The organism is Pseudomonas sp. P7759, from assembly GCF_013386445.1.
GTDB lineage: Bacteria > Pseudomonadota > Gammaproteobacteria > Pseudomonadales > Pseudomonadaceae > Aquipseudomonas > Aquipseudomonas azotoformans_A.
Map to the genome: position 1 here is coordinate 1 of NZ_JACART010000009.1, position 111,198 is coordinate 111,198.

The 111,198-nt window shown below is 61.4% G+C and carries 111 protein-coding genes, 2 tRNA genes and 3 pseudogenes (1 of these 116 only partly in view); 46 read left to right on the forward strand and 70 right to left on the reverse strand.

The features are described 5' to 3' along the window. Positions 1–118 precede the first annotated feature (118 nt). From HX823_RS11650 to dapA, 4 genes are all read right to left on the reverse strand, one after another. Positions 119–1,285 carry a cystathionine gamma-synthase gene (locus HX823_RS11650; RefSeq protein WP_177074932.1) on the reverse strand — a complete coding sequence of 389 codons (1,167 nt, stop codon included), beginning with the start codon at positions 1,283–1,285 and terminating at the stop codon, positions 119–121. After that, on the reverse strand, positions 1,282–2,658 hold the full coding sequence (locus tag HX823_RS11655; RefSeq protein ID WP_177074933.1) for a cystathionine beta-synthase: 1,377 nt from the start codon (positions 2,656–2,658) through the stop codon (positions 1,282–1,284). Before HX823_RS11655 ends, HX823_RS11650 begins: the two co-directional genes overlap by 4 nt. 139 nt (positions 2,659–2,797) lie before the next feature. Next, the gene (locus tag HX823_RS11660; RefSeq protein ID WP_177074934.1) at positions 2,798–3,970 is read right to left on the reverse strand and encodes a carboxylesterase; all 1,173 of its coding nucleotides are present in this window, start codon (positions 3,968–3,970) and stop codon (positions 2,798–2,800) included. Positions 3,971–4,095: 125 nt separating this feature from the next. Then, positions 4,096–4,944 (reverse strand): 4-hydroxy-tetrahydrodipicolinate synthase, encoded by an 849-nt coding sequence (gene dapA / locus HX823_RS11665; protein WP_177074935.1) that lies wholly within the window; start codon positions 4,942–4,944, stop codon positions 4,096–4,098. Between the two features lie 396 nt (positions 4,945–5,340). On the opposite strand from dapA, the gene HX823_RS11670 reads away from it, so the two are divergent. Continuing rightward, a complete protein-coding gene (locus HX823_RS11670) occupies positions 5,341–6,237 on the forward strand; it encodes an SGNH/GDSL hydrolase family protein (RefSeq protein ID WP_177074936.1) in 897 nt (298 codons plus the stop codon). Here HX823_RS11670 and HX823_RS11675 read toward each other — a convergent pair. From HX823_RS11675 to HX823_RS11700, 6 genes are all read right to left on the reverse strand, one after another. Further along, the gene (locus HX823_RS11675) at positions 6,234–6,716 is read right to left on the reverse strand and encodes a VOC family protein (protein ID WP_016979938.1); all 483 of its coding nucleotides are present in this window, start codon (positions 6,714–6,716) and stop codon (positions 6,234–6,236) included. The two genes, HX823_RS11670 and HX823_RS11675, sit on opposite strands and share 4 nt — an antisense overlap. Before the next feature lie 34 nt (positions 6,717–6,750). Beyond that, on the reverse strand, positions 6,751–7,143 hold the full coding sequence (locus HX823_RS11680) for an ester cyclase (protein ID WP_177074937.1): 393 nt from the start codon (positions 7,141–7,143) through the stop codon (positions 6,751–6,753). Positions 7,144–7,146: 3 nt separating this feature from the next. Continuing rightward, positions 7,147–7,767, reverse strand: coding sequence for a LysE family translocator (locus HX823_RS11685; protein WP_038849666.1), 621 nt, complete (start codon positions 7,765–7,767; stop codon positions 7,147–7,149). Between the two features lie 66 nt (positions 7,768–7,833). Beyond that, the gene (locus tag HX823_RS11690; protein WP_177074938.1) at positions 7,834–8,382 is read right to left on the reverse strand and encodes an adenylate kinase; all 549 of its coding nucleotides are present in this window, start codon (positions 8,380–8,382) and stop codon (positions 7,834–7,836) included. A gap of 59 nt (positions 8,383–8,441) precedes the next feature. Beyond that, positions 8,442–9,080 (reverse strand): hypothetical protein, encoded by a 639-nt coding sequence (locus HX823_RS11695; RefSeq protein WP_177074939.1) that lies wholly within the window; start codon positions 9,078–9,080, stop codon positions 8,442–8,444. Between the two features lie 44 nt (positions 9,081–9,124). Next, positions 9,125–9,481, reverse strand: coding sequence for a VOC family protein (locus HX823_RS11700; protein WP_177074940.1), 357 nt, complete (start codon positions 9,479–9,481; stop codon positions 9,125–9,127). A 78-nt stretch (positions 9,482–9,559) separates the two neighbouring features. Between HX823_RS11700 and HX823_RS11705 the strand changes: the two genes are divergently transcribed. Beyond that, complete coding sequence (locus HX823_RS11705) at positions 9,560–10,390, forward strand: NAD(P)-binding domain-containing protein (protein WP_177075093.1); 831 nt, start codon at positions 9,560–9,562, stop codon at positions 10,388–10,390. A 45-nt stretch (positions 10,391–10,435) separates the two neighbouring features. Here the strand turns inward: HX823_RS11705 and HX823_RS11710 are convergent, their stop codons facing one another. Continuing rightward, positions 10,436–11,089 (reverse strand): hydrolase, encoded by a 654-nt coding sequence (locus HX823_RS11710; protein ID WP_038849671.1) that lies wholly within the window; start codon positions 11,087–11,089, stop codon positions 10,436–10,438. A gap of 152 nt (positions 11,090–11,241) precedes the next feature. Here HX823_RS11710 and HX823_RS11715 point away from each other — a divergent pair, with 152 nt between their 5' ends. Beyond that, complete coding sequence (locus tag HX823_RS11715) at positions 11,242–12,138, forward strand: LysR family transcriptional regulator (protein WP_177074941.1); 897 nt, start codon at positions 11,242–11,244, stop codon at positions 12,136–12,138. 22 nt (positions 12,139–12,160) lie between these two features. Here the strand turns inward: HX823_RS11715 and HX823_RS11720 are convergent, their stop codons facing one another. Continuing rightward, positions 12,161–13,054: a LysR family transcriptional regulator gene (locus HX823_RS11720; protein ID WP_177074942.1), complete on the reverse strand. Its 894-nt coding sequence runs from the start codon at positions 13,052–13,054 to the stop codon at positions 12,161–12,163. 94 nt (positions 13,055–13,148) lie between these two features. Between HX823_RS11720 and HX823_RS11725 the strand changes: the two genes are divergently transcribed. Together HX823_RS11725 and HX823_RS11730 are read left to right on the forward strand one after the other, a co-directional pair. Further along, on the forward strand, positions 13,149–14,315 hold the full coding sequence (locus HX823_RS11725) for an MFS transporter (protein ID WP_177074943.1): 1,167 nt from the start codon (positions 13,149–13,151) through the stop codon (positions 14,313–14,315). 80 nt (positions 14,316–14,395) lie between these two features. Continuing rightward, positions 14,396–15,514 (forward strand): saccharopine dehydrogenase family protein, encoded by a 1,119-nt coding sequence (locus tag HX823_RS11730; protein ID WP_177075094.1) that lies wholly within the window; start codon positions 14,396–14,398, stop codon positions 15,512–15,514. A gap of 242 nt (positions 15,515–15,756) precedes the next feature. Here HX823_RS11730 and HX823_RS11735 read toward each other — a convergent pair. Then, positions 15,757–15,914 (reverse strand): annotated as a pseudogene (locus HX823_RS11735) (thiol-disulfide oxidoreductase); the annotation flags it as partial. Positions 15,915–16,049: 135 nt separating this feature from the next. Then, a complete protein-coding gene (locus HX823_RS11740; protein WP_177074944.1) occupies positions 16,050–17,387 on the reverse strand; it encodes an MFS transporter in 1,338 nt (445 codons plus the stop codon). 246 nt (positions 17,388–17,633) lie between these two features. Here HX823_RS11740 and HX823_RS11745 point away from each other — a divergent pair, with 246 nt between their 5' ends. After that, positions 17,634–18,299 (forward strand): TIGR02466 family protein, encoded by a 666-nt coding sequence (locus tag HX823_RS11745; RefSeq protein WP_177074945.1) that lies wholly within the window; start codon positions 17,634–17,636, stop codon positions 18,297–18,299. Between the two features lie 13 nt (positions 18,300–18,312). Here the strand turns inward: HX823_RS11745 and HX823_RS32160 are convergent, their stop codons facing one another. The 3 genes from HX823_RS32160 to HX823_RS11760 all read right to left on the reverse strand — a co-directional run bounded on the left by HX823_RS32160 (position 18,313) and on the right by HX823_RS11760 (position 22,817). Further along, positions 18,313–19,806 carry a methyl-accepting chemotaxis protein gene (locus HX823_RS32160; protein ID WP_177074946.1) on the reverse strand — a complete coding sequence of 498 codons (1,494 nt, stop codon included), beginning with the start codon at positions 19,804–19,806 and terminating at the stop codon, positions 18,313–18,315. Between the two features lie 166 nt (positions 19,807–19,972). Continuing rightward, positions 19,973–22,141: a TonB-dependent siderophore receptor gene (locus HX823_RS11755; RefSeq protein WP_177074947.1), complete on the reverse strand. Its 2,169-nt coding sequence runs from the start codon at positions 22,139–22,141 to the stop codon at positions 19,973–19,975. A gap of 184 nt (positions 22,142–22,325) precedes the next feature. Beyond that, positions 22,326–22,817 (reverse strand): Lrp/AsnC family transcriptional regulator, encoded by a 492-nt coding sequence (locus HX823_RS11760; protein WP_038844647.1) that lies wholly within the window; start codon positions 22,815–22,817, stop codon positions 22,326–22,328. A gap of 121 nt (positions 22,818–22,938) precedes the next feature. Here HX823_RS11760 and HX823_RS11765 point away from each other — a divergent pair, with 121 nt between their 5' ends. Together HX823_RS11765 and HX823_RS11770 are read left to right on the forward strand one after the other, a co-directional pair. After that, the gene (locus HX823_RS11765) at positions 22,939–23,973 is read left to right on the forward strand and encodes a histone deacetylase family protein (protein ID WP_177074948.1); all 1,035 of its coding nucleotides are present in this window, start codon (positions 22,939–22,941) and stop codon (positions 23,971–23,973) included. Positions 23,974–24,031: 58 nt separating this feature from the next. Continuing rightward, positions 24,032–25,429 carry an amino acid permease gene (locus HX823_RS11770; protein ID WP_177074949.1) on the forward strand — a complete coding sequence of 466 codons (1,398 nt, stop codon included), beginning with the start codon at positions 24,032–24,034 and terminating at the stop codon, positions 25,427–25,429. Here the strand turns inward: HX823_RS11770 and HX823_RS11775 are convergent. The 21 genes and pseudogenes from HX823_RS11775 to HX823_RS11870 all read right to left on the reverse strand — a co-directional run bounded on the left by HX823_RS11775 (position 25,402) and on the right by HX823_RS11870 (position 48,897). Beyond that, entirely contained in the window at positions 25,402–25,881 is a 480-nt protein-coding gene (locus tag HX823_RS11775; protein ID WP_038844640.1) for a cytochrome P460 family protein, read from the reverse strand. The two genes, HX823_RS11770 and HX823_RS11775, sit on opposite strands and share 28 nt — an antisense overlap. Further along, on the reverse strand, positions 25,881–26,915 hold the full coding sequence (locus HX823_RS11780; protein WP_038844638.1) for an alpha/beta fold hydrolase: 1,035 nt from the start codon (positions 26,913–26,915) through the stop codon (positions 25,881–25,883). The genes HX823_RS11775 and HX823_RS11780 overlap by 1 nt, the downstream gene beginning before the upstream one ends. Before the next feature lie 189 nt (positions 26,916–27,104). Then, positions 27,105–27,866, reverse strand: coding sequence for a PIG-L deacetylase family protein (locus HX823_RS11785; RefSeq protein WP_038844636.1), 762 nt, complete (start codon positions 27,864–27,866; stop codon positions 27,105–27,107). Positions 27,867–28,045: 179 nt separating this feature from the next. After that, positions 28,046–28,703: pseudogene (locus HX823_RS11790) on the reverse strand (glycosyltransferase family 2 protein). Continuing rightward, positions 28,700–29,299, reverse strand: coding sequence for an SAM-dependent methyltransferase (locus HX823_RS11795; protein WP_177074950.1), 600 nt, complete (start codon positions 29,297–29,299; stop codon positions 28,700–28,702). The pseudogene HX823_RS11790 and the gene HX823_RS11795 overlap by 4 nt, the downstream one beginning before the upstream one ends. Then, on the reverse strand, positions 29,296–30,054 hold the full coding sequence (locus HX823_RS11800) for a PIG-L deacetylase family protein (protein WP_177074951.1): 759 nt from the start codon (positions 30,052–30,054) through the stop codon (positions 29,296–29,298). The genes HX823_RS11795 and HX823_RS11800 overlap by 4 nt, the downstream gene beginning before the upstream one ends. Then, on the reverse strand, positions 30,051–31,049 hold the full coding sequence (locus HX823_RS11805) for an acyl-CoA dehydrogenase (protein WP_177074952.1): 999 nt from the start codon (positions 31,047–31,049) through the stop codon (positions 30,051–30,053). The genes HX823_RS11800 and HX823_RS11805 overlap by 4 nt, the downstream gene beginning before the upstream one ends. A 1-nt stretch (position 31,050) precedes the next feature. Further along, entirely contained in the window at positions 31,051–33,210 is a 2,160-nt protein-coding gene (gene glgX, locus HX823_RS11810; RefSeq protein WP_038844626.1) for a glycogen debranching protein GlgX, read from the reverse strand. A 119-nt stretch (positions 33,211–33,329) separates the two neighbouring features. Further along, complete coding sequence (locus HX823_RS11815; protein WP_177074953.1) at positions 33,330–33,584, reverse strand: DUF2934 domain-containing protein; 255 nt, start codon at positions 33,582–33,584, stop codon at positions 33,330–33,332. A 24-nt stretch (positions 33,585–33,608) separates the two neighbouring features. Continuing rightward, positions 33,609–36,344: a malto-oligosyltrehalose synthase gene (locus HX823_RS11820; RefSeq protein WP_177074954.1), complete on the reverse strand. Its 2,736-nt coding sequence runs from the start codon at positions 36,342–36,344 to the stop codon at positions 33,609–33,611. Then, positions 36,341–38,425: a 4-alpha-glucanotransferase gene (malQ, locus tag HX823_RS11825; RefSeq protein WP_177074955.1), complete on the reverse strand. Its 2,085-nt coding sequence runs from the start codon at positions 38,423–38,425 to the stop codon at positions 36,341–36,343. The genes HX823_RS11820 and malQ overlap by 4 nt, the downstream gene beginning before the upstream one ends. Then, positions 38,422–40,167 carry a malto-oligosyltrehalose trehalohydrolase gene (gene treZ / locus HX823_RS11830; protein WP_177074956.1) on the reverse strand — a complete coding sequence of 582 codons (1,746 nt, stop codon included), beginning with the start codon at positions 40,165–40,167 and terminating at the stop codon, positions 38,422–38,424. The genes malQ and treZ overlap by 4 nt, the downstream gene beginning before the upstream one ends. A 20-nt stretch (positions 40,168–40,187) precedes the next feature. Continuing rightward, positions 40,188–41,741, reverse strand: a complete 1,554-nt coding sequence (gene glgA, locus HX823_RS11835) for a glycogen synthase GlgA (RefSeq protein ID WP_080642373.1) — start codon at positions 41,739–41,741, stop codon at positions 40,188–40,190. 483 nt (positions 41,742–42,224) lie between these two features. Continuing rightward, positions 42,225–43,178, reverse strand: coding sequence for a D-2-hydroxyacid dehydrogenase family protein (locus HX823_RS11840; RefSeq protein ID WP_177074957.1), 954 nt, complete (start codon positions 43,176–43,178; stop codon positions 42,225–42,227). Positions 43,179–43,204: 26 nt separating this feature from the next. Beyond that, positions 43,205–44,206, reverse strand: coding sequence for an alpha/beta fold hydrolase (locus HX823_RS11845; RefSeq protein WP_177074958.1), 1,002 nt, complete (start codon positions 44,204–44,206; stop codon positions 43,205–43,207). Between the two features lie 44 nt (positions 44,207–44,250). Beyond that, positions 44,251–44,694, reverse strand: a complete 444-nt coding sequence (locus tag HX823_RS11850; protein WP_177074959.1) for a YqaA family protein — start codon at positions 44,692–44,694, stop codon at positions 44,251–44,253. Beyond that, complete coding sequence (locus HX823_RS11855) at positions 44,691–45,137, reverse strand: DUF411 domain-containing protein (protein WP_177074960.1); 447 nt, start codon at positions 45,135–45,137, stop codon at positions 44,691–44,693. The genes HX823_RS11850 and HX823_RS11855 overlap by 4 nt, the downstream gene beginning before the upstream one ends. A 97-nt stretch (positions 45,138–45,234) precedes the next feature. After that, positions 45,235–45,693, reverse strand: coding sequence for an SRPBCC family protein (locus tag HX823_RS11860; RefSeq protein ID WP_177074961.1), 459 nt, complete (start codon positions 45,691–45,693; stop codon positions 45,235–45,237). Positions 45,694–45,774: 81 nt separating this feature from the next. Beyond that, positions 45,775–46,620 (reverse strand): methyl-accepting chemotaxis protein, encoded by an 846-nt coding sequence (locus HX823_RS32295; RefSeq protein WP_371317958.1) that lies wholly within the window; start codon positions 46,618–46,620, stop codon positions 45,775–45,777. Between the two features lie 15 nt (positions 46,621–46,635). Next, positions 46,636–47,769, reverse strand: a pseudogene (locus HX823_RS32300) (cache domain-containing protein); the annotation flags it as partial. 132 nt (positions 47,770–47,901) lie between these two features. Next, positions 47,902–48,897 carry an aldo/keto reductase gene (locus HX823_RS11870; protein ID WP_177074963.1) on the reverse strand — a complete coding sequence of 332 codons (996 nt, stop codon included), beginning with the start codon at positions 48,895–48,897 and terminating at the stop codon, positions 47,902–47,904. A gap of 118 nt (positions 48,898–49,015) precedes the next feature. On the opposite strand from HX823_RS11870, the gene HX823_RS11875 reads away from it, so the two are divergent. Continuing rightward, the gene (locus HX823_RS11875) at positions 49,016–49,927 is read left to right on the forward strand and encodes a LysR family transcriptional regulator (protein ID WP_033903029.1); all 912 of its coding nucleotides are present in this window, start codon (positions 49,016–49,018) and stop codon (positions 49,925–49,927) included. On the opposite strand, the gene HX823_RS11880 is transcribed toward HX823_RS11875, so the two are convergent. Further along, on the reverse strand, positions 49,924–50,829 hold the full coding sequence (locus HX823_RS11880; protein ID WP_177074964.1) for an AraC family transcriptional regulator: 906 nt from the start codon (positions 50,827–50,829) through the stop codon (positions 49,924–49,926). The two genes, HX823_RS11875 and HX823_RS11880, sit on opposite strands and share 4 nt — an antisense overlap. A 102-nt stretch (positions 50,830–50,931) precedes the next feature. Here HX823_RS11880 and HX823_RS11885 point away from each other — a divergent pair, with 102 nt between their 5' ends. The 6 genes from HX823_RS11885 to HX823_RS11910 all read left to right on the forward strand — a co-directional run bounded on the left by HX823_RS11885 (position 50,932) and on the right by HX823_RS11910 (position 55,631). Continuing rightward, positions 50,932–51,492, forward strand: a complete 561-nt coding sequence (locus HX823_RS11885) for a carboxymuconolactone decarboxylase family protein (protein ID WP_177074965.1) — start codon at positions 50,932–50,934, stop codon at positions 51,490–51,492. A 33-nt stretch (positions 51,493–51,525) separates the two neighbouring features. Further along, positions 51,526–52,587, forward strand: coding sequence for an acyl-CoA dehydrogenase family protein (locus tag HX823_RS11890; protein ID WP_038844595.1), 1,062 nt, complete (start codon positions 51,526–51,528; stop codon positions 52,585–52,587). Next, the gene (locus HX823_RS11895) at positions 52,584–53,387 is read left to right on the forward strand and encodes an ABC transporter ATP-binding protein (protein ID WP_177074966.1); all 804 of its coding nucleotides are present in this window, start codon (positions 52,584–52,586) and stop codon (positions 53,385–53,387) included. The genes HX823_RS11890 and HX823_RS11895 overlap by 4 nt, the downstream gene beginning before the upstream one ends. Continuing rightward, entirely contained in the window at positions 53,374–54,573 is a 1,200-nt protein-coding gene (locus tag HX823_RS11900; protein ID WP_177074967.1) for an ABC transporter substrate-binding protein, read from the forward strand. The genes HX823_RS11895 and HX823_RS11900 overlap by 14 nt, the downstream gene beginning before the upstream one ends. 11 nt (positions 54,574–54,584) lie before the next feature. Further along, entirely contained in the window at positions 54,585–55,331 is a 747-nt protein-coding gene (locus HX823_RS11905) for an ABC transporter permease (protein WP_371317959.1), read from the forward strand. Positions 55,332–55,442: 111 nt separating this feature from the next. Next, positions 55,443–55,631, forward strand: coding sequence for a hypothetical protein (locus tag HX823_RS11910; RefSeq protein WP_010210250.1), 189 nt, complete (start codon positions 55,443–55,445; stop codon positions 55,629–55,631). 6 nt (positions 55,632–55,637) lie between these two features. Here the strand turns inward: HX823_RS11910 and HX823_RS11915 are convergent, their stop codons facing one another. Continuing rightward, positions 55,638–56,018, reverse strand: a complete 381-nt coding sequence (locus HX823_RS11915; RefSeq protein ID WP_033903021.1) for a fe2+ zn2+ uptake regulation protein — start codon at positions 56,016–56,018, stop codon at positions 55,638–55,640. Between the two features lie 238 nt (positions 56,019–56,256). Between HX823_RS11915 and HX823_RS11920 the strand changes: the two genes are divergently transcribed. The 3 genes from HX823_RS11920 (at position 56,257) to HX823_RS11930 (ending at position 59,234) form a co-directional block, all read left to right on the forward strand. Continuing rightward, positions 56,257–58,542 carry an acylase gene (locus tag HX823_RS11920; protein WP_177074968.1) on the forward strand — a complete coding sequence of 762 codons (2,286 nt, stop codon included), beginning with the start codon at positions 56,257–56,259 and terminating at the stop codon, positions 58,540–58,542. Positions 58,543–58,754: 212 nt separating this feature from the next. Then, positions 58,755–58,828, forward strand: a tRNA-Cys gene (locus HX823_RS11925). 208 nt (positions 58,829–59,036) lie between these two features. After that, positions 59,037–59,234, forward strand: coding sequence for a hypothetical protein (locus HX823_RS11930; protein ID WP_038844587.1), 198 nt, complete (start codon positions 59,037–59,039; stop codon positions 59,232–59,234). 38 nt (positions 59,235–59,272) lie between these two features. On the opposite strand, the gene HX823_RS11935 is transcribed toward HX823_RS11930, so the two are convergent. From HX823_RS11935 to HX823_RS11955, 5 genes are read right to left on the reverse strand one after another with little or no spacing between them, the layout of a single operon-like run. Continuing rightward, on the reverse strand, positions 59,273–59,527 hold the full coding sequence (locus HX823_RS11935) for a hypothetical protein (RefSeq protein ID WP_177074969.1): 255 nt from the start codon (positions 59,525–59,527) through the stop codon (positions 59,273–59,275). Then, complete coding sequence (locus HX823_RS11940; RefSeq protein ID WP_177074970.1) at positions 59,528–60,058, reverse strand: GNAT family N-acetyltransferase; 531 nt, start codon at positions 60,056–60,058, stop codon at positions 59,528–59,530. A gap of 39 nt (positions 60,059–60,097) precedes the next feature. Beyond that, the gene (locus tag HX823_RS11945; protein WP_177074971.1) at positions 60,098–61,519 is read right to left on the reverse strand and encodes an efflux transporter outer membrane subunit; all 1,422 of its coding nucleotides are present in this window, start codon (positions 61,517–61,519) and stop codon (positions 60,098–60,100) included. Next, positions 61,516–63,084 carry a DHA2 family efflux MFS transporter permease subunit gene (locus HX823_RS11950; protein WP_177074972.1) on the reverse strand — a complete coding sequence of 523 codons (1,569 nt, stop codon included), beginning with the start codon at positions 63,082–63,084 and terminating at the stop codon, positions 61,516–61,518. Before HX823_RS11950 ends, HX823_RS11945 begins: the two co-directional genes overlap by 4 nt. Next, a complete protein-coding gene (locus HX823_RS11955; protein WP_177074973.1) occupies positions 63,077–64,183 on the reverse strand; it encodes an HlyD family secretion protein in 1,107 nt (368 codons plus the stop codon). The genes HX823_RS11950 and HX823_RS11955 overlap by 8 nt, the downstream gene beginning before the upstream one ends. 99 nt (positions 64,184–64,282) lie before the next feature. Between HX823_RS11955 and HX823_RS11960 the strand changes: the two genes are divergently transcribed. Then, the gene (locus tag HX823_RS11960; protein WP_177074974.1) at positions 64,283–64,993 is read left to right on the forward strand and encodes a CerR family C-terminal domain-containing protein; all 711 of its coding nucleotides are present in this window, start codon (positions 64,283–64,285) and stop codon (positions 64,991–64,993) included. Between the two features lie 7 nt (positions 64,994–65,000). On the opposite strand, the gene HX823_RS11965 is transcribed toward HX823_RS11960, so the two are convergent. Next, positions 65,001–65,801 carry a trypsin-like serine protease gene (locus HX823_RS11965; RefSeq protein ID WP_177074975.1) on the reverse strand — a complete coding sequence of 267 codons (801 nt, stop codon included), beginning with the start codon at positions 65,799–65,801 and terminating at the stop codon, positions 65,001–65,003. 235 nt (positions 65,802–66,036) lie between these two features. On the opposite strand from HX823_RS11965, the gene HX823_RS11970 reads away from it, so the two are divergent. The 4 genes from HX823_RS11970 (at position 66,037) to HX823_RS11985 (ending at position 68,980) form a co-directional block, all read left to right on the forward strand. Next, on the forward strand, positions 66,037–66,501 hold the full coding sequence (locus tag HX823_RS11970; RefSeq protein WP_033903010.1) for a hypothetical protein: 465 nt from the start codon (positions 66,037–66,039) through the stop codon (positions 66,499–66,501). Positions 66,502–66,624: 123 nt separating this feature from the next. Beyond that, positions 66,625–66,780, forward strand: a complete 156-nt coding sequence (locus tag HX823_RS11975; protein ID WP_177074976.1) for a hypothetical protein — start codon at positions 66,625–66,627, stop codon at positions 66,778–66,780. Positions 66,781–67,049: 269 nt separating this feature from the next. Continuing rightward, positions 67,050–67,658, forward strand: coding sequence for a LysE family translocator (locus HX823_RS11980; protein WP_038844575.1), 609 nt, complete (start codon positions 67,050–67,052; stop codon positions 67,656–67,658). 314 nt (positions 67,659–67,972) lie between these two features. Continuing rightward, positions 67,973–68,980, forward strand: coding sequence for a GlxA family transcriptional regulator (locus HX823_RS11985; RefSeq protein ID WP_038844572.1), 1,008 nt, complete (start codon positions 67,973–67,975; stop codon positions 68,978–68,980). A 52-nt stretch (positions 68,981–69,032) separates the two neighbouring features. Here the strand turns inward: HX823_RS11985 and HX823_RS11990 are convergent, their stop codons facing one another. From HX823_RS11990 to HX823_RS12010, 5 genes are all read right to left on the reverse strand, one after another. Continuing rightward, positions 69,033–70,268 carry an FAD-binding oxidoreductase gene (locus HX823_RS11990; RefSeq protein WP_177074977.1) on the reverse strand — a complete coding sequence of 412 codons (1,236 nt, stop codon included), beginning with the start codon at positions 70,266–70,268 and terminating at the stop codon, positions 69,033–69,035. Between the two features lie 3 nt (positions 70,269–70,271). Next, entirely contained in the window at positions 70,272–71,843 is a 1,572-nt protein-coding gene (locus HX823_RS11995; protein WP_177074978.1) for an aldehyde dehydrogenase (NADP(+)), read from the reverse strand. A 61-nt stretch (positions 71,844–71,904) separates the two neighbouring features. After that, positions 71,905–72,852 (reverse strand): dihydrodipicolinate synthase family protein, encoded by a 948-nt coding sequence (locus HX823_RS12000; protein ID WP_177074979.1) that lies wholly within the window; start codon positions 72,850–72,852, stop codon positions 71,905–71,907. A 42-nt stretch (positions 72,853–72,894) separates the two neighbouring features. After that, positions 72,895–73,821, reverse strand: a complete 927-nt coding sequence (locus HX823_RS12005; protein WP_177074980.1) for a 4-hydroxyproline epimerase — start codon at positions 73,819–73,821, stop codon at positions 72,895–72,897. A 14-nt stretch (positions 73,822–73,835) separates the two neighbouring features. Next, on the reverse strand, positions 73,836–75,455 hold the full coding sequence (locus HX823_RS12010) for an APC family permease (RefSeq protein ID WP_177074981.1): 1,620 nt from the start codon (positions 75,453–75,455) through the stop codon (positions 73,836–73,838). A 186-nt stretch (positions 75,456–75,641) separates the two neighbouring features. Here HX823_RS12010 and HX823_RS12015 point away from each other — a divergent pair, with 186 nt between their 5' ends. From HX823_RS12015 to HX823_RS12030, 4 genes are all read left to right on the forward strand, one after another. After that, on the forward strand, positions 75,642–76,400 hold the full coding sequence (locus HX823_RS12015) for an AraC family transcriptional regulator (protein WP_038844563.1): 759 nt from the start codon (positions 75,642–75,644) through the stop codon (positions 76,398–76,400). A gap of 86 nt (positions 76,401–76,486) precedes the next feature. Beyond that, positions 76,487–78,550, forward strand: coding sequence for a maltose alpha-D-glucosyltransferase (treS, locus tag HX823_RS12020; RefSeq protein WP_177074982.1), 2,064 nt, complete (start codon positions 76,487–76,489; stop codon positions 78,548–78,550). Between the two features lie 225 nt (positions 78,551–78,775). Further along, the gene (locus HX823_RS12025) at positions 78,776–79,447 is read left to right on the forward strand and encodes a GNAT family N-acetyltransferase (protein ID WP_371317957.1); all 672 of its coding nucleotides are present in this window, start codon (positions 78,776–78,778) and stop codon (positions 79,445–79,447) included. Positions 79,448–79,463: 16 nt separating this feature from the next. Further along, positions 79,464–80,582 carry an acyl-CoA dehydrogenase family protein gene (locus HX823_RS12030; protein ID WP_177074984.1) on the forward strand — a complete coding sequence of 373 codons (1,119 nt, stop codon included), beginning with the start codon at positions 79,464–79,466 and terminating at the stop codon, positions 80,580–80,582. Here HX823_RS12030 and ppk2 read toward each other — a convergent pair. Beyond that, positions 80,579–81,496, reverse strand: a complete 918-nt coding sequence (ppk2, locus tag HX823_RS12035; RefSeq protein ID WP_025999860.1) for a polyphosphate kinase 2 — start codon at positions 81,494–81,496, stop codon at positions 80,579–80,581. The genes HX823_RS12030 and ppk2 overlap by 4 nt on opposite strands. 185 nt (positions 81,497–81,681) lie before the next feature. Here ppk2 and pstS point away from each other — a divergent pair, with 185 nt between their 5' ends. From pstS to HX823_RS12065, 6 genes are all read left to right on the forward strand, one after another. Further along, the gene (pstS, locus tag HX823_RS12040) at positions 81,682–82,710 is read left to right on the forward strand and encodes a phosphate ABC transporter substrate-binding protein PstS (protein WP_016978033.1); all 1,029 of its coding nucleotides are present in this window, start codon (positions 81,682–81,684) and stop codon (positions 82,708–82,710) included. A 73-nt stretch (positions 82,711–82,783) separates the two neighbouring features. Continuing rightward, positions 82,784–83,749, forward strand: a complete 966-nt coding sequence (gene pstC / locus HX823_RS12045; RefSeq protein ID WP_016978032.1) for a phosphate ABC transporter permease subunit PstC — start codon at positions 82,784–82,786, stop codon at positions 83,747–83,749. Next, positions 83,749–84,642 (forward strand): phosphate ABC transporter permease PstA, encoded by an 894-nt coding sequence (gene pstA, locus HX823_RS12050; RefSeq protein ID WP_033902991.1) that lies wholly within the window; start codon positions 83,749–83,751, stop codon positions 84,640–84,642. Before pstC ends, pstA begins: the two co-directional genes overlap by 1 nt. A 76-nt stretch (positions 84,643–84,718) precedes the next feature. Then, complete coding sequence (gene pstB, locus HX823_RS12055; RefSeq protein ID WP_033902990.1) at positions 84,719–85,480, forward strand: phosphate ABC transporter ATP-binding protein PstB; 762 nt, start codon at positions 84,719–84,721, stop codon at positions 85,478–85,480. A gap of 27 nt (positions 85,481–85,507) precedes the next feature. Further along, entirely contained in the window at positions 85,508–86,206 is a 699-nt protein-coding gene (locus tag HX823_RS12060) for a hypothetical protein (RefSeq protein ID WP_177074985.1), read from the forward strand. Further along, positions 86,206–86,799 (forward strand): hypothetical protein, encoded by a 594-nt coding sequence (locus HX823_RS12065; protein WP_038844558.1) that lies wholly within the window; start codon positions 86,206–86,208, stop codon positions 86,797–86,799. Before HX823_RS12060 ends, HX823_RS12065 begins: the two co-directional genes overlap by 1 nt. Positions 86,800–86,838: 39 nt before the next feature. Here HX823_RS12065 and HX823_RS12070 read toward each other — a convergent pair whose 3' ends face one another. Next, positions 86,839–87,444 carry a cysteine hydrolase gene (locus tag HX823_RS12070; RefSeq protein WP_177074986.1) on the reverse strand — a complete coding sequence of 202 codons (606 nt, stop codon included), beginning with the start codon at positions 87,442–87,444 and terminating at the stop codon, positions 86,839–86,841. 77 nt (positions 87,445–87,521) lie between these two features. Here HX823_RS12070 and HX823_RS12075 point away from each other — a divergent pair, with 77 nt between their 5' ends. After that, on the forward strand, positions 87,522–87,851 hold the full coding sequence (locus HX823_RS12075) for a hypothetical protein (RefSeq protein WP_177074987.1): 330 nt from the start codon (positions 87,522–87,524) through the stop codon (positions 87,849–87,851). A 17-nt stretch (positions 87,852–87,868) separates the two neighbouring features. On the opposite strand, the gene HX823_RS12080 is transcribed toward HX823_RS12075, so the two are convergent. Further along, entirely contained in the window at positions 87,869–88,219 is a 351-nt protein-coding gene (locus HX823_RS12080) for a DUF2388 domain-containing protein (RefSeq protein ID WP_177074988.1), read from the reverse strand. 214 nt (positions 88,220–88,433) lie between these two features. Between HX823_RS12080 and HX823_RS12085 the strand changes: the two genes are divergently transcribed. Continuing rightward, positions 88,434–88,520: transfer RNA gene (locus tag HX823_RS12085), tRNA-Leu, on the forward strand. Positions 88,521–88,611: 91 nt separating this feature from the next. On the opposite strand, the gene HX823_RS12090 is transcribed toward HX823_RS12085, so the two are convergent. After that, a complete protein-coding gene (locus HX823_RS12090) occupies positions 88,612–89,466 on the reverse strand; it encodes a LysR family transcriptional regulator (protein WP_038844550.1) in 855 nt (284 codons plus the stop codon). 127 nt (positions 89,467–89,593) lie between these two features. Here HX823_RS12090 and HX823_RS12095 point away from each other — a divergent pair, with 127 nt between their 5' ends. From HX823_RS12095 to HX823_RS12115, 5 genes are all read left to right on the forward strand, one after another. Next, positions 89,594–90,067, forward strand: coding sequence for a nuclear transport factor 2 family protein (locus HX823_RS12095; RefSeq protein WP_177074989.1), 474 nt, complete (start codon positions 89,594–89,596; stop codon positions 90,065–90,067). An 86-nt stretch (positions 90,068–90,153) separates the two neighbouring features. Next, positions 90,154–91,599 (forward strand): MFS transporter, encoded by a 1,446-nt coding sequence (locus HX823_RS12100; protein ID WP_218169752.1) that lies wholly within the window; start codon positions 90,154–90,156, stop codon positions 91,597–91,599. A 142-nt stretch (positions 91,600–91,741) separates the two neighbouring features. Beyond that, positions 91,742–92,500, forward strand: coding sequence for an SDR family NAD(P)-dependent oxidoreductase (locus tag HX823_RS12105; RefSeq protein ID WP_177074990.1), 759 nt, complete (start codon positions 91,742–91,744; stop codon positions 92,498–92,500). Positions 92,501–92,747: 247 nt separating this feature from the next. Further along, on the forward strand, positions 92,748–93,116 hold the full coding sequence (locus tag HX823_RS12110) for a hypothetical protein (protein ID WP_177074991.1): 369 nt from the start codon (positions 92,748–92,750) through the stop codon (positions 93,114–93,116). Between the two features lie 172 nt (positions 93,117–93,288). Then, positions 93,289–93,936, forward strand: a complete 648-nt coding sequence (locus HX823_RS12115) for a DsbA family oxidoreductase (RefSeq protein ID WP_177074992.1) — start codon at positions 93,289–93,291, stop codon at positions 93,934–93,936. Here the strand turns inward: HX823_RS12115 and HX823_RS12120 are convergent, their stop codons facing one another. Next, positions 93,937–94,218, reverse strand: coding sequence for a hypothetical protein (locus HX823_RS12120; RefSeq protein ID WP_177074993.1), 282 nt, complete (start codon positions 94,216–94,218; stop codon positions 93,937–93,939). A 195-nt stretch (positions 94,219–94,413) separates the two neighbouring features. Between HX823_RS12120 and HX823_RS12125 the strand changes: the two genes are divergently transcribed. Then, on the forward strand, positions 94,414–94,887 hold the full coding sequence (locus tag HX823_RS12125; protein WP_177074994.1) for a GFA family protein: 474 nt from the start codon (positions 94,414–94,416) through the stop codon (positions 94,885–94,887). On the opposite strand, the gene HX823_RS12130 is transcribed toward HX823_RS12125, so the two are convergent. Further along, the gene (locus tag HX823_RS12130; protein ID WP_177074995.1) at positions 94,859–95,386 is read right to left on the reverse strand and encodes a DinB family protein; all 528 of its coding nucleotides are present in this window, start codon (positions 95,384–95,386) and stop codon (positions 94,859–94,861) included. The genes HX823_RS12125 and HX823_RS12130 overlap by 29 nt on opposite strands. Positions 95,387–95,511: 125 nt before the next feature. On the opposite strand from HX823_RS12130, the gene HX823_RS12135 reads away from it, so the two are divergent. Then, positions 95,512–96,201 carry a tellurite resistance TerB family protein gene (locus HX823_RS12135; protein ID WP_038850996.1) on the forward strand — a complete coding sequence of 230 codons (690 nt, stop codon included), beginning with the start codon at positions 95,512–95,514 and terminating at the stop codon, positions 96,199–96,201. Here HX823_RS12135 and HX823_RS12140 read toward each other — a convergent pair. From HX823_RS12140 to HX823_RS12180, 9 genes are all read right to left on the reverse strand, one after another. Continuing rightward, positions 96,198–97,019, reverse strand: a complete 822-nt coding sequence (locus HX823_RS12140; RefSeq protein WP_177074996.1) for a hypothetical protein — start codon at positions 97,017–97,019, stop codon at positions 96,198–96,200. The genes HX823_RS12135 and HX823_RS12140 overlap by 4 nt on opposite strands. An 18-nt stretch (positions 97,020–97,037) precedes the next feature. After that, the gene (locus tag HX823_RS12145; RefSeq protein WP_177074997.1) at positions 97,038–97,385 is read right to left on the reverse strand and encodes a DUF2493 domain-containing protein; all 348 of its coding nucleotides are present in this window, start codon (positions 97,383–97,385) and stop codon (positions 97,038–97,040) included. Positions 97,386–97,450: 65 nt separating this feature from the next. Beyond that, entirely contained in the window at positions 97,451–100,165 is a 2,715-nt protein-coding gene (gene mgtA, locus HX823_RS12150) for a magnesium-translocating P-type ATPase (RefSeq protein ID WP_177074998.1), read from the reverse strand. A gap of 235 nt (positions 100,166–100,400) precedes the next feature. Continuing rightward, positions 100,401–100,694 carry a hypothetical protein gene (locus HX823_RS12155; protein ID WP_177074999.1) on the reverse strand — a complete coding sequence of 98 codons (294 nt, stop codon included), beginning with the start codon at positions 100,692–100,694 and terminating at the stop codon, positions 100,401–100,403. Between the two features lie 318 nt (positions 100,695–101,012). Then, positions 101,013–101,624, reverse strand: a complete 612-nt coding sequence (locus HX823_RS12160) for a LysE family transporter (RefSeq protein WP_177075000.1) — start codon at positions 101,622–101,624, stop codon at positions 101,013–101,015. Positions 101,625–101,672: 48 nt separating this feature from the next. Further along, positions 101,673–102,359: an arsenical resistance protein ArsH gene (gene arsH / locus HX823_RS12165; RefSeq protein WP_038850985.1), complete on the reverse strand. Its 687-nt coding sequence runs from the start codon at positions 102,357–102,359 to the stop codon at positions 101,673–101,675. An 11-nt stretch (positions 102,360–102,370) separates the two neighbouring features. After that, entirely contained in the window at positions 102,371–102,841 is a 471-nt protein-coding gene (locus HX823_RS12170) for an arsenate reductase ArsC (RefSeq protein ID WP_177075001.1), read from the reverse strand. A 2-nt stretch (positions 102,842–102,843) separates the two neighbouring features. Then, positions 102,844–104,127 carry an arsenic transporter gene (locus HX823_RS12175; protein WP_177075002.1) on the reverse strand — a complete coding sequence of 428 codons (1,284 nt, stop codon included), beginning with the start codon at positions 104,125–104,127 and terminating at the stop codon, positions 102,844–102,846. Positions 104,128–104,146: 19 nt separating this feature from the next. Then, positions 104,147–104,503 carry a metalloregulator ArsR/SmtB family transcription factor gene (locus HX823_RS12180; protein WP_177075003.1) on the reverse strand — a complete coding sequence of 119 codons (357 nt, stop codon included), beginning with the start codon at positions 104,501–104,503 and terminating at the stop codon, positions 104,147–104,149. A gap of 177 nt (positions 104,504–104,680) precedes the next feature. On the opposite strand from HX823_RS12180, the gene HX823_RS12185 reads away from it, so the two are divergent. The 4 genes from HX823_RS12185 (at position 104,681) to HX823_RS12200 (ending at position 106,497) form a co-directional block, all read left to right on the forward strand. After that, positions 104,681–104,896 (forward strand): hypothetical protein, encoded by a 216-nt coding sequence (locus tag HX823_RS12185; protein WP_005788169.1) that lies wholly within the window; start codon positions 104,681–104,683, stop codon positions 104,894–104,896. A gap of 71 nt (positions 104,897–104,967) precedes the next feature. Then, positions 104,968–105,663 carry an AzlC family ABC transporter permease gene (locus HX823_RS12190; protein ID WP_177075004.1) on the forward strand — a complete coding sequence of 232 codons (696 nt, stop codon included), beginning with the start codon at positions 104,968–104,970 and terminating at the stop codon, positions 105,661–105,663. Beyond that, a complete protein-coding gene (locus HX823_RS12195) occupies positions 105,660–105,971 on the forward strand; it encodes an AzlD domain-containing protein (RefSeq protein WP_016974806.1) in 312 nt (103 codons plus the stop codon). The genes HX823_RS12190 and HX823_RS12195 overlap by 4 nt, the downstream gene beginning before the upstream one ends. A gap of 172 nt (positions 105,972–106,143) precedes the next feature. Next, positions 106,144–106,497: a hypothetical protein gene (locus tag HX823_RS12200; RefSeq protein WP_177075005.1), complete on the forward strand. Its 354-nt coding sequence runs from the start codon at positions 106,144–106,146 to the stop codon at positions 106,495–106,497. Between the two features lie 146 nt (positions 106,498–106,643). Here HX823_RS12200 and HX823_RS12205 read toward each other — a convergent pair whose 3' ends face one another. From HX823_RS12205 to modC, 4 genes are all read right to left on the reverse strand, one after another. Beyond that, positions 106,644–107,348, reverse strand: a complete 705-nt coding sequence (locus HX823_RS12205; protein ID WP_177075006.1) for a YoaK family protein — start codon at positions 107,346–107,348, stop codon at positions 106,644–106,646. Positions 107,349–107,417: 69 nt separating this feature from the next. After that, positions 107,418–109,040, reverse strand: a complete 1,623-nt coding sequence (locus HX823_RS12210) for an ATP-binding cassette domain-containing protein (RefSeq protein ID WP_177075007.1) — start codon at positions 109,038–109,040, stop codon at positions 107,418–107,420. A gap of 124 nt (positions 109,041–109,164) precedes the next feature. Beyond that, entirely contained in the window at positions 109,165–110,202 is a 1,038-nt protein-coding gene (locus HX823_RS12215; protein ID WP_177075008.1) for a DNA topoisomerase IB, read from the reverse strand. Positions 110,203–110,280: 78 nt separating this feature from the next. Next, positions 110,281–111,198 carry the 3' portion of a molybdenum ABC transporter ATP-binding protein gene (gene modC, locus HX823_RS12220; RefSeq protein WP_177075009.1) on the reverse strand. Its footprint extends 162 nt past the window's final position, so the window shows 918 of its 1,080 coding nt (coding positions 163–1,080); the start codon falls outside the window, past its right edge; the stop codon is at positions 110,281–110,283.

Sequence of the window (111,198 nt, forward strand, 5' to 3'; positions counted from 1 at the left end):
AAGCAGCCCTAAAACCAGACGCCGCATTCTGCCTGACAGAGTGCGGCGTTTTTATTGGGGCGGCTTCGCCACCCAGCGCGGGGCAAGCCCGCTCACCACACAGGCCAAGCCCACCTATTTAGATAAGTGCCAGGGCCTGAGCCAAGTCCGCCCGCAGATCCTCCACATCCTCAACTCCCACCGACAACCGCACCAACCCATCCCCAATCCCCAGCTGCGCCCGCGTTGCCGCCGGGATGCTCGCGTGGGTCATGATCGCCGGGTGTTCGATCAGGCTTTCCACACCGCCAAGGCTTTCGGCCAGGGCGAAGATCTTGACGTTTTCCAGGAAGCGCGTGGCGCCGGCCAGGTCGCTGTTCAGGTCAATCGAAATCATCCCGCCAAACCCACGCATCTGTTTGCGCGCCAGTTCGTGCTGCGGATGGGACTTGAGGCCTGGGTAATAAACCCGTGCCACTTGCGGCTGCTGCTCCAGCCAGGTGGCCAGGTCCAGGGCGTTGCTGCAATGGCGTTCCATGCGCAGCGCCAGGGTTTTCACGCCGCGCAGGGTGAGGAACGCATCGAAGGGCCCGGCGATGGCGCCCACCGAGTTCTGCAGGAAGCCCAGGCGTTCCGCCAGTTCAGGATTGTCGCCGACGATGGCAATGCCGCCGATGACATCGGAGTGGCCATTGAGGTACTTGGTGGTGGAATGCACCACCACATCAAAGCCCAGTTCCAGTGGGCGCTGGATCCAAGGGCTGGCGAAGGTGTTGTCGGCCACGCAAATGATGCCGCGATCGCGGCAGATACGCGCGATGGCGCTCAGGTCTGTGAGGCTCAGCAGCGGGTTGCTGGGGGTCTCGACCCAGACCATGCGCGTGTCAGCCTGCAGGGTCGCTTCAAACGCCGACAAGTCACTCAGGTCGACAAAGCTGAAGCGGTGCCCGGCGCTGCGTTGGCGCACTTTATCGAACAGCCGGAAGGTGCCGCCATACAAATCATTGCCGGAGACGATATGGGCGCCGGCATCCAGCAACTCCAACACCGTCGAAATCGCCGCCAGCCCAGAGGCGAAGGCAAACGCCTGGCTGCCGCCTTCCAGGTCCGCCACGCAGCGCTCCAGGGCAAACCGCGTGGGGTTGTGGGAGCGGCCGTAGTCGAAGCCTTTGTGTACGCCGGGGCTGTCTTGCAGGTAGGTGGAGTTGGCGTAGATCGGCGGCATCAGCGCGCCCGTGGTCGGGTCGGGAGACTGTCCTGCATGGATCACACGGGTGGCGAAGGCGCTTTTGTCGGATGGGCTCATGCAAGGGATCTCCGTAGGTGGTTGAGCAGGTCGACGCGGGTGATCAGGCCGTGGAAGCCTGAGGCGTCGGCAATAATGGCGACCAGTCCGCGATCCAGCTCCGCCTGCAGTTGCGCGAGGCTGGCGCTGGGGGATAGGGTTTGCAGGGTATCGGTCATGGCGCTGGAGACAATCATGGAGAAATGCGTGGCGTCCTGGTGCAGGCCCAGCAGGATGTCGGATTCATCGATCACACCCACCAGCTTCTGACCGTCCACCAACACGGGCAGCTGCGATACATCCGCCAGGCGCATGCGCTGAAAGGCAGTGAGCAAGGTGTCGTCGGGGCTCACGCTGATCACACGACCGTCTTCGAAGCGCCGCGCGATCAGGTCGCGCAGGTCGCCGTAGTGCTTGTAGTGCAAAAGGCCAGCGTCGTTCATCCATTGGTCGTTGTAGACCTTTGACAGGTAACGGGTGCCGGTGTCGCAGACAAAGGTCACCACGCGCTTGGGTGTGGTCTGTTCGCGGCAGTAACGCAGGGCCGCAGCGAGCAGGGTGCCGGTGGATGAACCGCCGAGAATGCCCTCTGCCTTGAGCAACTGCCGGGCGTGGTCGAAGCTTTCTTCGTCGCTGATGGAGTAGGCCTGACGCACGCTGGACAGGTCGGCAATCGAGGGAATGAAGTCTTCGCCAATGCCTTCCACCGCCCAGGAGCCCGGTGTTTCCATCTTGCCACTGCGGCTGTATTCGGCCATCACCGAGCCCACCGGGTCGGCCAGTACCATCGCCAGTTCGGGTTGTACGCGCTTGAAGAAGCGGGTCAGGCCGGTGAGGGTACCGGCTGAGCCGACGCCGACGACGATCGCGTCCAGATCATGCTGGGTCTGTGCCCAGATTTCCGGTGCTGTGCTGGTTTCATGGGCCAGGGGGTTGGCCGGGTTGTTGAATTGGTCAGCGAAGAACGAGCCCGGAATGTCCTCGGCCAGGCGCGCGGCCACGTCCTGATAATACTCGGGGTGGCCCTTGCCCACGTCGGAGCGGGTGATATGCACCTCGGCGCCCATGGCCTTGAGGTGCAGTACTTTTTCCGTGGACATCTTGTCGGGCACCACCAGCACCACCCGGTAGCCCTTGGCCCGGCCGACCAGCGCCAGGCCCAGGCCGGTGTTGCCAGCGGTGGCTTCAATAATGGTGCCGCCGGGGCGCAAACGACCGTCGCGTTCGGCGGCGTCGATCATGGCCAGGCCGATGCGGTCCTTGATGGAGCCACCGGGGTTCTGGGATTCAAGCTTGAGAAACAACGTGCAGGGGCCGGTATCGAACCGGCTGACCCGAACCAGCGGCGTGTTGCCGATCAGTTCAAGGACGGCGGGGCGGGAAGGGCTGGGCATGGTGTCACCTGGTGCGAGTTGGCGTCGGGGTGGACCGCGAAATGCAACAAAATGCAAAGTCTGCCTTCGACCATAGGCCTGGAACGCAGCGCTCGCAACCGGGGAGTCCGCTGTTTATCTTTTTTTGGCGCATTGGCCTTCAGGGTTGCTTTTGCCGCCGGGCCAATGCCGGTGATGAGGCTTGCATCACCTGGTCCATGACCTGGGCTTGCCAGTCGAAATACGGGTTGAAGGTGAGCCGCGCATGCACTTTGCCCGGCTCGCGATAGCCCCAGTCCGAATACCACACGGGTTCGCCTGCGCGGCAACGCGCAAAGTCCTCATCGGTCTGGCCGTTCAGGCACACGCGCTGGCTGCCGCCGGGCCCGTACAGGGGGTTGTCGGGTGCGAACAGCACGCCCATGTGGGAGAACCGACTGACTTGTTGGGCCGGCAGGTGGTCAGTGCGCACCAGCAGACGCGGTAATTGCGGTGATGTGGCGGGCTCGCCGTACCAGATCATGCGTGAGGCCGGGTGGGTGAAGCGCCCAGCGAAGCTCTCCCGTACAAAGTCCACATCCACCACTGAGTCATGGGCCGCGCTGACGATCAGCACGGGTCGATCAAATGGCCGGTCTTCCAGCTTGTCGATGACAGATTTGCTGGTCTGGTAGAACTGCGCAAAGCCATTGGTAGGCACATTCTGGTAGCGCAGCGGTGTTTGTTGCTGGCGCGGACCGTCCGGGTCACGTAGCCATGGCTTGATGTGGGCCAGCCAGGGCAGCAGCCAGATATAGCGATTACGCGCCTTGAACGCCGGCGAAAACATCAGCAGCCCGGCAATGTCCGGATTGTCCATGGCGTACTCCAGCACCAGGTTGGCGCCGGTAGAGAAGCCGCCCAGGTAGACCTGGTCCGTCTCCCGACGCAGCAGCTCCACTTGTTGGGCCACGGTTCGGCGCCAATCCTCGATGTCGATGTCCAGCATGTCCGACGGTTGTGTGCCATGCCCTGGCAGCAACAGCGTGCGTACTCGATAGCCCCGCGAGGCCAGATGCGCGCCAATATCGCTGAAAGAACCCGGCGAATCGCCCAAGCCGTGCACCAGCAAAACGCCGTGGCCATTGGGCGTTTGCGCGACCCATTCACGCGGCGCATTCCAGTCCAGCTCCAAGCTGTGGTCGGTGTCTTGAAAGCGTCGGTCGCGCTCAAGGTCCAACAGGGTTTGCTGGCGGTAGTGTTCAAAACTGTCGGGCACGGGTGACGGCAGTACTGCCGAGTGGGCAGAGCAACCCGCCAGGCTGAGCAGTATCAGAAAACGCAGTGATTTCATCCAGATCCCCGGACCGATGCAATGTGCAGCCGACCTTACGCGGCCGTCTGCGCTATCGCCAACCAAAAATATGACCATTGGTAACGGCTGTGTGAGGCGATCAGATCGCCCCTGTCAGCCGGTTCCTATAACTGCGTCAGTTGGGTGACAACCGCGTCGCTGGCGCGCTGGATTGGCGCGCGCAACTCGCTGCTGATCAACCCCTGCAACGCCAGGGCCGCTTTTACCGGCGCCGGGTTGGGCTCCATGAACAGCGTGTTGATCAAGGGCAGCAACTGGAAAAACGTCTCCCGTGCTTCAGCCAGTTGGTTGTCCCGCACCTGCTGCCACAGCGCCACAAACCGTTCGGTGTGCAGATGGGCCGACGCCGCAATCGCCCCGGTCGCGCCCAGGCACAGCGCGTTGAAGATCTGGATATCCTCGCCGCACAACACCGCCACGTTGCCACTGGCCAGCAACGCCAGGGTATTGCCCAGGTTGCCGCCACAGTCCTTGATCGCGACGATCCGCTCATGGGCGACGATGTTGAGCAAAGTGGCCTGCTCGAAGGTCGCCCCGGTGCGGTAGGGGATGTCATACAGGATGATCGGCACGCTGGACGCATCGGCCACTGTGCGGAAGAACGCTTCCAGGCCGGCCTGGGACGGGCGGATGTAGCTGGGCGCCGGCACCAGCAAACCGGCGACCGGGCGTTGCAGGATTTCGCGCTGGAAGTGCAACAGCTCAATCTGGTTGTAGCCCGCCAGGCCCATCACCACACGGTTTGCCGGCACCCACTGCAACACCGCATCGAGCACCGCCAACTGTTCCTGGCGACTCAGCGACGCCGCTTCCCCGGTGGTGGTGCACACCATGATCCCGGCCACGTGCTGTGCCAGCAGATGGCTGACCAGGCGGTGCAGGCCGATGAAATCAATGGCGCCGTCCTGGAACGGCGTGACCACGGGAACCCAGATACCTTGAAACGCTGACATGCACTTTCTCCTGATGATTGACCGCTGGAGTCACCGTCAGAAGGGCAGAGGGAATTGTGCAAGGGAGGAAGGCCGTCGCGCTCAATGTCCTGTCAGCTCATCTGACGGGACAGCGCGCCCCGGTCACATGAGCGACTGTTTCTTCGATTTGAGGGCGTGCGCAACGCAACCTTGCGCCTTGGCAATGGAGCCAATGACGGAAAGGTTAACGGGAGACGTTGCAGTCATGAGATGACACACCCTGAACAAGGCCTCCATCTTCATGGAATATTGCAGCGTGTGTCAACGGGATGTATTCGAGTTTATAGGGCCGTCGCCGGATATGTGCGCGTCGCAATCGTCCTGTCGTGCTTTCAACCAGCCGGTAGTCTATTCGCACCTTCCGGGAGAACCTCGATGATCCGACGCGCGTGTTTGGCCGCCTTGCTGACCCTGTCTGTGTCGACCGCCTTAGGCGCCTCGACCTACGACCACCTGTATGCTTTTGGCGACAGCTACTCCGACAATGGCGCGGGCGACGCGCTCACCACAAGGCTTGCCGCGCAGAAGGTCAAGGACGCTCAGGCACTGCCGGGCCCGCTGTACTGGAAGGGACGCTGGAGCAACGGCCCGACCGCCGTTGAAGGCCTGGCCCAGGCATTGAAAACAGCACTGACCGACTACGCGGTGGGCGGCGCCAAAAGTGGCCACGGCAACTACTACACGTGGATGATGCCGACCCAGGACACTGGCGTGCTGCGCCAGGTTGCCGAGCATTTGCAGGCCGCCAAGTCCCACAAGGCCGATCCCAAGGCGCTGTATTTCATTTTCATCTCGGCCAACGATTTTTTCGAATGGGCCGACTTCTCCCATCCTGAAACCATCGAAGCCCTGAGCGAATCCAGCCTGGCCAACATCCGCAATGCCACCGAGCAACTGGTGGCAGCGGGGGCCAGGCACGTGATGGTGGTGGGCACCACGGACCTCAGCCACGTGCCCGCCGTGGTGCAGGGCAACCAGGTCGACAACGCCAAGCACTACCAGCAGTTGCTCGCACAGAAGCTGCCGGCCGCGCTGGCGCAGATCGGCGGGGCGAAGATCACTTACTTCGACCACCTGGCGTTCAGCGATGCGTTACGCGCCAATCCGCCAGCCAATGGGTTCACGGATATGGACACGCCATGCCAGCCCACCTACCCGGACGTGAAACCGGCGTGCGCCAACCCCGATGGCCATTACTACTGGGACGAATGGCACCCCACCCGCAAGGTCCACGCCCTGGCGGCAAAGGCCATGCTCAAGGCGTTGCCTTAGCCTGCGGCCACCGCCGCTTCAATGGCGGCGATGTCGATCTTCTTCATGGTCATCATCGCGTCAAAGGCGCGCTTGGCGACGGCCGGGTCCGGGTGGGTGACCGCGTCGGTCAGCACTCGCGGTGAGATCTGCCACGACAACCCCCACTTGTCCTTACACCAGCCGCAGGCGCTTTCCTGGCCGCCGTTGCCGACGATGGCGTTCCAGTAACGATCCGTCTCGGCTTGGTCATCGGTGGCCACCTGAAATGAAAACGCCTCGGTATGGGGGAAGATCGGTCCACCGTTGAGGCCAATGCAATGGATGCCCAACACGGTGAAGTCCACGGTCAGCACATCCCCCTGTTTGCCGGACGGGTAATCACCGGGCGCCAGGTGCACGGCGTTCACCTTGCTGTCGGGGAAGGTCATGGCGTAGAAGGTGGCGGCCTCCAGGGCGGTGCCGTTGTACCAGAGGCAGAGGGTGTTCTTGCTTTTCATGGTCGGTCTCCACAGGAAAAGGGCTGTGTAGAGTCTAGACGGCCAGTTGCTGCTCGATGGCCCCCTTGTCGATAATCGACCACACGCGGGCAAATTTACCGTCCACCACTTCGTAGAACACATTTTCGTCGAACGTCACCGTGCGCCCATTGATCGGCAGGCCGAAGAACTCGCCCCTGGGCGTCACAGTGAAATTCAGGCGGCTGGCAACCGTCGGCGGATCGGCCACCACCAGTTGGATGCGGAACACCAAGTCCGGTATCTCGCGAAAATCCCGTTCCAGCATCGCGCGGTAGCCGGCAAGGCCGACCTGTTCGGCGTTGTAGGTTACGTCCGGGTGCACGAAGTCGCCCAGGCGCTCCCAATCCTGGCGGTTCAGGCAGTCGATATAGCCTTGGTAAAAGGTGGCGAGTTCGTCTCTAGTCATGTCTCAAGCCCTGCGCGCCATCAACAACACCGTCGCCGCCGCCGACAACAACCCCGCGCAGCACCGATTGAAAATCCGCTTGCCCCGCGGCTCGGCAAACCAGCGCCGCATGTGCAGGCCCATATAGGCGTAGGCGCTGATGGCGATCCATTCCAGCACCAGGAACATCGCGCCGAGCAGCGCAAATTGCGGGGTGATGGGCTCGCCGGGCACCACGAATTGCGGGAGGAAGGCGGTGAAGATCAGGATTGCCTTCGGATTGCCCGCCGCCACCAAAAACTCCTGCCGCGCCAACGCCCATAATCCCACCTTGGCTGTCGCGGACTGCGCCTCTGCCTCCGAATTGGCCCGCCACAACTGAAACGCCAGATAAAACAGATACGCCGCGCCCAGGATCTTGATCCCGTAGAACAACAACTCCGACGTTTGCAGCACCACCGCCAAACCCGCAGAGGCGAGGGCGATCATGCCGGCGAAGGCCAGCAAGCGGCCGATACCGGCCAGGCATGAGGTGCGGTAGCCGTAGCGGGTGGAGTTGCTGACGGACAGCAGGTTGTTCGGGCCTGGCGCCATGTTCAGGGCGAAGCAGGCGGGGAGGAAAAGGGCGAGGGTGGCGAGGTCCATGGCGGCTCCGGGTTCGCGGGGGCGGGGAGGTGTGAGGATAAGGGGAGTGGAGGTCGTTGGACAGCCTCAGCCGTTCGTGTTGTGAGCTATCGCGGCATTTGCGACATCAGCGGCCATCTGTTCAGCACTGCGCATCCCGTCAATCCTTAAGACCGGAGCCGTCTGCTGTGATATCCACGCCTCATGCCACGCCCGGTTTCGCCCTGAGAAATTCGGGTCGTCATACTGCGAAGCCCATTCTCGGAAGGCCACGTGTATCGCGTGCATATCACCACCGGGTGCGATCCGCTCGCCAAAACGCGCCTTCTCGCGGGCAGCCAGGCGTTCGAGGCGAACGGGCGTGGGTGTGAAAACGAAGACAATCAGGTCGGCATCAGCAATCAGCGCATCGCCCCAGACCATGCAGGAACCGCTCAGCAGCCAACCCTCGTCACCGAGTGCTTGCTGCATCAATGACACGCGATCAGCGGGAGGTCGCTTGGTTGTGAAAGGCGGGTTTGTGGGCATCCAGTAAAAGTCATCGACGTCGACTTGTCGTAGACCCAGCCGCGTGGCGAGGTGGTGACCCAGCGTGGTGACGCCCGCACACGATGCACCGGTGATGTAGATCCGCATTTTTTCCTCCATGAACACAAGCCGGGTCCCAGGTCAGGGAGATGACCTGCCCAGGCATTTCAGGGCAAAGGTTTCGGGGTGACGGTGTACCAACCCGACGGGGTTTTGGCACATACCTGCGGCCTGAGCGGGGTTTCAACCGTGTTGTTGCCCTGAGCGGAAAGTTGGCGAACGGCAATCACGCAACCTGCCTTGAACGTGCTGATTTTGACCATCTGCAGTTCCATTTCATAGTCTTTGCCGGGCTCGGGGATGAGTGTGACAGGCGCGGGAAAGCAGGACATTTGCGAACCGCCCATGGCGAACCCTGCAATAAAGGGCTTACCCGCCGCAATGACGTGCTCGTCAAACACTTTAGGCGACTGGTTGATGGCTTTGCTCGCCTTGCTGGCAGGCATGCCAATCACACTGTTCTGGCTGTCGGTGGCTCTGAAAGGGTAGAGGCCCGCCGAGTCGATATGCGCTTTTTGCCATCCGGCTTCTTCAGGCGTTTTGGTCAGCAGGGCCCCGTTGTAAAACGCTTCGCAGGTCTGGCCACTGAGGAATCCCGCATTGGTGGTGTCACCCGTGATCAGGCGGACGCGGGCCGAGTTGGCCGGGTCGTATTGGCTGATCTGGGCTTCGTTGCGCACGTCGGTTTTGGTGGTGGCGCAGCCGATAAGCGTCAAGCTGAGCGCCAGGGGAAAGAGAGAACGCATGGGTAACCTTCATATCCTGTGAGGGTGTGGCTTGAGGGGGAGACCTATTGATCAGCGTTCCAAACCGCCAGTTCATAGCCATCCGGATCGGTGAAGTGGAACCTGCGTCCACCCGGGAATGAAAATGTCTCGCGGGTGATGAGAGCCCCCAGGGCTTTGAGCCGCTGCTGAGTGGCATCGAGATCATCGGCATACAAGATGACTAACGGGCCACCCGGCCGAACCGGCTCCCCCGTGGTGAACCCGCCTGTCAGGCGCCCATCGCTGAACTCGGTATAGGTGGGGCCGTAATCAACAAACGTCCAGCCGAACGCGCCGCCGTAGAAGGTTTTGCTGCGGGCGATATCGCTGACGTTGAATTCGATGTTGTCGATTTGCCGGTCTTTACCTTGAGTGCTCATGCTTGCCTCCCTGGCTGATCTTTTCGAGCGGCGAGTGTAGCGTGAACGTCCGCCTGCATGAAGACGGCAATCATGCCTATGATGCAGTCGACTACAGAATTGATCGGAGTGGACAGCGTGCTGAACATTGGAATCCTGGGCGTCGGTGAGCTGACGGAAAAGGTAGTGATCGGCCTGCGGCGCAGCGGCTTTGGCGGTCGGGTGCTGCTGTCCCCGCGTAACCACGAACGTGCGCAGCAACTCAGTGCGCAATGGGACTGTGAGGTGATGGCTGACAATCAACAGGTTGTCGATGGGGCGGACTTGTTGGTGCTGGGCGTGCGCCCGGAGGTGGTCGATCAGCTTTCGAATGAAGTGCAACTTAGGGCTGAGCAAACGCTGGTGTCGCTGGTGGCGGGATTGCAGCTGGCCGAGTTGCAGCGCCGGTTCCCGCAGGCGCGTGTAGTGCGCGCCATGCTGTCCTATGCCGCGCAGATCAACCAGACAACCGTGGTGATCACGCCCGGTGGCGAACCCCACGCAACGCTGCTGGGCGCGCTTGGATCATTGGTTGTATTGGACGAGGAAGAGGCGTTCGAACTGGCCACCGTCGCGGCTTGCATGAACGGCTGGTTCTATTTCTTCCTGAGTGATCTTCAGCAGTGGTTCACCGACAAAGGCCTGTCCAAAGACCAGGCCGCCCAACTGGTGATGGGCAACCTGCAAGACTGCCTGGCCAGCGCCCGTCATCAGCCAACGGCCAGTCTCGAAGCGTTGGGTAGCGCCATTGCCACGCCCGGCACCTTTACGGCGGCCGGGCTGGAGGTGCTCAGGAATAACCGAGCGTCCCAGGCATGGACAGCGGCGGCTGATGAAGTGCTTGAACGCCTGCACAAGCCGCTGCCTACAGGCTTGGCGAAGAAACAGTGAGCGGGGATGAAGCATCGCGCGAACGTCGCTTCATCCCCGTTCTAATTACCCCGCGACAGCCGGCACCGGTGTGTTGAGCAATTGCTGCTCCCACAGGTACGCAATGCCGCTACCCGCGGCATGCTGCTGAAGCACCTCGGTCAGCGCGCCGGCTGTTTCGCTGCGCGCCCAGTCGCGCTGCCATTCGGCGGCTATCGCCAGCCAGGTCATCATGTTCGCGCCGGCCGCAATCATGCGCTGGATCGCTACCTGATGGGCCTCGACGGAAACAGCGCCCGAGGCGTCGGTGATCACGGTCACGTCCCAGCCTTCGCCGAGGGCTTGGATCACCGGCATGGCCACGCAGATTTCAGTCCACAGGCCCGCGATGACCAGTTGCTTGCGGCCAGTGGCTTTTACCGCGTCCACCACGGCCTGATCTTCCCAGGTGTTGATGAGTGTACGGTCGATGACCGTTTGGCCGGGAAACACATCGGTGATTTGCGGGAAAATGAAACCGCCACGTTCGGCGATTACGCTGGTCAGGATGGTGGGTACATTGAAGGCCTTGGCGGCTTTGGCGAGTGCCGTGGCATTGTTGACTACCATCTGCGGCTCATGGCTGTTCAGGTTGGTGAGTTGGTAAGGCTGATGGTCAATCAGAACGAGTACCGAATCTTCCGGGCGAAGCAGCGAGTCAATGCCGTTACGAAAAGTCATTGATACATCCTTTGTTGTCGTTGTGAGCGGGATCAGCTATCAAGCAGTGCGCAGGTGGCCGCATTGCTTGTGGACAGCACTGTGCTTTTCTCTCACTCATTGCGGTAGTCGCGCGCGGTGGTTAGCTGTGTCGCTCAAAGGGGAACACTGATTTGGATATCGAAGAACTTCAGACCTTCGTGGAGGTTGCCGATGCGGGGGGCGTTTCGCCTGCTGCGGTGAGGCTTGGTGTGTCCAAGTCAATCGTCAGTCGCAGGTTGGCGCGCCTGGAAGCAGAACTTGGCGTGCAGTTACTGGCCCGGTCTACGCGTGGGGCCGCGCTGACTGAGGCCGGCGCTACGTTTCGCGACTATGCCGCCAGGGTCTGTGCGGAAATGGACGTTGCCAGGGAAGCGATCCTGCCCGCCGGAGCGTTGCGAGGCCGCCTGCGAGTGGCCGCGCCGCTGTCTTTCGGCCCCACCCATTTCGCCCCCGTGTTGGCGGAAATGGCTCGGCGTCACCCGCAACTGCATATCCAGACCTGCTACAGCGATCGTTTTGTTGATCTCATCGCAGAGGGTTATGACTGTGCGATACGGGTCGGCTACCTGCAGGACTCCAACCTGATTGCACGCTGTATTGGCCCGATCAAGGGCAAACTGGTTGCGAGTCCGGGGTATATCAAGGCCCATGGTGCGCCGCAGAAGCCGGAGGAGTTGATCGCCCATCAAGCCCTCATGCAGAGCACCGAAGCCTGGCAATTTCTGGAGGGCGACAAGGTCGTTGCGGTGCGTCCCCAGGGGCGCTTCAAGGCGGACAGCGGTGTGGCGTTGGTGGCTGCCGCCGTAGCCGGGCTGGGGATCGCGTACCTGCCCGATTGCCTCACCCACGACAGCCTGGCCAGCGGTGCGCTGGTGCCGATCATGACGGCGTATCCACCCCCTCCGGCAGGTGCCTACATGGTCCGGCCGGCAGGTCAGCATCCGGCCCAGAAGATTCGGGTTCTCACCGAACTTTTGATCGAGTATTTCGGTACGTCTCCGCACTTTGCGGGTGACGTCGCCAGGTGAAAACGCTGGCGCCAGGCGTGGTTTACAGCCGATGGTGCTCCAGCAAAAAGTCCACAAACACGCGGATCCGCGCCGGCATGCTCGCACCGCCGACAAACACCACGTGGATCGGCTCCCTGTCGCCGGGGTTCCAGGATTCCAGCAGGCGCACCAGGTCACCGCGTTGCAGGTCTTCTGCCACCGTGAATTCGCCGATGCGTGCGATACCGGCGCCCAGTCGCGCCAGTTGCGCGAGCGCTTCGCCACTGCTGCATTCGATATTGCCGTTGATCTTCAGCGAAAACTCCCGGCCGTCACGGGCGAAGGGCCAGTCGGATTGGGCACGGCGGAAGTTGAAACGCAGGCAGTTGTGTCGCAGCAAGTCGTTCGGTTCCAGCGGTGTGCCGTGTCGGTGGAGGTACGCAGGCGACGCCACCAGCGCCTGGCCGGTATCACCGATGCGGCGCGCTGTCAGCGGGCTGTCTGGCAGGTCGCCAAAGCGGATCGCCACGTCCGCTTGGCCGCCCAGGATGTCGACCACTTCGTCGCCCAAGGTCAAATCCACCACAATGTTCGGGTAGCGGGCGCTGAATGCCGCCACCAAGGGCACGATGGCCATGCGACCGTGGCCCAGGGCAGCACTGACCCGTAGCCGGCCTTTGGGCGCGCCCTGGTCGGCGATGGCTTCCTCGACTTCGTCCATGTCGGCCAGGATGCGCCGGGCGCCGCGAAGGTACACCTCGCCTTCGGCCGTGAAGGCGAGGGCGCGGGTCGTGCGAATCAGCAGGCGGGTGCCCAGGCGCTGTTCCGTGCGTGCGATGACACGGCTGACGGCCGAGGGCGTCAGGCGTAACGCCCGCGCCGCCGCCGACAGGCTGCCTTCCTGCGCGACCATTGCGAATACTGCCATCTCACCCGACCTGCCGTTGAAATCCATTTTTGCCTCGCGCGCAAAGGTGATTGCCAATTAAACGGTCTAGTGCCGTTAAAGCGTTGATCGTAGCATTTGCGGCATAAATGAGGAGTCTTCCATGCGTATCAATCCACCCCTTGTAGCCCTTGCCGTCGGTGCCTTTGGCATTGGCGTCACTGAGTTCGCGCCCATGGGCATGTTGCCCACCATCGCCAATGACCTTGGCGTGTCCATTCCCACCGCAGGGCTGTTGGTCAGCGCCTATGCCCTGGGGGTACTGCTTGGCGCGCCCCTGATGATCTTGACCACCGGCAAGATTCCCCGGCGCTATCTGCTGGTGGGGCTTATGGCCATTTTCACCCTGGGTAACGTGATGTCGGCGCTTGCCACCGGCTATTACGACCTGTTGATCGCCCGCGTCATCACTTCGCTTAACCACGGTGCGTTTTTTGGCGTCGGCTCCATCGTCGCCGCCAGCGTGGTCGCGCCGGACAAGCGCGCCGGAGCCGTCGCCGCGATGTTTATGGGCCTGACCCTGGCGACCATTGGCGGTGTGCCGCTGGCGACCTGGTTTGGTGAGCTGCTTGGCTGGCGTACGGCGTTCTGGGGCATTGGCGGATTGGGCCTGGTGACCATGGTCGCGCTGTGGTTTGCGCTGCCTAACCTGCCACTGCCGAAAAGCGACGGCGTGCTGGCCGAAATCAAGGTGTTGGGGCGTGGTTCGGTACTGGCGGCGCTAGCCCTGACCGTGGTCGGTTCGGGTGCGATGTTCACCGTGTTTACCTATATCGCGCCGATCCTGAGCAATGAGACCCATGCGTCTACCCCGTTTATCACGGCCATGCTGGTGCTGTTTGGCGTCGGGCTGACCCTGGGCAATATGTGGGGCGGCAAGGCGGCAGACCGCTCGATTGACCGGACCCTGATCGTCTCGCTGAGCGCACTGATCCTGGTCCTGCTGGCCTTTGCATTCTTGATGCGCTGGCCGATTCCGGCGGCGGTGAGCATTCTGATCTGGGGTATCGCCAGCTTTGCCGTCGTGCCGCCGTTGCAAATGCGCGTGATGGAAGCGGCCAAGGATGCACCGAACCTGGCCTCGGCCGTGAACATCGGCGCTTTCAACTTCGGTAACGCGATTGGCGCCGCAGTGGGTGGCGCGGTGATCAACGCAGGGCTGGGCTACCCGGCGATTTCCCTGGCCGGCGCCGCGATGGCGGGCTTGGGGTTGCTGATGGTCGTGAGCTTCGCCTGGAGTTCCAGGGCTCGCATGGCTGCGGCGGTTTAGGAAATCGAGTATCGTTGGCCGCCTCAGCTGCCAGCCTGTTGCAGGCGCGGCGCATGATCGATGGTTCAGGGAAGACGGGCATGGCACTCAGGGTGATGGTGATCGGCGGCTACGGCAATTTCGGCAGCATCGTGTGCCGACATCTGGCCGTAGCACCGGGCATTGAGCTGGTGATCTCGGGTCGCGACCCACACAAGTTGCAGCGCAAACTCGACGCGTTGAACGCGCAGCCCGGCACGGTGTGCGAAGGCTGGTGCGGCGACGCGATGGGGGTGGGATTCGCGGATGTTTTACAGTCCAAGCGCATCCAGTTAGTGATTCATACCGGCGGGCCGTTCCAGGGGCAGTCCTATGCGGTGGCCCTGAGCTGCATCGAGGCGGGTGTGAACTACTGCGACCTGTCCGACTGCCGCACCTTCGTCAATGGCGTGGGCGTGCTGGATGCGCAGGCCAAGCAGGCGGGCGTGGCCATTCTCAGTGGTTGCAGTTCGGTGCCGACACTGTCATCGGCGCTCATCGACCAGTACCGGTCGCGTTTTACGCGCATCGACTCGATCGAGCATGGCATTTCCTCTTCGGCCAAGATGCCGGGCCTGTCGACGATCGAAGGGGTGCTGGCCTACGCGGGCAAACCGATCAAGCAACTCAAGAATGGCCGGGTACACGAAGTGCTGGGTTGGCAGGACCTGACGCTGCGCAAAATGCCTGGACTGGGCACGCGGGTGCTGGCCAACGTGGACGTGCCGGACATGGATATTTTCGCCAGCCGCTACGGCGCCCACACCTTGCGCTTCAAGGCGGGCGCGGGGCTCAAACTGGGTGGCGTCGCCAACGGGTTGCTGGCCCAGGCTCGGCGGCTTGGGGTCGTGCGCGATCATGTCGCCTGGGCCGCGCGGCTGCATCGGTTGGGCACTTGGTTTGAACGGTTTGGCGACGGTAAAAGCGCGATGTACATCGACGTGCAGGGCGTGGGGGCTGACGGCCAACCCTTGTCACTTGCCGTGCAACTCACGGCGTTGAATGACAAAGGCCCGGAAATCCCCAGCTGCGCTGCTGTTGCGCTGGCTGTCAAGATCGCCCAGGGCTACCGGCCCGAACCCGGCGCGCGACCGTGCGTCGGTGAGATTACCGTCGACGAGTACATGGCCGCCATCAACGACCCGGCGAACCTGAGTCTCTCTGTACGGTTCTCGGACTAGCGCACCACGCCACTCAGCTAATCATGCTTGCGGCCAATGCCAGTCAGTCAAGGCAATGCGGCCTCTGTGGTGAGCGGGCTTGTCCCGCGCTGGGGCGCGAAGCGGCCCTAAAAACAGACGTCGCGTTTCGTCAGGCTGAAATGGGCCTGCAGTAATGGGGCTGCTTCGCAGCCCAGCGCGGGACAAGCCCGCTCACCACAAGAGGGTGGACGTCTTTCGTTCCCTTAACTGACCGGCATTACTCATAGCGGTGCCTTCAAGAAACGCCGCTCATGGTCTGGATGCGACAACAGGCAAGTGTCGTACCGCCCGAAAATTCGATCGCGATTGCGTGCGATGCGGTCGTAGCCCAATCCCGCAGCCCGCGCGGGATGATGCGCAATAACAGCAATGGACGCCATGCGCAATTTCAACCACAACAGCGCCCAACTGTGGGAGCTGTCGAGCCCCGGCGAGGCTGCGAAGGCGGCGGTGTTGCCGACATCATCATCGGCTGACACAGCGCTATCACAACTGCTCATCGTTGTTTTGGAACTTAGCGCGAGAACACCGGCGCGGTGCTTTTGTCCTCCGGCCCCACGTCATGCAAGGAAATCCTCGACGTCTCCGGCAACGCCAACCCACCCGCCAACGCCAGCAACGCTACGGCAATCAGATAGAACGCCGGTGACAGATTGCTGCCCGTGGTGCTGATCAACCAGGTCGCCATCAACGGCGCGGTGCCGCCGAAGATCGTGTAGGCCAGGTTGTAGGTGATCGCCGAGGCGGTGTAGCGCGTGCGGGTTGGAAAGGTTTCCGACAGCAAGGCGGCCGTAACCACGCCACACAGCACGGCCCCTACCGCCAGCAGCATCACGCCAACGATGGAGGCCGCGAACGAGCCGGAGCTGGCCATCAGGAACGACGGATACACCACCACCATCAACAACACACACGCGGTCATCACGGTGACACGACGGCCGACTCGATCCGAATACAACCCCGCCAGTGGGCAGATCGCCGCCGCGAAGATCAACGCAATCAGCGACACCAGCAACGCCATCGCCCGACTCAAGCCGCCGGCCACTTGCAGGTAGGTCGCGAAGTAAGTGGTGAACATATAAAACGACAGCGCCGTCAGTGACACAAAAGCGCCCAGGCAGCAGATCGCCGCACCATGGTTGCGCAGGGTTTCCTTGAGCGGGGAGTGGGCCACGGTGTGCTCCTCTTTCACCGCCTGGAAAGCGGGCGTCTCGTCCAGCTTCCAGCGCAGGTAAAGCCCCACCAGGCCCAGCGGCGCGGCGATCAGGAACGGCAGGCGCCAGCCCCAACTGCCCATGGCCTCGGCGGACAACGACGCTTCCAGCGCATACGCCACCACCGCGGCGGCGGCGAAGGCGGAAAACGTCGACACCGGCACGAAGCTGCCGTACCAGGCACGTTTGTCACTCGGTGCATGTTCCATGAGATAGGCACAGGCCCCGGCGTATTCGCCCCCGGCAGAGAAACCCTGGGCGCAGCGGATCAGCGACAACAGAATCGGCGCCGCTACGCCGATAGCGGCGTAGGTGGGGAGCAGGCCGATCAGCGTGGTGGCGCCGGCCATCAACAGGATCGTCATGGCCAGGGTGCGTTTGCGGCCGATGCGGTCGCCGAGCATGCCGAAGAAAATCCCGCCCAGGGGCCGGAACGCAAAGGCCACGGCAAACACGGCGAAGGTCTTGAGCAACGCGGCGCTGGCGTCGCCGCTGGGGAAGAATTGCTGCGCGATGGTGGTGGCGAGGAAACCGTAGACGGCGAAGTCGAACCACTCGACAAAGTTACCGATGCCGGCGGCGATAATGACCTTTCGCAAAGTCTGGGGGCTGACCTGTTCGGTGGATGGGCTCGTCATGGGGGGAGGCCTCGGGATAGGTGCGGGGATGACTGATTATCGGGGCAGGCTGTTGGGCGGCGGGGCCCAAAAGAGTCGTCCGCGTAGTCAGCAGCGACTTGCTGGTGGTGGTGAAGGCAGGATTTGGGCCAGGTGAGGCGGGGCGCTTGTGCGCAACTGTCGTTAAGACTTTAACAATGGTTTACATCGCCGAATCGATGATGCCGGTATGGTTTGTGGCTACTGGCAAAACATGATGAGTAACCCATGCAGTCGAGCGACAATCTGTTGAAGCCGGAGCTGATCAACATCCGGCGGCTGTTCACAACGCCTTTGGCCAGCATCCAATACCCCAATGCCGACACGCTCAACGCTGAGCTCAAAGCGCTGGTCACACAACGCATGGCGCAGGACCAGTCCGGCGCCCAGCGCAGCAACGATGGCGGTTGGCAGTCCGCGAACGATTTTCAGGCGTGGGGTGGGGATGCCTGCAGCGCGTTGGTGGCGTTCGCTACGCGGTTTGCCACTGAGCTGACCGCCGTTCATCACGAAGGCTTCGGACTCACCGAGCCCGGTTTCGAGTGGAAACTCAACGCGTGGGCCAATGTGAACGAGGCGGGCCACAGCAATGCACTGCATGGGCATCCTGGCGCATTTTGGTCGGGTGTTTACTGGGTCGATGCGGGGGGGCGTGAAGAGGACGCCACCGTCGGCGGCGACCTGGAATTCGTCGATCCACGTGGCATGGTCGCCTCGACCTACAATCCCGCCTTGCGCATGCGGGTCGAGGATTGCCTGACTGCCGGTTTCAGCAGCATCTGTGTCGCCAGCAGCGGGACATTGATCATGTTTCCGTCCTGGTTGATGCACTCGGTACGACGCTTTGAGGGCGCGCGGCCACGGATCTCGATCGCGTTCAACTTCGGCACATGACGACCCTGAACGTTCACTGATGGAAGCGTCTGCCCAACGCATCCAACCGCACCGCAATCGGCGGTAGCTGCTCACTGCTGCGCGCCAGGGTTTCCACATCGTTGGCGGTGCTTTGCGCAATGCTCTGCACCGACTGCAACCGCCCGACAATCTCCAGGTTCGCGGTGGTCTGCTCGCGGGTGGTGGTCACGATCCGGCCGTTCAGGTCGTCGATGTGCGCAATGTCGTCGCCCACGGCGCGCAGCATGTCGACGGCGACCTGGCTGTCTTCCACGCAACGCTCCACGCCTTGGCGACTGTCGTGCATGGCTTCGACGGCCTGGCGGCTGCCGTGTTGCAGGCCTTCGATGATGGTCTTGATTTCCTGGGTGGACACCGCCGTGCGCTGCGCCAGGCTGCGCACTTCGTCGGCGACCACGGCGAAGCCACGGCCTTGCTCGCCGGCGCGGGCGGCTTCGATGGCGGCGTTGAGGGCGAGCAGGTTGGTCTGGTTGGCGATGCTGTTGATCACTTCGAGTACGCTGCCGATCTGCTCGGCTTGCACGGCCAGGCCCTGCACGGTTTCATGGGTGCCGTTGAGGCGCGAGGCCAACTGGGTGATTTCCTGCTGGGCCCGGCTGACGCTTTCCTGGCCGCGTTGGATTTGTTGACTGGCCTTGCCGGCGTGGTCCACCGCTTGCTCGACGTGCACGGCGATGTGGCCCATGGCGTCTTCCATGCGCTGCATCGAACCGGTCATCTGAGTGATCTCGGCCAATTGGTGTCGCGCGCCTTTTTCCAGGGTGCCGCTGGCACTGGCAAGTGCCTGGCCGAGTTGGCCGAGGCCGTGGGAGTCGCGGGCGACACCGTCGATCAGGTGTGTGATCTGTTGCAGGAAGTGGTCGAAACGCTTGGCCAGGGACACATGCACCTTGCCGTCACCTTGGGTGGTCTGCGCGCTGAATTGGGAGGTGACCGCGAGCATCTTCTCCAGCATTTCCTGGCTTTCGACCGCTTCGGCCTGGCTGTGTACGGCCAGGTAGAGCAGGGCGACGGTTTCCATCACCACGTAGAACGCGTGGACGAACACCATGGTCCAGCCGCCGTGATGTTCCATCACAAACACCGGGAAGCCTTGGTGTTGCAGGGCATGGAACACCACGTGATGCACGGCGATGGTGGCGGCCGCGACCAGGATCGGCAGCCAGTCACGATAAAACGTCAGCACCGCCAACAGCGCGAAGATCCCGAAGTGCGATTCGATCACGCCCTGGGCCTGGTTGATGTGCAGCGCCGCCATCACCATGAGGCCTGCGCCGAGGGCGCAACGCATCACGCGGGTGCCGCCTATCGCTCGGTACAGCGCCGTGAGCACCACGCTGGTGCCACCGCCGACAATGGACGCTTGAATCAGGGTGTCATGCCAGAGCGCCAGGCCCAGGGAGAACAGGAACATCAGCCAGATCAACGCCAGCATGATGCGGTCGGCTTTACGGTAATGCTCGAAAAAACGCGCGCGGGTGGGCATTCACACTTACTCCATGTGGTCTGGCCGAATCAAAGTGGGGGCAGGGTGGAGCGAATCAGGGTTTTTTGGTTTTTATAGGATTCAGTGATGCCAAGCGGTTATCGGCATCAGAAGGCGGGACTTGAGGAACGGCTACCCGGGCGGGTAGCCGTTGATCGGATCGCGATCAGAAGCTGTATTTGGCAGTCAGCATCATGTTGCGGGGTGTGCCGTAGGAATCACCGCCATAGCTCACGGAGTTGGAGATGGACTGGTAGTAGCGACGGTCAAAGATGTTGTTGGCGTTGAGTTGCAGGTCAAGGTGCTGGTTGACCTGGTAACCGGCCATCAGGTCGGTGACGGCGTAGGCGCCTTGCTTGAGGCGGTAGGTGCTGCCGTCCGCGACTTTGAAGTCGTTGTACATGCGGCTCTGCCAGGAGACGTTGCCGCCCACGCGGAGTTTTTCCAGGGCACCCTGGAAGTGGTAGTTAGTGGTCAGTTTGAACAGGTGTTCCGGGGTGTCGGTGTCGAACTGCTGGTTGACGTTCTGAGGGTTGGCTTGATCCTTGATGGTGTGGGTACGCGCGTAGGTGTAGCCACCGCCGACCTGCCAGTTCTCGGTCAGGGCGCCTTGCAGTTCGAAGTCGATACCCTGGCTGCGGATTTCGCCTGAGGCTTCGGAGCAACTGGCCTGCGGACAGTTAGGCACCACCACATCCACCGCGCGGTTTTCCTGGTCGACGCGGAACAGCGCCACGCTCGCATTCAGCGCACCGCCGAGGTATTCGCCCTTGATGCCCACTTCATAGTTCTTACCGACAATCGGCTTGACGGGGTTGCCGGAGGTGTCCTTGGCGCTTTGCGGCGTAAAGATGTCGCTGTAGCTGACATAGACCGAGTGATGGTCGTCCAGGTCGTAGATCAAGCCGGCGTAGCGGGTGAGGTTACGCGTGACCTTGTAGTCGCCGGAGTTGTCGGCACCGCCATGGGCATCGTAGTCATACCAGTCCAGGCGCCCACCGAGGATCAGCTTCAACGGGTCGGCCAGGTTCAGGCGCGTGGTGACGTAGACCCCATCCTGGGTGGTGACGTCACGGTCGTTGGTGGTGTGGACGAAGTCCGGTTTGCCCGCCGTGAGCGGCCAGTTGAGGTTGTAGGGGCTGTAGTTGTGGGTGGTCATGTCGTAGATGCGTCGGCTGGCGCCCACGACCAGTTCATGGGTACGTCCGAACGCTTGGAAGGGGCCGCTGGCGAAGGCGTCGACGCCTGCCTGGTTTTCATCGTAGGCCGCCTGGTAGACGGTGCGCGCCAGCGTGTTATTGACCCAGCGTGACTGGTAGGAGCCAGAGAACAATGCGTTCTGTTCGGCGTAGTTGGCGTTGACTTGCAGTTTCCAGTCGTTGGCCAGTTGCTGGCGCAGTTCAGCGAATACCGTGTTGACCTCCTGGTCTTTATTCTCCCAGTCGGTGCCTGGGTTGTAGGAACGTGGCAGGTTCAGGTGATGACCATCCTGGCCGACCATCGACGAGCCCCAGAAATAGTTGGTCTTGTCTTTCTGGTTCGAGAAACCGAGCGTCAGGGTGGTGTCTTCGCTCAGGTCGGCTTCGGTGACGGCATAGAACAGGCCGTGATATTCCTCGGCGTTGTCGATGAAACTGTTGGCATCGCGGTAGGACGTGACGACCCGGCCGCGCCAGGTGCCACTGTCGTTGAGGGGGCTGGAGGCGTCGAGTTCGCCACGGTAGTCGTCCCAGCTGCCGGCGGCGCCGGTGAGGGTGACTTTCTGTTCGTCCAGTGGCCGCTTGCGTACCAGGTTGATGGCCGCCGAAGGGTTACCCGCGCCGGTTATCAGGCCAGTGGCGCCGCGCACGATCTCGACTCGATCGAACATCGCCAGGTTCGGCTGAGAGCCTACGGAGACGCCGTTATAGCCGGTGGGGATGCCGTCGTACATCAGGTTGTCGATGTCGAAACCGCGGGACGTGTAGGACTGCCGGCCAGGACCGCTGGAGAAGTTGAGGAACAGACCGGGCGTGGCTTTGACCACATCATTGATGCTGGTCATCGCCTGGTCATCCATGCGTTGGCGCGTAATGACGGTAACGGCCTGCGGGGTTTCACGCATGGTCAACGGCAGCTTGGTCGCGGTTTTCATCGCGCCGGTGGTGTAGGACTGCGTGCCTTCGGTGGTTTCGCCCAGTTGCGCTTCGCCGGAGATTTGCGTGGCCCCCAGTTCAAGGGTGGTGGCGGGTGCCTGGGTCTCGGCGGCAAAGGCCGCCGTTGAGCTTGCAAGGCAAACGGCCAACGCCATCAGACTGGGTGAAAAACCTTTACCGCCGTGTTGTTGCACAGACATGGAACTGACTCTCCCCGAATGCCGTCCCTGGCGAATAATAAAGATGTTGATAATTATTCGCATCAGTGTGGCAGATTGAGCTTGTGGGAAAAAGCCTTTGAAGAGAATTAGTTAATGATTTTTTCACATCTGTTTAGGACCAGTTCGTCATGCCGCCGTTATAAAGGTTCGGCGTGCGCGGCGATTATTCACGCGGGGGAATCGCCACCCGACTCGTCGCCTTGACTTCCCTCAGCGCCAGACTCGACTGAATCGACGCAATCCCCAACTGCCGACGCAATACGCTCTCGACAAACTCGCTGTAGCTGTCCAGGTCTTGCGCGAGGACCTGCAACAGGTAATCCGCATCCCCGGTGATCTTGTGGCACGACAACACCTGCGGCAGCGCCTTCACCACGGCTTCAAACGCATCCGGCGCGTGATCGGTGTGGATCGCGAAGCGCACATGGACGAACGCCATGATGTCCAGTCCGAGCATCTTGCGGTCGAGGTTGGCCTGGTAATCCTTGATCACGCCTTCCTCTTCCAGGCGTTTGCGCCGACGCCAGCAGGGGGTGAGACTCAGTGACAGGCGTTCGCTCAACTGCGCGTTGGAAATACTGGCGTCTTCCTGCAACAAAGCGAGGATGGCGAGATCGGTGTCATCAAGAGCGACCTGTCTGGTTTTATTTTTCATAATTGTGTGCCACAGAGGTAAATATTCCCGATAAAGCTAACAGTGCCGTAAGTAAAAGCAAAGAAAGCCCGGCGTGGCCAGAACAAAATAGACCCTGTCTTTTACTGGCGGATGCCCACCCATGTTGACTGTTTTTAGCGAAGCCCACCGTTTGCACCACGGCACTGAACTGAAGGATGGCGTGCTCAAACCTTCATTCGAACAACCGAGCCGCGCCGACACGGTGCGTGACCGCGTCAGGCAGGTTGGACTGGGCGATATCGTCACACCGCGCCGCTTCGATCGGGCCTGTTACGTCAACGCCCACAGCGAGCGCTACGTAGCGTTCCTCGAAACCGCCTGGGCCGAATGGACCGCCATTGGCCGCAGCCATGACGCGTTGCCCCTGGTGTGGCCGGTGCGTGACTTGGCGAACCATCAAGTCCCGGAGTTCATCGACGGCAAGCTCGGTTTCTACGCGATGGACGCCGGCTCGCCGATTACCCGCACCACCTGGGAGGCGGTCAAAACCAGCGCGGACATCGCCTTGACCGGCCTGGCGCTGATCGACGAGGGGCATCACAGCGCCTTCGCCCTGTGCCGCCCGCCGGGCCATCACGCAGCCCGCGAATACATGGGCGGTTATTGCTACCTCAACAACGCCGCGATTGCCGCCGAGCAAGCCATTACCCAAGGCGCCAAGCGCGTGGCGGTGCTGGATGTGGATTTCCACCACGGCAACGGCACGCAGAATATTTTCTACGACCGCCCAGACGTGCTGTTCATCTCCCTGCATGGCGACCCGGCAGTCTCTTACCCGTACTTTTCCGGTGCGGCCAGTGAACGCGGTGCGGGCGCAGGGGAGGGCTTCAACCTGAATTATCCGTTGCCGAAAAACACCACCTGGGCGCACTACCAAATCGCCTTGATCAATGCGTGCCAGCAACTGCGCGACTTCGCGCCCGAGGTGCTGGTGATCTCCCTCGGCGTCGACACCTTCAAGGACGACCCCATCAGCCACTTCCTCCTCGACAGCCAGGACTTCCTCGGCATGGGCGAAATCATTGCCAGCGTCGGCGTGCCCACTCTGTTCGTGATGGAAGGCGGCTACATGGTCGATGAAATCGGCATCAACGCCGTCAACGTGCTGCACGGTTTCGAAAGCAACAGCCAATAACAACAACCCGTCGACTTTTCTTCTGCCAAAACTCAAAAACATAACAAGAGGTTTTGTGATGAAAACAACCACGTCCGGGCTTTATGAAAAGCCTGCGTTGCAACGCACCCTGAGCAACCGCCATATCCAGTTGATGGCCATGGGCGGTGCAATCGGCACCGGCCTGTTCATGGGCTCCGGCAAGATCATTGCGCTGTCCGGCACCTCGATCATCCTGATCTACATGATCATCGGGCTGTTCGTGTATTTCGTGATGCGCGCCATGGGCGAACTGCTGCTGTCCAACCTCAACTTCAAGAGCTTCGCCGACTTTGCCGGCGCCTACCTGGGGCCGCGTGCGGCGTTTTTTCTCGGCTGGTCGTATTGGTTGAGCTGGAGCGTGGCGGTGGTGGGGGATGCGGTGGTGGTCGGCGGCTTCTTCCAGTACTGGTTTCCCCATGTGCCGGCCTGGATGCCGGCAGTGGGCATGCTGCTTACGCTGTTCGCGTTGAATGTGTTGACGGTGAAGTTGTTTGGCGAAGTGGAATTCTGGTTCGCGATTATCAAGCTCATTGCCGTGCTGACCTTGATCGGTGTGAGTGTGGTGCTGATTGCCAGCTCGTTTGTCTCGCCCACCGGGGTCACTGCATCGCTGACCCATTTATTGGACAAACAGGCCGCGTTCCCCAATGGTTTGTTCGGTTTTTTCGCCGGGTTCCAGATGGCGATTTTTTCTTTTGCCGGTACCGAACTGATCGGCACCGCTGCAGCCGAAACCCGCGCGCCGGAGAAGACGCTGCCCAAGGCGATCAACTCGATCCCGCTGCGCATCATCCTGTTCTACGTGCTGGCCTTGGCGTGCATCATCGCGGTGACGTCATGGCAGCAAGTCTCGCCGAGCAAAAGCCCGTTCGTTGAGTTGTTCCTGGTGGCGGGTTTTCCGGCGGCGGCGGGCATCGTCAATTTCGTGGTGCTGACCTCGGCGGCCTCCTCGGCCAACAGCGGGGTGTTTTCCGCCAGCCGTATGTTGTTCGGCCTGGCTGACTTGGGGGATGCACCGGGAATTTTTCGACGCTTGTCGAAGAGCAGCGTGCCGTTTATCAGCCTGGTGTTTACCACCGTGCTGATGTTGCTGGGCCTGGTATTGCTGTTTGTGGTGCCGGAGGTGATGACCGCCTTCACCATCGTTTCGACGGTATCGGCGATCCTGGTGATTTTCACCTGGTCGACAATCCTGGCGTCCTACATCGCCTACCGCAAGAAACGTCCGGATCTGCATGCCAAGTCTACCTACAAGATGCCCGGTGGCGTGCCGATGGCCTGGTTTTCCCTGGGTTTCCTCGCATTTGTGCTGGGTCTGCTGGCGTTACGGCCGGATACACGCTTGGCGCTGTGCGTGATGCCGGCCTGGTTTATCTGGCTGGGGATCGCTTACCGGTTCTCACGCGTTCAGGGCGCCAGTTTGGTAAACACATAATCACGATCCTTCACCAACGCCTGGTGGCACGCAAAGCACGTCTGGTGCTGCGCTTCATCGGCTGGCTTGCCGTTGATGAAGCGACCGAACCCCCAGCCCCCGGTGGACGCGTATTTCTTCGAGTCCTTGACCATGAACTGCACCGTGGTCGCCGCGCCGGGGATGGACGCGGTCTTGAACTCGGGCGATTGTTCGTGTTTCCACGCCAATTTGGCCAAGACCGTGCCATCCGGGAACGGCAGCTTGCCCTCCCGGTAAGCCTTGAGCGCCGCGCTGTTGCCCAGCACCACACGTAGTTCGTTCAACGGATCGGCCTCCTGAGCAGGCGCCACCAACTCCCACTGGCGGTAGCCGTCGGGAATGGTCACGCCGTAGATGGGCGACGGAGCGCTGTCGGCGAAGGCGCCAGCCGAACTCGCCAGGGCCAATGCAGCCATGCACAGGCGCTTCATCACAAGTGATCCGCGTCAATGACCGCCTTGGCAAACGCTTCGGGCGCTTCCTGGGGCAGATTGTGGCCCACGCCGCCGTTGATCAGGCGGAATTCATACTTGCCGGTAAAACGTTTGGCGTAATCTTCAGGTTTAGGATGCGGGGCGCCGTTGGCGTCGCCTTCCAGGGTGATGGTCGGCACGCCGATCGACGGCGCCTGGGCGAGTTTCTGCTCCAGAGGATCGTACTTCGTCTCACCCTGGACCAATCCCAGGCGCCAGCGGTAGTTGAACACGGTGATCGCCACGTGATCCGGGTTCTCCAGGCCCTTGGCGCTGCGGTCAAAGGTGGCGTCATCGAACTTCCATTGCGGGGAAGCCAGTTGCCAGATCAGCTTGGCGAAGTCATGGGTGTTTTTCTGGTAGCCCTCGGCACCGCGCTCGGTGGCAAAGTAGAACTGATACCACCATTGCAGTTCGGCCTTGGGCGGCAAAGGATTCTTGCCCGCCGCCTGGTTGCCGATCAGGTATCCGCTGACCGACACCAGCGCCTTGACCCGTTCCGGCCACAGCGCCGAAACGATGTCCGCCGAACGTGCGCCCCAGTCGTAGCCGCCGAGTACGGCTTGCTTGATCTTCAGCGCGTCCATGAAGTCGATCACGTCACTGGCCAACGCCGCCGGTTGGCCGTTGCGCAGGGTTTTGTCCGAGAGGAAACGGGTGTCGCCATAACCCCGGGCGTAGGGGATCAGCACGCGATAACCCTTGGCTGCCAGCAGCGGGGCGACCTGGGCGTAGCTGTCGATGTCGTAGGGCCAGCCATGCAGTAGGATCACCACCGGTCCCGTGGCCGGGCCGACTTCGGCGTAGGCCACGTCCAGCAGGCCGGCCTTGACGTGTTTGAGTGCGCCGAACGCGCTTTGCGGGCTGGCGACGGCGCGGGTCGGCGCCTCGGGCATTTCGGCATGGGCCACACCCAGGATGCCGAATTGTGACAAGGCCAAGGCCAGGAAAAGGGATTGGCGTTTGAAGCGGCGAGTCAACTGAGTGTGCATGGCGAGCCTCCTGTGGCTTGTTGTGTGCCTGGAGCCCAGTTGAACGCCGCGCTGTATCTGGCCTGTTTCAGGAAACCCGTTGAGTTAAAGACTGTGTATCGCAGCGGGCTCTGTACACACTGCGATACAAACATGCAGCGCGAACCGTGCCTTTTCTGTCAGAAACCACCGGCATGGACGAGCCGGGGCCTACGACAGCACGATCTCATAGGGTTCCCGCATTCTCTCCAAGAGTACCTGGGCAAGCATCGGCGCCAGGCCGATCTGTGGGTCACCGGCCAATTGGCTGGCATAGGCGTGCGCCGCATGGAGCTTGCGCGCCACGGTCCAGGTGTCCAGCCGCACCTTGCGTGCGCGTTGCCAGGGGATGATCGCACCTTCCCGAGCGGGCCAGTGCCAGGCCCAGATCGGCAGTTCATACAGTTGCGCACCGACCAGGGTGCAGGCGTTGGCGCTGGCACGCCCGACGGTGTCGTGATCGTCATTGCCGTCGTTACGCCACGTGCTGAACACCACATCGCCCGGTTGCAAGTAGCGTGCAATGAATTGACTCAGTTGCGGCTCGCGGCTGGCGAGGGCGTCGTCACAGAAGCCACCGCGGATCCACTTCAAACTGTGCAGGGGCATGCCCAGGCGGCGCATGGCCTCGACGCTTTCCTGGGGCCGCACCACGCTCAGGCGGCTGGCCGGCCAGACGTTGGACCCTGGGTGACTGGCGCTGCCATCCGTGATGGAGATGAGTTGCAGGGGATGCTCCAAGGTGCTGAGCAGTTGCAGCAGGCCACCACAGGCCAGCACTTCGTCGCCGGGGTGGGGCGCGATGATGACCACGCGTGCGCCAGGCGGCACCAGTGAGGACGGGGTGATCGGGGGAATTTGCGCCAGCTGCGGGGCGCTGTTCCAGATTTGCGCAGGGCCGCTACGGCCGTCGCTTAAGGAAGCAAGCTTCATGGGGTGTCACATCCTTGTCGATTGATGCTGGGTCGTGGCCCGTTGACGGGACGACGCTCTTTTATCCACCACAGGCTCCGCCGCAGTGGCTGCATGACGCTCCAACCCTGGAACGCCAGCAAGGCGTCATCAGCATAGACAAGGATTGGTCGGTTTTACATTCGGTAATGTCGTTTTTTTCAAGTGGCGTGCATCAGGCTCTTCAAGTAATCGCCGAAACCGCCCTGTGCGCGAGCATCCAGGCGCGCACTGGTGATCACTTGCGGGCTGTGGCTCCAGGCAATGGAGGCGCCGCACAGCTCCAGGTTACGCACCAGTTGCACATCCTCATGGCACGCCAGCGGCTCGAAACCACCCGCGCGCACATAAGCGCCTGCGCTCACGCCCAAGTTGGCACCGTGGATGTGTCGATGACCGTCTCGCGCCTCGTAACCCTGGTTGTAGCGAATCTGCGCAGCCGGGTCGAAGCCTTCGCTCCAGGCGTCCACGGTGACGGTGCCGCATACCGCGTCGGCCCCCAGTGCCAACTGGGCCACCAGCCAATCAGGCGCCACGCGGCTGTCGGCATCGGTGCACGAAATCCAGCGGGCGCCCTGGTTGAGCAGATGCCGCGCACCCACGCCTCGAACATGCCCGACATTGCGTGCCTGGGCTTCGAGCCATTGCACGGGGTAGGCCTGGGCAATGGCGGCACTGGCATCGCTGCAACTGTCGAGTACTACCAAGACAGTCACGGTTTCGCCGAGTAAACCCGGATGGCTGGCCGCGATCAGTGCCGCTTTCAGGCAGTCGCCCAAAGGCCTCTTCGTTGTGTACCGGGATCAGAATGCCGATCATCTCAGGCCCTCAAGGGTGGCGACCGAAGTGCCGTCGCGGCTCCACAGGTCGAGCAGGAAGTCGTGTTCGTGGTGGCTGGCCACGCGAGGCATATCCAGCCGTTCCTGAAGCAGGGCATGCACTTGCTCGGCCGTTTGCGGGCAACCTTCGATAGGTGGGCGCCAATGGCAGGCCAGCACCTGGCCGTCGTCGGTCAACGAGGTGCGCACGCGTTCGATCAACCGGCACAAATCATCGGCGTCGAGGTAGTAACACAACTCGCTGAGCACGATCAGCTCGAACTGGTCTGTGGGCCACTGTTCGGGCAAACGGCTTTGCTGCACCTGAGCCTGGGGAAAACCCAGCAAGCGGCTGCGGGCCAGGTCAACGGCGGCCGAAGCCGTGTCGCAACACAGCAGGCGGTCACAGCGGGGCGCCAGTTCGAAGCTCAGCTCGCCATTGGCGCAACCAGGCTCGAACACCGAGGCATAACGGGGTCGTGTGAGTATCGCCAGCGTCAACGCGCGTTTACGGCGTTCGTACCAGCGTTGGCGAAAGGCCCAGGGGTCATCGTTGTTGGCGAACAATTGGTCGAAATACGGTGTAGCCACGCTCATACGAATACCACTTCAAAAGGCTGGAGCAGACGTTCCACTACATAGGGCGCAAGCACGGGCGCCAGGCCGATCTGCGGGTCACCCTCCAACTGGCTGGCGAAGGCATGGATGGCGTGGCGTTTGCGGGCCACGGCTTCGCAGCTCAAGGGGATCTTGCGCGCGCGATTCCAAGGCACTTGGTTGTCTTCGGGCGTTGCCCAGTGCCAGGTCCATACCGGCAGTTCGTACAGGCTCGCGCCGACAGCAGAGGCTGCCTTGGCGCTGGCACGACCGGCGGCTTCGTGGTCGCAATGCCCATCTTCGCGCCAAGTGGTGAACACCACGTCGGTGGGTTTGAGGTAACGCTGGATGAACGCCGCGAGTTCAGCTTCCCGCGCCGCCACCTTGCTGTCAGCAAACCCGGCACGCAGCCATTTCAGGCTGTGCAGCGGCAAGCCAAGACGATGCAGCGCCTGGGCCGATTCCTGGGGGCGCACCACACTCAAGCGCTCAACCGGCCAACGCCGCGAGCCCGGATGACTGGCGCTGCCATCGGTGACTGAAATCAGCTGGATAGCCCGGCCGAGTGCCGCGAGCCCCTGCATCAAACCACCACACCCCAGCACTTCATCATCCGGGTGCGGGGCGACGATCACCGCCCGATAACCTTCTGGCACCAACTGCTCAACGCTGATCGGCGGCAGCTCGGCCATCTTCGGCGACGCCTGCCAGCGATGCAGCGGCGTGCCTTGGCCAACGATTGGATTGGGTTTCATAACTGCCACCTCCCTGTGGGTTCGCCGGCGACCAACTCGCCAAGGCTGGCCAAGTCGCGTTCGGCGTGACTCTGGCGCATATACACCGGCAAGTCCGCCATCAACTGGGCGAAATGCGGATCCTTGCAATAGGGCCCCGCACCGACGGCCCGACCCACATGGCGCATCACCTGTTCGACGGTGTCTTCGATGCACGCCCGAGTCTGTTGCGCCAACTCCCTGGCATTGGCCTTAGGTTCTCGATCGACCTGCTCCGCGCTGGCGCGCAGTACACAGGCGGCGCTGTTGAGTGCGCTGTCGACCGCACCGAGGTGGGCGAGGGCGTGGGGTTCCGGGCGTTTGCTGCACTGCTCACGCAAGACTTCCGCCAGGCGTTGCGCCGCGCCATACCAGCAGGCAGCAATGCCAATGCCGCCTTGCCAGAATCCGGGGCGAGCCAGGTAATCACCTGGTCCGCCCACGGCCAGCCCCCAGGCCTGGTCAAACACGATTTCCACACTGCCGGTGGCGGCCATGCCCACGGCATTCCAGCCTTCGTCCGTGACGACGACGCCGGGTTGATCCATAGGCACCGCCACCAACTGTTGGCGGTCGTCTTCGTCCCAGGCCGTCAGCAAGCCATGGCTGACCACCGCCGCGCCGGAACACCAGGCTTTACGCCCTTGCACCTTCAGGCGCTGGCCCTCTTTGAAGACGCGTACCTTGGCGGTGGGTGGCTCGGCCGCCCACATGCCCCAAATGCTGCCCAAGGGTGGCAGTGGGCTGTTGAGTTCGGCAATGATCGCCAAGGCGTCGGTGTGGCCTTCGAACAACTTGCACAGGCGCAGGTCATGGCCTGCCACCTGTGCCAAACGGCTGAACCGCGCCAATGTCTGACCGCTGCCCGGCAAGGGCAGTTGGTCCAGGCCTTCCTCCTGAAGCGCCTTCAGGGCCGCGCCCAGGGCTTGCGTGTCCGCATAGCCCCGGTAGCCTTGAAGGAATCCATGCAGTGCCATTTCACACCTCGTCTTCACGCTGTAGCTCGAACAGCAGCAGCGAGCGGCCCGTCACCGCGTACTCATGATCGAAATCAAAGCGTTCCTGCCCACGAATCGCCGGCGAATTGGTGTCCAGCATGCAGGTCCAGAACTCGCCTTCGGGCACTGGCGGCAGGCGGAAATTGACCATGTCGTGGTGGGCATTGACCACCAGCAACAACGTCGCATCGGCGCCGGCACGACGAATCCCGGTTTCCTGGGCGCGGCCATCCATCAACATGCCCAGGCAGCGGCCATGACTGTCTTGCCACTGTTCGGTGGTCATCTCATTGCCATCCGGCGCGAGCCAGGTGACGTCCTTCACGCCAATGTCTTCGTTGTAGTCGCCTACCAGGAAGCGGCCACGACGCAGGATCGGGTAGGCCAAGCGCAATTTTATCAAGCGTTTCACAAACTTGAGCAGGGCTTTGCCGTCATCATCCAGGTCCCAGTTGACCCAGCCGATCTCGCTGTCCTGGCAATAGGCGTTGTTGTTGCCGTGCTGGGTGCGGGCGAACTCATCACCGGCCACGATCATCGGCGTACCTTGGGCCAACAGCAAAGTGGCGAAGAAGTTGCGCATCTGACGCAGGCGCAGCGCGTTGATTTCCGGGTCGTCGGTCGGCCCTTCGACGCCATGGTTCCAGGACAGGTTGTTGTTGCTGCCGTCCTGGTTGTTTTCGTCGTTGGCCTCGTTGTGCTTGTCGTTGTAGGACACCAGATCGTGCAGGGTGAAACCGTCGTGGGCGGTGATGAAGTTCACCGAACTGTAAGGACGGCGGCCACGATGGTTGAACATCTCGCCGGAGGCGGTCATGCGCCCGGCAAAGTCCGCCAGTTGGCCGTCATCGCCTTTCCAGAAGGCCCGCACGGTGTCGCGGAAGCGGTCGTTCCATTCGACCCAGCCCGGTGGGAAGTTGCCCACCTGATAGCCGCCGGGGCCGCAGTCCCAGGGTTCGGCGATCAGTTTGAGCTGGCGCAATACCGGGTCCTGGCGGCAGGCAACGAGGAAGCTGTGGCGCTCGTCGAAACCATCGCGGTAACGGCCAAGAATGGTTGCCAAGTCGAAGCGGAACCCGTCGACGTGCATCTCATTGGCCCAGTAACGCAGGGAGTCGGTGACCATCTGCAATACGCACGGATGGCTCAAGTCCAGGGTGTTGCCGGTGCCGGAATCGTTGATGTAGAAACGCTTGTCATCCGGCATCAGCCGATAGTAGGAAGCGTTGTCGATACCACGCATGGACAGGGTCGGGCCGCGCTCGTTGCCTTCGGCAGTGTGGTTGTAGACCACGTCGAGGATCACCTCGAGCTTCTGCTCATGCAGGTGCGCGACCATCTCCTTGAACTCGGCGATCTTGCCGCTGGCCAGGTAGCGCGGGTCGGGGGCGAAAAACGCGATGCTGTTGTAGCCCCAATAGTTGGTCATGCCTTTTTGCAGCAAGTGCTGGTCATTGACGAAGGCATGCACGGGCAGCAGCTCGACCGACGACACGCCCAACTGGCGGATGTGCTTGAGCACGTCGTCTTCCATCAAGCCGGCGCAGGTGCCGCGCACGGATTCGCCCACGGAAGGGTGGCGCATGCTGATGCCGCGCAAGTGGGTCTCGTAGATGATGGTGCGGTCCCACGGCACGCGCACCGGCTGGTCGTTGCCCCAGGTGTGTGCAGGGTCGATGACTTTGCATTTGGGAACGAAGGGTGCGCTGTCGCGTTCATCGAAACTGAGGTCGTCGTCCGGGTGGCCGATGGTGTAGCCGAACAACGCCTCGGACCATTTCAGCTCGCCCACCAATTGCTTGGCGTAGGGGTCGATCAGCAATTTGTTGTGGTTGAAACGGTGGCCGTTGGCGGGGTCATACGCACCGTACACGCGATAGCCGTAAATCAGCCCTGGATGGGCGTCGGGCAAGTAGCCGTGGAAGGTTTCGTCGGTGTATTCGGGCAGTTCGATGCGCTCCAGCTCGACTTCGCCGGAATCATCGAACAGGCACAGTTCGACCTTGGTCGCGTTGGCCGAAAACAGGGCAAAGTTGACACCCAGGCCGTCCCAGGTGGCGCCAAGGGGGAAGGGCAAACCTTCACGAATCCGCGACGGCTCGCTGTCCGGCGTCGAAGGGGTTTTATCGGGTTTGCTCATTAAGTGGCTCCTGCAAGGGTCTTTTTTCGGGCCGAACGCGGCCGTGCTGACGAAAATTCAGCTGAGAGTCTGGAAGGTGAAATCACCTCTTGCCGACAGCGCCGACAAGAGGCGAGGGGTCAAGGCTTGGGTTTTTTGGGCGCCGGTGGTTTTTTAGCGGCCGGTGGCGCCGGCTTGCTGGCCGCAGGTGCCGCGGGTTTGGCTTTCGCCGGAGGCTTGGGGGCGCTGGCCTTGGGCTTGCTCGGCGTCAGCGCTTCGGCTTCTGCCAGTTTGCGCGCCATCTCCCAGTGACGTGCATCTTCACCATGGGGTTTGCCCTCGGACTCCCAGATCTGATGCGCCAGTTCGCGTATGCGTTTGTCTTCAGTACTCATCACAATGCTCCTCACAGAAAATTTTCAGCTTTCTTGATCATCAGGATTGATAAAGACATTGACCGGGAAATCCCCCAGGGCAGCGCTAACCAACAGCTCCTTGTCTGGTGTGACTGCGCCTGTATGAAAAAGTCCCTTCCAGTTTTGCGTTGTGGCGGCGAACGGTAATTTCACCCGTGTATCGCCCCAAACCTGCGCGTTGATCTGGGGATGCACACCGTTTTCAAGCAGGTGATGGGGCCAGCGTGGCACCACGACCAGCAAGCGTTTGCCCTGATGTTCGCGGCTGAATGCGACCACCCGTTCGGCGTGTTTGCCGACCACTTCCAGCGGCGTGTAGGTGCCGCTGCGGAACAGGTCAGGCTGGGCCTTGCGCAAGGCCAGCACCTGGGCAATCAACGCCTGTTTGATACGCCCGTCGCGCCAGTTGAACAACAGTTCGCCGATGTCCGGTGCGGTCGCCAGCGCCTGTTGCCGTGCGCTGAAATCCACCGGGCGACGGTTGTCCGGGTCGACCAGGCTGAAGTCCCAGAACTCATCGCCCTGGTACAAGTCCGGTACACCCGGTACGGTCATGCGAAGCAAGGATTGCGCCAGCCCATTCAGCGCGCCGGCCGGGGCAATCGCCTGAGCGGCATGGCCAATGGCGCTGCGTAGCGGGTGGCCTTCTTCACTGAGCAACAGCCTTGAAAGGAACGCTTCGACACCTTGTTCATAGGCCTCGTTGGGCGCGCTCCAGCTGCTCTGCAACTTGGCTTCGCGCAGGGCCTTTTGTTGCCATTGCCACAGGCGCTGCTGGTAGTCGGCAAAATCGGTGCCCTGGTCCAACGGCCAACTGCCGAGCAAGACTTGATAGAGGATCAATTCATCGCCGGCCGAGGGCGCGGTGTCGGTCCGCAACGGGGCGGCCAGGGTGCGCCAGTGTTCCACCTGTTCTACAAACCACGGCGCGCATTCACTCAGCACCGCCAGGCGCGCGCGGGTATCTTCGCCGCGCTTGTGGTCGTGGGTGGCGGTGGCCAGCAGGTTGTCGGGGAAGGTCTGCAAGCGCTGCTGGTTGACGGCATGGAAGTCGGCCAGTGGCGCGCTGAACTGTTCGGTGCTGAAGCCCACGTCATTGCGCGACAGCAATACCGCCGAGCGATAGAACGCGGTGTCCTCCACGGCCTTGGCGGCAGCCGGTGAAGTCAGTTGTTGGAAACGCACGCAAGCATGCTTGAGGATCTTGCGTTCGCGGCCCACCGGACGGTTGCGCCAAGGTTGACCACCCAGCCATTTTTCCAGGTGATCGAGTACGGGCCAGTCGCCTTCGCCCAAGGTGGTGCGCGCGCCGTCCATGGCGTGTTGGAACACCTGGTTATCGGCGTCGCTGCGCCCGCGTGCACTGATGTAAGTACGGTACACCGGGAAATGCACAATCAGTTCCTGCAACGCGCGGCGGATGGCACCTAGCGTCAGGTCGCGGGTCATCACGTCGTCGCGGGCCACTTGCAGCAGGGCCTGGGCCACACTTTCGAAGTCGCCGCCGAGGGAACCGTTGAGGATTTGCTGACGTGCCAGCCGCGCCTCTTCGATGAACGCCGAAGGCCGTTCGCTGTGACGGGTCCACAATTGGGCCAACGGCTCAAAGCCGTCGGGGTGATGTTGCAGCAGCGACAGCTGGTTCATGAATTCGTAGCCGGTAGTGCCGTCCACTTCCCAGTCCTCGCGCAGGGTTTCGCCTTCGCCGAGGATTTTTTCCACGAAGATCGGCAGATGCCGCTGCGGTGACAACGAATCCACCCGGCGCCGCAGCTTGCGGCAATACCCGCGCGGGTCGGCCAGGCCGTCGATATGGTCGATACGCAGGCCATCCACCAAGCCTTCGCTGATCAGTTCGAAAATCTTGCCATGGGTGGCCTCGAACACCGCCGTGCGTTCTACGCGCAGACCGCCCAGTTCATTGACATCGAAGAAGCGCCGCCAGTTGATATCGTCCGCTGCGGTGCGCCAGCTGGCGAGGCGATAAGCCTGTTGTTCAAGCAGTTGGTGCAGGCGGTCGAAGTCGAAGGTCGCCAGTTGTGCGTCGATGGCCTGGCGCACTTCGTCTTCAGTGGCCCGTTCGGCCAGGGCCTGTTTGAGCCAGGCGGCTTCATGGTAAGCGTCGTCCTGATAGGCCAGGGCGCTGAAGCGGTCGGACAACGGCTTGAGTAACTCATCGCTGCCCAGGATCGTCGCGTAGTCCCGTGGGCAGATCGGAAAGCGATGCTCGTAATGCTCAACATAGAACGCGCCATGGGTGGCATCGAACTTCAGGCTCACGCTGCCGCTCTGCAAGGCTTCGCCGTAGTCGCTGCCGAGGAACGGCATCAGCAATTGGCCCTTGAGCAGCGGGTCGGGCGAATGCCACTGGATATCGAAGAACTCGCTGTAGGGGCTCATGCGTCCCCACTCCAGCAGGTCCAGCCACCACGGATTATCCGCGCCACCCACGGCCATATGGTTGGAGACGATGTCGAGGATCAGGCCCATCCCGTGTTCTCGCAACGCGGCCACCAGCCTACGCAAGGCGGCTTCGCCACCCAGTTCCGGGTTGACGCGGGTGGGGTCGACCACGTCGTAGCCGTGCATGGACCCGGCGCGGGCGCTGAGCAGCGGCGAAGCGTAGAGGTGGCTGATGCCGAAGCGTGCAAAGTAGGGCACCAGCGGCACCGCGTCATCCAGGGTAAAACCTTTATGGAATTGCAGGCGCTGGGTCGCGCGCAGGGGCAGTGCGTTCATCGGTCACGCTCATAGGCTTGGTTGCGCGCGACGGCCAACAGCTCGAGGCGGCGGGCGGCACCGGCATTGTCGAGCAGGCTGGAGGCCTCACCCACTAAGCGGCGGCGCCAATTGGGGTGGGTGTCGGTGGTGCCGGGCAGGTTGGCCTGCTCCTCGACGCCGAGCGCATCCTCCAACGGCAACAGCACCAACGGCGCACGGGTATGGCCGAGGTAGCGCACGCTGGCGTCGATCATGTGGTCGGTTTCATTGCGGATTTCTTCAACGAAGTTCTGCGGGTCCTGGCTCAAGGCCTGGCGCAGTGCCAGGCGTTCGCGCAGGCGGTGTTCGCTCCATTGCTCCACGGTGGGCGCGTCGATCAGGCCGAGCTGAATGTTCCAGTCGATATCGCGGCTGTGCCACCAGCCGTTGAGCGTCGGCAAATCGTGGGTACTGGTGGTGGCCAGGGCATTGTCCGGCCAGTCGAGGATCGGCTTGAACTGGCCGTCGTGGTTTTGCTCGAACAGCAACACGCGCATGCCCAGGATCGAGCGTGCGATGAGTTTTTCGCGCAGGCCATCCGGCACCGTGCCCAAGTCTTCACCGAGCACGATGGCTTGATGGCGATGGGATTCCAAGGCCAGCAGACGCAACAGGTCGTCCACCGGGTAATACAGGTAGGCGCCTTCTCGCGGCGAGGCGTCCATGGGGATCACCCACAGGCGTTGCAGGCCCATCACATGGTCGATACGCAGGCCACCGGCATGGGCGAAGTTGGCGCGCAGCATTTCGATAAAGGCACGGAAGCCGTTGCGCTTGAGGCCTTCAGGCGAGAACGCGGAGATGCCCCAGCCTTGGCCGGCGCGGTTGAGAATGTCGGGGGGTGCGCCCACGGTCAGGTCCGCGAGCAGTTCGTCCTGACGGCTCCACGCCTGGCTGCCACCGCCGTCTGCGCCCACGGCCAGGTCGGCAATCAAGCCGACGCCCATGCCGCTGCCGCGCGCCGCTTGTTGCGCGCGCTCCAGGCAACGGGCGATCAACCATTGGCTGAAGGCGAAGTAGCCGATCTCATCTTGATGCTCTGCAGCAAACGCGGTCAGTGCCGGGCTCTGCGGGTTGCGCCACTCTTCGGGCCAGTGGCGCCAGTCGAGGTCTTCACCTTCGGTGGCGCGCGCGGCTTGCACGGCTTCGAAGCGGCAGTGGTTTTCCAGCGCTTCACCACCGGCCTGGCGGAAACTCAAGAAGTCGGCGTGTTGTGGATGCTGGCCGTGGCGGAAGTCTTCGTACAACGCACGCAACAGTCGCTGCTTGGCCTTGGCGGCGGTGGGCCAGTCGATCAGGCTGAGTTGTTCCAGATCGTGCAGCTCGTCCGTCAGGCCGAGGGCTTCGATGGCGTTGCGCACTTCGCGCTCCCCCAGGATGCAACCCGGCGAGGCGTACAAGCTGTTGAGGAACAAACGACTCGACGGCGAATACGGGCTGTAGCGCTCGGTGTCGGCGCTGAACATCGCGTGCATCGGGCTGATGGCCAGGGCGTCGGCACCGCGTTCAGCGGCCGAACGAGCCAGGTGTTCCAGGGCCAGGGTGTCGCCAAAGCCGCCATCGCCCAAGCGGCGCAGGCTATACAGTTGCGCGCTGAGGCCCCAGGCGCGGGCGGGGCGGCTGTCGACGGCCTCGGCCACGCTGTAGCAGTGGGTGGGGGCGACGGCCAGGGTGAACGACTGCTCGGCGATATGCACCTGATGGTAACCGAGGGCGATGACGCCGGGTAATACGGCGTCGCCATCCAGGCGCAATTCGAGGGTTTCGCCATCTTCCAGGCTGACCCGGCACAGGGTGTCCGGCTCAAAGTAACGAGCCAGGTCCAGGCCTTCGCCGCTGTCGATGGTCATCAAGGGTGGCAGGTGTTTGTCTTGTTGCGCCTGTTCCAGTTCGAGCAGGCTGGCGTCGATCTCTGCATCGCTGTCGGCCGGGTGGCCCAGGCCTTTGAGAACGGCGCGCAGGGCGTCGGGTTTCACACGTTGCGGGCGGCCGTTTGCGTCGATCCAATCGACGGCCAGGCCCGCTCGGCTGGCGAGGATTTCCAGGTTCGCTTCGCTCAAGGGTGCTCTCCAACAGGGGATAGGGTCACGCGTGCGCTGTACGCCGGCAGCTGGGCGCCGAGGTTGGCAGGCGTTTCGAAAAGGACAGCGCCGGTCGCCGGGTGATCCAGCGGCACGGCACTCAGGTTGAGGTCGATCTGCAACAGGCTGCCGTTGCCCAGGCGCCAGCGGGCGATCACGGCACCTTGAGCCAGCACCTGAGCGCCGAGCGCGAGGCTGCCCGGCAAGTGCGGCACGATATGGTGATGGCGCAGGTTCAACAGTTGGCGGTAGAGCTGGGCCTGTGGGTCGTCTGCAAAGGCCGGGGCCGACTGCTGGAAGGTCGCCAGGGCATTGGGGTCAGGAATGCGTTCACGTCGCTCAGGGTCGTGGAACGCGGCAAAGTCGGCGAACTCGTTACGCCGACCTTCGCGCACGGCTTGCGCCAGTTCGCCATGGTGGTCGGTAAAAAACAGAAACGGTTCGCTGGCGTTGACTTCGTCACCCATGAACATCAGCGGGATCATTGGCGAGAGCAGCAACAGGGCCGTTGCTGCCTCTAAAGCCTGGGGCGAGCAGAGTTGATGCAGGCGCTCGCCCAGGGCGCGGTTGCCGATCTGGTCATGGTTCTGCAAAAACGTCACAAACGCGCTCGGCGGCAGGTGCCCACTGGGTTCGCCGCGTTCATGGCCATGCCGGGTGGTCTGCCCCTGGTAGATGAAGCCTTCGCCCAGGCAGCGCGCCAGCTTGGCGGTAGGCTCCTCGGCAAAGTCGCTGTAATAGGCGTCGGTTTCGCCGGTCAGCAGTACATGCAGGACGTTATGAAAGTCATCATTCCATTGCGCGTCAAAATCGTGCTGCAGGAGGCTGGCCTGATTGAGCTCGTTTTCCAGCATCAGCCAGACGTGACGACCGGTGTCGACTTGCTCGCGAACGCGGTGGGCCAGTTGTTTCAGAAAATCCGGGTTATCGATGGCGTGTACTGCGTCCAGGCGCAGGCCGTCGAAACGGTATTCGAGCAGCCACATCAAGGCGTTGTCCAGGAAGAAGTCCCGCACTTCACGCCGGTCAAAGTCGATACCGGCGCCCCATGGCGTGTGCACGTCTTCCTGGAAGAAGCCTTTGGCGTACTGGCCGAGGTAGTTGCCGTCGGGGCCGAAATGGTTGTAGACCACGTCGAGGATCACCGCCAGGCCATGTTCGTGGGCGCTGTCGATCAGGTGCTTGAGTTGGTCGGGCGTGCCGTAGGAGGCTTGGGGCGCGTAGGGCAGGACGCCGTCATAGCCCCAGTTGCGTTCGCCGGGAAATTGCGCCAGCGGCATCAATTCAATCGCGGTCACGCCCAGTTCTGCCAAGCGTGGCAGGTGCTTCTCGACGCCGGCGTAGCCGCCCATTGCGCCGACGTGCAGCTCATAGATGACGGCTTCGTGCCAGGGACGGCCTTGCCACTGGCTATGACGCCATGGATAGGCGAGGGGGTCGATCACCAGGCTCCAACCATGCACATCCAAGGCCTGGGCCCTGGAGGCCGGGTCGGGTACATCCATTTCCCCATCGATATTGAAGCGGTAGCGCGTGCCCGCCGGGCACGCTATTTCGGTTTCGAACCAGCCTTCTGCCTGGGGCAGCATGGCGACGGACTTGCCGTTTTCCAATTCAACGCTGACATAAAACGCGTCTGGCGCCCACAAGGCAAAACGCGTGTGTTGCGCGTCCAGCATGATTGCGCCGTGGGGCCAGGTTTCCAGAGTCCGTAACGGCATCTATAGAGACCTCCCGTTGGTTATTTAGCGGATTTCCCCAAGGCCTTGGCCACAAGCTGCTCGTACAGTTCGGCGTAGGGTTCCACCGCCTGGCTCCAGTTGAACGGTTGTGTCATCGCACGGCAGCGCATGGCATTGAGCAGGCCAGGGTAGGCAAATACCTTGAACGCGCGGCTCAAGGCTTCTTTGTAGCTGTCGACCGTGGATTCATTGAACAGAAAACCGGTCACGCCATTTTCGATGGTGTCAGCCAGGCCGCCGGTATTACGTGCAACGGGCAGCGAGCCGAAGCGCTGGGCGTACATCTGGCTCAGGCCGCACGGCTCGTAGCGCGACGGCATGAGCAGGAAATCACTGCCGGCAAACATGCGACGGGCATCAGTCTCATTGAAGCCGATGCGCACACCAATCTGGCCGGGGAAGCGCAGCGCCAGTTCACGCATGGCGTTTTCTTCTTCCGGCTCGCCGCGACCGATAATGGCGATCTGCCCACCTTGCTCGACAATAAAGCTGGCGACGGCTTCGGTCAGGTCCAGGCCTTTCTGGAACACCAGGCGTGAGACCACGGCGAACAGCGGGCCGGTGGATTCACTCAGGCCAAACAGCTCGCGCACCTGGCTGGCGTTGACCGCTTTGCCTTCCCAGTCGCCGATGTTGAAGTTGTGGGTCAGGTGCGGGTCGGTGGAGGTTTCCCAGCTGTCTTCAATTCCGTTGGGAATGCCGCTGAGCAGGCCTTGCTGGGTCTTGCTGGCAAGAAATCCATCCAGGCCACAGCCAAATTCTGGGGTGGTGATTTCCCGGGCGTAGGTCGCGCTCACCGTGGTGATGTGGCTGGAATACGCCATGCCGGCCTTGAGGTACGACATCTTGCCGTAGAACTCCATGCCTTCCTGTTGCAGGGCGTGGGGTGGAATGCCCAGTTCCGGCGTCGAGGCCAGGCTGATCACGCCTTGATAGGCCAGGTTATGAATGGTGAACAGCGTCGGTGTGCGTGACCCACGCCAGTGCATATACGCCGGCGCCAGGCCAGCGGGCCAGTCGTGGGCGTGCACCAGGTCTGGGCACCAGTGGATCTGCGCGAGGTTGGCGGCCATGTCGGCGGCGGCCAGGCCCAGGCGGGCGAAACGAATGTGGTTGTCCGGCCAGTCGCGACCGTTATTGGCGCCGTAGGGCGTGCCCTCGCGTTCGTACAATTCGGGGCAGATCAACACATAGATGACCAGGCCGTCCTTGAGGTCCATGCGCCCGATCTTGCACGGCGGCAGCGCGGCGTGACCACCCAGCTCACCGATGATATGGATCGGGTTATCGCTTTCCATCACCTGCGGGTAACCGGGAATCAGCACCCGCACATCGTGCAGGTGGGCCATGGCGCGGGGCAGGGCCGCGGACACATCGCCCAGGCCGCCGGTTTTCACCAGGTCGGCAAATTCGGAGGTCACGAACAGGACTTTCTTGCGATTAGGATTCTGACTCACGATCGGCCGCACAGTGGTGGGCAGGTCGACCAACGAAGGTCCCCCTACCGGCTGACTGACACGCTCTCCCTGAATATCTACAGCGGCACTGATCATAGTTCTCTCCCACATGTTGGTCGGCTAATGGCCCGCTGCCATTAGCTCCGATGACCGCATCCTGCGGCCAGGCGCACAAGCACTGTACAAACTGGCAAGGCGTATGCCAGTTGCACGGTTAGCCAAAAAAGATTGGATGGACGGGCATTTCGCGTGAACCGCGGGTGCTCGCCTTACCTTAAAACTGGACCTACGGCAGAGTTGGAAAGTTTCGATTTTTTGCGGGGTTTTTGTTTTCGAACGGACCCATCGGTCATGAGTCTAGGACAGATCCTAGAGCTTGTAGGCTTTCTACGGAAATTTTGTAGGACAAAAAAACTTGTAACCTTATGCTCTCGTAGAAAGCACCAGGATATAGTGAGCAGGCTTGCCCTGCGCTGGAGTGCGAAGCGCTCCCATCAGTTCGCCCCAGCGCAGGGCAAGCCTGCTCACCACAAGGTTCAGTGAACACCAAGCGGGTGCGGGCTGCCCTTGAATGGTGCGTCAGCCCAGCTCGCGAATGGGCGTACCGTTGGCCCACGCTTGAATGTCTTCGAGCATCTGGCCGTAGAATTGCCGGTAATTCTGTTCGCTCACATAGCCCACGTGCGGCGTCGCCAGCACTTTCGGCAGGCGGCGGAACGGATGATCCGCCGGCAGCGGCTCCTCGGCGTACACATCCAGCGCGGCTCCCGCCAGGCGTCCGTTTTCCAATGCCTGCACCAACGCCGACTCATCCACAATCGGGCCACGTGCGGTGTTCACCAAGCGCGCGCTGGGTTTCATCCAGCTCAGTGCTTCGGCATCCACCAGCCCACGGCTGCGGTCGCTGAGCACCAGGTGAACGGTGAGAATATCCGCCTGTTCAAACAGTGCTCTCTTGCTGACCCAGGTCACGCCCGATTCCGCCGCGCGTTCCGGCGTGAGGTTTTCACTCCAGGCAATCACCCTCATACCGAACACCTGGGCAAACTGCGCGACTTTCTGGCCAATGCTGCCCAGGCCGAGAATGCCCAGGGTCTTGCCATGCAGATCACCGCCCAGGCCAACCTGCCAATGGCCGGCGCGCAAGGAATTGGCCTCGGCCAGCAGATTGCGAGTAGAGGCCATGATCAGCGCCCAGGTCAATTCCGGCGCGGCGTGTTTATAGCTGTCGGTGCCGCAGACTGTGATGCCCAGCGCCTTGGCGGCGGGAATGTCGATGGCCGCATTGCGCATGCCGCCCGTCACCAGCAGCTTGAGCTTGGGCAAACCTTGCAGCAGGGCCTTGTCGAAGGTAGAGCGCTCGCGCATCACGCAAATTACCTCGAAGCCCTGCAAACGCTCGATCATGGCGGCGGTATCGGCCGGGTAATCGTGCAGGAAATGCACCTGGCCCACGGCCTCAAGCACTGACCAATCCACCACGCCACTGGCCACATTCTGCCAATCATCAATGACTGCGATCTGTACCGACATTCACGAGTGCCTCGAAAAAAGTTGGATTAAAGGGCGTTCAAACCCTGCAACAGCGCTTTATGAAACTGGGCCGGTTCCTCCATCTGCGGTGCATGCCCCAGGCCCGGGAACTCCACCAGGGTGGCATGGGGAATCAGCTTGGCCACTTGCTTGCCCAGCACGGCGTAGTCGCCGAGCTTGGCTTTGACCGCCGGCGGCGCAATGTCTTTGCCGATGGCGGTGTTATCGGACGTGCCGATCAGCAGCAGTGTGGGCATTTGCAGGTTCTTGAACTCGTAGTACACCGGCTGGGTGAAGATCATGTCGTAAATCAACGCGGAGTTCCATGCGACCAGGGTATGCCCTGGGCCGTTGCTCAGGCCGGCGTACATGTCTACCCAACGCTCGTACTCGGGCTTCCAGCGTCCGACGTAGTAGGTGTTGAGTTGATAGTTTCGAATCCCGTCGGCGCTGACCTTCAGTTCACGTGCGTACCATTGGTCGACGGTGAGCGAAGGCACGCCCAGTGCCTTCCAGTCTTCCAGGCCAATCGGGTTGACCATTGCCAGCTGTTCGGTCTGCTCGGGGTACATCAGCGCGTAACGCGTGGCGAGCATGCCGCCGGTTGAGTGGCCGATAACCGTGGCCTTTTGAATGCCGAGTTTTTCCAGCAGTTGATGGGTGTTGGTCGCCAACTGCTGGAAACTGTATTGATAATGGTCAGGCTTGCTGGAGCTGCAAAAACCTATCTGGTCCGGCGCGATCACCCGGTATCCGGCATCGCTCAACGCCTTGATCGAACCTTCCCAGGTGGCGCCGCAGAAGTTCTTGCCGTGCATCAACACCACGCTGCGGCCGTTGGCCTGTCCTTTGGCGGGCACATCCATATACCCCATCTGCATGGACTTGCCCTGGGACTGGAATTCGAAATGCTTGAGTGGGTAGGGGTATTCAAAGCCTTGCAGCTCGGGACCGTAGCTGGCGGCAAAGGCGGGTGCGGTGCTGACGGCGAGCAGGCCGGTGATGCAAAAAGTGCGGATCAGGGGCATTGGCAAGGCTCCGAGAAGGGTGCTCGGATGCTGTTGCGGGACGATTAACTGGGGATTAACACCCAGTGCAAGGTCACGGCGGCGAGTACCCCATAACGGACGCTTTTGGCTAAAGTCACCAACAGCAGGAATCGCCACAACGGCTCACGCATCACCCCGGCGACCAAGGTCAGCGGGTCACCAATGACCGGCATCCAACTGAGCAACAATGTCCAATGGCCCCAGCGCTGGTAATGGTTACGAGCCTTGTCCAATTGCTTGTCACTGACGGGAAACCAGCGCCGCCCCTTGAAATGCTCGACCCAGCGTCCGAGCCACCAATTGACCACCGAGCCCAGCACATTGCCCAGCGTGGCAACGCCGAGCAGCAACCACAGGCAGTAATGCCCGCTGAGCAGCAGGCCCACCAGTACGGCTTCCGATTGCAGTGGCAGCAATGTGGCGGCGCCAAAGGCCGCGAAAAATAGCCCCAGGTAGCCGGCGATCATTGCGCCGGGTATTGCGCCACCACCACATCTTTGCCTTCACGGGTCAGGCCGATGACTTGATAGGCCTCGCTGCGGCCTTCGACTTCCATGCCCGGTGAGCCCATGGGCATGCCCGGCGCGGCGACGCCCAGCAGGTCATCGCGTTTACGCAAGGCCAGCACTTGCTCGGCGGGCACGTGGCCTTCGACGAACTTGCCGTCAATCACGGCGGTGTGACACGAACCCAGGCGAGGGGCCACGCCCAGGCGTTGTTTGACGGCGCTCATGTCGGCTTCGACGTGGTCATTGACCTTGAAACCATTGCTTTCCAGGTGGCTGATCCACTTTTTGCAACAACCGCAGTTGGCGTCGCGGTGCACGTCGATGGGAATCAGGTCGGCAGCCTGGGCCAGGGTGGTGGTGAACAGGGCTGACAGCAGGGCCAGGCGCAATGTGGTTTTCATAGGAACTCGCGTGTGGGAGAGGGCCGTTGGGATGGCGGCGATCATGACGCCGTCATCGCAGGCAAGCCAGCTCCTACCGGTTGGGAATGTTTCCAAATTATACGAAGGGTGGGTTTTCCAAGCGATGCTTGAGCTGGTCCAGGGCAATGGTCGACAACTCGATCATGCGCTCATGCAAGGTCGCCAGTTGCAGCTCGGTCTCGTAGGTCAATACCCGCTTGAACAGCGTGCCGTCTTGATGGGGCAGCAGGAAGTAGTGAATGGAGCCATCCACGGCCAGGGACGTAAACACCGTCTTGAACTCGCCGGGGCGACGGGCGATCTGCACGCGGTAACTCATCGGGACGCGTACGCCCAGCAAGTCAATGAACTCGGTAAACCGGGCGCCTGCGGGCAGTGAACCGGTTGTGCCGGTATCGGCACTGAGGGACGTGGGATGCCATTCGTACCAGCGATCCGGTTGGGTCACATAGTCGTAGACGGCTTCGATAGGGGCTCGGATAAAGCGTTCCTGACTGATCCGCTCCAAACGGACCGACTGCTCGGCAGCTCGCATGGCACACCTCCTGTGTTGCGACTAGGAACTGTCAGAATAGTCCCACTCCCGCACATTGCACGGGAGTGTTTCAGCCGTTTATCACTGCACCTTGAATCGACCCATCAACGCGATCACCCGGCCATTCGCCTCCAGCAGGCTTTGGGTATTGGTTTCAGTGGCATCGCCGCTCTGTACCAGCTCTTCGACCATTTGTCGGATCTGCACCATGCTGCGGTTGATCTCCTCGGTCACCGCGCTCTGCTGCTCGGCCGCTGTGGCGATCTGGGTGCTGAGGTTGTTGATATGGCTGACCGAACCGGCCATTTCATCCAGGCCGGTGTTTACCCGTGCCGTGGCATCCGCCGCCGACTGGCAACTGGCCTGGGTGTTTTCCATGGCGGCCACCGAGGAACTGACGCCAGCGGTCAAACGCGTGAGCATGTCGTTGATCTGCGAGGTGCTGGCCTGTGTGCGTGCCGCCAGCGCCCGCACTTCATCGGCCACCACCGCAAAGCCCCGGCCTTGCTCGCCGGCACGTGCGGCTTCAATTGCCGCGTTGAGCGCGAGCAGGTTGGTCTGGCCGGCAATCGCACCGATTACGCCAAGGGTTTCGGTGATGCGTGCGGCGTCCTGGCGCATGTTTTCCACACTGTGGGTGGCGCTGGACACTTCGCCGATCAAAGCGCTGACGCTGGTGGATGCCTCACCCACCACCACGCGGGAGCGGTCGGCATGCTCATTGGCGCGCTGGGTGAATGCGGCGGTTTCGGCGGCGTTTTGCGCCACGGTGTCGGCGGTGGAGCTCATTTCGGTGATGGCGGTGACCGTCTGATCGGTCTCGGAGGCATGCCGCACCAGGATCTGGTTGGTGTGCGCCGAGGTCCGCTGCAGTTGCTCCAGGCTCGACGACATGGCGCCAGTGGCCTGGGTCACTTCACCGATCATGTTCTGCAGGTAGACAATAAAACGGTTCACCGAATGACCAATCGCGCCCAGCTCGTCTTCGGCACGGATGGTGATGCGTCGCGTCAGGTCGGCATCGCCGGCAGACAGCGCGTCGATATTGGTTTTCAGCGACTTCATGCGCTGCACCAGTTGGCGGATCGCATACACCGCGAGTAGCACCAGCAGCAACACCATGGGGATTTGCAGCAGGGCCAGGGTGCCGAGTACGTCATCGCGTTGCGCGGTGATCAGCGAGGTGGGCAGGGCGGTGGCGAGGAACCACGGTGTGCCTGCGATCGGGCGCATATAGAAGGTGCTGGCCACGCCCTGGTTGTCGAATTCGCTGCGTTGCAGCGCTTGGTCTCGATTAACCAGGGCCTTGCTGACCTGGGCGGCAAACGCCGAGGTACCGGTGAGTTCGCTGATGTTTTTCAACACCACCGGGCCGCTGATCCGCGAACTGTTGCTGATGATCTTGCCATCGCCCTCGACGATCAGCATTTGGCCACCGATGTCTTTTTCTTTGCTGGCCACCAGGTCATTGAAGAAACCCAGGGTCACGTCGATGGTGGCGACGCCGTACGGCACGCCGTCGCGCTGGATTGCCATGGCGCAGTTGGTGCGTGGCTCCTGGCTGGCGTCGTCCTTATAAGCGGCCGCCCAGGCGCACTGGCCACGCGGGGAGGCCAGGCCGCCTTTGTACCAGCTCTGGTCGTAATAGTTGGGGGCGGGGTCGCTGTTCCAGAAGGTGTTGACGGCCAGTTTGCCCGAGGCATCGCGGTGCCAGAACGTGCTGTGCTTGTTGCGCCCCGGTGTGCGCTGGTTGGGCAGCGGCCAGATCCCGCCACCGAAGACTTTCAGCTCGCCATACTGGTCGACCAGGCCAGGCAGGACCTTGTCGATGGCATCGCTGTCGAGCAACGGGACGGTCTGGGTGATGCTGCGTTGCTGGGACTGAACCTTGTTCAGCTCGCCCTGGATCTGTTCTGCCACCTCGGCGATGCGGTTGAGCACCACCTGTTCTTCGGTGTGACGCAACGTGGGCGCGACCAACTGGCCGATACCCACTACGGTCAACACAAATAACACCAGGACGAACAGCACCAGGAACAGGGTATAGCGGGCTTGGATGGAGCGCAGTGGGGGCATGGGGTCGTCCTTACGAAGCGTTTATGACCGACGTGGCTTTGTTAGAGCTTCGTCGGGATATCGGCTTGGCGAGGAGGAGCTTTAGGTACGATCGTACAAGAAAAAAAGCGCCCGTTGAGGGCGCTCCTTCGCTTAGATATCCAGCATGGCCATGACCGCTTCCGGGTAACGCAGGCCGGCGGTTGCTTCGACGGGGAAGATCGCTTCCAGCGCCGCTAATTCCGCCGGGTTGAGGTGGATCGCGAGGGCGGCCACATTCTCTTCCAAGTACTTGCGCTGCTTGGTGCCAGGAATCGGAATGATGAAGCTACCTTGCGCCAACACCCAGGCCAGTGCGAGTTGCCCGGCGCTCACGCCTTTGTCGGCGGCCAGTGCTTGCACTTGCTTGACCAGTTCCAGGTTTTTGCCGAAGTTCTCCCCCTGGAAGCGCGGGCTGAACCGGCGGTAGTCATCGGCACTGAAATCATCCGGGCTTTGCAGGGCGCCGGTCAGGAACCCTCGCCCCAGCGGGCTATAAGGTACAAAGGCAATGCCTAGGCGCTGGCAGGCGGCAAGGCAGCCGTTGTGTTCTTGATCACGGCTCCACAGCGAATATTCGCTTTGCAAGGCGCTGATCGGATGCACCTTGTGGGCACGCTCCAGGGTGGCGGCGGACGCTTCGCTCAGGCCCAGGTAACGCACCTTGCCCTGTTGCACCAACTCGGCCATGGCGCCGACGGTTTCTTCGATGGCAACCTGCGGGTCGATACGATGCTGGTAATACAGGTCCAGGGTTTCCACGCCAAGGCGGTGCAGCGTGCCGTCAATCGCCTTGCGGATGTAGTCGGGGCGCCCGTTGACGCCACGCAGCGCCGGGTTGGCCGGGTCGCGCACGATGCCGAACTTGCTGGCCAGGAACACCTGGTCGCGTTTGCCGGCAATGGCTTTGCCGATCAGTGCTTCATTGCTGTGCGGGCCGTAGATGTCGGCGGTATCCAGAAAGTTGATACCGAGTTCCAGCGCGCGGTGCAGGGTCGCAGTGGCTTCCCGGGTGTCGCTGCCGGGCGTGTAGAAATCGCTCATGCCCATGCAGCCGAGGCCGATGGCGGAGACGAGTGGGCCGTTGTTACCGAGTGGACGAGTGTGCATGGGGAGAGCTCCTGGTTGGGAAGGCCTGCATTGTCACGCTCGACAAAATCGGGATAAACCGGCTAAAAGCACTAACACTATTCGGTATTTCTAAATAATCAGCTCAAGGAACCGGCGTTTGGACCGTTTCAATGCGATGCGCGTGTTCACCCGGATCGTCGAACTGCGAGGCTTTGCCAAGGCCGCCGACAGTCTGCAACTGCCCCGCGCCTCGGTGACCGTACTGATCAAGCAGTTGGAGGCGCACCTTGGCGTGCAACTGTTGCAACGTACTACACGGCAGGTCAGCCCTACATTGGATGGTGCTGCGTATTACCAGCGCTGCGTGCAATTGCTGTCGGACCTTGAGGAAACTGAAGCGGTGTTTTCCGCGAGTCGGCAGAACCCACGCGGCACGTTGAGCATTGATATGCCGTCGGGCATCGGCCGTTTTCTGGTGATACCCGCACTGCCCACGTTCACCGCACTGTATCCACAGATTGAATTGGAAATCGGCTTGAATGACCGGCCGGTTGACCTGATCCGTGAAGGCGTCGATTGTGTGCTGCGCGGTGGCCTCGCGCTGGATGATTCGCTGGTGGCGCGGCCGCTGGCGATGATGGATCAAATCACCCTGGCCAGCCCCGCTTACCTTGAGCGTATGGGGGTACCCGAAACGCTCGACGACTTGGCCCACCATCAGATGGTCGAATACGTCTCGGCCGCCAGCGGCAAACGGTTTGGCTTGGAGTTTCTACTCGCCTCCCAGTTGCGTACGCTCAACCTGCCAAAGGTGGTCGCGGTCAACAGCGCCGACGGCTACTTCTGCGCTTGCGAAGCGGGCTATGGGTTGATCCAGGCGCCGTACTATCACGCCAGGCAGCGACTGGCCCAAGGCACGCTGGTGGAAGTGCTGCCCCGGTTTGGCGTGCCGTCCATGGCCTTGACGGCGCTGTATCCTCCGCACCGCCAACTGTCCCAGCGCGTACGCGTGTTTGTGGACTGGCTGGTCGAACTCTGCGCCGCTCCCGGCACCGGTTTGCGCCGCTAAGCCTGTGCCTTGCGATAGGCCCCAGGTTGTTGCCCCGTCACCTTGTGAAACGCCCGGGTAAACGCCGCCACCGACTGATAACCCACGGCCAGCGCAACATCCGCCACCGTCTGGTCCTGCTTGAACAACTGGCAGGCATGGCGCATGCGCATCATCAGCAGCACCTGGCCCGGTGACTGTCCACACAGTTCATTGAACCGTTTGAAAAACGCCGAACGCGACAACCCGGTGCAGGCGGCCATGCTTTCCAGGGTCCAGGCATCGGCCGGGTGCGCGATCAACTGTTCCAGCAAACCGGCAAACGCCGGCTGCCGACCCAGTGCCGCCAGGCCGCCCAGTTCGCTGTTGTCCAGCACCTGTTGGCGCAGTACATACAGAAACAGCAGGTGGCAAAGCCGTTCAAGCAAGGCCGAAGAGGGCGCAGGCAAGCGTTGGCATTCTTGCAGGATCAGTTCGAACAGGTTGCGCGCGGCCGTCAGCGAGGGATCGCCCGCCCGCAGGATGATCCACGCGGGCAGGGTGTCGACGATCATCGCCGACAGACCGGACTGGAAGTGAAAGAACCCACACACCAGGCCGACGCCATCGTGGGCGGCGCTGTCCAGGGGCACCATGGGCACGCGCGGGCATTCCTGCGCACCCACCGCCGTGGGCTCGCCAGAGAGGCGATATTCCAGGTCGCGCAGCAGGAACACCGCATCGCCGTTGTCCAGCCGATGGGCCGTGGCGTCACCGTCGATATGCAGCCAGCACTGGCCCTGCACGATCAGGTGGAAACTCGCGCTCGCCATGCCATGGGTGCTCGCATGCCAGTCGCCGCAATAACGACCCACATGGAACAGGCTGGTGTCGAGTTCGAGGCTGTCTAATAACCAATCGACAAGTGCACTGGACGAATTCATCTAATGGAAAGACTCAAGAGCAAGTAATCGCTACTTTAGACTATTGAGGCGATTTTTTATAACCAACAGACTGGATACACGAACTCATCAGGAGACTCCTCCATGTCCCGTCTACCCCTGCTCACCCCTGAAACCGCGCCGGAAGCGGCCAAGCCTTTGCTGGAAAACGCGCTGAAAGGCTCGGGTTTCATTCCCAATCTGCTCGCGGTGCTGGCCAATGCGCCCGCCGCGTTGGAAACCTACATCAAGGTTTCCGCTTTGAACGCCAAATCTGAACTGGGCCTGGCCGACCGCGAAGTGGTGCAACTGATTGCCGCCACCACTCACGGTTGCGATTTCTGCGTGGCCGGCCACACCGCCGTCGCGCGTAACAAAGCCAAGCTGCCGGAAAGCGTCATCGAAGCCCTGCGTCAGCGTGGCGAGCTGCCCGATGCCCGTTATGAAACCCTGGCGGCCTTCACCCGTGAAGTGATCGCCACCCGGGGTGATGTGAGCGATGCGGGCTATGACGCATTCCGCGCCGCCGGTTACACCGAAGGCCAGGCCCTGGAGGTGATTCTGGGCGTCAGCCTGGCAACCTTGTGCAACTTCGCTAACGTGTTTGCTCGTACTCCACTGAACCCGGAGCTGGCGCAATACCGTTGGGAAAAGCCCGCAAGTTGAAGTTGGCCCACCTGCTGTAAAGGAGAAACAGGAATGCTTGACCCCATCTTGAGCCGTTGGCTCGACATCCAGGCGCAAGCCTTGGACGTGGGCAGTTGCGATCCACAGGAAGTGCTGCCACGGCTGGCAGAGGCCAACGTATTACGCATCGGCGTGCCGACTCACCTGGGCGGCCTGGGCGGTGATGTGGCGGGCGCCGTAGAGGCCATCGCCAACGTTGCCAGCCATTCCCTGGCGGCGGCCTTCGTGTGCTGGGGCCAGCGCTCGTTTATCGAGTATCTGCTGCAGAGTCCCAATGCGCGGCTGCGTGAACAGCTGCTGCCCGATTTGCTTGGCGGCAAGCTGGCGGGGGCGACGGGGCTGTCCAACGCGATGAAGTTCTTGTCGGGCATCGAGGCGCTGCAGATCAGCGCCGAACCGTCCAACGACGGCTGGACCCTCAACGGCCGCCTGCACTGGGTGACCAACCTGCGCAGGAACGGTTTCGTGGCGGCGGCGGCCATTGAGCAGGCGGGCGGTGGTGCGCCGTTTATCCTGGCGATTCCGGACTCGGTGGCGGGTTTGCAGCGTTCTCGCGACCTGGAATTGCTCGGCTTGCAGTCAAGCAATACGGCGGCCCTGGATCTGGAACGCGTGGAGCTGAGTCGCGACTGGCTGCTGCACGAAGACGCGCGCACATTCCTGCCGGCGGTGCGCCCGGCGTTCCTGGGCTTGCAGTGCGGGATGTCCATCGGGTTGGCGCGTCGTTCCCTGGCGGAAGTCGCCAACCACCTGGGCGCGACCCGCACGGTGCTGCGCGAAGAGTTGGAAACCCTGCGCGTGACCCTGGATCATTTGGTCAACGACTTGAAAAGTGGCCTGTTGGCAGGGCGTTTTGCCGCCGAACCGGTGCCGTTGTTCAAGCTGCGCATCGCCCTGGCGGAGACCGCCGCCAGCGCCGTGCAGCTGGAGTTGCAGGCCAGCGGCGGCAAGGCTTATCTCACCGCCCACGGCAGTGGTTTTGCACGGCGTTGGCGTGAATCGGCGTTTGTGCCGATCGTGACACCAAGCCTGGTGCAATTGCGTACCGAACTGCAGCGTCAGGCCAACCTATGACAGCGGCCGTATTGAGTGCCCAGGGGATTTGCCTGGGCTATACCAGCGGGCTGGTGTTGCAGCACTTCGACCTGCACTTGCAACCCGGTGAAGTGGTGTCGATCCTTGGCCCCAGCGGCGTGGGAAAGTCCAGCCTGTTGCGCGTCCTCGCCGGTTTGCAGGCACCGCAGGGCGGCAGTGTGCGCGTGCTGGGCGAGCCCTTGAACGGTCCTCATCCACGCGTGGCGGTAGCCTTCCAGGACCCGAGCCTGTTGCCCTGGCTGAGCCTGGAAAAGAACGTTGCCTTCGGCCTGGATTTCGCCCGGCAACCCCATCTGAGCGCTGACGAGCGCCGCCAGCGCGTCGACCATGCCATCGCCGCCGTCGGCCTGGAGCATGCGCGGCAGCACTTCCCGGCGCAGTTGTCCGGCGGCATGGCCCAGCGCACCGCGTTGGCCCGCTGCCTGGCGCGCCAGCCCCAGGTGCTGCTGCTGGATGAACCCTTCGGCGCCCTGGACGAAGTGACCCGCGCCGACATGCAGCACCTGTTGCTCAAGGTCAACCGCGAGCAAGGTTCGGCGGCGGTGCTGATCACCCATGACATTGACGAAGCGCTGCTGCTGTCCGACCGCATCCTGCTACTGGGGAATCGCCCGGCGCGGACGTTGGGCGAATGGCTGATCGACCTGCCGCAACCCCGCGAAGAACAGGTGGAAGCCATCGGCGCGCTGCGTATCGAGATCCTTAAAACCCTACGGCAGGCGAGCCGCCCTCAATCCAACCCCCTTGATCTGCTGGAGCCTGCCCATGTGCCTGGATGACCTGACCCATTCGCGCCGCGACTTTCTCAAACTTTCCGCCGTACTCAGCGCCGCCGGTGCCTTGCCGCTGCTGAGCAGTTTGCAAGCCCGCGCCGCCAGCGAGCCGGATGCGCCGGTACGCATCGGCTACCTGCCGATCACCGACGCCACGCCACTGCTGGTGGCGCACAACAATGGCCTGTTCGAAGCCGAAGGCATCAAGGCCGAACGCCCGGTGCTGCTGCGCAGTTGGGCGCAGGTGATCGAAGCGTTTATCTCAGGGCAGGTCAATGTGATTCACCTGCTATCGCCGATGACCGTGTGGGCACGTTATGGCAGTAAGGTGCCGGCCAAGGTGGTGGCGTGGAACCATGTGGGCGGCTCCGGCCTGACCGTGGCGCCGGGCATCACCGATGTGAAGCAACTGGGCGGCAAATCAGTGGCGATTCCGTTCTGGTACTCGATTCATAACGTGGTGGTGCAGCAACTGTTCCGCGACAACGGCCTCACGCCGGTGGCACGGGCGGCGGGCAGTGCGATTGCGGCCGATGAGGTCAACCTGATCGTGTTGCCGCCTTCGGACATGCCACCGGCCCTGGCCAGCCAGCGCATCGACGGTTATATCGTCGCCGAGCCGTTCAATGCCCTGGCGGAAAACCTCAAGGTCGGCCGCGTGCAGCGCTTTACCGGCGACGTGTGGCGCAACCACGCGTGCTGCGTGGTGTTCATGCACGAACACGACCTGGCCAACCGCCCGGAGTGGTCGCAGAAGGTGGTGAACGCCATCGTCAAGGCGCAAGTCTGGACCCGCGACAACCGCGAAGAGGCAGTGAAATTGCTGTCCAAGGACGGCCCGAATCGCTACACCCCGCATGCCGAGCCGGTATTGAGCAAGGTGCTGGCACCGGCCGCCGCCGACCGAGCCGCCTACCTGGCAGACGGTGCGATCCAGCACGGGAATTGGGATGAGCACCGCATCGACTTCCAGCCGTATCCATTCCCCAGCTACACCGAGGAACTGGTGCGTCGCCTGAAAGACACCTTGATCGAGGGTGACAAGAAATTCCTCGCTGACCTCGACCCGGCGTTCGTCGCCAAAGACTTGGTGGATGACCGCTTCGTGCGCAACGCCATCGAGGCCGTGGGCGGCATGAAGACCTTTGGCTTGCCGGACGGCTATGCGCGGCATGAGGAGATCGGCGTTTGAACAACCGTGAAATCCCGGGCTGGTTGCTTGGGTTGAGTGGCTTGGCGGGGTTGCTGTTGCTCTGGTGGCTGGGGGTGAAGGTGTTTGGCGCGACGGATGGGTTGTCTGCGCGTTTTTCCCTGGCCGCCACCTTCAGTAGCTTGTGGGAGTTGCTGGGGCGCGGTGAGCTGTATCTGCATATTGCGGTGAGCCTGAAGCGCATCTTTGTCGGGTTGTTCCTGGCCTTGTTGGTCGGCGTTCCGTTGGGGTTGCTGGTGGGCCGTTCGCGCACGCTGGAAGCGGCGACCACGCCGGCCTTTCAGTTCCTGCGCATGATCTCGCCGCTGTCGTGGATGCCCATTGTGGTGATGCTGATGGGGGTAGGCGACCAGCCAATCTATTTCCTGCTGGCATTTGCCGCCGTGTGGCCGATCATGCTCAACACCGCTGCCGGCGTGCGCCAGTTGGACCCGCGCTGGTTGCAGTTGAGCAGCAGCCTGAGTGCGACGCGCTGGGAGACCTTGCGCCGGGTGATCATTCCCGGCGTAGTCGGGCATGTGCTGACCGGCGTGCGTTTGGCCATCGGCATTTTGTGGATCGTGCTGGTGCCGTGCGAAATGCTCGGGGTCAGTGCCGGGCTGGGCTATTACATTCTCGACACCCGTGATCGGCTGGCCTATTCGGAGCTGATGGCGATGGTGTTGCTGATCGGGTTGCTGGGCTTTGCGCTGGATGCCTTGGCGCGCTGGCTGCACCAGCGTTGGGTGCACGCCGGCTGATTGGTCGAGCCAAAGTTTTTCATCGCCTGTAACATGAGCGCCTGTCGGACCTGTTCGCCCTTGCGCGCAGGGCAGGTTCGACGCTTTATTTTTCAGGTTCGGGAACCCGTCATGACACAAAAGCAACGTTTGAAATATTCGATTCTGATTGCCCTGGCCGTACTGGCGACGATGTTTGGCCTGTCCTACTTGCAGAACACCGGGGTTATCAGTGAGAAGACGTTCCAGACCATCGCCATTGCCGTCGCAGTGGTCGTGGTGGTGATCAACGGCATCATGCGCCGCAAGGTCAAGCTCTAAGGCCGATCAGGCGCGACCTTCGAGCACCTTGGCAGCCTCTTCATGGAGGCTGTAGCTTTTATCTGCATTGAGGGTGATCACGCCCTCGCTGCACAGGCGCTTGAGCACCTCGCGCACGCTGAGAAACGACAACGGAATGCCCAGCTCCAGCAGATGGCTGTGCACACCGCGTACCCCGAGGGTGCGCTGGTTGTCGGCGGCAGTGAGCAGGGCGTCGATGACCTTCAGCCGGATCAGGCTGGTGCGCAAGCCAAAACACTTGAGCAGGTGGCGGATACGCTGGTTGCCTTGCTGTTCGGGCGTTTTGCCGAACGCTTGTGCGCCGTTGCCGAAACTGGCCTCGGCAGCCGGTGAATGTCCATCCGTGGGCACTTGCGGGTTGTACATGCAAAAACTCCTTATCAGAGCCTGATCAGGAAAAAAATGAGCGCTCTTGGTTAATAAGACGAACGAGCGAGCAAAATCATGAAGTGCCGGATGTAGAAATTTTGTCGGTATCGGTTTTGTCACATCCGCGCCGCCTTAAATAAACGTGCCGTCGCGTTAAATTATTCCTGGTGGTTTGCGTTCTTACGGTGGGGTTATTACCCCTTGTGAGGCGGTTAAATCTGACGGTGGAGTTTGCGTGATTATTTCCAATGGGTTGTCCAGGGTAGGTGTGGCGGGTGTGTTGCTGGGGTTGAGCCTGGCCGCCTCGGCGCGGGAACCGGTGACGCAAGCGTCGGCGGATATCCGGCGCACCAGTTACGGCGTACCGCACATCCGCGCCAACGATGAGCGTGGCCTGGGCTTTGGCATCGGCTACGCCTACGCCCAGGACAACCTGTGCCTGCTGGCCAATGAAGTGGTCACAGTGAATGGCGAGCGCGCCAAGTTCTTCGGCCCCGAGCAGGCGACCCTGGAAGAACGCAACAACCTGGCCAGTGATGTGTTTTTCACGTGGCTGAATACGCCGGAGTCGGTCGCCGCGTTCTGGAAGGCGCAAAGCCCGCAGATCCAGCAACGTATCCAAGGTTATGTGGCCGGCTACAACCGTTACCTGAAAGAGCAGGGCGCTCCGGCGCAGTGCCAGGCGGCGTGGGTGCGGCCATTGGTGGCTGAAGACTTGGTCAAGTTGACTCGTAGGTTATTGGTCGAAGGCGGTGTCGGCCAATTCGCTGAAGCCTTGGTGGGTGCGACGCCGCCCCAAGCCACGGCCAGTGTACCGACCGACTCGAAAGCTTTTGAACTGGCCGCCGCCAATCAGCAGCGCTTCGCCTTCGATCGCGGCAGTAACGCCGTGGCGGTCGGCCGTGACCGCTCCTTCAACGGACGCGGCATGCTGCTGGCCAACCCGCACTTCCCGTGGGTGGGCGGCATGCGTTTTTATGAGATGCACCTGACCATCCCTGGTCAGTTGGATGTGATGGGCGCGGCGCTGCCGGGCCTGCCAGTGATCAACATCGGTTTCAACCAGCATGTGGCGTGGACCCACACCGTGGACACGTCCAAGCACTTCACCCTGTACCGCCTGACCCTCGACCCGAAGGATTCCACGCGCTACCTGCTCGATGGCAAATCCGTCGCCCTGGATAAAACCACGGTGACGGTGCAAGTCAAACAAGCCGATGGCAGCCTCAAGGGCCAGTCGCACACCGTCTATAGCTCGCAATTCGGCCCGGTGGTGCAATGGCCGGGCAAGCTCGACTGGGACAACCGCTACGCCTTCAGCCTGCGTGACGCCAACCTGGGCAACGACCGTGTGCTGCAACAGTGGTACGCGATGAACCGCGCGGGCAGCCTCGATCAACTGAAAACCTCGGTGCACACCCTGCAAGGTATCCCGTGGGTCAACACCCTGGCCGCCGATGACCAAGGCCAGAGCCTGTACATGAACCAGTCGGTGGTGCCCAACGTCAGCGCGGCCAAACTCGCGCAATGCAGCGACCCCCGCGCCGGCCTGCAGATGATCATGCTCGACGGCGCCCACAGCGCCTGCGCCTGGGACATTGACCCGCGCGCAGCCCAGTCCGGCATTTTTCCGGCCGAGCAACTGCCGCAACTGCAACGCACCGACTACGTGCAGCACTCCAACGACTCGGCCTGGCTGGCCAACCCCAAGGCGCCGCTCACCGGCTTCTCCCCAGTGATCAGCCAGGACCATATCGGCCTCGGCCCGCGCGCGCGTTTCGCCTTGCAACGCCTGCAATCCCTGGATAAACCGATCGGTGTCACCGACCTGCAAAACATGGTGATGGACAACGAGGTGTACCTGGCGGGCCAAGTCATGCCCGACCTGCTCGCATTCTGCGCCAAACACCTCGGCGCCGACGCCACTGCGCTGCAGCCCCTGTGCACCGACTTGAAAAACTGGGACCAGCGCGCCAACCTCGACAGCGGCATCGGCCTGGTGCATTTCATCAACCTGGTGCAACACCTGCAGCAAATCCCTGACGCCTGGCGCGTCGCCTTCGACCCGGCCCAGCCGCTCACCACGCCACGCGGCCTGGCCATCGAACGCGCGGACGTCGCCAAAGCCCTGCGCGACGCCATGCTGGCGTCCACCGCCGACGTCGCCAAACTCGGCCTCACCGCCAACAGCACCTGGGGTGACCTCCAAGTCTCCGGCCAAACCCCGATCCACGGCGGCCCGCAAGAGCTGGGAATCTACAACGCCATGCAAACCGTGCCCCGCGCTGACGGCAAGCGCGAAGTCGTGAGCGGCACCAGCTACCTGCAAATCGTCACCTTCGACGACCAGGGGCCCCATGCCCAAGGCGTACTCGCGTTCTCCGAGTCCAGCAACCCAGCGTCCAGACACGCCAAGGACCAGACCCAAGCCTTCGCCCAGAAAAAACTCAGCCCGCTGCCCTTCACCGAAGCGCAAATCAAGGCCGACCCGCAGTACCAACAGCTCCACATCAAGGAGTAGGGCAGCCCCGCAACCCCTTGATGCCAATACGAAATATTTTTGAAATCAAGGGGTTGCACGCTTTGGCAAATACGTACATAATGGCGCCCATCGAACGCAATGAAGCATTAAAAACTTCAATGTATTCAATGAGTTAGAGTAGAGGCAGGGTTTTATAGCCCACTCAAGTTTTTACGCGGTGAGTGTCAGCAGTCAGGACATTGATCGTTTGAGGCCGAGTAGCAAAATGGTTATGCAGCGGATTGCAAATCCGCCTACGCCGGTTCGATTCCGACCTCGGCCTCCACTCTTAGAAACCCCGTAGATTAACGTCTACGGGGTTTTTTATTGGCTTCGAAAAAGTTTTGGAAGTCTGGTGCGTTAGGAGTTGACTCTGAAACGCCTTGCCATTGCGCTAGGCTTTCTGCCGTTCGTCAAGTACATCGCACTCGCTGACCACTGCCTGATCCCATGTTTAAGCGCCGATATCCCGAGCGTAAGAACGGAGAGCCAGCATGGAAATCAATGAAAATGCCCCTGGGAATATTTCTCAGCAGGATGTAACCCGCGGCACCGACAATGAGACAGGGCACGATCCGAAGCGCGATGAGGAGAGTGTTCCGTTGCCGCCGGACGATGACGCGCCTCTTGAAGAGGACATGTCGGATGTAGACGCTGCTGATTCAGTGGCGAGCGAGCATCCCGACAACTGAACATTTGTAATTCCATGAGCCCGACCGCTGCGTCGGGCTTATAGGACCTGAGACCTGACGATCCTCTGGTCTTTGACCTCACCTGCATACGCCCGTAACTTCTCCTGCTGCGCCGCCAGCAACGCGCAAATCTTCATCAATGCCACCGCCTCATCCGGCGTCCTGCCGCTGGCCGCCAACGTAGTCAGCTCCACCACCGACCACCCAATCACCGCCGCCGCATCTTCCAGGTCGTAGAACAATTCCTGCTGCGCCGTCCTGGGCCCGTCGAGGCCTTTTATCAACTCATCCATTTAGGCTCCTCGCCGCTTGAGTTCAAGCCCCATCACATCCATTCCAATTTCAGCCAGGTCCGTCTTGAACGGGATTTCTCCAATGTGCTTGAACCCAAACGCCTCGTAAAACCTTCGTGCATCGTGATTGGACTTGAGCACCGTCAGCCACAGCGAGCGCTCACCACGCTCTACAGCCTGGTCGCAAATGAACTGCATAAATCGCTTGCCATACCCGCGCCCGGCGGCGGATTTGAGAAAGTAGATCTTGCGCAGTTCTGCGCCAACTTCACCTGTTATGGGCGCCGGCGCCGACCAGTTGACCTTTGCCAGGCCGACGACTTGCGCGTCGTCAGCTGACGCGAGTAGCCATAGAGGGTTGTCGGATGTTTCGAGTGATTGGCGCAAGGCGTCGTGGGAAAAGTCCCGATCCAGGAACGCCTGCAATCCGCCGGGCGACCAGATCTGCGCAAAGTGTTCTCGATAGGTGGTACAGCCGACTTCGCGCAGGGCTTCAAGGTCGGCTGGGGTCGCTTGATGAATACGGAGCATGGTTCCCTCGTGTCTAGCGGCGCTGTGGAAAGAAGTGTGTCACAACGTCCAGCCCAGCCCCAATGCCTTGTGCAACGAAGCAAAATCCTTGAGTAGTTCCGCGTCCCCTGAGATCCGACTTTCCTGGGCCTGGTAGCGCGTGCGCTCTGCATCCAGCCAATCCAGGGTGCTGGCTGTGCCGGCTCGATAACGCTGGCGGGTCAGGTCTGCCGCACGCACGGCCGAGGCTTCCACACTGCGCAGCAGCACCACGTGCTGGCGCTGGTGACCGTATCGAGCCAGGGCGACATCGGCATCACGCAGTGCACTCAACACCACACTTTTGTACTGCGCGAGCGCTTCGTCGTGACCGGCTTCGGCGCCTTTGACGCTGGCGGAAACGCGACCGAAGTCCAGGGCGTTCCAGCTCAGGCGCGGCAGGATCAACCAACTGCCGTTGGCCTTGCGGGCGAGGTGGCCGGGGTCGCCGGCGGAGAATGACAGGTCACCCATCAGGCTGAGCTTGGGAAACCAGTCGGCGGTTTTCTCGCCAATCTGGGCGTTGCTGGAGGCCAGTTTGCGTTCGGCCACGCGGATGTCGGGACGGGCCTTGAGGAGGGCGGCGGGGTCTGCCACGGGCACCGCGCCGGGAATGGCGGGCAGGGCCTGGGCGGTGGCGAGGCGGCCGTCCAGTTCGCCGGGTTCCAGGCCGCAGAGCAAGTCGAGCTGGTCCAGGGATTCAACGATGGCAGCTTGCAACGGCAGGCGTTGGGCCTGGGTGTTTTCTGCCTGGGTGAGGACTTGTTCGAGTTGCAGTTGGGAGGCCACGCCGCGACTGCGACGCTGCTGGGTCAGGTCGAGGGCCTGGTTTTCGATGTCGACGCTGGCTTCAACCAAAGCTAATCGTGCTTGCTGGTCGCGCAGGTCGGTGTAGGCCTGGACCACTTCGGCCGACAGTTGCACCTGGGCGTCGGCCAGTTGGGCTTGGGCCGCGTCGGCTTCCGCTTGCGCCGCTTCGACTGCGCGGCGGGTGCCGCCGAACAGGTCGGCTTCCCAGCTGGCATCGAAGCCGGCGAGGTAGAGCGTCAACGGGCCACGGCCGCCGCCACCGCTGCCGCCCAATGCGGAGGTGTCGGGTGAGCGCAGTTTCAACATCGCGGCGTCGCCGGTGACCTTGGGCAGGGCGTCGGCGCGGGCACCGCTGAGGCTGGCGCGGGATTGCTTCAAGCGCGCCTGGGCGGTGGCGATGTCGGGGCTGTTCTTCAGCGCCATGTCGACTAATTCATCGAGCTGCGCGTCATCCAGCGTTCGCCACCACTGCGCTACCGCCGGCGCGTGGGGCGCTTGGCGGTCGGCGTGGGGCAGGCGCCCGGCGGCCAGGGTTTTCGGCGCCGCATCCGGCGCGCCTGGGTAATCCGGTCCCACAGTGCAGGCGGACAGCAGGCCAACGGTCAGGAGCAGGGGAAGGGAGCGAGCAATCATGGCTGTACCGTGCGCTTTTTGAGGATGAAGATCAGGGGCAGGCACGCCAGCATGGCAAGCCCCAGTACGTAGAAGGCGTCGTTGTAGGCCATGACCGAGGCTTGTCGCGCGATGTCGTTGGCCAACTGGGCCATCGCTTGCAACGGGGCGCTGGAGGCATCGCCGGTTTGCGCCAGGTAGCTGGCGGTGTTGCTGGCCATGTGGTCCTGGGCGAGTTGGCTGTTGGCCAGGATCCCTTCACGCAGCCTGTCGTCATGGAAGTGGCTGCGCCGGTCCATCAATACCCCGAGCAACGCCAGGCCGATGGTGCCGCCTAGGTTGCGGGACATGTTGTAGAGCCCGGCTGCGTCACCCGCGTCCTTGGTCTCGACCGAACGCATGGACAATTGGCTGAGGGGCATCATCACCAGGATCTGCCCGAAGCCGCGCAGCAACTGCGACCAGATGAAGTCATGCCCGACGCTGTCGGCGGTCAACTGGGTGTCGACGAAACAACTGGCCCAATACAGCAACAGGCCGGCGCCGACCATCCAACGCAAGTCATAGCGGCCGAGCATCCTCGGCAGGATCGGCATCAGCAGGAATGCAGGAATGCCTGACAGCAACATGATCGAGCCGGACTGTTGCGCGTTGTAACCGGACAGAATGCCGAGGAACTGCGGCACCAGGTACGCCGTGCCATACAGCCCCGCGCCCACGGCCGTACCAATCAGCAGCACACTGCCAAAGCTTTTGTTGAGCACCAGTGGCAGGCGCAGGATCGGCATACTCGACCGGAATTGCCCCACGGCGATCAGGAAAAATCCGGTCACCGTGGCGATGCTCAGCCACACGATCAGCAACGAGTCGAACCAGTGCTCACGCTGGCCTTCTTCAAGCACCACGGTGAGCGAACTCAAGCCCATCGCCAGGCCGAGAATACCCAGCCAGTCCGCGGTGATAAAACGCTGCAGGTTCATGCGCTCACTGGGCAACCCGGTGATCAGCAGGGTGATCAGGGCGATGCTGATGGGCAGGTTGAGAAAGAAGCACCAGCGCCAATTGATGTTTTCCGTCAACCAGCCGCCGATCACAGGGCCGAGCAAGGGACCGAGGATCACCGTCATGCCGAACATCGTCGTGCCGATGGCCATTTGGTGTGGCGGCAGGCGGGTGCGCACGATGGTCTGCGCGGTGGGGATCATCGCGCCACCGGCAAAACCCTGGCCGATGCGCCCGGCGATCATCGCGCCGAGGCTGGTGGACAGGCCGCAGAACATCGAAAACAGGGTGAACATCAGCGCCGTGCCGATCAGGAATCGGCGCAGGCCGAACACCCGTGTCAGCCAGGCGGTGAGGGGGATCATGACGATTTCCGACATCAGGTAGCCGGTGGCGATCCAGGTGCCTTCGGTGCCGGTGGCGCCGATCTGGCCCTGGATCTGCGGCAAGGCCGAGTTGGTGATCGACACGTCGAGAGTGGCGAGCAAGGCGCCCAATGCCCCGGCGGCGACGGCGATCCAGTCGGTCAGCGAGGCGTTGCGCGGTTTCTCGGCCGCCACCGCGGGCATGATCGCCTCAGCCATGGTTGGCGTCCGCGCCGTGGGTGCGCGTGTCGACTTCCACGGTGGCCGACAAGCCGGGCATCAGCGCGGCGCGCAGGTCGTCCGGCACGTCCAGAGCAATGCGCACCGGCACGCGTTGTACGATCTTGGTGAAGTTACCGGTGGCGTTCGACGGTGGCAGCAAGGAGAACTGCGCGCCGGTGCCGGGGGCCAGGCTATCGATGTGGCCTTGCAGGTCGCGGCCGGGCAGGGCGTCCACGTGCACGGTAACCGTCTGGCCGGGGCGCATGGCGCCGATCTGGGTTTCCTTATAGTTGGCGGTCAGGTAGATCGCGCTGATCGGCACCACGGTCAGCAGACGCGTACCGGGCTGTACGTACTGGCCCACACGCACGCCACGGTCGGCCACGCGACCGTCAAGCGGGCTGCGGATCACGGCGTCGTCTACGTCCAGTTGGCTTTGCGCTTCGCTGGCCTTGGCCACGCCCAGTTGCGCCTGGGCTTGCTTGAGCTGGGCCTGCAGCGTGCCGTAGCGAGTCTGGCTGGAGCGCAGCGCCGCCTGTTTGGCTGCCACGGTGCTGCGGGCTTGGGCCAGTTGGTTGTTCAATTGGGCCAGGCGCTCTTCGGGCTCTGCACCGGAGCGGGCCAGCGGTGCGTAACGGGCCACTTCGGTCTGGGCGTGTCGCGCATCGGCTTCGGCGCCCTGCAACTGGGCGCGGGCTTCGGCGATGGTCGAGTCCTGTTGCACCAGATCGGCCTGGGCTTTGGCGAAGTCGGCATTGCGTGCGGCGATAGTGGCCGACGCTTCGTCACTCACCGCCTGGTATTTGCGCGCATCCAGGCGTACCAGCACATCGCCGCGCTTGACGTTCTGGTTGTCGCTCACCAGCACCTCGGCCACGTAGCCGTTGATCTTGGGCGCCACGCTGATGCTGTCGGCTTGCAAGTAGGCGTCGTCAGTGGTCTCGATAAAACGCCCGGTGATCCACCACCAGGCGGCCCACGAAACACCCACCAGCACAGCAACGCCGGCCAGTGAGAGCAGGATGCGACGCGCTTTACCGCGTTGACCGTTGACGGTTTCAGGCATGACCTGAGGGGAGGGAGGTGCAGCCGACATCGAGGTCACTCCAGATTTATAACAGATGGAATAAATTCCTTTTTTCGCGAATTTTTGTCAACTGGTATATTTTGGTCCGGTATTCGAATGGAGTTGCACATGGCACGACATAAACCGGCTGCCGAGGGTGGCTACCAGCGCGGCGAAGAAACCCGGGCACGTATCATCGAGGCGGCGGTCGGGGTGTTTGGCGAGCGTGGCTACGATGGCGCGTCGACCCGCGATATCGCCACCGCCGCCGGCGTCAACGCCCCCGCGATCCAGTACTACTTCGATGGCAAGGAAGGCGTGTACCTGGCGTGTGTCGAACACTTGATCACGCTGTTGTGGGGCAAGATGTCGCCGTCCGTGGAGGCTGCAGAAAGCGTGCTGGCGGACTCCGATTCAGGTGACAACGCGCTGATCGATGCCTCTTTGGGCATTTTGGGTACGGTGGTTTCGACCATCCAGGACAGCCCGCAAACCACGGTCTGGCGTGCATTCATGGATCGCCACCAGGCCGGGTTGTGCCCGCCCAGCGCGACACGGGCGTTCGATGAGCATTTCAAGGCGCGCATCGGCCGAGTGATTCGGTTGCTGATCGCGCGCCTGTCCGGCTTTGCGGTAGAGGATGAACGCACAGTGATCCATTCCATGGCGCTGTTCACCCAAGGACTCGCATTTCGCGTGCAAAAGCCCAAGTTGCTGGCGGCGTTGAACTGGACTGAGGTGAATCAGAAGGAAATGGAGCTGGTGCGCCAGGTGGTGCTGACCCAGGCGCGGTTTACGCTGGAGGGGCTGGCACGGCAGCGGGATCAGACCACGAAGTAGCGCTCGTTCACGGCGATTCGTTCAGCGTCTCGCGAATAAAATCAGCAATCTTTGGGTTGGACAACCGGGCAATCAGGACCCCTTGGCTGACAACGCCCAGTTGCACAAAACCTCGCTTGGCAGTTTTTACAAAGACGGGGCTGCCCGAGTCGCCGCTGTCCGGTATCAAACCGTCAGCCCCGATACAAAAGGTGTTCTGCAGGTTCACGGTCGGCGCGAGTGACGAGCATTGGGTGTCCGGCATTCTGGGCAATCGTGCGCGTTGCAGGTGGTCCGGGCGTACATCTGGCGCCGGGCTGCGCGCCGTGTTGCCCCAGCCGAGGACTGTCGGACGCTTGATACGCTCCTCAAGCGTTTCCTCGCGCATCACGATAGCGATGGGCTGAATGCCGGTGATGGCGCGGTCAAGTTTGAGGAGTGCGACATCGAGGGTCAACGAGCGGAGGAATTCAGGATGGAGGGCAATGCGTTTTACACCCACTGTCTGCCCTTGCAAGGTATTGCTCAGTTGGGTGCGACCCAGGATCACTTCTACCTCTGACGGCTGGGTGTTTACCAGGCAGTGGGCAGCGGTCAGCACCCAGTCAGGCGCGACCAGCGCAGCGCCGCAACCATGGCGCTCAAGCGGCGTCGCGCCGGACGCCTTGAATTGCAGCGTCGCCATAAACGGATAGCGGCCATCCGTCGCATCGGCGCCGCCTACAACTGCCGCTGCGAACATCGGGAACATCAGAATGGCGATGGCCCAAATGCCGCGCAGGAAACGGTCCATCAGTGTTAACGCAAGGCAACGGCTTCGGTTGAGCATGGCGACTTCCATGGGTGGTTGTGAAGTGCCCAAGTAGCGCATAGGCGTAGAGGCGCGCGAAATCAGAAGAGACCGAGAAAGTTGAGTGATCTTTCGCAATGCGCTTGGAGTGATGTCGCGGCGCCTTGTGAATTGTTGTGAAGCACGGATTACTGGCCCATTGCCCATGCTAACGTCCGCTTCGGGCTGTCGTCAGCACGACGATTGCATTCGTTCCACCAGGGGAGCAGCGCCGATGTCTACTACCGTAACGCCCGCCGGCAGCGGGGCAAATACACCTAAAGCATCACCTTCGGTGTTCGACGACAAGTTGAACATTGCCAAGTCCAGCAAGGTCATTGCCGACTACATGCGCCAGACCGGCAAGTCGGCCATCACCAAGCAGGAACTGACCCAATTGGCCAACAATGCCTCTGGCAAAGTGCCGGCCGAGGTCTCTGATGCGGCCAAGTACATGGAGCGTCACCCCGATGTGTTCACCGCCATTGAAACCCACGACGTACCCGGCGCCGATAACCTCTCGGGCGTGTGGAACTTCGACTGGGCGGCCAATGGCGGGCTGAAAGGCACCGCCACCGATGCCATTGCCAAGATGCAGGATACGTTTGATTTTGCGATTGCCAAATCGGCGCAAATCACTGAAATCAGCACCGGCAAAAAAGCCGAACTGGATTCGACCAAGCAGCGCCCGCAAAACTGACGACGCCTTGTACCGCGGGGCTTACAAACCCTACCATCAGGTTACACGATAGCCGTGACGCACTTGAGTTGGCGCTGTCTTACCCTGCGAGAAGTCAATCTCGTCAAGTAAGAGAGTGTGGTCATGAAGTTGAGTTATCTAACCAAGGCAGCGGTGGTTATCGCGCTGTTGTCGACCCTGTCAGGCTGCTGGATGTTCATGCCACCGGGAGGTGGTGGTGGCGGTGGTCACGGTGGCGGGCATGGTCAGGGCGGTGGGCCAGGCGGCGGCCCGCGCTAACGGGCAGATGTGAGAGGCAAGCCATGCGCAATGGCTTGCCTCTTTTTTTGCCCGTGACAAATGCCAGGCAAAGAAAAGCCCGCGTGGGGAGCGCGGGCTAAAAAGGATGTTCATTAGGAGCTGTAGTTACCCTAGGCGCTCGTCTGTGAAAGCTTTGTGAAAATCGTGGCAAAAAAGTGTATGCCTCAATCGCACCTTGGCTGTACGGGGCAGGGCGGCGCATTACCTTCTACTGTCGCTGGCATACCTCTGCGTTTGGATGCCGCATCATGTTCATGTCTACCAGCCTGTTATCAGCCTTCGTGCTGTTCGCCTTCGTGTCCTCGATCACGCCAGGACCCAATAACACCATGTTGCTCGCTTCGGGCGTGAACTTCGGGTTCCGCCGGTCGATGCCCCATGCGCTGGGGATCAGCATCGGCTTCATGCTGCTGGTGATTTCAGTGGGACTGGGGCTGGGCGAGGTGTTCAAGGTGTTTCCGTGGGCCTATACGGTGCTGCGCTACGTGGGCGCAGCCTATTTGTTGTACCTGGCGTGGAAGATTGCGACGGCGGGTGGCATGTCCGACAGCCCTGATGAGCAGGGCAAGCCCATGACCTTCCTCGGCGCGGCGGCGTTCCAGTGGGTGAACCCCAAGGCCTGGATCATGGCGCTGGGGGCAATCACCACCTACACGCCGGCCGAAGGTTACGTCACCAATGTGCTGGTGATTGCGTTGGTGTTCGCGGTGGTCAACCTGCCCAGCGTCTGTGTGTGGGTCGGATGCGGCAGCGGCTTGCGCAATGTGTTGCGTGAGCCGCGCTGGTTGCGGCTGTTCAACGGGTCGATGGCGGCGTTGCTGGTGCTGTCGTTGTACCCGATGCTGTTCGCCGGCTGACTGTCAGACTGGCGAGATGGTCGCCAGCAGGCCGATGCCGATGGTCAATACCAAAAAGCCGAACAGGAAAAGTGCCATCTTGGTCATAAGGCCTCCAGAGGGAAGGGAGTAGGGATGGCGCTATTGTCCGCCCAGGCGGCGTTTCGATACAGACGCAGATAGCAAAGAAAAAACCGTATCAGATGCGACTGACCCTGTTTAGCCGGGGGCTTTGCTCGCTTGTGGTTATTTCAAGATCAGGGCCTGAGACAGCCGACGCATTTGCCCCTAAGATGGCGCCCATTGCATCAACAATAAGAGTGGGCCAACCCTCGATGGAAAGACGTCAATTCAGCGGCGGCATGAAAGGCAAGAACCTGCGCTACCTCAACGAAACCTCGCAGCCGGCGGCGGTCACCCGCGTCGGCTTCCTGTTGCTCGAACACTTTTCCCTGCCCGCATTCACCCAGACTCTCGACACGTTCGTTACCGCCAATCTGCTGCGTCCCGATCTGTTTGCCGCGCGCACGTTCGGCTGTGACGATGGCGAAGTCATCAGCGACCTTGGCCTGGTGATCCGCCCGGATGCACGCTTGGACGTGGCAGCGCTGCAAGACCTGGAACTGCTGGTGATCTGCGGCGGCTTTCGCACGGAACTCAAGGCCAGCGAAGACTTCATCCACCTGCTGCGCACCGCCGCCGAACAGGGTATCAGCCTCGCCGGCCTGTGGAACGGCGCCTGGTTCCTGGGCCGTGCGGGGCTGTTGCAAGGCTATAGGTGCGCAATCCACCCGGAACATCGCCCGGCGCTGGCAGAAGTGTCCAAGGCCACCCACGTCACCAGCGAACCCTACGTCATCGACCGCGACCGCCTGACGGCCTCAAGTCCGTCCGGTGCCTTCCACATGGCGCTGGACTGGATCAAGGGCCTGCATGACAAGGCACTGGTCGAAGGGATCGAAGACATCCTGGCCTTTGAAGAGTCGCGCTATCGGCGCATCAAACCCACCGAAAACGTCAGCGTCAGCGCGCCCCTGCGTGAAGTGGTGAAGCTGATGGACGCCAACCTCGAAGAGCCCCTGGAGCTGGACCAGCTCGCCGTCTACGCCGGCCGTTCCCGGCGCCAGTTGGAGCGCTTGTTCAAGGAACAACTGGGCACCACGCCGCAGCGTTACTACATGGAGCTGCGCGTGACCGAAGCGCGGCGGTTGTTGCAGCACACCGAGCTTTCACAGGTGGAGGTGCTGGTGGCGTGTGGGTTTGTGTCGCCGAGCCATTTCAGCAAGTGCTACAGCTCGTATTTCGGCTATCGGCCCTCGAAGGAGAAGCGCTTGGTCAAGTAAAACCCGCCGCTTGTTGTGGTGAGCAGGGCAAGCCTGCTCACTACAAGGGATCTCAGAATCGGTCCAGGCGATAAGGCGTCAGTAACTGCGCTTGATCCTTCGCCAACGCCCCAACCCACTCCGCCGTCACCGCCGCCTGCGTCAACCCCAAATGCTGATGCCCAAACGCGAGCATCACCTTCCCATCACAAACCCGGTCAATCACGGGCAGTGAATCCGGCAACGACGGCCGGAACCCCATCCACGGCGTTGCACCTTCTGCACTCAGGTCCTCGCGAAACAACCCCTTGCTCAACCGATGCAACTGCCAGGCGCGCTCCATATTCGCCGGGCGATCGAGGCCGGCGAATTCCACCGTGCCGGCCAGGCGCAGGCCATCGGTCATGGGGGTCATGATGAATTTTCGTTCCAGGGAAGTGACGGCAAACGGCAGACGATGGTGTTCATGGGGCAGCATCAGGTGGTAGCCGCGCTCCGTGTCCAGCGGGACTTTCTTGCCGGTCAGGGCTGCGGTCAGTTTGGCCGAGTGGGCGCCGCAGGCGATCAGCACCTGGCGCGCGGACAGCGGTCCCTGGTCAGTGGTGAGTGACACGCCCTGTGCGTCGACGCGGCCATCCAGCACGTGGCGTTTAAGAAACTGCACGCCGCTGGCCTTGGCCGCACATACCAGTTCGCAGACCACGTGGTAGGGATCCAGGAAGTGCCCGGTGCCGGGAAAAAACAGCCCGCCCTGAATGTTGTCGCTCAACTGCGGTGCAGCCTGGCGTATGGCATCGCCGGACCAGAACGCCACCGGCACCTGCTGCTGTTGCATGCGCTGCTGCAAGGCATTGAGCGCTTCCCGTGATTCCGTACGCTCAAATACCAGCAGCGAACCATCCTCACGTAACAACTCCGGCTGCCCGATGCTGTGCAGCAGGCGCTGCCACGCACCCAGGCTACCTTCATTGAGCGTACGGATACCCGCGACCGTGCGCTGATAACTCGCCGGGCGCAGGTTCAGCAGCAAACGCGCGAACCAGGGTAGGGCGTGCGGCAGGTATTTCCAATCCAGGCGCAGCGGGCCCATGGGGTCCAGCAGCATGCCGGGCAAGCGCTTGAGGATCGACAGGTCGGCAATGGGGAACACCTGTTCGGTCGCCAAGTGCCCGGCGTTGCCATAGGACGCGCCCATGCCGGGTTCCTGCGGGTCGACTACCCGCACTTGCTGGCCCTGACGCGCCAGTTGCAGCGCGCAGGCGACGCCGATAATGCCGGCGCCGACCACGACGATATCCGCATCGGACATGGCCTACGCCTCCCTCTGGCCATCGAGCAGGCGCCGCAGCAGCAACGGGTTGCCGTGCTGGAGTGCAGCAGGCAACAGCGCATCGGGGAAGTCCTGATAACACACCGGTCGCAAAAACCGTTGGATCGCCGCCGTGCCCACCGAGGTGCTGCGCGAGTCTGACGTGGCGGGGAAGGGGCCGCCATGCACCATGGCATCACAGACTTCCACACCCGTCGGCCAGCCGTTGACCAGCAAGCGACCGGCCTTGCGCTCAAGCACCGGCAGCAGGGCCTTGGCGCTTGGCAGATCGTCGTCATCCATCTGCAGGGTCGCGGTCAGTTGGCCTTCCAGGTGTTCGGACACCTGGTGCACCTCTTCGTTATTGGCGCATACGACGATCAATGAAGCGGCGCCGAAGACTTCGGCTTGCAGGTGTTCATTGGCTAAAAAATCCTTGGCCTGAGTCACGAACAGGTGGGCTTGGCCTCTGTTGGGGCCTTCTGCTGGCAACCCTTTTGCCGCCACCTTGGCGTGTTCTGTCAGTGCGGCCACGCCTGCATCGAAGGCACTGAAAATGCCGGGGGTCAGCATGGTCTGCGCTGCACAGTTGGGCAGCATTTCACTGGCCGTGCCGATAAAGCGATCCAACGCAGGCCCTTGTACCGCGATCACCAAGCCAGGGTTGGTGCAAAACTGCCCGGCACCCTGAGTCAGCGACGCCACAAAGCCTTTCGCCAACGCTTCACCGCGTGTGGTGAGTGCGGCTGGGAACAGATACACCGGATTGATCGAACTCATCTCCGCATACACCGGAATCGGCTCGGGCCGGGCCTGCGCCGCTTGGGTCAACGCTACGCCGCCGCTGCGCGAGCCGGTAAAACCAACCGCCTTGATGCGCGGATCGGTGACCAACGCAATCCCCACCTCGCGTCCCGAACCGTACAACAGCGAAAACACGCCTTCGGGCAAACCACAAGCCTTGACCGCCTGCGCCACCGCCCGGCCCACCAGTTCACTGGTGCCCGGATGCGCGCCATGGGCCTTGACCACCACCGGGCAACCGGCGGCCAGCGCGGAGGCGGTATCGCCGCCGGCTACGGAAAACGCCAGGGGGAAATTGCTCGCACCAAACACGGCCACCGGGCCCAGCGCGATATGGCGCTGGCGCAGGTCTGGACGAGGCAGTGGCTGGCGTTGCGGCTGTGCAGGGTCCACCCGCACATCCAGCCATTCCCCGGCGCGTACGGTGCGAGCAAAGGTGCGCAGTTGGCCGCAGGTGCGCCCGCGTTCGCCTTGGATGCGCGCGTGGGGCAGGCCGGTTTCGGCAACGGCACGTTCGATCAGCTCATCACCCAGGGCTTCGATCTGCGTGGCGATGGCTTCAAGAAAGCTGGCACGCGCCTCCAGCGACGTTTCGCGGTACTTATCAAACGCCGCCCACGCCAAGGCACACGCCTGGGCCAACTGTTCGCCGTCGCCGCCTGGATAGGCCGGTTCCATGGGGGTATCGGTGGCGGGATTGATCGCCCGGATCGCCTCGCGGTTTCCGGAAATGAGTTGCTGACCGATCAGCATTTTGCCCGTCAGAGTCATGGGGTCGTCCTGCTAGAAAAGGGGTTGGCCGCTGCGAGAACCGCAGCGGCGCGCAAGGGGGTCACGCGACGTTCTGTTCCGCCGACCAGTTGGCGTACCACTGGCGGAACAGCGCGTACTGGTTCTCGGCATAACGGCGCTGGGCGTCGCTGAGCACATCCGTTTCATTGAAGTGCAGGGCGTAGCCTGTATCACCGTTGAGCACCATCAAGTGCTTGTAATACAGCACCAGGTCGCAGCCTTCGTCGAAGGACGACAGCACTGCCAGCGCGGCCTCCAGCTCTCGGGCCTGGCGACGGGCCTTGGCATCGCCCTTGGCGGCTTTTTTGCTCAAGGCCACCAGTTGCAACACTTCGCGAGGCAGGGCGTTGCCGATACCGGTGATGGCGCCGGTGGCGTTGCAGTTGACGAAGCCGTGCACCACCTGGGTGTCCACGCCGACCATCAAGGTCACGTTATCGTCCTGGGAGGTGATGTGTTCGGCGGCATAGCGCAGGTCGGCGCCGCCGCCAAATTCCTTGAAGCCAATCAGGTTCGGGTGTTCGCGGCGCAGTTCAAAAAACAGGTCAGCGCGGGTGGCGAAGCCGTAGTAGGGGCTGTTGTAGATCACCGCCGGCAGGTTTGGCGCAGCCTTGAGGATGGCCGAGAAGTGCGCCTTCTGTGCGGTAGCGGAGGCACCACGGGACAGCACGCGCGGAATCACCATCAGGCCATGGGCGCCGACTTTGGCGGCGTGGGCGGCATGGGCCACGGCTTCACGGCTGTTGACCGCACCGGTGCCGACGATGGTCGGTACACCGGCCGCCACCAGGCGTGCCACGCCTTCCTGGCGTTCGGCCTCGGTGAGCAACGGCCAGTCGCCCATGGAGCCGCAGTACACCACGGCGCTCATGCCGATATCGATCAATTCCCGGCCTTTGGCGACCAGGGCGTCGAAGTCCGGTTTGCGCTCGGCGGTGCACGGGGTCATCAGGGCGGGGATGCAGCCGGTGAAGATGTTGTCGCTCATTGTTCTAACTCCTTGGAACGTTCAGTACAAACAGGGAAGGGCTTAGATGCCCCAGGCAAACGGGTCGCGCTCGTCGATCAGTAAGGTGCTGTCGGCGGTCATGTAGGCGCTGCCGGTGATGAAGGGCCGCACGCGCTCGCCGTCCCATTCATAGCGGCCTTCGAATTGGCTGCCGGTGATGCTGGCTTGGGTCCAGATTTCACCGGGCTTGAGTTTTTCATCGGCGGCCAGGCAGGCCAGCTTGGCGCTGGTGCCGGTGCCGCAGGGTGAGCGGTCGTAGGCCTTGCCGGGGCACATCACGAAGTTGCGGCTGTCGGCAAGGTCGTCATCGGCGAACAGTTCGATGTGGTCGATCAGCGCGCCATCCGCACCGTGAATGCCTTGATCCTCCAGGGCCTTGAGCATCGCCCAGGTGTAGTCGGTAAGCGCATCCACGTTCTCCATCTGCAAGCGTTGGCCATGGTCCGACACCAGGAAAAACCAGTTGCCGCCCCAGGCGATATCGCCGTAGACCACGCCATGCCCTGGCACCTCCACTGGCACCTGTTTGCGCAGGCGGTAGGCGGGCACATTGCACAGCGTCACGCTGCCGTCTGTGTGCAGCGTGGCCTCCACTGGACCGACAGGCGTGTCGATGGCGTGCACGCCGGGCTGGATACGCCCCAAGTGGTGCAGCGACGCGACCAGGCCGATGGTGCCGTGGCCGCACATGCCGAGGTAACCGGCGTTATTGAAGAAGATCACGCCGCAGATCGCGCCAGGCGTCACGGGTTCGCAATACAGTGCGCCGACCAATACATCGTTGCCACGCGGCTCCAGCAGGCAGGCGCGGCGCCATTGATCATGCTCGGTGCGCAGGTTGTGCAATTGATCGGCAATCGTGGCGCCGCTCAGCGCCGGGAAACCGCTCATGACCAGGCGCGTCGGTTCGCCGCCGGTGTGGGAGTCGATCACATGCAGTCGCTTCATAAAAGGCTCCTGAATCAGTAAGTCGCGGGTGTCAGCGGCGGGTGAGGTTCGTCGACCGCTTCGCTTTCATCGGCTTCATGTTCCAGCCGTACCAGATGAGCCGGCACGCCAGTGGCGGCGCCCCAGTAGTAAATGCCAAGTGCGCAAACGGCGACGACAATGGTGTCTAGCGGGTGGCTGATCACGCCGATGCCGCCAAAACTGCCAAGCTTGGACAGCAGGATGGTCACCGCATAGAAGCCGATCAGCCAGGCAGACGAGCGCACCTGTTGTTTGATATTGAGGTGCGCAGTCGGCACCCAGCGTGCGCACAGCAGGTACACCACAAACATCAGGATCTGCAGGCCGAGCAGCCAGGACACCGTGCTCCAGCCGGACCAGTACACGATCAGCGCGGCGATGATGAACGACAACGGACCCAGCACCGCCATGCCCTTGACCCGGAACGGCCGCGCCATCTGCGGGGCATTGCGACGTAGCGCGGCAACAGTCACTGGGGCAACGGCGTAGCTGAGGATCAGCGCCGCAGACACCACATTGATCAGTGCTTCCCAGGACGGAAACGGCAGGGTCCAGAACACCGACAAACCAAAGGTCAGCCACAGCGCCGGACGTGGAATGCCGGACTTCTCATCGATGCGCGTGAAAATCTTGAAGAACGTGCCGGTCTGCGCCCAGCCATACACCACGCGAGGGGTGGCGTTCATGTAGATATTGCCGCAGCCACTGGGCGAGATCACCGCGTCGGCCACCACCAGGTAGGCCAACCAACCCACGCCCAGCGCCAGGGCAATATCCCGATAAGGCAGCGCCAGCTCCTTGCTGATGCCGGCCCAGCCATTGGCGAGCATTTCCGTGGGCACGCCACCGAGGAAGGCGGTTTGCAGCAGCACGTAGATGGCGGTCGACAACAACACCGAAAGGATCAAGGCAATTGGAATCGTGCGTTGCGGGTTCTTCACTTCACTGGCCACCGAGATGATCGGCGTCAGCCCCAGGTAAGCAAAAATCACCCCACCGGCCGACACCGCCATCTCGATGCCCGACAGCCCGAACGGCGCAAAACCCTGCACCTCAAAGTTTGCCGGTTTGAAGAAGGTGAACAGCACACCGATCACCAGCAACGGCACGATGAACTTGAAGACGCTGACCAGGTTATTGGCGATGGCGAAGGTTTTCACGCTGCGGTAATTGAGCACGAAGAACAGGCACAGCAGGGCGAATTGCACCAGCCAGCCGAGGGTGGTCGGGTCGCTGGAACCGGTCTTGGTCAGCTCCGGAAACCACGCCGCGGCGTACTGCCGCGAAGCGACCACTTCGATGGCCACCAGGCTGGAAAACGCGATCAGCGTGATGAAACCCATCAGGTAGCCCAACAGCGGGCCGTGGGAATAAACCGGGTAGCGCACCACGCCGCCGGCACGCGGCAATGCCGCGCCCAATTCGCAGTACACAATGCCCAACAGCAGCACCGCGAAACCGCCGATGAGCCAGGAAATAATGCCCGCTGGGCCTGCTATTGCGGATACGTGACTGGCTGCGAACAACCAGCCCGAACCAAAGATGGCACCCAACCCGATAAAGGTCAGGTCCATCAGGGAAAGCTGTTTCTTGAACTTGCCTTGAGCTGACATAGCGTCGCCTTCTTGTGAGTTATTGGATAGGCATGCAGTGGCCATACAGTGAACTCATGAACGGTGGTGCGATTGATGTTTTTTGCCGGCATCGATGACGAAATCAGCACAGTTTTGCTTGCTCGACAGGGCGCCGGGCATCGGGCAATCTGCTACCCGTCAGGCCACCAGCGGGGATCAACCGTCATGCTGCAGAACGCGTTTGCGACCCTTTGCCAAGGGAGCAACCCCCAAGACATCGAGCAGTTAGTGGGCAGTGTCGCGCAGCTATTGCCGATGCTGGACGTGATCCCCAATGCCGCGATTTTCATCAAGGACACCCAGGCCCGCTATGTGCTCGCCAACCGTACCCTGGTGCAGCGCTGCGGCCTCAAGCAGCTGCAACCGCTGTTGGGCAAGACCAGCGCCGAAGTCTTCCCCGCGCAATTGGGGCCGGGCTACACCGAACAGGATCGGCGCGTGCTGGAACAGGGCTTTGTGCTGGAAGACCAGCTGGAACTGCACCTGTACGGCACCCGCGAACCCGGCTGGTGCCTGACCCACAAGTGGCCGCTGTACAGCCACACGGGGGCGATCATCGGCCTGGCGGGTATCTCGGTCGACCTGCAAACCGCCAGCGAAAGCCACCCGGCGTACCAGCGCCTGGCCGCCGTGGACGCGCACATCCGCGCACACTTCAACCGCCGCGTGACCCTGGGTGAATTGACCCGGATCGCCGGCATTTCGGTGGCGCAGCTGGAGCGCTACTGCAAGCGCGTGTTCCACCTGACGCCACGGCAGATGATCCAGAAAGTGCGTCTGGAGCAGGCGCACCGGCTGTTGCACACTGACCTGCCGATCACTGAAGTGGCGCTGCAATGCGGGTACACCGACCACAGTGCGTTTACCCGCCAGTTCAAGGCGTCGACCGGGTTTACGCCGAGGCAGTATCGGCAGTTGGCGTAGTCGCCCACATTGCAATGCAACGAATCGCCCCGGTTGTGGCTCCTATGCTTACGAGCAACCTTTGGACGACAACAGGGATCAGGCATATGACGGCGGCTGAAAACAACCATGTGAACTGGCTGGTGGAACAATCGATGCTGCACGCTGCACGCCAGCGCGCCAAGCTCTATTCGGGCCAGGGCCGGTTGTGGCAGCAGCCGTACGCGCAGACGCGGCCCCGTGATGCTTCGGCCCTCTCGTCCGTGTGGTTTACCGCGTATCCGGCGTCGATCGTGACCCGCGAGGGCGGCACGGTGTTGGAGGCGTTGGGGGATGAGGCGCTGTGGCAGGCGTTGTCGAAGATCGGCATCCAGGGCATCCACAATGGCCCGTTGAAGAAGTCCGGCGGCCTGAAGGGCACGCAGCACACACCGACCATCGACGGTAATTTCGACCGCATCAGCTTCGAGATCGACCCTGAGTTGGGCACCGAGGCGCAGTTGCAGGCGTTGACGCGCATGGCGGCGGCGCACAATGCGGTGATCATCGACGATGTGATCCCGTCCCACACCGGCAAGGGCGCGGATTTCCGGCTGGCCGAGATGGCCTACGAGGACTATCCCGGCCTGTACCACATGGTCGAAATCCGCGAGGAGGACTGGGCGCTGCTGCCCGACGTCGCTGAGGGCCGTGACGCGCAAAACCTCAGCCCCGTCCAGGTCGATGCGTTGCGTGACAAACACTACATCGTCGGCCAGTTGCAGCGGGTGATCTTCTTCGAACCCGGCGTCAAGGAAACCGACTGGAGCGCGACAGACGTGGTGCTCGGTGTGGATGGCAAACCGCGTCGCTGGGTGTACCTGCATTACTTCAAGGAAGGCCAGCCATCGCTGAATTGGCTGGACCCGACCTTTGCCGCGCAGCAGATGATCATTGGTGACGCGCTGCACGCCATCGATGTGATGGGCGCGAAGATCCTGCGCCTGGACGCCAACGGTTTTCTCGGTGTGGAGCGCAAGCTGGACGGCACGGCCTGGTCCGAGAGCCATCCGCTGTCGATCACCGGCAACCAGTTGCTCGGCGGCGCGATTCGCAAGGCCGGCGGTTTCAGCTTCCAGGAGTTGAACCTCACCGTGGATGACATCGCTTCCATGTCCCATGGCGGCGCCGACCTGTCCTATGACTTCATCACCCGCCCGGCGTACCAGCATGCACTGCTGTTGGGCGACGCCGAGTTCCTGCGCCTGATGTTGCGTGAAATGCACCGCCAAGGCATCGACCCCGGTTCGCTGATCCATGCGTTGCAGAACCACGATGAGCTGACGCTGGAGTTGGTGCACTTCTGGACGTTGCACGCCCATGACACCTTCCTGTACCAGGGGCAGACCTTTCCCGGCAACATCCTGCGCGAGCACATTCGCGAGCAGATGTACGAGCGCCTGGCCGGTGAGCATGCGCCGTATAACCTCAAGTTCGTGACCAATGGCGTGTCGTGCACCACAGCCAGCATCATTACGGCGGCGCTGGGCATTCGTGATCTGGAGGCGATCACCGAAGCTGACATCCGGCAGATCCGCCAGATCCATTTGCTGCTGGTGATGTACAACGCCATGCAGCCTGGGGTGTTTGCCCTGTCGGGCTGGGACTTGGTGGGCGCGCTGCCGCTGGCGGCCGAAGAGGTCGAGCACTTGATGCAGGATGGCGATACGCGCTGGATTCATCGCGGCGCGTATGACCTGGTGGATTTGAACCCGGACGCAGCGCTTTCGGCTGGCCACATGCCACGCTCGAAAAGCCTTTACGGCAGCTTGAACAGCCAGTTGCAGGACCCTGAGTCCTTTGCTTCGCAACTGCAGAAAATCCTCACGGTGCGCCGCGCCTATGACATCGCCGCCAGCCGCCAGATTCTGGTGCCGGAGGTTGAAAACTCTGCGCTGCTGGTAATGGTGCATGAATTGCCGGCCGGTAAAGGCACGCAAATCACTGCACTGAATTTTGGTGCCACGCCGATCACTGAAACCCTGCATTTATCCGATATTGCTGCCGGGATGGTGGTGGACATCATCAATGAGCGTGTGGAGGGCGACCTGACGGCGGAGGGGGAATTCACCATTACCCTGGATGCGTATGAGGGGTTGGCGTTGCGGGTGGTGAGTAGTTCACCACAGTAACTTTACCCACCATAAAGATCGCAACTTGTTTCGGAGTTTCCTTACGTTGCCTGCATAAAGTCGCATGTTAGTGTCCTGCTCACTACTTGCCTCTTACGCGTATGGCGACTCAAAGGAACAGGAATGCGATCTCCGTCGGTATCCAGTGAAGAACATTCAGCTGCACAACTTCCGCGTGCAGGGCTAGTGGTCAGTCTCGCCACTCGGCAAGAAGAAATACATGAGGTGCAACGCCTGCGTTATCGTGTCTTTACCGAAACTTTTAAATTGTCTGAACTTGCAAACCCTGAGGCGTTGAATACTGACGAGTTTGATGACTACTGCGACCATTTGCTGGTCCGCGACGCCAAGACTGCAGCCGTGGTGGGCACCTACCGCCTGATGGGCCCGGCCGCTGCACAACGCATGGGGCACTACTACTCGGAGAGGGAGTTTGATCTCAGTGGGCTGGCGTCGTTGCGCGCCAGGACCGTTGAAGCCGGGCATGCCTGTGTACACCCCGAATACCGCAGCGGCAGTGTGATCATGCTGTTGTGGTCAGGCCTTGCGAAGTATATGGAACGTGAGGGCTGTGACCATTTGATGGGTTGCGCGAGCGTCAGCCTGTCCGATGGTGGCCATGATGTGGCGGCGTTGTATCGCGGTTTTACCGCAGAAAATCGAGCGCCTGCCGACTATCGCGTAACGCCCCATATCCCTTTTCCCCTGGACGCGTTCGAGCCCGGACATGTGCCGCGCGTCCCCCCCTTGCTCAAAGGTTATTTACGCAGTGGTGGCTGGGTCTGTGGTGCACCGGCGTGGGATAAGGAATTCAATGTGGCGGACTTCTTTATGTTATTGCCGCTGTCGAAGTTGGACAGCCGTTATGCGCGACATTACTTAAAGCCTAAACAATAACAAGGGTTCGTTTATTATGTTTCTAAGTGATGAAAGAGATGCCGCTTTAGCCTATATTCCTGAGCTGGTGCCTGTTCTTGAAGCGGCCTCGCTGATTGAACTTGAACGTGGCGAGTCTAAACAACTGGCCACGTTATTAAAAACAGTGGGCGCTCCAGGGCTTTCCATCGCCAAGGAACTTGGTGGCGGCGGGATCAGCGCAGTCAACCTGGCTCAGGTACACACTTGGGTCGGCGCCCATTGCCCCTCATTGGCGGTGATGATGACCATGCACCATCACACGGTGGCCGGCATGATGGCGGCAAGTCGTTTCTTTCCCGATATCCAGGGAATGCTCGGCGTGGTCGCTCGCGACAACCTGTTGGTCGCCTCGGGATTTGCCGAGGGGCGGGCGCACGCCAATATCCTGGAGTCCACGCTGTCCGTAGAAAAAACAGCCGCGGGTTATCGAGTGAGCGGCAGCAAGAAGCCCTGCACGATGACCCATCACTTTGACGCGATCACCTTTGGCGTCAACTACGTCGACCCGCAAGGCCAGACCCATATAGGCATCGGCCTGGGGTTGGCGGGTGATCCGAATATCCAGCGGAAAAAGTTCTGGTCGGTGCCGCATCTACAGGCCGCCGACAGCCATGAAGTGATCTTCAACCAGCTGTTGGTGCCAGAGGCGATGATGTATTTCAGCAAGGCCGTGGATAACCAGCTGGACGATGTGCAGCAGGGCACGGGTGAGCACTTGTTTGCGATCTGGTTCCAACTGCTTGCGTCGGCGTCCTACCTGGGCATGGCGTCTGCGTTGGCGTCGAGGGCATTGGCGTGCAACAAAGGCTCGCAGGATGATCGCGCCATGCTGCTGATTGATCTGCAGGGCGCCACGATGGCGATACGCGGCCTGGCGGTTGCCATCGACCAGAACCGGTTCCTGCGCGCGGATCTGGCGCGCGCGCAAGCCACGCGTTTTGCGGTGCAAGAGGCGATCAACCGCATCAGTACCCGCGCCTTCGAAATCCTCGGCGGCATGGCGTTCATGTCCTCCGAGGAAGTCGCTTACCTGTTGGTGGCCACGCGGGTACTGGCGTTTCACCCCACTTCACGGCTCGCCAGTGTGCCGTTCCTGTGTGATCAGCTCAGTTAGTAGAGCTGCGGCACGATGAGTTCCGGTGGTGTCGGGCTGCGGGAGTAGTCTTCCTGGCGCACGCGCTGCGGCAGTTCGATCACCGGCAGCTCGACTTCTTCATACGGCATCTGCCCGAGCAAATGGTGGATACAGTTGAGCCGGGCTTTCTTCTTGTCATCCGCCTGCACCACCCACCACGGCGCTTCGGCGATGTGGGTGCGCTCGAGCATGATTTCCTTGGCCTTGGTATAGGCCTCCCAGCGCCGACGCGACTCCAGGTCCATGGGGCTGAGCTTCCATTGCTTGAGCGGGTCGTGAATACGGCTAAGAAAGCGCAGGTGTTGTTCCTGGTCGGAAATGGAAAACCAGTACTTGATCAACTGAATGCCGGAACGGGCGAGCATGCGCTCGAACTCCGGCACGGTGCGGAAGAACTCTTCGTACTGGTCCGCGTTGCAGAACCCCATGACCTGCTCGACGCCGGCGCGGTTGTACCAGCTGCGATCAAACAGCACGATTTCGCCGGCGGCCGGCAGGTGCGAGACGTAGCGCTGGAAATACCACTGAGTCTGTTCACGGTCATTCGGCGCGGGCAGGGCGGCCACTCGGCAGACCCTCGGGTTCAGGCGCTGGGTGATGCGCTTGATCACACCGCCTTTGCCGGCGGCATCGCGCCCTTCGAACAGGATCACCACTTTGTGACCGGTCTTGACCACCCAGCTCTGCAATTTCACTAGCTCGCCCTGCAGGCGGAACAGTTCGCTGAAGTAGATCCTGCGCGCGGCTTTTTCGGCGCTTTCACCGACGTGCTCGTCGAACAGCGCGTTGAGGTCGTGCCCGTCTTCGGATAATTCCAGTTCCAGCTCTTCGTCACTGTGATCCAGCAATTCACGATGGATGCGCTGCATCAAGGCATCTTCTATTGAGGACATGGGCGGAACTCGCGTGGTGGGGGATGGCAAAGTCTTAGTCGCATTTTGTTACTAACCAATGACATCAATTGTCGTGATTGCGGTGGGAGAGGGGGACAACCAGGCGTTTTGCCACCCCACGTTCATAAAACCGTAACAAGAATGTTGCAGAGTTCCCGGGCCCGAAATCACAAGGATTTTCCTGAATGAAACGTCTGATGAAGTCTGCTGCACTCGCCGTTGCGGTTTCTCTCAGTGCCACCTCGGTGTTTGCTGCCGAGAGCATCCGCCTCACCGGTTCCGGTGCGAGTTTCCCAGCGCCGATCTACCTCACCTGGTTCAAGGATTTCAGCAAAAAAACCGAGGGTGTCACCGTTGACTACCAATCCAAAGGTAGCGGTGCGGGTGTACAGGACTTCCTGAACAAAACCGTCGACTTCGCCGCCAGCGACTCGGCCATGAAAGACGAAGACATCGCCAAGGTGGCCGAAGGCGCGCAACTGCTGCCGATGACCGCTGGTGAAATCGTGTTGGCGTTCAACCTGCCGGGCAATCCTAAAGAACTCAAATTGCCACGCGATGTGTACTCCAACATCTTCCTGGGCAAGATCACCAAGTGGAACGATCCCAAGATCGCTGCCGCCAACCCAGGCCTGAAACTGCCTGACATGCCGATCACCGTGGTTGTGCGCGCAGACTCCAGCGGTACCACCGCTGTGTTCACCAAGCACTTGGCCGCAATCAACCCTGAGTTCCAGAAAGACCTGGGCGAAGGCAACACCGTTAACTGGCCAGCCAGCGACAAGTTCATCAAGTCGCCGAAAAACGACGGTGTAACCGCCACTGTTCGCCAGACTCCAGGCGCGATTGGCTACATCGAATACGGCTTCGCCAAACTGGCCAAGGTTGACTTTGCCCAGCTGCAGAACAAGGCCGGCAAATACGTTGTACCTAACGCCGAAAGCGGCGCCGAAGCCCTGGCTGCGGTGAAAATGCCGGAAAGCCTGGTGGCCTGGCTGCCGGATCCGGATGGCGCCAAGTCCTACCCGATCACGTCCTACACCTGGATGATCTTCCGCAAGGACAACGGCAACCCAGCCAAAGCCAAAGCCATGCGTGAAATGGTTGAGTACAGCCTGACCGAAGGTCAGAAAATCGCCGACTCGATGGGCTACATCCCATTGCCTCCATCGGTTGTCGATCAAGTTCGCAAAGCTTCCGCCAACATCCAGTAAGGCCGCCAGGCCGCTCTCGGTATGGGTTGTCAGCCATGCCGGGAGCGTTTCCCCCTTGTTCCGGAAATAGCCAATGAACACACCTTTTGTCGTACCGGTTAACCCGGATTCTGCGTGCCAGCCACCTTCTACAAAGGATTTCCTGGTTGACCGCACCTTCCGTGCACTTGCACGCATAGGCGTAGTGCTGGTGCTGGCGCTGGTTTTCGCGCTGGTCTTCGAAGTAGGACGCAAGGCACTTCCCGGCATGGAAAAGCACGGTTTTGACGTGCTATTCGGCAGTGTCTGGGACGTTAACCAAGGCAAGTACGGCATTCTGCCAGCTATTTGGGGCACGCTTTACAGCGCCCTTATCGCGTTGCTGATCGCAGGCTTTTTCGGCGTCAGCATGGCGATTTTTCTCACCCAGGATTTTTTGCCAGCAAAACTCGCGGCGGTGTTTCGCACCATCGTTGAATTGCTCGCGGCCATCCCCAGCGTGGTCTACGGCCTCTGGGGCATTTATGTGGTGATCCCGGCCATCCGCCCGCTGACTGCGTGGCTGAACACTGAACTGGGCTGGATCCCGTTTTTCGGCACGTCCCTCAGCGGGCCGGGCCTGCTGCCAGCGGCGCTGGTGCTGGCCATCATGATTTTGCCAACCATTGCCGCCGTGTCCCAGGACGCCCTCACCGGTGTGCCGATGAAAACCAAGCAAGCCGCCTACGGTATGGGCACCACTCACTGGGAAGCGATTCTCAAGGTGATGGTGCCCTCTGCCGCGACCGGCATCTTCGGTTCGCTGGTACTCGGCCTGGGTCGCGCCTTGGGTGAAACCATGGCCTTGGCCATGTTGGTGGGTAACGCGAACAACATCTCGCTTTCGTTGTTTGCGCCGGCCAACACCCTGGCCGCCTTGTTGGCGCTGAACTTCCCCGAAGCCGGCCCGAACGAGATCGAAGTGTTGATGTACGCCGCACTGGTCCTGATGTTTATCACGCTGCTGGTGAACATCATCGGTTCGATGATCATGGTCTACGCCCAGCGGGGTACCAAGTAATGACTGATCTCTCTACGCCCATCACCGCCATGCCGAGCCTGCAGCGCCGGTTCGAAGGCCGTGCCTTGCGCAGCCTGGTGCTGACCACCCTGGTGTGGTTCGGCGCGTTGTTGGCCAGCGTGCCGCTGATTTCCGTGCTCTACATGCTGATCACCCGCGGTGGCGCACGCCTGAGCCTGGAAGTGTTCACTGAACTGCCCCCCACCGGTTTCGAGACCGGCGGTGGCTTCGGTAACGCCATGGCCGGTACGTTCGTGATGGTCGGTATCGCGGCCGCCATCGCCGTGCCGGTTGGCATTCTGGCTGCGGTCTTCCTCGCTGAACTGGGTCCGGACAGCAAGTTGGCCAACGCTTCGCGCTTTGCCGCCAAGATGCTCACCGGTTTGCCGTCGATCCTGGCGGGTGTGTTTGCCTACGCCTTGGTGGTGATGACCACCGGAACCTACTCGGCCCCGGCCGGTGGTGTGGCGCTGGCGGTGCTGATGCTGCCAATCGTGGTGCTGACGGCTGAAGAGTCGATGAAGATGGTGCCCAAGATCATGAAGGACGCGGCGTACGGCATGGGCTGCACCCGCTCGCAGGTGATCTGGAAAATCGTCTTGCCCACCGGCATGCCCGCGATCCTGACCGGCGTGATGCTCGCAGTAGCACGTGCTGCCGGCGAAACCGCGCCGCTGTTGTTCACCGCGCTGTTCAGTAACTACTGGATCTACCACGACGGCAGCCTGGCGGTCATGAATCCGACGGCGTCCCTGGCCGTGTTGATTTACAACTTCTCCGGCATGCCTTTCGACAACCAGCTTGAGCTCGCCTGGGCGGCCTCGTTGGTGCTGGTAATGATCGTGCTGGTCGTGAATATCGTGAGCCGTATTTTCGGCAAGCCCAAGTACTAAGAACGGGAGCACCTGAATTTTGAACGTCTCAACTGCGCAAAAAGCCGCTCCGTTTGTCACCCAGGCGCCTGTGGTCATGGACTGCAAGCTGGACAAGATTTTCTACGGCAACTTCATGGCGGTGCGTGATAGCCATGTGCCAATCGAGAAAAACAAGATCACCGGCTTCATCGGCCCGTCCGGCTGCGGCAAATCGACTGTGCTGCGTAGCCTCAACCGCATGAACGACCTGGTGAAAGGCTTCCGTTTCGAAGGCCACGTGCATTTCCTCGGCCAGGACGTGTACGGCAAGGGCGTTGATCCCGTCGTCGTACGCCGTTACATCGGCATGGTGTTCCAGCAGCCGAACCCGTTTTCGATGAGCATCTTTGACAACGTGGCCTTTGGCCTGCGCCTGAACCGCTACAAAGGCGACTTGGGTGATCGCGTCAAGCACGCGCTGCAAGGCGCCGCGTTGTGGGATGAAGTCAAGGACAAGCTCAAGGTCAGCGGCCTGTCGCTCTCCGGCGGCCAGCAGCAACGTCTGTGTATTGCTCGCGCAATTGCCACCGAGCCGGAAGTGCTGTTGTTGGACGAACCGTGCTCGGCGCTCGACCCCATCGCCACCCGTCGTGTCGAAGAGCTGATGGTCGAGTTGAAGAAGGACTACACCATCGCACTGGTCACCCACAACATGCAGCAGGCGATCCGTGTGGCCGATACCACCGCGTTTTTCTCGGTGGACATCTCCCAGGGCACCCGCACCGGTTATCTGGTGGAAATGGGCGCCACCGCGCAGATCTTCGAAAACCCGCGTGAGCAAATGACCGGGGACTACATCAGCGGCAAATTCAGCTGACCCATGCATCGTTTTTCAGGATTGCCAATGACTGCAACACGTCGTCTTGATCTGGTCGCGATTGAACGCGCCCTGCGCAAGGTACAGGGCCGTTTTGCCCAGCTTAGCCAGGACTTTACCGAGCCACGCGACCCGCTGACAGACGAAGTGCTGCAGAATGTGCTTGAAGGTTATGCCCTGATTGACGACTATGTTGCGCGCGGTGTCGACCTGTTCGACCTCCAGCAACTGAACCTGATGCTGGAGATCAATGCCACGGTGCTCTGTGGCAAAGACCCGGTGCGCCGGCAGGAATACGCGCAGCACCTGGCGGCGACCGAAGTGCACTTTTTCAACAATGTGGAAGGTGGCATCAAGGATTTGTATAACTGGTATTGCAAGCACCATAACGAATCCGTATGGAAGCGAGCAGCCGGTGTCTACGTGCGAGTCCTGAGCAAGCCGCAGTTGTTCATTGAAGGCAATCACCGCAGTGGGTCGCTGATCGTCAGCTACCTGCTGATGCGTGAGGGGTTGCCACCGTTTGTGCTGACGCTGGACAACGCCGAGGGCTATTTCAACCCGTCGTCGGTGATACGCAACTCCGCGAAGCATGGCGTAATGGCGTTGTACGAATTGCCCAAGATCAAGAAAAAATACGCAGCGTTCCTGGAAGATAACGCTCCAGATCCAACCGAGTTTTTCCTGAGCGACACACCAGCGCCCGCCCACCAGGGGGGCCAATGATGGGAAGGTACCCAGTGCTCGACACGATCAAGCGTGTGTTCATCAAGCGTCAGCGAATCCGTATTTCGTTCGACATCGACGACACACTGGCCTGTCAGCTGCACCACAGTGCAACCGAGCACAGCCGCTTGCCGGCGTGTGTACACCGTTGGTTGGGCGAGCCCTTGCGCTGCGGCACCCGTTCTCTGACCCGTGAGCTGCGTCGCCAGGGTTGCAGCGTTTGGGTCTACACCTCCTCAGGCCGCACACCATCCTACATCCGCCGTTGGTTGTTGCTGTATGGCATCCATGTCGACGGCGTGGTCAACAGTGTGCGACATAGCCAGGCCCTGACCGAACGTGGGCTGACGAGCACCCCGTCAAAATTCCCACCGGCTTTCGATATCGACTTGCATGTCGATGATTCCGAAGGCGTGCAGCTTGAAGGCTTCGACCACGGGTTTCGCGTGGTGGTGGTTGACCCGGAAGATGAGCAATGGGCACAACGTGTGCTGGAGGCTGTGGCACAGGTTCAGGTGCAACTGGCGCGGCAACAACCGCAGCGGCACAAGATGCCGGTGCGAGCATACCCAGGACTGACATTGAACGGATGAAACAAAAGGGGCGACTGATTGATCAGTCGCCCCTTTTGTTTACTGGGTGTTTAACGCCCCAAGAAACTCGGTATGCCGCAACACCTTCGAAAACATCGACAGCGTGAAGTTTTCAGCCGCTTTTTGCTGTTCATCGGTGAACGTTGCCGTGCAGTCGGCCAGCGTCACTACGTTGTAACCCTTCTCATAACCTGATCGAACGGTGCCCTCGACGCAGCAGTTGGTCAGGAATCCCGCCACTACCAGGTTCTGAATGCCGTTGTTGCGCAGTACCAGGTCCAGGCCGGTGGTGGCAAAGCCATCCAGCCCGCGTTTGCCTTCCACGAGGATATCGCCGGTTTCACGGCTGATTGCCTCGGTGATCTCAGCGCCCCAACTGCCGGAAAGAAAAGCAGCGCCATCGGCAACACCCTTCAAGATTCCATAATCACGCGTCGTCAGTTCCGGGTAGCCCTCAGCGAACTGGATCGGCAGGTGAATGATCTTCACGCCCAGCGCGCGTGCCTGTTGCACGGTCGTTGCAGTGTTGGCCAGCATGTCGGATTGGTGCATGACGTCTTTGACGGCGTCATGAAACACGCCACCTGCGGTGGTGAAATCGTTTTGGAACTCGATCAGGACAAGAGCGGTGGCGTTTGGGTTCATGATGAGGCTCCGAGAGGTGTCACTGGATTGATCCTTCAGAGTATATTCACTGAATTAACCCCCACAAGGACAGTGCAATGACCCGCTATTTCAAACATCCAGAGAGTGACCAGGTCGAAGAAGTCGATGCGTTCCAGGTGTTGGCCGTATTGTTTCTCGGCCCGCTCTACCTGCTCTTCGCAGGCCTTTGGCGTCATTTGCTGATCTGGGCTGTCGCAATCGGGCTGGGCTTTCTCGCAGGCCCGCCCTGGGCGGCGATTCCCATTGCCGGGCTGCCCATCATCTACTGCTTCCTGATCCGTAAGATCGTCGCCGCTGAGTATATGAAGAAGGGCTGGGTTGAAGTGCCCGACCCGGCGCTGGCGCTCAAGAAACCAGCGCCGGCGGCAGAAACGGTCGTCGAGTAGTTACCGGGAGGCAGGCTTCATCGGCCAACATCGCCTAAATCGCTATTCAAAGTGGCAATGGCCTGAGCCAATTGCATGTCAGACATCAGCGGCGCGCTATAACTTGACCGGTAGAAGCGCGACGCCTGCTCAAACTGCGCGCCACGGATCTCACCCTCTGAGCCGATAAACACAAGTGCATCACTTTTGGATGACTTGAACTGGTCGGGAATGGCAGAGGTCAAGGCCGTGGCGCCGGAGACAAGTATAAAGGGCGCTACCGACGTGATCATGAGCGCGGCTTGAAATGGGTTGTTGTTTTCAGCCGCCGCGACTGGATTGCCGAGCAATGCCAAGGTGGCGATTACCACTCTCTTCCATGAGTCCATTCTGCGGTGCATCCATTGCGTTGGGAGGACGCCACGATAACAGAGTAGGGGGCTCATCGCGTTGGATGAGTTTGCCGGCTTTGCTCCAGATGCTTGCCTAGCTCACTGATCTAGCAAGCTTTTTTGCTGGCTCCCTGAGGTAAGAAAGCCGCCCTTCGACCTTGCATCAAAGCGACTGGATCTATATATTCCCAACCCTGCAACACGCGCTGCCGCCCGAATGGCGAAACTGGTAGACGCATGGGACTTAAAATCCCCCGCTCGTAAGGGCGTCCCGGTTCGATTCCGGGTTCGGGCACCATCATTTGGTTTCACGACATCCCAGGAAGTCGCTGAAACCCACAGAGAACCTGCCTTGTGCAGGTTTTTTTGTTTTCACGGGGCGTCTTTCCTCAGGCACTCCCGATCATCTCGCCTGCCAGGTCGGCGAGTGCACGCAGTCGGTCCATCTGTCGCATATCGTGGTGATAGCCCATCCAGATATCCCGGCCCGGTGGCGCCTCGCCGGTGTCTACTCGTTTTAGCGCGGGCAATTGATCACCCAGCGCGCGGGGCAGTACGGCAACGCCCAGTCCGAGCCCACACATCTGCGCCTGAACCGTCCGGCTGCTGCTGGTAAACACGGTTCTGGCTCGCGGATACGAGGCCTGTAACCAGAGGACGTCGGGATAATGCGCCTGTGCAGTGTTCATGGTGATCAGTCCGAGGCCTTCACCATCCGTTTGCAGCGGGAATGACGCCTGGGCACTCATGTACAGCCCGTAGCTCAGCGTAACGAGCCGTCGTTGGACGATGTCGGGCTCGGTGAACGGGACGATCCGAAATGCGATATCCGCTTCTCGGCGCGTCAGATCGAACAAGCGATGCCCTGCAATCACCTCGGGCACGATCAAGGGATGGCGCCGGGCGAGTTCACCCAGGACGGGGCCTAGCACATAACTGGCGAACCAGTCCGCCGATGAGATCCGCAACTGGCCTTCAAGCTGGGCGCTTTCGCCCGCGATGCGTCGCTCGATTGCCAGTGCGCTACGTTCCATTTCCTCAGCCAGTTCAAAAATGCGTTCACCGCTGTCGGTCAATACCAACCCAGACGCCGTGCGGCGGAAAAACACCTCGCCACCGGCCTGCTCCAACACGTGCAGGCGTCGCCCCACGGTGGGATGGCTGACGCCCAACAGCTTGGCGGCGGCACCCAGCGAACCGCCGCGTGCGATGGACAGGAAGACGCGCAAGTCATTCCATTCCATGGTTTACCCCGTACAAAAGTGAACAGTGAAGATGCAGTAATGGCAGTCCCGCGGCAACCCCTGGGCTCGCACAATGGCGGGCAAGCCGTTTCAGGCCTGACTCCTGCACCCACAGAAGGACACCCGCATGAACCTTGAAACCCTGGCCGCTCGACTGGAGGCCCTGGAAAGCCGTGCAGCCATCGAATCACTCATCTCTGCCTACGCCAACGCGTTTGATCGCTTGGACCCTGACTTGTTACGCACGATCTGGCATGCCGATGCCGTGCTGGACCTGCCAGGCTTTGGCGAAGGCGCCGGCCCGGAAGGTATTGTCGCGATGGCACACAACAGCTGGCGAAAGATGCCCCACATGCACCACTGGATGGCCAACCCGCTGATTCGTATCGAGGGTGATGTCGCCACGGCAACCGTCGCAGCTGACTGCTTGTTTCATGACCTCGAAAAAGGTCCGGTGCAGGTCAGTGGCCTTTATCACGATTGCTTCGAACGACGCGAAGGCCAATGGCTGTTTACCAAGCGACGCTTCGAGCTGCACTTCCTGACGCCACTGGAAAACTGGAAGCCCATCGCGGGCTCGGAAGCGTTCGGCGCTATCTGAACCAGAAGCCGTTTGGGATGCGCGCCCCTTTGAGTTGGCGGATGACGCAGAGCCCAACCCTGACTGATTGTGTATGGAGTATGTCCATGTTGCGCACTGCTGTTTCCCAGCCTGACCCACGCCGCTGGGCAATGTTCGCGGTTTTGCTGGTCGGCGCGTTCCTCCCGCCGCTGGATTTCTTTATCGTCAATGTCGCACTGCCGTCGATCCGCGAAGCATTGGGCGGCTCGGCCTCCGCCGAGCAGCTAGTCATTTCCTCGTATGCCGCGCTGTATGCCGTGACACTGATCACTGGCGGACGACTTGGGGACCTGTACGGCAGAGGCCGTGTGTTTCTGTTCGGGCTGATTGGTTTTGCGGCCGCCTCGGTGCTGTGCGGTTTTGCCGGGTCGCCCTGGGTGTTGGTCGCCGGACGCGCTTTACAGGGCGTCACGGCCGCCGTGATGGCCCCGCAGGCGCTGGCGTCGGTGCAGGCGATTTTTCCCGAGTCGGAAAAGCCGCTCGCGCTCAGCTTATATGGTGCTGTCTTCGGCCTGGCCTCCGTGATCGGCCAGGCACTGGGCGGCATCTTGATTTCCCTCGATCCCATGGGTTTGGGCTGGCGGGCGATTTTCCTGGTCAACTTGCCGGTGGCGGCGCTGGTCGTGCTGTTTGGCATTCCCCTGCTGAAGGACGTGAAATTGCGTCATACCACGCAATTGGACCTGGGCGGCATGGCGTTGTCGGTTGCCTGCCTCGGCGCGCTCATTGTGCCGTTGACCGTGGGCAGGGAAGCAGGCTGGCCGTGGTGGTCGTGGGTGTCGCTGCTTGCCGTACCGGTATTGGCGCGGTTGTTCTGGCGCTATGAAACTCACCTGAGCCGTTCCGGCGGCGTGCCGCTGATTGCGCCCGCCGCGTTGACCGCCCCCAGGTTGGGCCGCGCACTGCTGGTTGCATTGCTGTTTTACTCAATTGGCGTGTTCTTTCTGTTGTTTTCGGTATACCTGCAGCAGGCGTTGCACACCTCTGCGCTGAGCGCCGGCTTGGTGTTCCTGCCATTTGGCGCAGGGTTCCTGGTCGGCCCCCTGTTGACCCCGTTGGGGCGGCGCATACTCGGCGGCTATGTCAATCCGCTCGGCATGGCGCTGGAGTCCATCGGGTTGCTTGCGCTGGTCTGGCTCATCGCTGCGACACCCGTCGGTGCGCCACTGGCGCCGGTGGGGCTGGGAGCGACTCTGTTTATGATTGGGCTGGGGCAAGGGCTGGCCCTGCCGACGTTGATGCGCATGGTCACCGGCAGCGTTGCGCCGGCCTATTCGGGCATGATTGCCGGCATCGCCAGTTCGACCCTGCAAGTCAGCACGGCCCTCAGCGTCGCCGTAATTGGCGGGGTGTTCTATACCGTTCTCGGTTCGCGCACCGATCCAGCCGCGATCACCCACGCCTTCATCGTTGCGAACCTGTGCATTGCCGTTTGCCTGGCCGCTGGTGCCGGCTTGGGCGTCACGCTCGCTTGGCGACCCGCTGGCTATACACCTGGGCTGGAAACTTGAGCCTAACCCGGCCGCGCGTAGTACTGCAGGTGACCAGCTGGTTTTTTCACTGCACAAAAATGTACGAGCAATGTTCATTTATGCCAGTGCCGCGTTTTCCTGCTCCCTCGCACAATGGGTCTCCAATCGTGAGGAGTCAGATATGTCAGGTAAATTCAGTGGTCAGGTTGCCGTCGTCACCGGCGGCTCCACGGGGATCGGCTTTGCGATGGCGCACGCCTTGATTGCCGAGGGGGCCAAGCGCGTCTACATCACAGCCCGGTCAGCCGGTGCCCTGGAGGCAGCGGTTGCCCGGTTGGGCGACAAGGCCGTCGCGGTGCTCTCCGATGTTACCCGCCAAGCGGATCTCGACAAGCTCAAGGCAATGATTGAAGCACAGCACGATCAGGTCGATGCAGTGTTCGCGAACGCGGGGATCTGCGAAAAAAACCCCGTGGGCGAAACCAGCGAGTCCACCTACTACAACGTGTTTGACATCAATGTGAAGGGCGTCTTCTTCAGTGTCCAAACCTTACTGCCGCTGATGAAAGACGGTGCGTCCATCGTTCTGACCGCCTCGATCTGTTCAAGCAACGGCATGGAAGGGCTGAGCCTGTATAACGCCTCCAAGGCAGCCGTGCGCTCCTTTGCCCGTACTTGGGCGAATGAACTCAAGGGCCGCAAAATTCGTGCAAATGTCGTCAGCCCAGGCTTTACCCGCACCCCGATTCAGGACAATGGGTTGAAGATGAGCGCGCACGAAATCGCCGCGCTGCGCCAACACGTCGAGCAGATGACGCCGCTGGGCTATATGGCTGAGCCTGAAGAGATTGCCACTTCGGCATTGTTCCTGGCCTCGGCCGATGCCAAGTACGTCAACGGCGTGGAACTGATGGTGGACGGAGGCCTGTCGCAAATCTAGAGACCCGATAAACCCTGAGCAGCCTCACAAGAGGCTGCTTAGTACGTCTCAGGTCGCGGTGCCCCCGCAGAAACATTGACCAGCCTGTTACAACAAGTCGTTAGCTGTGACTTCAAGAATCAGTCGAGGCGTGTACGAATTTGCACTCAAAAAATCAGGATGCTTCAGACGCGAGCTTTGCTTCCATATGACCTCTGCCGAATTGTTAAATCTTAGGCTCCCAGATAGGTAAATGAGGGTACTGCTCATGAGTGAAGATCTGCTCAAATCATTCTCTAAAGAGGTCATGCGAAACGGGCCGGAGTCGACCCTGCCTTGTAACTTGAGCGACCATTGGCTGGAGGTGTTATCCGCGCAGATGGAGGATTTTTTCGAAAATGATTCAGATGAGTGCCTGTCACTCCCCTTGATGGCCGTACTTCACATCCTGTTCGCGAAAAATGAAGGGGCGGCGATTTCTGAGACTCACGACAGGCTTTTTGATCATCTTTGCAACTATCGGATAGAGCTGGGTTTGGAAGAGATCAGGCGCAAAACCCATGTGAGTGTAGAGCCCGCCAATTTGGAAAGCATATTAACCAATCGCAGCGTGGCCTTTAAGCAATCGGCAAACTGATTACACTGAAGTACAAATGAAGTGCCTGCCCCTGTATTTATTCATCCGGTACAACCTCCTAGAGTTCTTCCCATTCGCCGCTCTGTCATCCCGGCAGGGCGCGAATTGGAGAATTACTGATGCCCTTGTTCAATACCATCGAATGGCGCAATAACCTGTTGGAGTGCCTATCGTGACTCGTCCTGTCAGCATCGACTTCGTGTCGGATGTGATGTGCCCATGGTGTGCACTCGGCGCGGTAGCGCTGCAACAGGCCATCGCGAACCTGGCGGACGAAGTTACCGTGGAGCTGGCGTTCAAACCCTTCGAGCTGAACCCGGATATGCCGCCTGAGGGCGAAAACGCTGTCGAACACATGATGCGCAAATATGGCCGCACCTTGGCCGAAGTCACCGCGCGTAATGTCATGGTGATCGACCGCGGTAACGCCTTGGGCTTCAGGTTCGACTTGGCGAAGCGTACTCACTTCTATAACACCTTCGACGCGCACCGACTGTTGCTCTGGGCGGCAGTTGAAGGTCGCCAAGTCGCGCTCAAGCACATTCTGTTCAAGGCGCATTTCAGTGATGGGGAAAATATCAGCAGCCACGACACCTTAGTGCGTCTTGCCGGTGAAGCGGGGCTCTCCACTGCACGCGCTCAAGGGGTGCTGGACAGTGGGGAGTTCGCCGTTGAAGTCCGTGAGCTTGAAGATTTTTACCGCAGGCGCGGCATCAACTCTGTCCCGGCCATGGTCATGAATGGGCGTCACCTGGTGGCTGGTTCACAGTCCGTCGAGGAATACGAACAAGCCATCAGGCAAATAGCGGTTGCGCCGTGATTACACGAATGGCTGCCCACTGAACCCGCGTGGCAAACGCTGCAAACCAGGCAAGTCGGTAAGGCGCTGCGTCCACTCGCTGCGCCAGTCAACGTGGGTCTGAGTCTTGGCTTTTCGATTGGCGCGGCGGGCGGCGTTGCGCTGGGTGCGGCGCGCTTCTTTGTAGGCATCGGTATTGCGACAGGTACGGCATTTGACCCGGTTCAGCTCGGTGCTGGAGGGGAGGTTGGTGCCGTGGTGGCCACAGGCCAAGTGACCTGCAACCTTGAAGTGAATGACCATGTCAGCGTCTCCTTCTTGGGGGTACGCACATCGATAGACTCACAATGCGCGCGGGGAGGGCGGGGCTGTAAAACCTCGGCACCTAGGGTTACGACCCGAACGCTGAGACAGCGTTCGGTTTTCGCCCTGGGCCTGTTCAAGCCTGGCACCTGAAGCTAACCTGCCAGGCCACCCATCAAGAATAAGGAAGCAATGATGAGCGTCGAGACCCTGCCATATGAGGGCAGTTGCCGTTGTGAGCGTGTGCGCTTCAGCGTGAGTGCCGCCCCGGTGATCACCATGGCCTGCCACTGCACCGGCTGCCAGAAGATGTCTTCCAGCGCGTTCTCACTGAGCGCGCTGATTCCCGCCAGCGGCTTCACGGTGACCCAGGGTTGCCCGGTGATCGGCGGTATGCAGGGCGTGGATCGCCATTATTTCTGCCCCCAATGCATGAGCTGGCTGTTCACGCGGCCCCATGGCATCGATGAGTTCGTCAATGTGCGCGCTGCCTTGCTGGATAATGCCAGCGGTTACGTACCTTTCATGGAGACATGGACTCGCGAGAAGCTGCCCTGGGCCTCCACCCCAGCGGTGGAAAGCTTTGCGCAGTTGCCCGAGCCACATGAGTTCCCGCGCTTGATGCAGGCTTACGCCGAGTTCAGTCGATCAGCGCCAGCAAGTCCGTAGTGCCCACATCCAGCCCCGCCTGGGTCAGCAAGGTCGTGGCCTGGCCCCGGTGGTGCGTCTGGTGATTGAAAAAGTGTACGAGCAGGCTGAAGAAGTCCTTATCGGCCGTGACGCCGCGCATGTTGCTGTAATGCAGGCGATGGTCCAGATCGGTCTCCTGCACGGTGTGGCACCAGTCGACGATCAACTGATCCAGCCAGGTGCGATGGGCTGCCAGCTTGCGTATATCCGCGAAGGCCAATTGTTTGAGGTCGATAGGTGTCGCAACTGCCTGTAGCGGGGTCAGCGCTGCATAGACGGCCGGATGCTGCGCAAAACGCTTGAGCCAGACGGTATCGCCCAGCGCCAGGTGGTTCAGGGTGCCGAGGATCGAGCCGAAAAACGCCTGTCGGTCCATTGCCAGCTCCGCGTCCGTCAATGTCAGGGCCGCGTCATAGAGCTTGCGGTTCATCCACTGGTTGTAATTCGCCATCAGTGCGATGTGCTCAGTCCGGTTCACTTGGGTTTTCTCTCGAAGTCGCGATAGCGTCATGATAGGCCGGGACCGCCCGGCGGTCATGGTGTTCCGGCAAGGCCGGGCTATGGTTGATAGACGCCAACACTGCGCCCTCGGAGGGTGACACCATGAACACCAGCGATTTACTCGAACAACTCCTGCGCGCCGGGCAAGGCGGCAGTGCGTCATCCGGCGGCCTGGGTGGACTGCTGGGTGGGTTACTGAAGGGCACCAGCACCGGCAATGCATCAGCCGGTGGCGGTCTGGGTGGTTTATTGGGAGGGCTGGGTGGCATGTTGGGTGGCGCCACGGGCACTCGTCCCGCTCAAGGGCGTTCCGGCGGGATGAACTACGCTGCGCTGGCCTCCCTCGGCATGGCGGCATTCCAGGCCTACCAAGCCTGGCAACGCCAGCAGGCCACTGCGCCGCAGCAAGCCTTCCAGACAGTGGACCAGCTCGACGGCCCCGCAGCCGAAGCCCACAGCCATGCGGTACTGCGTGCCTTGATTGCCGCCGCGAAAGCCGATGGCCGCATTGATGACAAAGAAAAGGAGCTGATTTCCAGTGAGCTGGGCCGCCATACCGACGACCCGCAACTGCAACAGTGGCTCGACGCCGAAGTCGCCAAGCCTCTGGATGCCGCGGATTTCGCCGAGTTCGCCAGCGACCCGGCCATGGCGGCCGAGGTGTACTTGGCCAGTGTGATGTTGGTGGACGACCAGCAGGATGCCGAACGTAATTACCTGGATGACCTGGCGGGGCAGTTGCACATCGACCCGCAATTGCAACTGCACCTGGAACAACAAGCCAAGGCCTAGAATCGCAGCGTGGCACCGGTGGTGAGCCATTGCGCGCGCTCACCGATCAGGCTGCGCCCGACCACCAGGTCCACGTCGACAAATTCGCCGAAATGAAGCCTCGGCCCGGCCTGCCATGCCTGATCGCCGCCATCCTGGCCGTAACGTTCGGCGATCACGGTCAACGAATGGGCCACGTGGTACTCAACGCCGGTGCCCCAGGTCAGGCGGTGTTTTTGGTCGCCATCGTTGTAGGCGTGAGTCCAACCAGCATTCAGGTTCAGCCGCAAGGGTTCCAGCGGTTGCCACGTCAACGGGATGTTGAAGTCAGCGCCATCGAAGCCATGCTGACGGTCGTGTGCAAAGTGCGCACCGGCCGACACGGCCATTTCCAGCCCCAGATCTTCCCGCGACCATACTTGCGCCTTAAGCTGTGGGTTCACTTGGGTTTCGCCCTTGTCTGCGCTGGTAGCGCGGGACAGGGCTGCGCCCCATTGCACCGAAGGCAACGCAGCAAAGGTGCAGGCGGGCGACAGCGTTTCAGTGTGGGTACTGCCCTCGTGGCGATCGGCGGTGTGCCAGGCGTCGACATTGCATTCGCCCGGCGCATTGATCGCGCCGTCATCGACCACGTACGAACCACCGGCCGCGTTGGCCTTGGACAGCAAGGCAATCGTCAACAGGATGCCCAGGGTCAACCCGATAAAGATCAGGTTGCGCTGCAACGCGCGACGTTTGGCCGGTGGCAGCAGCAACAGGGTGTGACGTGCACCGCGGTAGTGACGCGCACGGTATTTGGCGAACCCGTCCTGGCGTGGTGGGGTGTGTTTTTTGTGCATGATGCACCTCGCATGAATTCAGCTTTCTACGGTCAGCACCGAAATGCCGCTGGCTTTGGCCTGGCAGACCAGCTCTGAGGTGTCGTCCCCGCCGGGCAGGGCGATGACCACATCTGGGCGGCTGTCGGTCAGCATGAAATGGTTGCGCTGGCGTTCCGCCTGCTTGCCGTGGCGTTGCCAGTTGGGCGGGTAGCGCACCACGTCGATGCCCAGTTCCCGTGCCCAGTCCTCGACGTCGCTGCCGAGGAATTGGTTGCCGCCGTGGATCAATACCTGCACCGGGCGCAGGCGGTGGTAAGCGTCCAGCACTTGGCGGGACATTTTGGTGTCGGCGTAATGACGACCTGCACAGATCAAGACGCGCATAAGGTGATTCCTTGTGTTGCACGGTGGCGGCCGGGCGACCGCCACCGTTTAAACGGCGGGGGGGATCAGTACCACTGCTTGAAGCGGCGGATGTAGATCGTCTTCATCAGTTGGGCCACGCAGCAGTAGCTGAGCAGGGTGCCCACCAGCCATGGGAAGTACGCCAGCGGCAGCGGTTGCAGGCCCACCAGGGTGCCCAGTGGCGAGAACGGCACGTAGATCCCCAGCACGATCACCACACAGGTCATCATCAACACCGGCCACGCGGCGGTGCTCTGGAAGAACGGGATCTTACGGGTCCGCAGCATGTGCACGACCAGGGTTTGCGAGAGCAGCCCCTCGATGAACCAGCCGGACTGGAACAGGGTCTGCATTTCCACACTGTTGGCCGCGAACACGAACCACATCAGCGCAAAGGTGGTGATGTCGAAGATCGACGAGGTCGGCCCGATCCAGATCATGAACCGGCCGATGTTCTTCGCATCCCACTTACGCGGCTTGGCCAGGTACTCCTTGTCCATCTTGTCCCACGGCAAAGCCAGCTGGGAGATGTCGTACATCAGGTTCTGCAGCAACAGGTGAATCGACAGCATCGGCAGGAACGGAATGAACGCACTGGCCACCAGCACCGAGAACACGTTGCCGAAGTTGGAGCTGGCCGTCATGTTCAGGTACTTCATGATGTTGCCGAAGGTTTCGCGGCCCTTGAGCACGCCTTCTTCCAGCACCATCAAGCTCTTTTCCAGCAGGATGATGTCGGCCGATTCCTTGGCGATATCGGTGGCCGTGTCGACCGAGATACCCACGTCGGCGTCGCGCAGTGCCGGTGCATCGTTGATCCCATCACCCAGGAAACCCACGGTGTGGCCGTTGGCTTGCAGCGCCTTGAGCACGCGGGACTTCTGCAGCGGTGTCAGCTTGGCGAACACGGTGCGCTCTTCCACACGGCGCAGCAGCGTGGCGTCGTCCATGGCTTCAATTTCAGCCCCCAGCAGCGGCTGGCCTGGATCGAGACCGACCTGGCGGCAGATCTTGCTGGTGACCACGGCGTTGTCGCCGGTCAGCACCTTGATGGCCACGCCGATCTGTTGCAGTGCAGCAATGGCAGGGCCGGCAGTTTCCTTCGGTGGATCAAGGAAGGTCAGGAAGCCCTGGATCACCAGGTTGCGCTCATCGGCAGTGGTGTATTGCTGACGTGCCATGGATTTCGGAATGTGGCGGGTGGCGACCACCAGCACACGGAAACCGTCTTCGTTGTAGTCGTTGGCAATCGCCAGCAGTTCTTCACGGCGACGATCATCCAGCGGCACGGCGGCGCCGGCCTCCATGACGTGAGTGGAAATGCTCAGCATCTCTTCCACAGCGCCTTTGCACACCAGCAGTTGGTCGTCGGCGGCATCCTTGACCACGATCGACAGGCGACGGCGCACGAAGTCGAACGGCAATTCGTCAACCTTGCTGTAGGCGAACGGCACCTTGAACTTCGGGTTCTGCTCCGAGAATTCCACCACCGCCTGGTCCATCAGGTTCTTCATGCCGCTCTGGTGATGACTGTTGAGCCAGGCCAGGGACAGCACCGCATCATCGCGCTGGCCAAAGGCGTTGACGTGATGTTCGAGGATGATCTTGTCCTGGGTCAGGGTGCCGGTCTTGTCGGTGCACAGCACGTCCATCGAACCAAAGTTCTGGATTGCGTTGAGGCGCTTGACCACCACTTTGCGCTTGGCCATGGCGGTGGCGCCCTTGGCCAGGTTGGCGCTGACGATCATCGGCAGCATTTCCGGGGTGAGGCCGACGGCCACCGCCAGGGCAAACAGGAAGGCATCGCCCCAGTCGCCCTTGGAGAAGCCGTTGAGCAGGAACACGATCGGCACCATCACCAACATGAAACGGATCAGCAACCAGCTGACGCTGTTCACCCCACGGTCGAACGCGGTTTGCACACGGGAGCCGACAATCGCCTTGGCCAGGGAGCCAAAGTAGGTGCGCGGCCCGGTGGCAACGACCACGGCTTTGGCGCGACCACTGACCACGTTGGTCCCCATGAAGCAGATGTTCGGCAGGTCCAGCAGGTTGCCCTGGTCGGCCACCACCGGCCCGGCGGATTTCTGCGTGACGTTACCCAGGGTGTCGTACTTTTCCACCGGCAAGGCTTCGCCGGTGAGCACTGCCTGGCTGATGAACAGGTCGCGGGATTCGATCAGGCGGATGTCCGCCGGGATCATGTCGCCCGCCGACAGCTGCACGATATCGCCGGCCACCAGTTCGCGCATCGGCACTTCGCGCAGAGTCGGTTGCGAACCGACTTGCTCACGGCGCAACACGGTGGCCGTGGTGCGTACCATGGCTTTCAGGGCTTCGGCGGATTTGGCCGAACGGTGTTCCTGCCAGAAGCGCAGCAGGCTGCTGAGTAGCACCATGGTCATGATGATGATGACTTTGGTTGGGTCAGCGTCTTCGCCTTCCTGCATCGGCAGCCAGCAGTCGGTGAAGAAACTGATACCGGCCAGGGTCAGCAGCACGTAGATAAAGGGGTTATTCAGTGCCTGCAGGAACTGGACGATGGCGTGAGGCGGCTTGTCGTGGGCGACTTCGTTGTAGCCTTCGCGTTGCAGGCGAGCGCAAGCGTCCAGTTCGGTCAGGCCGTCCTGGGTGGCACGTACGTTCGCCAGGGTGGCCGACAGGCCGTTGTGGGCTTCGCGGGCGGCACGCATCGACAGTTTGGTGTCGGCGTCGGTGCCATTCTTTTTGTGCAGAGGCGGGTTTTTTACGGCGCTCATTGTCTGTACTCCTGTCGCCAATTTTCGACAAAACATACCCGGTACTTACCTGAAGACAGGCGAGCGAAAGCATGCCGAGTCGCTAACTTCGCGATCGGTTTAAATAAGGTGTTCACATAACTTCTACAGTGCCCGCTAACAGCGCGTTAGTTAACTAGCGCGCAGCGGGCTACTACTGGACGTGTTCATAAAGAACTCCAGAACAGGGATCAGGAAGTTGCTGTTTCCAGCCGGGTCAGGCGGCGCGAGTGCTCACATAAAGACCGAGCATCAAGCTGGCCTGTGCCAGGCGGGAAACCTTGGGTCTCTGCGGGTCTTGAGGGTCGGCGTGATCCCAGTGCTGCACCAGTTGGCCGCTTTCCGGGCAGATACGCCAATGCGCCAGCGGGTAGGCCGGGCGCACTTGAGGGGAGGGTGCAGCAAACGCTGAGCGGGTAGGGGAAAAGCCTACGGGCTCACGGCACAGCTTGGCGCGCAGGGCGGCCGCTAATGTGCGTACATCAGGCAAAACAAGGGCTTGGAAGGTCATAACACACCTCGGGACCGGACAGGCTACCGGCGAGGCAGTTACGGTGGAGCATCGAGCTCTAGCGCAGCTTACCGGACCGGGGAGGCGAGTCCTGTCATATTCTGGGTTTGGCGCCCGATGCCCGCGTAAGCGGTGCTCGGACAGCGACTAGATACTGTGTCCATTGGCTTCTTTTGTGAGGTTTAAAAAAGGCCCCAATTGCAGGCACGGGCAATCTACTCAGACGGTTACAAAATGTCAACGCATGATTAGTTAAATTGTCCGGTGTTCAGAGTTCATTCAGATAATCGGCATTCGAAAGTTAGTGGGTATATAACTTTAGATACCCTGTGCGGCCAGAACGGCCAGATAGATCAATACCACGCCACAGGTGCCATAACTGATACGTTGCCACAACGGTGACGCGTTCTGGCGCAACATATTGACCAGCCCCGCGATCAGAAAGCACGACAGCACCGACGCCAGCATGAACCCGGCAAAGAACATCAGCGTCTGCCCGTGGCTGGGCGTGGTGCCGACGATGCCCGACAACGCGCTGCCCAACGCGCCCCAGTAAACAATGTTTTTCGGGTTGGCCAGGGAGATCGCCGCCCCGGTGGCCAGTGCGTTTTGCCGAGTGCTGGCGGGTGCATCGTCTGACTCAGGTAGCTTCCAGGCGTCGATCAGGCTGCGAATGCCGAGCCAGGCCAGGTACACCGCACAGACCACCGTCAGCGGCACGCGCACGGCATCATGTTGGATCAGCAAAGCGATCCCGGTCAGGCCGATCACTGCCCACACCGCATCGCCCACCAGTGAGCCAAACTGCACCAGCAGGGCCGGTGTGAAGCCGTGCAGCAAGCCACGGCGCAAAGTCTCTGCCAGCACCGCGCCGGGCGAGAGGCAGAACACAAAACCGAATACCAATGCGTAAAAGAAGATGGTCAGCATGCCCGCGTCCTTTCAGGAAAGTGCGTGAGCATACGCTGGCAGACGGGCTCAAATCGACCGTTGATTGACACGCTGCGAGAGTTCGTCGGCGCTTTCCTTGCGCTCCGAATAGCGGTCCACCAGGTCGGGGCGCTCGCGCAGCAGCAGGGTAAACTTCACCAGTTCCTCCATCACGTCGACCACACGGTCGTACAGGGCAGAGGGCTTCATGCGGTCCTGATCGTCGAACTCCATGAAGGCCTTGGGCACCGAGGATTGATTGGGGATGGTGAACATGCGCATCCAGCGCCCCAGCACGCGCAACTGGTTAACCGTGTTGAACGACTGGGAGCCGCCGGACACCTGCATCACCGCTAGGGTTTTACCTTGGGTCGGGCGCACCGCGCCAAGGGCCAGCGGCACCCAGTCGAGCTGTGCCTTGAACACCGCTGACATCGAGCCGTGGCGCTCGGGCGAGCACCACACCTGGCCTTCGGACCACTGCATCAGTTCCAGCAGCTCTTGTACCTTGGGGTGATCGCTGGGGGCATCATCCGGCAGTGGTAAACCGCTGGGGTTGAAGATGCGCGTTTGCGCGCCGAAGTGCTGCAACAGGCGCGCGGCTTCTTCCACCAGCAGGCGGCTGAACGAGCGCTCTCGGGTCGATCCGTAGAGCAGCAGGATACGCGGTGGTTGGGCCGAGCCGTGCGCATTTGACGGGAACAGCGACAGGTCCAGGTTGGGCAGGGTGGTCATGGAACCTCCGGTTACAGCTCGGCAATTCGGGCGAGTTCTGCCTTGAGTTCAGTTGGGCTGAGCTCGGCAAACGGCAGGATAAAAAACGCCCGGCAGCGAGTGGCAATGGTCTTCAGCGTGGCGTCGAATGCCGCCTGCACACTCGCGTCGTCACCCTGCACATCCGAAGGGTCTTCCAACCCCCAGTGCGCCTTCACCGCCGGCCCGAAATACACCGGGCACGCTTCGCCGGCCGCCTTGTCGCACACGGTAATCACCACGTCCGGCGGGCTGCCTTCGAACGCGTCGTTGCCCTTGCTGTACAAGCCGTCGGTGCTGATACCGGCGGCCTGCAAGGTGCTCAGGCTGCGTGGCAGGACCTGGCCCTTGGGAAAGCTGCCGGAGCTGATCGCCTCGAAACCTTCCGGCGCCAGGTGGTTGAACATCGCTTCGGACAAGATGCTGCGGCAGCTGTTGGCGGTACACATGAACAGGACTTTCATCGTTAGATACTCAGTCGCAAGGCAAGGGCGGCGAGGGTGATCAACAGCACCGGCAAGGTCAGCACAATGCCGACCTTGAAGTAGTAGCCCCAGGTGATGGTGATGCCTTTGCGCGCCAGGATGTGCAGCCACAGCAAGGTAGCGAGGCTGCCGATAGGGGTGATTTTCGGGCCCAGGTCACTGCCGATCACGTTGGCGTAGATCATCGCGTCCTTGACCACGCCCACGGCATGGCTGGACTCGATGGACAGCGCGCCGATCAACACCGTCGGCAGGTTGTTCATCGCCGAGGACAGCAACGCCGTCAGCACGCCCGTGCCCATGGCTGCGCCCCACACGCCGTAAGTGGCGAAGGTATCGAGCCAGGTCGCCAGGTAGGTGGTGAGGCCGGCGTTACGCAAGCCATAGACCACCAGGTACATACCGAGGGAAAAAACCACGATCTGCCACGGCGCTTCCTTCAGTACTTTACGCGTGGAGATCTTATGGCCCTTGGCGGCGATCACCAACAGGAGCACGGCGCACACGGCGGAAATCGCGCTGATCGGAATGCCCAGTGGTTCCAGGGCAAAGCAGCCTACCAGCAGGATGCCGAGCACCCACCAGCCGGCGCGGAAAGTCGCGCGGTCGTGGATGGCACTGGCAGGGTCTGCGAGGTCGGCGGGGTCGTAGGTCTGCGGGATGTCGCGGCGGAAGAACCACAGCAGCACCGCCAGCGTGGCCGCAACGCTGACAAAGTTCACCGGCACCATCACGGCGGCGTATTCGTTGAAGCCGATCTTGAAGTAATCCGCCGAGACAATGTTCACCAGGTTCGACACCACCAGCGGCAGGCTCGCCGTGTCGGCGATAAAGCCCGCGCCCATGACGAACGCCAGGGTGGCCGCCGGAGAAAAGCGCAGCGCCAGCAGCATCGACATTACGATGGGCGTGAGGATCAGTGCCGCGCCGTCGTTGGCGAACAGCGCCGAGACCAAGGCGCCGAGCAGCACCATATAGGCAAACAAGCGTCGGCCACGTCCACGACCCCAGCGTGCGACGTGGAGTGCGGTCCAGGCGAAGAAGCCGGCTTCGTCAAGCAACAGGCTGATGATGATCAGCGCGACAAAGGTCCCCGTGGCATTCCAGATGATGTGCCACACCACCGGAATGTCAGTCAGGCTGATCACGCCGCAGGCGAGGGCCAGGATCGCGCCCATCGTGGCGCTCCAGCCGACGCCCAAACCTTTGGGCTGCCAGATGACCAGGACGATGGTGAAGATAAAAATGGCAATTGCGACAAGCATGAATAAAGGCTCCGATGGCTCAGCAGCAAGTGCTGGCCCGTTGTGGTCTGTCGCCCATTGCATCCAGACGCTGTGCGTCGCTGTGCAACCATGGCTGGTTGGCTTGCAAGGTGGTGTGCAGCACCTGCGTCACCCACTCGGGCAACGCTGGGTTGATGCGGTAGTAGATCCATTGACCCTGACGACGGTCCTGCAGCAACCCGCAGCTGCGCAGTTGCGCCAGGTGCCGGGAGATTTTCGGCTGGCTGTCGTCCAAGGCATGGATCAGTTCGCACACGCAAAGTTCGCCTTCACGCAGGATCAGTAATGTCAGGCGGGCACGGGTGGCATCGGCCAGGCATTTGAAGAGGGTGGGCGGGGAGAGGGAGTCCGGCATGGCCAAGGCCTTTGTATATATGGTTATCCGAATATACGTATTTCCATATGTATCAGTCAAACCCTGTTTCAATTGATATGGATCAAATGCCTTGAAATCCGCCACAAGTGTTTGAAATTAAAATGAAACACGAATGTCCTAAAGTGCCTGCCCATTGCTGATGAAGGAAGACCCCGCGTGACCCGTGCCACTCGCAACCTGCGCAAGACCCTCGATTCCGTCGCGGAAAATAACGAAACCGCTGCGTTCGACCTGATGCGCGCCGTCGAAAAACTCGGCGATGAAGTGCTGCGCCAGCGTCTGCTCAATACCATCCACCGGCTCAACCAGGATGCCTATGAGTTGCGCGAAGCGCGTGATTCGGTGGAGCAGGTGTCGGTCAGGCTCGCCTGAGCAAGATCGTTCAAGACAAGCCCGTTGTTGCGCTGGCATGCTTGTCGACTGTCTGTCGATGAGCCGTTTCCATGCCTACCGCCTTACCGCATTACGCCTTCGCTCGCGGCGCCATTGCCGTTATTCCCTTGTCCCTGGCCTGCGCGCCTTGGGGCCTGCTGGCCGGTTCCATGGCCATCGATGCGCAATTCAGCCCGTTGGAAGCCCAGGGCTTATCCGCCATCGTGTTTGCCGGTGCGGCGCAACTGGTTGCCATTGGGATGGTCAAGAGTGGCGCCAGCCTGATTTCCATCGTGCTGACCACCTTGCTGCTGACCTCCCAGCATCTGCTGTATGGCATGCACCTGCGGCCGATCCTTTCTCCCCTCAAGACCCGCTGGCGTATCAGCCTGGGCTTTCTGTTGACCGACGAATTCTTCGCACTGGTCAGCCACTATGACCGCGAGACCTTTAACCGTTGGTATGCGCTGGGCGTCGGGCTGACGTTCTACATCGCCTGGAACCTGTTCACCCTGGCGGGCATTGTGCTCGGTAAAAGCATTCCCGGCCTTGATCAACTGGGGCTGGAGTTTTCCATTGCCGCCACGTTTATCGCGTTGATCACGCCGGTGGTGCGGGATATTCCCACGGTGGTCTGCGTGGCGGTTTCACTGCTGTTTTCGGTGTGGTTGAGCTTCCTGCACTGGGAATCGGCGGTGGTGGTGTCCGGCCTGTTGGGCATGTGCGCGGGTTACGCCTGCAAGCGATTGGGAGTAGGGCAGCCATGATCTTCCTGATGATTGTGATAATGGGCCTCGCGGTCTTTCTCAACCGTTACCTGTTTATCGAGCCGCGCCTGCCGGTGCGCCTCAACCGTGGCGCGCGGGAGTTTCTCGGGTTTGCGGTGCCGGGCATGCTCACGGCGATTTGCGGGCCGATCATTTTCCTGGCGGACCATCATCTGAACCTCAGTCCGGCCAACCCCTACCTGTTGGCGGGTATCAGCGCAGTGGCGTTGATGTTCTGGACGCGCAATGTGCTGGTCACGGTGTTGCTGAGCATGGCGTTGTTCTATCTGTTCCGCTGGTTGCTCTAAAACCCAGGCGAAAAAAAGCCCGCGGGAGAGCGGGCCGAAGGGAGACTTCTAAAAATGAGCGTCGCCACTATAGGCGGCGCCTGCTCTCTTTACAGTGAAACAAAGTTCATACAGCCGTCAGTAGAGCCTGTGGCAATGGTACAGTCGCGTTTTTTTCCAACGGAGCAATGGCATGCACAAGGTGGTAATTGGCGCACTGGTATTGGCGGCCCTGGCCGGTTGCGCGGGCTCGAAGATGAAAGAAGCGCGCGCAGGCACGCCCTACAAGACCCTGGCTTCGGACAAGGCCACCCTGGTTGTTGCCGAATGCGTGCAGTTCGGCTGGCAGGACGAAAGCGTGTTCGGCGTTGATGCCGGCGGCTTCAAGGAGCCGATCGCGGCGGGCGGCTACACCGTCTACACCACCGCTGGCGATTACTTCGTCGACGTGCAAAACGCGGGTGCCGGTTCTTCCATCAAGTACTACGCCGCAGAAGACAACATGCCCGCCAAGCGTCGTTTGGCCGCACTCGCGACCTGCCTGTAATCCATTGCCTTAGACGATTTAGGAAATGCCTGGCACGACAGCCGCCGGGCATTAGCTTATGATTCACCCGCTCGCCCGACATGATGGCTCTTTACCAGTACACGGACGTCGAGGCCTAAACGTCGGGCGAGCATCCCTCCTTTTCTTCAACGCGGCATGTAACCCAGGTGCCAGCGACGGGGAATCTTCAGTGACACCAACCCCAACAACCCCGCCAGTACCCCGCTGACCATCAGCGCCTTCAAGCCCATCTGCTGCTCCAGCAGCGCGCCAATCACCGCGCCCACGAACATGCCGGTCCATGGGATCAATTGCACGCGCCAGCCCGTGCGTCGTTCTCCGAGCAACCAGCGTCCCAGCCCACGACCAAAGCGTGACAGTGCGCCAGTGACGTAAGTCAGCCCTACGGGGAGTCCGTTGACCTCTTCCACCGCCGCATTGAGCATGCCCATCGCAATGATTGCCGCCAGCAGCGCGAGCAGTGTGTCAGTGAAAGGCAGCCATGCCGCGCCGCACAACAAGGCCGCAATACACAGCAGCAAAGGCAGGGCATGACGACGGCTGAGTCGACTGACCAGCACACCCAGTGCGTTACCGACCACAAATGTTGCTACTAGCAACAACAGCCGCCCGGTCAGCCCAAGATCACCCGCGCTGATCGCCACCGCCAGGCGCGTGGTGTTGCCGCTCATGAACGAAACGAAGTCGCCGCTCGCCATGAAGCCGATGGCATCGGTCATCCCCGCCAGTACTGAAAGGCTGGCCACCAGCATCAGCCCGACCCGGCCACGCCAGCGCTGTCGATGGGCCAGTGCAGCATTGGCGTAAGGCTTGCGGGGCGAAGGCAGCATAGGGCCGGGTTCCTCGGTGAGATTATCCGGCCACTACCGTAGGACGCTTTACGCGCACGTGCAATGACCTCAAGCAGGCTTCAACGACCAACCGGTGCGATGCCAATCCAGGAAATGGGTGGGCTTGATCGATCGGATGAACGCCGCATCATGGGACACCACCAGCATCGCCCCGTTGAAACCTTGCAGCGCTTGCTCGAAAGCCATCACCGACTCCAGGTCCAAATGGTTGGTCGGTTCGTCCAGTAACAGCAGTTGCGCCGGCACTTCGCGCCACAAGGCAATCGCCATCGCGGCTTTCAAGCGTTCGCCGCCGCTGAGTTGCCCGGTGGGTTGGGTGACGCGCAAGGCATCCAGTTGCAGCAACGCCAGGCGCGTGCGCAGTTGGGCTTCGGCCAGGGGGGTATCGAGCAGGTTGAGCTGTTCAACGATGGAGCGCTGATCGTCCAGCAGCGCAAGGTGCTGATCAATGTAGGCGCAGGGCAGATGCACCCTGCATTCACCCGCGACGACCTGCCATTGACCGGCCAGTACCTTCAGCAACGTGGACTTGCCGCAGCCGTTGGGCCCACGCACGGCGACGCGCACCGGACCGGCGAGATGCAGATTCAGAGAAGTCGACGGCAGCCACGGTAACTGTGCGTCCACCAACGACAGCACCTGTCGCCCGTTGGGCACCGCTGAGGCGGGCAATGCCAACAAGGTCGGCGTTTCATCTTCGACCCGTTCATAAGCCTGGCGCACCTGGGCATCCAGTTCGTGTTTATGTTGCCAATGCGCGCTACGCACGGTGCTGACGATCTCGGTGGCGGCGCCTTTCCAGCGCGCCTTGGTGAAGCGGTCGACGTTGGCGGTTTCTGCATGCTTGCGTGAGCGCGCGGCGTTGCGTTGCAGGCTGTCGTGGTCTTTTTGCAGCCGCCGCCGTTCGCGACTGCGCTCCAGGCGTGCATGGTCGAGCGCGGCGCTGGCGGCCTGTTGTTCGGTATCACGCTGCAGCCGATAGGCCTCGTAGTTGCCGCCATAGACGTTCACGCCGAGGGGCGACAGTTCAATGATGCGCGCCATGGCGTTGAGCAATTGCCGATCATGGCTGACCACCACCAGGCCACCCCGCCAAGCGTCGAGCACGCGCAGCAGCCACGCGCGGCCATCACTGTCGAGGTGGTTGGTGGGTTCGTCGAGCACCAGCAACGGCGGCGCAGCCAGCAGCGCGCCGATAATCGCGACCCTGGCCAACTGACCGCCGCTGAGTTGGTCGGCGGGGGTATCAAAAGCCAGCTGCGCCAGCCCCGCGCCATCCAGGGCGCTGCGCAAACGCTCGGCCAGGTCCCAACGGTCGTCGATCAACTCCAGATCTTCGATCCGTGCGGCGCCTCGAACCATGCGTTCAAGGGCGGCCAATATCACGGCGGTGCCGGTGAGATCGGCGACCGTTTCCCCTGGCGCAACCGTGATGCTCTGCGCCACGTAGATCACTCGGGCAGGGCCATTCAGCGATCCGGAGGAGGGTGGCAGCAGCCCAGCGATCAACCGGGCAAGAATACTTTTGCCGCGACCATTGCGCCCCACAATGCCGGTAGGCACGTGATCGATGGACAGGGTCAGGTCATCCAGCAAGGTCTCGCCATTGGCGAACTGGAAACTCAGGTGTTGCAGGGAAACAAGGACGGGCAGCCGGTTGACGTCAGTCATCAGCACCTCCAAAAAAATGTCGGACAGGCCAACAAGCGCGCCAGGCGGCTTGTTGCAGATACATTTTGGAAGGCTTAGTGGTTCACGTCGGCGGTCGTCCTGCGGATCAGAAGGGAGGCAAAGCCTAACCCGTCTTGGCTTTTTTCGGCAAGTGCGCCGCCAGTTGCTCAAGAAACATCGCCAAGGCCACTTCTTCAGCCTTGAGCCCTTTGCGGATGCGCGGCTTGGGCAGCTTGGAGAGTTCGCCGAGGCTGAAATGCTCCAGCACGGCAGGGTGGATGTAGCACTTGCGGCACACCGCTGGGGTGTTGCCAAGCTGTTTGGCGACATCCTTGACCATCGACACAACATGCCTTTTGGCATCGGACTCAGGCTGCCACTCCAGTTCCCGCAACACGGCCAACGCCATGGCGGTGCCGGCCCAGGTGCGGTAATCCTTGGCGGTGAAGTCGGCGCCGGTGAGTTTGTGCAGGTAATCATTCACGTCTTGGGAGCTGACGGTGTGCCGCTCGCCATCCTCATCCAGGTACTGGAACAGGTTTTGGCCCGGCAATTCCAGGCAGCGCTTGACCACGGTTGCCAGTCGCCGGTCTTTAACGCTGATTTGGTGCTCGACGCCGCTCTTGCCGCGAAACTGGAACTTGATTTCGCTGCCTTTGACATCCACATGGCGGGTGCGCAGGGTGGTCAGCCCATAGGACTTGTTGTCGCGGGCGTACTGGGTATTGCCGACGCGGATCAGCGTAGCGTCGAGCAGCGTCACCACGGTGGCCAGCACCTTTTCGCGGGTAAATCCGGGTTCGGCGATTTGCGCTTCCAGCTGCTTGCGCAGCTTGGGCAGAGCATTGCCGAATTCTTGCAGCCGCGAGTACTTGTCCGTGTCGCGCACTTCGCGCCAGCGCGGGTGATAACGGTATTGCTTGCGGCCACGGGCGTCGCGGCCGGTGGCCTGCAGGTGGCCGCGCGGGTCGGCGCAGATCCACACGTCAGTGTAAGCCGGCGGGACGGCGAGGGCGTTCAGGCGCTTGATCTCGTCGGCGTCGTGGATGCGCTCACCCTTGGGGTCGAAATACTGGAACTTGCCCCGCAGCGTCTTGCGGCGGATGCCGGGCTGGGTGTCGTCAACGTAATGCAGGTCGCGGGGCAGCGCAGAGTCGGACATGAGGCGGGTTCCTTGGCAACAAATCAGGCCGGTATGTCTGATGGACCGCAGCGGTGTGCGGTCGTGCCAAAAGGTTGCTTACGCCAACACCGCGACGGCCTTGATCTGTGCCCAGAGCCTCTGGCCGGGGTGCAATTGCAACTGGTCGCGTGAGAAACGCGTGATGCGCGCCAGCAACGGCGTGCCGCCCGCGTCCAGGCGCACCAGCACATGCGCGCTGTTGTCCGCTGAAATCTCTTGCGTGACCGTAACCGGCAAGCGGTTGAGGATGCTGCTGTGTTCCTCCGCTTGCAGGCTGAGGCTCACATCCCGCGCCTGCACCTTGATCCGCAGCGCCTTGCCTACCGCCAATGGCGCATGGGCCACACGCATGTGCAGGGCGCTGGCGGGCAGTTGCAGGGTGAGCAACTGATAGTGATCGTCGTAGGCACTGACTGCACCGTTGATCACCACACCGGCATCGTCACCCAGCGCCAGGGGCAGGTCGAGCCGCGCCAGGGTTTCGCCGATGGGGCCGCTGGCCAGGGCCTTGCCGTCGCTGAGCAAGACGATGTGGTCGGCCAGGCGCGCCACTTCATCCTGGGCATGGCTGACGTACAGCACCGGGATATCCAGTTCATCGTGCAGGCGTTCGAGGTACGGCAGGATCTCGCTTTTGCGCTGGCTGTCGAGGGCGGCCAGGGGCTCGTCCATCAACAACAGACTGGGGCTGGTGAGCAACGCGCGGGCGATGCCGATGCGCTGGCGCTCACCGCCGGAAAGGTGCTGGGGATGGCGATCGAGCAGGTGGCCGATGCCCAGCAACTCGGTGGCATGGGCCATATCCACACGGCGCTGCTGTCGGGGAATACGCTTGAGGCCGAACTCCAGATTGGCCCGCACCGACAGATGAGGGAACAGGCTGGCCTCCTGAAACACGTAGCCCAGCGCGCGTTTATGGGGCGGTACGAACAACCCGTTGCGACTGTCTTGCCAGACTTCATCGTTGATCTGGAC

Bases quoted from the DNA above. Each gene is read 5' to 3' on its own strand.
- HX823_RS11755 (WP_177074947.1), bottom strand. From the start codon at position 22,141: ATGTCTGTGCAACAACACGGCGGTAAAGGTTTTTCACCCAGTCTGATG.
- HX823_RS12180 (WP_177075003.1), bottom strand. From the start codon at position 104,503: ATGCCGGACTCCCTCTCCCCGCCCACCCTCTTCAAATGCCTGGCCGAT.
- HX823_RS12205 (WP_177075006.1), bottom strand. From the start codon at position 107,348: ATGCTGCCTTCGCCCCGCAAGCCTTACGCCAATGCTGCACTGGCCCAT.
- HX823_RS12190 (WP_177075004.1), top strand. From the start codon at position 104,968: ATGCCTACCGCCTTACCGCATTACGCCTTCGCTCGCGGCGCCATTGCC.
- HX823_RS12155 (WP_177074999.1), bottom strand. From the start codon at position 100,694: ATGACCTTCCAAGCCCTTGTTTTGCCTGATGTACGCACATTAGCGGCC.
- HX823_RS11720 (WP_177074942.1), bottom strand. From the start codon at position 13,054: ATGGATTTCAACGGCAGGTCGGGTGAGATGGCAGTATTCGCAATGGTC.
- HX823_RS11820 (WP_177074954.1), bottom strand. From the start codon at position 36,344: ATGAACGCACTGCCCCTGCGCGCGACCCAGCGCCTGCAATTCCATAAA.
- HX823_RS12070 (WP_177074986.1), bottom strand. From the start codon at position 87,444: ATGAACCCAAACGCCACCGCTCTTGTCCTGATCGAGTTCCAAAACGAT.
- HX823_RS11795 (WP_177074950.1), bottom strand. From the start codon at position 29,299: ATGAGCGTGGCTACACCGTATTTCGACCAATTGTTCGCCAACAACGAT.
- HX823_RS11690 (WP_177074938.1), bottom strand. From the start codon at position 8,382: ATGCGGATCTACATCACCGGTGCATCGTGTGCGGGCGTCACCACGCTG.
- HX823_RS12170 (WP_177075001.1), bottom strand. From the start codon at position 102,841: ATGAAAGTCCTGTTCATGTGTACCGCCAACAGCTGCCGCAGCATCTTG.
- HX823_RS11680 (WP_177074937.1), bottom strand. From the start codon at position 7,143: ATGACTAGAGACGAACTCGCCACCTTTTACCAAGGCTATATCGACTGC.
- HX823_RS12145 (WP_177074997.1), bottom strand. From the start codon at position 97,385: ATGCGCGTCTTGATCTGTGCAGGTCGTCATTACGCCGACACCAAAATG.
- HX823_RS11870 (WP_177074963.1), bottom strand. From the start codon at position 48,897: ATGCACACTCGTCCACTCGGTAACAACGGCCCACTCGTCTCCGCCATC.
- HX823_RS32295 (WP_371317958.1), bottom strand. From the start codon at position 46,620: ATGATCGGTGAAGTGACCCAGGCCACTGGCGCCATGTCGTCGAGCCTG.
- HX823_RS11910 (WP_010210250.1), top strand. From the start codon at position 55,443: ATGACACAAAAGCAACGTTTGAAATATTCGATTCTGATTGCCCTGGCC.
- HX823_RS11770 (WP_177074949.1), top strand. From the start codon at position 24,032: ATGAAAACAACCACGTCCGGGCTTTATGAAAAGCCTGCGTTGCAACGC.
- HX823_RS11985 (WP_038844572.1), top strand. From the start codon at position 67,973: ATGGAAAGACGTCAATTCAGCGGCGGCATGAAAGGCAAGAACCTGCGC.
- HX823_RS12215 (WP_177075008.1), bottom strand. From the start codon at position 110,202: ATGTCCGACTCTGCGCTGCCCCGCGACCTGCATTACGTTGACGACACC.
- HX823_RS11980 (WP_038844575.1), top strand. From the start codon at position 67,050: ATGTTCATGTCTACCAGCCTGTTATCAGCCTTCGTGCTGTTCGCCTTC.
- HX823_RS11940 (WP_177074970.1), bottom strand. From the start codon at position 60,058: ATGCTCCGTATTCATCAAGCGACCCCAGCCGACCTTGAAGCCCTGCGC.
- HX823_RS11650 (WP_177074932.1), bottom strand. From the start codon at position 1,285: ATGAGCCCATCCGACAAAAGCGCCTTCGCCACCCGTGTGATCCATGCA.
- HX823_RS11785 (WP_038844636.1), bottom strand. From the start codon at position 27,866: ATGAAGCTTGCTTCCTTAAGCGACGGCCGTAGCGGCCCTGCGCAAATC.
- HX823_RS11995 (WP_177074978.1), bottom strand. From the start codon at position 71,843: ATGACTCTGACGGGCAAAATGCTGATCGGTCAGCAACTCATTTCCGGA.
- glgA (WP_080642373.1), bottom strand. From the start codon at position 41,741: ATGATCAGTGCCGCTGTAGATATTCAGGGAGAGCGTGTCAGTCAGCCG.
- HX823_RS11950 (WP_177074972.1), bottom strand. From the start codon at position 63,084: ATGGCTGAGGCGATCATGCCCGCGGTGGCGGCCGAGAAACCGCGCAAC.
- HX823_RS11885 (WP_177074965.1), top strand. From the start codon at position 50,932: ATGTCCCGTCTACCCCTGCTCACCCCTGAAACCGCGCCGGAAGCGGCC.
- glgX (WP_038844626.1), bottom strand. From the start codon at position 33,210: ATGAGCAAACCCGATAAAACCCCTTCGACGCCGGACAGCGAGCCGTCG.
- HX823_RS11745 (WP_177074945.1), top strand. From the start codon at position 17,634: ATGCAGTCGAGCGACAATCTGTTGAAGCCGGAGCTGATCAACATCCGG.
- HX823_RS12065 (WP_038844558.1), top strand. From the start codon at position 86,206: ATGGGAAGGTACCCAGTGCTCGACACGATCAAGCGTGTGTTCATCAAG.
- HX823_RS11670 (WP_177074936.1), top strand. From the start codon at position 5,341: ATGATCCGACGCGCGTGTTTGGCCGCCTTGCTGACCCTGTCTGTGTCG.
- HX823_RS11900 (WP_177074967.1), top strand. From the start codon at position 53,374: ATGTGCCTGGATGACCTGACCCATTCGCGCCGCGACTTTCTCAAACTT.
- HX823_RS12060 (WP_177074985.1), top strand. From the start codon at position 85,508: ATGACTGCAACACGTCGTCTTGATCTGGTCGCGATTGAACGCGCCCTG.
- HX823_RS11890 (WP_038844595.1), top strand. From the start codon at position 51,526: ATGCTTGACCCCATCTTGAGCCGTTGGCTCGACATCCAGGCGCAAGCC.
- HX823_RS32160 (WP_177074946.1), bottom strand. From the start codon at position 19,806: ATGCCCACCCGCGCGCGTTTTTTCGAGCATTACCGTAAAGCCGACCGC.
- HX823_RS11780 (WP_038844638.1), bottom strand. From the start codon at position 26,915: ATGCACACTCAGTTGACTCGCCGCTTCAAACGCCAATCCCTTTTCCTG.
- HX823_RS11685 (WP_038849666.1), bottom strand. From the start codon at position 7,767: ATGGACCTCGCCACCCTCGCCCTTTTCCTCCCCGCCTGCTTCGCCCTG.
- HX823_RS11675 (WP_016979938.1), bottom strand. From the start codon at position 6,716: ATGAAAAGCAAGAACACCCTCTGCCTCTGGTACAACGGCACCGCCCTG.
- HX823_RS11840 (WP_177074957.1), bottom strand. From the start codon at position 43,178: ATGTCGGTACAGATCGCAGTCATTGATGATTGGCAGAATGTGGCCAGT.
- HX823_RS12195 (WP_016974806.1), top strand. From the start codon at position 105,660: ATGATCTTCCTGATGATTGTGATAATGGGCCTCGCGGTCTTTCTCAAC.
- HX823_RS12175 (WP_177075002.1), bottom strand. From the start codon at position 104,127: ATGCTTGTCGCAATTGCCATTTTTATCTTCACCATCGTCCTGGTCATC.
- HX823_RS11815 (WP_177074953.1), bottom strand. From the start codon at position 33,584: ATGAGTACTGAAGACAAACGCATACGCGAACTGGCGCATCAGATCTGG.
- HX823_RS12200 (WP_177075005.1), top strand. From the start codon at position 106,144: ATGCACAAGGTGGTAATTGGCGCACTGGTATTGGCGGCCCTGGCCGGT.
- HX823_RS12000 (WP_177074979.1), bottom strand. From the start codon at position 72,852: ATGAGCGACAACATCTTCACCGGCTGCATCCCCGCCCTGATGACCCCG.
- HX823_RS12005 (WP_177074980.1), bottom strand. From the start codon at position 73,821: ATGAAGCGACTGCATGTGATCGACTCCCACACCGGCGGCGAACCGACG.
- HX823_RS11895 (WP_177074966.1), top strand. From the start codon at position 52,584: ATGACAGCGGCCGTATTGAGTGCCCAGGGGATTTGCCTGGGCTATACC.
- HX823_RS11845 (WP_177074958.1), bottom strand. From the start codon at position 44,206: ATGCCCCTGATCCGCACTTTTTGCATCACCGGCCTGCTCGCCGTCAGC.
- HX823_RS12110 (WP_177074991.1), top strand. From the start codon at position 92,748: ATGAGTGAAGATCTGCTCAAATCATTCTCTAAAGAGGTCATGCGAAAC.
- HX823_RS11705 (WP_177075093.1), top strand. From the start codon at position 9,560: ATGATGCAGTCGACTACAGAATTGATCGGAGTGGACAGCGTGCTGAAC.
- HX823_RS12140 (WP_177074996.1), bottom strand. From the start codon at position 97,019: ATGCACAAAAAACACACCCCACCACGCCAGGACGGGTTCGCCAAATAC.
- treS (WP_177074982.1), top strand. From the start codon at position 76,487: ATGACGGCGGCTGAAAACAACCATGTGAACTGGCTGGTGGAACAATCG.
- HX823_RS11855 (WP_177074960.1), bottom strand. From the start codon at position 45,137: ATGAAAACCACATTGCGCCTGGCCCTGCTGTCAGCCCTGTTCACCACC.
- HX823_RS12100 (WP_218169752.1), top strand. From the start codon at position 90,154: ATGTTGCGCACTGCTGTTTCCCAGCCTGACCCACGCCGCTGGGCAATG.
- HX823_RS12210 (WP_177075007.1), bottom strand. From the start codon at position 109,040: ATGACTGACGTCAACCGGCTGCCCGTCCTTGTTTCCCTGCAACACCTG.
- HX823_RS11960 (WP_177074974.1), top strand. From the start codon at position 64,283: ATGGCACGACATAAACCGGCTGCCGAGGGTGGCTACCAGCGCGGCGAA.
- HX823_RS11990 (WP_177074977.1), bottom strand. From the start codon at position 70,268: ATGTCCGATGCGGATATCGTCGTGGTCGGCGCCGGCATTATCGGCGTC.
- pstC (WP_016978032.1), top strand. From the start codon at position 82,784: ATGAACACACCTTTTGTCGTACCGGTTAACCCGGATTCTGCGTGCCAG.
- HX823_RS12030 (WP_177074984.1), top strand. From the start codon at position 79,464: ATGTTTCTAAGTGATGAAAGAGATGCCGCTTTAGCCTATATTCCTGAG.
- HX823_RS11965 (WP_177074975.1), bottom strand. From the start codon at position 65,801: ATGCTCAACCGAAGCCGTTGCCTTGCGTTAACACTGATGGACCGTTTC.
- HX823_RS11935 (WP_177074969.1), bottom strand. From the start codon at position 59,527: ATGGATGAGTTGATAAAAGGCCTCGACGGGCCCAGGACGGCGCAGCAG.
- pstA (WP_033902991.1), top strand. From the start codon at position 83,749: ATGACTGATCTCTCTACGCCCATCACCGCCATGCCGAGCCTGCAGCGC.
- HX823_RS12095 (WP_177074989.1), top strand. From the start codon at position 89,594: ATGAACCTTGAAACCCTGGCCGCTCGACTGGAGGCCCTGGAAAGCCGT.
- HX823_RS11775 (WP_038844640.1), bottom strand. From the start codon at position 25,881: ATGAAGCGCCTGTGCATGGCTGCATTGGCCCTGGCGAGTTCGGCTGGC.
- HX823_RS11930 (WP_038844587.1), top strand. From the start codon at position 59,037: ATGGAAATCAATGAAAATGCCCCTGGGAATATTTCTCAGCAGGATGTA.
- HX823_RS11880 (WP_177074964.1), bottom strand. From the start codon at position 50,829: ATGAATTCGTCCAGTGCACTTGTCGATTGGTTATTAGACAGCCTCGAA.
- ppk2 (WP_025999860.1), bottom strand. From the start codon at position 81,496: ATGTCCTCAATAGAAGATGCCTTGATGCAGCGCATCCATCGTGAATTG.
- HX823_RS12160 (WP_177075000.1), bottom strand. From the start codon at position 101,624: ATGCTGACCATCTTCTTTTACGCATTGGTATTCGGTTTTGTGTTCTGC.
- HX823_RS11760 (WP_038844647.1), bottom strand. From the start codon at position 22,817: ATGAAAAATAAAACCAGACAGGTCGCTCTTGATGACACCGATCTCGCC.
- HX823_RS11915 (WP_033903021.1), bottom strand. From the start codon at position 56,018: ATGTACAACCCGCAAGTGCCCACGGATGGACATTCACCGGCTGCCGAG.
- HX823_RS11740 (WP_177074944.1), bottom strand. From the start codon at position 17,387: ATGACGAGCCCATCCACCGAACAGGTCAGCCCCCAGACTTTGCGAAAG.
- HX823_RS12080 (WP_177074988.1), bottom strand. From the start codon at position 88,219: ATGGACTCATGGAAGAGAGTGGTAATCGCCACCTTGGCATTGCTCGGC.
- dapA (WP_177074935.1), bottom strand. From the start codon at position 4,944: ATGTCAGCGTTTCAAGGTATCTGGGTTCCCGTGGTCACGCCGTTCCAG.
- HX823_RS11970 (WP_033903010.1), top strand. From the start codon at position 66,037: ATGTCTACTACCGTAACGCCCGCCGGCAGCGGGGCAAATACACCTAAA.
- HX823_RS12075 (WP_177074987.1), top strand. From the start codon at position 87,522: ATGACCCGCTATTTCAAACATCCAGAGAGTGACCAGGTCGAAGAAGTC.
- HX823_RS11945 (WP_177074971.1), bottom strand. From the start codon at position 61,519: ATGATTGCTCGCTCCCTTCCCCTGCTCCTGACCGTTGGCCTGCTGTCC.
- HX823_RS11805 (WP_177074952.1), bottom strand. From the start codon at position 31,049: ATGGCACTGCATGGATTCCTTCAAGGCTACCGGGGCTATGCGGACACG.
- HX823_RS12120 (WP_177074993.1), bottom strand. From the start codon at position 94,218: ATGGTCATTCACTTCAAGGTTGCAGGTCACTTGGCCTGTGGCCACCAC.
- pstS (WP_016978033.1), top strand. From the start codon at position 81,682: ATGAAACGTCTGATGAAGTCTGCTGCACTCGCCGTTGCGGTTTCTCTC.
- HX823_RS11730 (WP_177075094.1), top strand. From the start codon at position 14,396: ATGGCACTCAGGGTGATGGTGATCGGCGGCTACGGCAATTTCGGCAGC.
- HX823_RS11955 (WP_177074973.1), bottom strand. From the start codon at position 64,183: ATGTCGGCTGCACCTCCCTCCCCTCAGGTCATGCCTGAAACCGTCAAC.
- HX823_RS11860 (WP_177074961.1), bottom strand. From the start codon at position 45,693: ATGCGAGCTGCCGAGCAGTCGGTCCGTTTGGAGCGGATCAGTCAGGAA.
- HX823_RS11725 (WP_177074943.1), top strand. From the start codon at position 13,149: ATGCGTATCAATCCACCCCTTGTAGCCCTTGCCGTCGGTGCCTTTGGC.
- HX823_RS12015 (WP_038844563.1), top strand. From the start codon at position 75,642: ATGCTGCAGAACGCGTTTGCGACCCTTTGCCAAGGGAGCAACCCCCAA.
- treZ (WP_177074956.1), bottom strand. From the start codon at position 40,167: ATGCCGTTACGGACTCTGGAAACCTGGCCCCACGGCGCAATCATGCTG.
- HX823_RS11975 (WP_177074976.1), top strand. From the start codon at position 66,625: ATGAAGTTGAGTTATCTAACCAAGGCAGCGGTGGTTATCGCGCTGTTG.
- mgtA (WP_177074998.1), bottom strand. From the start codon at position 100,165: ATGAGCGCCGTAAAAAACCCGCCTCTGCACAAAAAGAATGGCACCGAC.
- HX823_RS12135 (WP_038850996.1), top strand. From the start codon at position 95,512: ATGAACACCAGCGATTTACTCGAACAACTCCTGCGCGCCGGGCAAGGC.
- HX823_RS11695 (WP_177074939.1), bottom strand. From the start codon at position 9,080: ATGCGTTCTCTCTTTCCCCTGGCGCTCAGCTTGACGCTTATCGGCTGC.
- HX823_RS11710 (WP_038849671.1), bottom strand. From the start codon at position 11,089: ATGACTTTTCGTAACGGCATTGACTCGCTGCTTCGCCCGGAAGATTCG.
- HX823_RS11800 (WP_177074951.1), bottom strand. From the start codon at position 30,054: ATGAAACCCAATCCAATCGTTGGCCAAGGCACGCCGCTGCATCGCTGG.
- arsH (WP_038850985.1), bottom strand. From the start codon at position 102,359: ATGACCACCCTGCCCAACCTGGACCTGTCGCTGTTCCCGTCAAATGCG.
- HX823_RS12125 (WP_177074994.1), top strand. From the start codon at position 94,414: ATGAGCGTCGAGACCCTGCCATATGAGGGCAGTTGCCGTTGTGAGCGT.
- HX823_RS11660 (WP_177074934.1), bottom strand. From the start codon at position 3,970: ATGAAATCACTGCGTTTTCTGATACTGCTCAGCCTGGCGGGTTGCTCT.
- HX823_RS12090 (WP_038844550.1), bottom strand. From the start codon at position 89,466: ATGGAATGGAATGACTTGCGCGTCTTCCTGTCCATCGCACGCGGCGGT.
- HX823_RS11765 (WP_177074948.1), top strand. From the start codon at position 22,939: ATGTTGACTGTTTTTAGCGAAGCCCACCGTTTGCACCACGGCACTGAA.
- HX823_RS11655 (WP_177074933.1), bottom strand. From the start codon at position 2,658: ATGCCCAGCCCTTCCCGCCCCGCCGTCCTTGAACTGATCGGCAACACG.
- HX823_RS12010 (WP_177074981.1), bottom strand. From the start codon at position 75,455: ATGTCAGCTCAAGGCAAGTTCAAGAAACAGCTTTCCCTGATGGACCTG.
- HX823_RS11700 (WP_177074940.1), bottom strand. From the start codon at position 9,481: ATGAGCACTCAAGGTAAAGACCGGCAAATCGACAACATCGAATTCAAC.
- HX823_RS12105 (WP_177074990.1), top strand. From the start codon at position 91,742: ATGTCAGGTAAATTCAGTGGTCAGGTTGCCGTCGTCACCGGCGGCTCC.
- pstB (WP_033902990.1), top strand. From the start codon at position 84,719: ATGGACTGCAAGCTGGACAAGATTTTCTACGGCAACTTCATGGCGGTG.
- HX823_RS11850 (WP_177074959.1), bottom strand. From the start codon at position 44,694: ATGATCGCCGGCTACCTGGGGCTATTTTTCGCGGCCTTTGGCGCCGCC.